The organism is Lactococcus sp. S-13 (assembly GCF_004210295.1).
In the GTDB taxonomy this organism is placed as follows: Bacteria; Bacillota; Bacilli; order Lactobacillales; family Streptococcaceae; genus Lactococcus.
In genome coordinates this window covers 1264566-1379908 of sequence record NZ_SDAK01000001.1, presented here as the reverse complement: position 1 = coordinate 1379908, position 115343 = coordinate 1264566, and the positions used below count along the sequence as shown (strand labels likewise).

Sequence of the window (115343 nt, the reverse complement as noted above, 5' to 3'; positions counted from 1 at the left end):
TTATTGATCATCGTCAAGCTGTCTTACTCTTGATGGATGAATTGATTCACTTTAAATTGATTCGTGAATTTCGTGAAATTACGGGTATCGGTCATCGTGTGGTTGCTGGGGGAGAATTTTTCAAATCTTCGACGGTAATCACGTCAGAGGTCTTGGAGCAAATCAAAAACTTGTCTACCTTGGCCCCTCTACACAATCCAGCAAATGTTTTAGGGATTGAGGCTTTCCAACGCTTGCTTCCTCACGCTTTGGCGGTTGCTGTATTTGATACTGCTTTTCATGCGACTTTGCCTGAGAAAGCTTATCGTTATCCGATTCCAACGAAATATTATCAAGATTATTCCATTCGTAAATATGGGGCGCATGGCACTTCACATATGTATGTCGCTCAGGAAGCTGCTAAGGTTTTGGGTCGTCCTTTGGAAGAGCTCAAAATTATCACGGCACACATCGGAAACGGTGCTTCCATCACAGCCGTTGATGCTGGAAAATCTGTTGATACGTCAATGGGCTTCACACCACTTGCTGGTGTAATGATGGGGACACGCTCTGGTGAAATGGATGCGTCAGTGATTCCTTATATGCTAGAAAGTGACCCAAGCCTGCGCAGCGCTCAAGATGTCATTGATATTTTGAATAAAGCATCAGGAGTTTTGGGCGTTTCTGAACTTTCAAGTGATATGCGTGATTTACAAGCCGCTAGAGCTGAGGGAAATCCAAAAGCGGAGTTGGCATATGAAATGTATGTTGATCGACTTAAGAAATTTATTGCGCAATATTTTGGTGTACTCAATGGAGCTGATGCGGTGATTTTCACAGCAGGTGTGGGCGAAAATGATACAGATATTCGTCGTGATGTCATCAATGGCTTGTCTTGGTTCGGTATGGAAATTGCGGAGGACAAGAATGTTCGGGGCGCTTTTGGTGAAATCTCAACAGCGGAATCTAAAGTAAAAGTATTAGTCATCCCAACTAACGAAGAATTGGTCATTGCGCGTGATGTTGAAGCTGCAAAGACAGTTTCGGTCAATTCCTCATCAGTTGGTCAGTAAAATTAGTATTAAAAAATCCGTCAGTATTTCCGATTTACTGACGGAATTTTTTTGTTCTCTGCAAGCAAAAAAAGTCTTGTATTCCAACAAAGAAAGCGCTATAATGTGGGTAGAAAAGGAGGAATTATGGAGAAATTTGCGAAAGTAACGAAAGCTGAAATGCTGCCGGGTGTGCGTTTGCGCTTGGAGTTCGATAACGGAGACATCCGCTATTATCCCGTCCGTGACCAAATTGGGCTGTTGATGAACCCTGTTGACGTGACCAATCTGAAAAAAACGTATGGTGCGAATCTCTTTTTAGGAGGAATGGTGACATGGATAGGAAATGAGATTACCATTGAACCGAATGGCGATGTCTTGCTTAATCGGGAAGTCATCCCAGCAGAAGCCCTCTGGAAATACAGCACTAAACACGTCAATGAAATGAACCAGCTCCAAAAAGAAGAACTTCAAAAGATCAAACATCCTTTTTGGCGCGGAGTGAAGAGTGTGAGTTTGATTCTTTGGATTATTGGGATTTTTCTTGTGATTCTCTTATTTGTCGCACTTTTCATGCAGTGATTGAAAAGGAGGAAGTCCCCGGACATTTTTTAAAAGGCTTGTTAATTAGCCTTTTTTTTGGAAGCATTTTGTGGTAAAATAGAAGAAATATCATAGAATAGGTGTAATATGACTAAAATTAAATACAAACGCGTCCTTTTGAAACTTTCGGGAGAGGCTCTCTCTGGTGAAAAAGGATTTGGATTCGATCCTGAAACAGCGAAAGCTGTTGCTCAAGAGCTTAAAGAAGTGCATGATTTAGGCGCAGAATTGGCCATTGTGTGTGGTGGAGGTAATGTTTGGCGTGGTGTGACCGGTGAAAAAGCGGGCATGGAACGCGCTCAAGCAGACTACATGGGAATGCTTGCAACCATTCAAAATGGTTTGTTTATCCAAAGTGCTTTGGAAAATCTTGGCGTAGATACACGAGTGATGACAGCCATTGAGATGAAAGCTGTCGCTGAACCTTATATTCGTCGCCGTGCTGAACGTCATTTAGAAAAAGGTCGTGTGGTTATTTTTGCTGGTGGAACAGGTTCACCTTATTTCTCAACCGATACAACATCTGCTTTGCGCGCTGCCGAAATCAATGCTGACGTGATTTTAATGGCCAAAAATGGGGTGGATGGTGTTTATAATGCTGATCCTAAACTCGTTGAGGATGCGATTAAATTTGAACACCTGACACACATGGAAGTGATTACTAAAGGCTTGCAAGTCATGGATAGTACAGCTTCAACGATGTCAATGGACAATCATATCCCACTTGTTGTCTTCAATATGAATGAATCTGGAAACATCACACGCGTAATTTGTGGTGAAGAAATCGGAACAACAGTTGAGTAAAAACAATGGCGAAGGCAAAATGGAGCTTTATTTTCCAGCAACTCTGGGATTTCTTTGTCAAACAACTTAAGGCCGTTTTGTTCGGCGCCTTGATTTTGCTAGGGCTTGGCCTTTCAAAATATCTGACCTTGCCGTGGCTAGAGCGTTATGATTGGCTTTTGATTTATGTGCTCTTAATCCAAGTGATTTTGCTCTGGACAAAATTTGAGCGTGCGTTTGATTTGATTGCGATTATGATTTTCCATATCATGGGAATGGTGCTGGAAATTTATAAGGTGAAATTTGGCTCGTGGACTTATCCTGAGCCAGCCTTGTTCGAGATTTTCAACGTTCCCCTGTATTCGGCCTTCATGTATTCGGCGATTGGCTCTTATATCGTGCGCATCATTAAAGAAATGGATATTGAAGTCAAACACTGGCCCAGATGGTACTATTTGTTAGGGTTGTCGGGGGCGATTTATCTGAATTTCTTCACCGATACGCATGGCTTTGATTATCGAGATTTTCTCTATATTGTGATTTTAATCTTATTTTGGAAAACGAAATTTACTTTTAAAGTAGGTGGAGTTGTTCATGAATGGTTGGCAGTAATCGGCTTTTTCTTGATTGGACTTTTCATTTATTTTGCAGAAAATATCGGCTCTTTTTTCAATGCGTGGCGGTACAGCTATCAGCTGACGACCTGGCGCTTGGTAGATGTGGGGAAAATCTCCTCATGGACACTTTTGATTATCATCACCATTATTATTGTTGTAGAATTACAAAGGCTTGCTAATTTGCCTCTCTTTGCTAAAAAATTAAAGATAAAAAATATTATTAAGGAATAAAAAAATGAACGAAGTAGTAACAACAGCTCAAGAACGTATGAAAAACTCTCTCGCAAGCTTGCAACGTGATTTAGGCCACATTCGTGCTGGACGTGCCAATGCAAGTCTGCTTGACCGTATTCAAGTCGTTTACTATGGCGCGCCAACACCACTGAATCAATTGGCTTCAATCACCATTCCAGAAGCACGCGTTTTGATGGTGACACCATTTGACAAATCAATCTTGAAAGACATTGAAAAAGCCTTGTACGAATCAGATTTAGGCATCACACCAGCAAATGACGGTTCGGTCATTCGTTTGGTCATTCCAATGTTGACTGAAGAACGCCGGCGCGAGCTGGTCAAAGAAATGGGCAAAGTGATTGAATCTGCTAAAATTGCGATTCGTAACATTCGTCGTGATGCCATGGAAACAGCTAAAAAATCTGAAAAAGCCAAAGAAATCACGGAAGATGATTTGAAAAATTTGGAAAAAGACATTCAAAAAGCGACAGATGACGCAGTCAAAGAAGCAGAAAAATTGGCCGCTGCAAAAGAAAAAGAATTGTTGGATATTTAATTTTTCAACGCGCTAAAGAACAGAGAAATTACTGACGTAACTGAAATCTTGGCGTCAGCGCGAGAGAAATTACTGACGCAACTTAAATTTTGGCATCAGCGCTAGAGAAATTACTGACGCAACTTAAATTTTGGCGTCAGTACTAGAAAAATTGCTGACGTAATTGTTTTAAGCACTAAACTGACGGCTCCATTGAGCCGTTTTTAGCTCAAAGTTTGAGAAGTGAGGAAAATTTGGTAAAAGTAATCAGACTCAGAGAACATCCTCATTATCTGAATCAGGCGATTCAATTTTTTCAAGAAAAATGGGGAAATGACCAGAGCAATCCCGTCTATGAAGATTGTCTGACGCATAGTTTAGCTGTTGAAAACAAGATTCCGCAGTGGTATCTGATCCTAGAAGATGAAAAAATTGTGGCTGGTGCAGGTCTGATTAGCAATGATTTTATCAGTCGAATGGATCTTACTCCTTGGCTTTGTGCGCTGTATGTTGAAGTTCCTTTTCGAAATCAAGGATTTGCTTTAGCCCTTATTTCAACTATAAAGCAAGAGTGTAAGACTTTTGACTTTGAAAAACTTTATCTGGCAACAGATTATGTAGATTTTTACGAAAAATTTGATTTTCACTATCTAGCAGATGGTTATCATCCGTGGGGTGAAAAATCTCGAATTTATGAAACAAAAATCAACTAAAAAAGGAGAGCAATCTCCACATTATATTTTATAAAGAGGTACAAATGGGTATTATTGGACAAACAATTTCGGCAATGATTGTCGAAGAAAGCGAACGCTTTTATTTTCTGCAAAAAGGAGAAGATTTGTTGCGTTTGGACAAGGCAGAAGGGGAACACGCCATTGGTGACGTGGTGACTGGTTTTGTCTATGTGGATAAGGATGATCACAGTCGCTTAACTACTGTTGAACAAAAGGCAACGAATGAAACATTTGGCTGGGGTGTGGTCACTGCTGTACGTAAAGACTTGGGAGCTTTTGTGGACACAGGCTTGCCAGGTAAAGACGTCGTGGTTTCTCTTGATGATTTGCCACTTGAGAAAGAAGCTTGGCCAAAAATTGGAGATCAGCTTTATGTCAAACTTATCGTTGACAAAAAAGAACGCATCTGGGGTCATTTAGCTTGGCATGAGGATTTCTGGCATCTGGCGGGCCCTGCCTATGACAATATGCAAAATCAAGATTTGCGAGCAATTGTTTATCGAAATAAGGAAACAGGGACTTTTGTCTACCTTCCAGACAACAATATGCTGGGCTTCATTCACCCGAGCGAGCGCTTTAGCTTGCCACGAGTAGGACAAGAATTGCAAGTGCGCGTGATTGGTTTTAGAAAAGAAGACCGTAGCCTCAATCTTTCCGCAAAACCACGGGCTTTTGAAATGTTGGATGCGGATAGCCAAATGATTTTGGCTTATCTCCAATCAATGGGTGGCAAAATGCCACTCAATGACAAATCAGCTCCAGAAGAGATCAAAGCCACTTTTGGTATCTCAAAAGGTCAATTTAAAAAAGCACTTGGCGGCTTAATGAAAGCTAAAAAAATTAAACAAAGTCCCGAAGGATGCGAATTACTTCCTGAAAATTAAGTCAAAAAAGTGGCCCACAGGGCTGCTTTTTTATGCTACAATGAGAATAAAATGAAAGAGGGAAATGATGCATTCAATAATCAAGAAAACAGTTAATCGCATTACCATCACAGGACTTTTTATTGCGATTGAGCTGATAATCGTTTTGGGACTTGTACGCAGTTTTGCTTACTACACGAGAGCTTTTGGGCTGATTAGTTTTGTCGTTAGCCTTTTGGTGGTGCTCTATCTGATTCGACGAGATCAAGTGTCCTCAATCAAAATCGTTTGGATTGTTATTATTTTATTGATTCCGGGCTTTGGCGGGCTTTTGTATTTGACGATTGGGACGCAAAATCCTGTACGCAAAATGGAGGCGAAAGTCAGGCGAGCGCACCAAGAAATCGCGCCCCATCTCAAACAAAATCAAGAAGATTTGACAGAATTAAGTGCAGAAAATCCCCGTTTGGCAGGAACAGTCAAAAATATTTTGCAAACGAGTGATTATCCAATCTACAAAAACACCACCGTGGAATACTTTGACTTTGGGGAAAAAATGTATGCCGCCATGCTTGCCGAAATCAAAAAAGCCGAGCGCTATATCTTCCTAGAATATTTCATCATCAATGAAAAAAGTCGAATGTGGCAGGAAATGTTGGGATTACTGAAAGAAAAAGCACAAGCTGGAGTTGATGTGCGTTTGATTTATGATGATTTTGGCTCCCTAACTGTTTTTCGGTTAGAAAATATTCCACAACTGCGAGCAGCGGGTATCAAAGTTGTTGCTTTCAATCCGTTTATCCCAACTTTGGCCGTCAAAATGAATAATCGCGACCATCGAAAAATTCTGGTGATTGATGGCAAGGTTGCCTTCAATGGGGGTATCAATATTGCTGACGAATACATCAATGAGGAAGAGCGTTTTGGGGTTTGGAAAGACACAGGGATATTGCTCAAAGGCCCAGCAATCACAAGTTTCACGCTCATGTTCTTAGAAATTTGGAATGCTTTTTGTCGTCCTGATGAACTTTTACTTGATTTTTCCGCCTATGCGTTTGCGGGTGAGATTGAGGAAGAGGCAGGATTTGTGATGCCCTACGGAGAAAATCCGCTGACTCATGATTTGGTTGCTGAAGATACTTACATTGATATTCTCAATCAAGCCATTGATTATGTCACGATTTTTACTCCTTATTTGATTATCACAGATAAGATGATTCATGCCTTGCAACTCGCTAGTAAAAGGGGTGTTGCGGTAAAAATCGTAACACCGGGAATACCTGATAAACCTTTAATCTATCGAGCAACTCGTTCCTTTTACCGCGATTTGATTAAAGAGGGCGTAGAAATTTATGAATACAGTCCAGGCTTTATTCACGCCAAGAGTTTCATTGCAGATGATAAAATCGCCGTAGTAGGTACGATAAATATGGATTACCGCAGTCTATATTTGCATTTTGAATGTGCAACCCTTCTTTATCAAGTGCCAATGATTAAAGCTTTAAAAGCAGATACAGAGGACACTTTGAAAACTTGTCGTAAAGTTGAACTAAGCGAACTCAAACGCAATTTCATTGGTAGCTTAATTGATGATCTTTTGCATTTATTTGCCCCTTTGATGTAAAAGTTACTGATATTTTCAGAGAAATTACTGACGAAAATCAGATTCATCAGAGAAAATGCTGACGAAAATAATCAGGATTTTAAAAATTGAAAAAGGGGATTTAAAGATTTAAAGTAGCTCAAAAGGCTACTTTTATTCTGGCTGTGCTATAATATTTCACAAGAAAGTAAAGTTAATCATTGAATTCGGATCGCTTATGAAGAAGCAGTGCTTCTCTCATTTTTCATAGTTTACGCCGCGGTCTTCACATCTTGAGCTTAGAGGAGAAAAAATGACAGTAGAAAAAGCAATATTTGCTGGTGGATGTTTTTGGTGCATGGTACAACCTTTTGAAGAACGCGCTGGTATTTTAACCGTGACAAGTGGTTATACGGGTGGGGATTTTGCGCACCCAACCTATGAACAAGTCAAAGAGCATCTCACAGGTCATACCGAGGCCATTGAAATTATTTTTGATAATGAACAAGTCAAATACCAAGACTTAGTTGAATTATACTGGCAAACAACCGATCCAACGGACGCTTTTGGACAATTTGAAGACCGTGGAGACAACTATCGCCCAGTGATTTTTTATACCACTCCAGAGCAAAAAGAGATCGCTGAACACTCCAAAGCTAATCTGCAAGCTTCGGGACGCTTTGATCGTCCCATTGTGACGAATATCGAAGCTGCTAAGGAATTTTGGCCAGCAGAACATTACCACCAAGGCTTCTACCGCAAACATCCAGAAGATTATAAAGTTGAAATTCAAGAACGTCGTGAATTTATCTTGAATCACTGGAACAGCACTGATTATCCGAAAGGAGAAGTATGACCGAACCCTTTTATCGCTTTTTGATGCGCCATAAATCACCAGTGGAAATTGATGATGTGACTCGATTGGCTAACCTTGCTTTTCGTGACACCCTATTCCCCAAACAAGCCGTTGATTTTGATGAAGTGTCCAATTACCTTGAAACTCATGCTCCATTTTATTTTAATTTGACCCTTTTTGATGATATTTGGCAACAATACCTTGAATCTTAAACGACCAGAAGCAATTTGGTCGTTTTTTCTTTTTCAAAACAAAAAAATAAGTTGACAAAAACCAAATAAAACAGTAAAATGGTTAGGTATGTTTTTGAAACATATAGGCGTGGAAGCTGTAAAAATACAGCATCATACCACATCACGAAAATAAAAAAACGAAGCAAAGTGATTCATTTTGAAAGCAACACTCAAAAGACACTTTGTAAGTTCAATCAAAAAAGGAGATTTATCGTGGCTAAACAAGTAGAAAAACTCGTTAAATTACAAATTCCTGCCGGTAAAGCAACACCAGCTCCACCAGTTGGTCCAGCTTTGGGTCAAGCAGGTGTTAACATCATGGGATTCACAAAAGAATTCAACGCTCGTACAGCTGACCAAGCTGGTATGATCATCCCAGTTGTTATCTCAGTTTATGAAGACAAATCATTTACATTCATTACAAAAACTCCTCCAGCAGCAGTTCTTTTGAAAAAAGCAGCAGGCGTTCAAAAAGGTTCAGGTGAACCTAACAAAACAAAAGTTGCCTCAGTTACAAAAGCACAAATCAAAGAAATTGCAGAACTCAAAATGCCTGACCTTAACGCTTCATCAGTTGAAACAGCAATGTCAATGATTGAAGGTACTGCAAAATCTATGGGATTCACTGTTACTGACTAAAAATTTGTCCGAACTGCTTCGTTAGCGGAACCCTCACGTACCTAAGTACGTTTCAAAACCCGCTGCCTCGCATTTTAAACAAATTTTCAAGATTTCCAAAAAAGGAAGTTCAGAAAAAGTCACACATGCAATCCACGTTCGTGGAAGGCTCGAAACTTACTTTCTAATGTTGAAGTAGGTTTTAGCAACCGATATTACCACAAGGAGAATAGAAAAAATGGCTAAAAAAAGCAAAGCATTGCGCGCAGCAATCGAAAAAATCGACGCTACTAAAGCTTATTCAGTTGAAGAAGCAGTAGCTCTTGCAAAAGAAACTTCATTTGCAAAATTTGATGCAACTGTAGAAGTTGCTTACAACCTCAACATCGACGTTAAAAAATCTGACCAACAAATCCGTGGCGCAATGGTATTGCCAAACGGTACTGGTAAAACTGCTCGTGTTCTTGTTTTCGCTAAAGGTGCGAAAGCTGAAGAAGCAACAGCAGCTGGTGCAGACTTCGTTGGTGCTGAAGAACTCGTAACAAAAATCAACGGTGGCTGGTTGGACTTCGACGTTGTTATCGCAACACCTGACATGATGGCAGTTGTTGGACGTCTTGGACGTGTCCTTGGACCACGTAACTTGATGCCAAACCCTAAAACTGGTACAGTTACTATGGATGTAACTAAAGCAGTTCAAGAATCAAAAGCTGGTAAAGTTAACTACCGTGCTGACAAAGCTGGTAACATCCACGTACCAATCGGTAAAGTTTCATTTGATACAGACAAACTTGTTGAAAACTTTAAAGCTTTGAACACAGTTATTGCAGCTGCTAAACCATCAGCAGCTAAAGGAACTTACATCACAAACCTTTCTGTTACTACAACAATGGGCCCTGGTGTTAAAGTTGACTCAGCTTCATTCTAATAAAAAATAAAAGAAACTACGGTTTCTTTTTTTATACTAATTGTAGAATGGGAAAAAACGTGCTAGAATAAAGATATGTTATTATTTCTCTTGGCTTTCACGATAATTATCTTTATCATTGCCTACATTTTTCAAATTTTGGGACTTACGCTGATTGGACTAGAAATTGTCGCTATTTTGCTTCTTTTTCTTAGTTTTTGGGAAAGTAGAAAAGGAAGATATAGTCGAATTATTGGTATGAACAGCATTTTAGTAATTTTTATTGCAGTGCTGTATCTCTCGCAACGGGTTTTTACTTATATCCAGCATCATGATGTTGAAAAGATGCTTGTGATTATTGTTGGATTCGTATTAGCGCAACTTTTAGGAATTTTTTGGGGCAGGCAGTTTTATAAATATCAAGAAAAAACGAAAAAGTAAAAAAAGCTGGTTTTAATCAGCTTTTTTTGTTATTTTATCCAAAATTTCATTGATTTTTTCAATTCTTGGTTGGGTTGAAGCCTTAAATTCAGTGACTTTTCGTTGAATATCTTGGCTGACCCGTTCAGCTTTAAGTGCTTCAGTTTGTACACGCTCAACATTGGCTTCAACAGCTTTAAAATCTTGAGATAATTCGGTCATCAATTCCTTTAAATCATTAAAAAGTTCAAGCATTGAAGCTCCTTTATTTTCCATTGATTTGGGCAGCGATTGCTTCTAAATCATAGTTGTGTTGAGTAAATTTCCCGATAAAACCATCATTTTCAGCATAACGCGGAATGAGATGAAGATGCGTGTGAAAGACCGTTTGACCTGCAACTTCTTCATTATTTTGCAAGATATTCAGCCCCTTGGCTCCCAAATTATCAACAAGTTGATTAGCGACTTGGGGAACTTTGCTAAAAAGTGCACCAACTTCCTCACCAGTCATTGCTAGCAAATTACGATAATGCTTTTTAGGAACAAGCAAAGTATGACCCTTTGTGGTCTGAGTAATATCAAGGAATGCAACGACTTCATCATCCTCATAAACCTTGGTACTTGGAATTTCACCTGCAATGATTTTGCAGAAAATACACGTTTCCATTTGAATAAAACCTCCGAATTTCTAGCTCCACTGCTTTTTTAAAGATAAACTCCAATTTTTGAGCAGTATTACTTAGGAAAATGTTATAATATACTTAGATTATACCAAATTTAATGAGAATTGGAGAAGATGACGAGTGCTGAAAGTAATAAATCTGACAGGTGGCTATTTGGGACACCCTGTCTTAAAAGACCTCAATTTTGAAATCAACGACGGAGAATTAGTGGGGTTGATTGGTTTAAACGGAGCTGGAAAATCAACAACGATTCAAGAAGTTATCGGACTTTTAACGCCCTATTCTGGTCAGATCGAATTGGATGGTTTAACTTTGCAACAAGATTTGGAAGGTTATCGTAAAAAAATTGGTTTTATTCCAGAAACACCAAGCTTATACGAAGAATTAACTTTACGTGAACACATTGAAGTTACAGCTTTAGCTTATGGGATTCCGGTAGAAACTGCTTTTGAGCGAGCGGAAAAATTGCTTACGATTTTTCGTTTGAGTGATAAATTGGACTGGTTTCCTGTGAATTTTTCGAAAGGGATGAAGCAAAAAGTGATGATCATCTGTGCTTTTTTGTGTGAACCTTCGCTCTATATTGTTGATGAGCCTTTTATGGGCTTGGATCCATTAGCAATCCAAGATTTGATTGACCTAATGTTGGAGATGAAAGCCATGGGAAGCTCTATCTTGATGAGTACCCATATCTTATCCACAGCGGAGAAATTCTGTGATAAATTTGTTGTTTTGCATGAAGGAAGAATTGTGGCAGCAGGTACGGTAGAAGAGTTGCGACAAAAATTTGGCTTACCGAAAGCAAGTTTGGACGAAATTTATCTGTCTTTAACTAAAGGAAATTTACCCAACCAAGAAATGACAGAGGGGTAGTTTGCTTATGAAAGAAATATTTAAAAAGCGACGTCGAGCATGGCATAATCAGAATATCAAATATTTACGCTATGTCTTTAATGATCACTTTGTCCTCTTTTTGATGATTTTACTAGGAGCATTAGTTGTACAGTATGTGAATTTTTTGCAGACTTATGAGTCGAATCTTCTAGAAAAAATAATTTTAGTGCTTGTTGTAACTGTTCTAAGCCAGCTTGTGGGACGTTTAGCAACCTTTATTGAAGCAGCTGATAGAGTTTTTCTCTTACCAAAAGAGCTTGAGGTTCGCACTTATTTATGGACTTGCCTTTTGCGTTCACTGATTCTCCCAGCTATTATATCGGCTTGTTTGATTTTCATTGCTGCTCCATTTTTGAATTTCCCTCTTTTTGCCTTGATTTTGTGGCTTATTCTTTTAGTGGTAGTAAAAGCCACATGGTTAGCTTATCGAATTTTACAAATTCAAAAAGATGGTTTAATAGATTGGTCGGCTTTGATTGCAGTTGAAGAAGGGCGAAAAACAGCAACTTTGCGTCTTTTTGCTTTGTTTACCAATGTAAAAGGACTTAAATCGCATAGTCATCGACGAAAATATTTTGATTTTCTTCTCCCCAAAACAAATAGAACTTATGAGTTTCTATTCATGCGGAGTTTTTTACGGAGTGGCGATTATTTAGGTCTGGCTGTGCGTTTACTTGTTTTAGCGCTTGTTACCATGTTTTTTGTTACTAATGGAATTTTAGCAATTATCATGATTTTAACCTTTAATTATTTGCTCATTTTTCAACTTTTATCTTTACAGACGGCTTTTGATTATCAGCTTTTCACGAGAATCTATCCTTTGAAAAAAACAGCAAAAACGGCAGGCTTACGGTTGGTGCTTTCTCGAGTAATGCTTGCTGTTACACTGGTTGAAGTCTTATTTGCTTTATTTTTGATTCGACCAATTGCTCTTGTTTTGCTGATTGTCGTGGTCAATTTCTTGTTTACAAAGTTCTATGTGAGAATGAGACTAAAAAAATAAGTTACTGAAAAAATTCAGTAACTTTTTTAATTGATTATTTTACTGCCATGAACATAAGATGTTCCGACAGTTTGAGCGAGATCCACAAAATTATCCGCAGTTACTCCACCACCAATAATGATTGAAATTTTTCCTTGGGCATAACTAATGAGTTCTTTGATTTTTGTGGTGTTGAGGGCTTGATCAAGCGGACCGCCATGCATCAAAATTTTATCTACCCCAAAATCAATGAGGAGATCAATTGCTGCTTTTTGATCAACAATTTCATCAAAGGCCATATGGAAGGTGATAGGGAGTCCTTGAGCGGCAACGACGACTCTCTCGAGTGCATCTGCATCAATTTCCCCTTCAGGAGTCAGAGCACCAAAAACGATGTTCTGAGCACCAGCTTCAAGGGCTTTGAGGGTATCTGTCTCAATAATTTTAAGTTCATAAGAATCATAAACGAAATTGCCTCCGCGAGGGCGAATCATAACTGCAAGGGTTGTTTTGCTCTCAGCGACCATTTCAGCGGCTTGCTGAATGACACCATATGACGGAGTTGTGCCACCGACCGCAAGGTTGTCACAAAGCTCAATGCGCTCGACACCTTTTTTAATTGCTTCGGGGATTCTGGTGAAATTTTCGATACAAAGTTCTCGAATAATCATAGTTTTTTCCTTTCGAAAGTTCTAAGTTCATTATAAACAATAATGTAAAGAGTTGCAAATCTAGGATGATAGAATTTTATTTTAAATATGAATGGATAGAGCGCCTAAAATTAGCAGGTTTTTGGAGATACAGTTGTCACTCCTTGTAAAGAAAAGTGTGCTAACTGTAATAAATAAGAAAGTCAGATGAGAACGCTATTTTGAGTATCTGTCAGTACATGATATAATAAAAGAAATTTCAGGGAATTAGGAGAAAAGATGATAAAAGTTGGTAGAATGAAAAAAGGGGGAGCAACCTTATTAATTATTTTATTTTGTGCTGGTATAACTAAAGCAGTTGATGCTGATGTGGTGAATATTTATCGCTTATATAATAAAGTTTCAATGGAGCATTTGTATACTGCTAGTGAGAATGAATATACAAAGTTGCCCTATATTTCCAATGATTGGGTTCGAGAAGGTGTTAATTTTAGAGCACAGAATAAGCCCACGAACGATACAAATCCAATCTATCGTGTCTATAACAGGCAGTCTGGAGAGCATATCTATACTTCGGATAATAATGAGGTTAGGGTTTTAACTACAAAGTATTCTTGGAAAAATGAAGGGATCGCTTTTTATTCACAAAAACAATCTACAAAGCCAGTATATCGGGTTTATAATGCGGCCGCAGGTATTGGTTCACATTTCGTGACAATGAGTAGTTATGAAAAAGATAGTCTTGTGTCAAGAGGATGGAAGTATGAGGGAATAGCTTGGTACGCTTTTGTAGACCCTATTCCAAATGTTCCAGCAGGTTGGAACATTTCTGCGCCAAGAAATATTGACCGTTATGTAACAACAACTTATTCATTTAAAGACTGTACATGGTGGGTCTACAATAGAGCTAAAGATTTTGGGATAAATTATGGAGCATACATGGGAAATGGTCAAGATTGGGCGAATCAACCAGGCTATCAAGTCTACACTAGCCCTAGGCTTCACAGTGCGGTCAGTTTTAAAGCTGGGGCAAGTGTTGGGGGAGTATGGAATACGAGTAGTGTAGCTGGGCATGTCGCATTTGTTGAAGCAATTCGACCAGATGGTTCAATCTTGCTCTCTCAGTCGGGCGCAGGATTTAGTACAGTTTTTAATTATCAAGTATTAACCAAGGCGCAAGCAGAGGGATTAAAATACGTGGTAGGTAAATAGTAGAGGTTTGAAAGCTTATTTTTATTTGACTGGTAAATAAGCATTTGCATAAGTTGGAAAATTATTATAACATTGTATTTATGTTAAAGAAGATAGAAAAGGCTTATTTGCTTTTGGAAAAAAATGTCGAGTTGTTGAGATGTCCGATTTGCCATGGGAAATTTCAGCTGGAAGCTTACGCTTTGCGTTGTGAAAATCGGCACACTTATAATTTAAATAAAAAGGGTTATGTTAATTTTTTACAGACGAAGGCAGACACGGAGCATTATACAAGGAAAATGTTTGAACCACGTCGACGCTTGATTCAAGCGGGGATGTACAACAAGTTGTTAATGGAGATTCAAGGACAGTTGGCGACTGGAAACTTGCTTGATGTGGGCACAGGTGAAGGTTCTTTTTTGGAAATGCTAGAGGTTGAGGGCGAAAAATTTGCTTTTGATATCGCAAGAGATGGTATTGAAATGGCGACGGACTTGGAAACCAATAGTTCTCTGAGTTTGGCAGATTTGACGAATTTACCTTTTGCTGACGGAAGTTTATCCGTTGTTTTGAATATTTTTACACCTTCAAATTATGCGGAATTTCAGCGTGTTTTGTCTGAAAAAGGTCGAGTGATTAAAATTGTACCTGATCAGCTTTATTTGCAAGAGTTGCGTGAGGTTTACGGATTACCAGTGGATTATGAAAATACGGCGGTAATTGATCGGTTTAAAAAAGAGTTTTCTAAAGTTTCTCAACAAGAAATTTGTTATACTTTTGATTTGCCAGAGAATCTGCGTTTGGATTTTCTAATGATGAGTCCGCTTGAGTGGTCTGTTTCTGAGGAATATAAACGTTTTGCTCGAGAAAATCCTCCTGAAAAGGCAACGATTCATGTACAACTTTTGGTAGGTGAAAAATAAAAAACAGATAAAGCAAACCTGTTCATTAAGTGAACAGGTTTGCTTTATTTTAAAAGAAATTTAATCATCTTGGCAATGCCTTTTTTGGTAAAAATGTAAAGAACAAGAGCTAAGAAAAAGGCTACGGGCACGGCAATCCAACTTGTCATAATTGCTACGAGTGCATAAGTGATGAAAGCCAAAAAAATGGAGAAGGCAGCAATATTTGCAAAAAAGCTGAGTTCCGCAATGCGTCTGTTGAAGTTTTTTTGTTCACGTCCTTGTGTTTCGGCGTAGTTGTAATATTCTTGTTTTTCGTAAAAGTCTTTGAGATTTCTTAATTCCATGTATTTTATATAACTTTCCTAGATTTATGTAATAATTATAGTATAAAAAACGACTGTTTTTATTATATCAAAGTTAATTTGGTTACGCAAATGTTACTGTAAGCGTAAAACATCATTAAGGGAACTGAAATTCGGCAAATTAGTGAATATTTATTGAAAATTTTGGTCTGGAAGTTGAATTTTTGCAGATTGGTCGTCATTAGTGAAGATAGTCTTGAAGAATATGATATAATAGCAGAATGATTACTATTACTTCTACGGCAGAGAGCGTTGAGCAAGCAAAAGCTTTGCTTGAGGTTGGAGTTGACCGTTTATATATTGGTGAAAAAACTTATGGTTTGCGTGTGCCTGCGGCCCTCAGCAATGATGAACTGCGAGAAATTACAGAATTAGCTCACGAAGCTGGTAAAACGGTAACTATCGCGGTTAATGGGTTGATGCATCCGGAGATGATGGCGAAAATCCAGCCATTTTTAGATTTTTTGGTGGAAATTAAAGCTGACCGAATCGCTGTTGGAGATGCGGGAGTTATTTTTGTACTGCAAAGAGATAAGTATACATTGCCCTTTACTTATGATGCATCAACAATGGTGGCATCAAGTAGACAGGTGAATTTTTGGGCAAATCAGGGCGCGATTGAGGCTGTTCTTGCCAGAGAACTTCCCAAAGCAGAACTTGAGGATATGGCCGGTGAGCTGCAAGTGCCTGGAGAAATTTTGGTTTATGGTGCAACGGTGATTCATCACAGCAAACGTCCATTACTGCAGAATTATTATAATTTTATCAAAACAGATGAAACAGGTAAAGACCGTGAGCGCAATTTATTCGTGTCAGAGCCCAAAAAAGCAGATACGCATTACTCAATTTTTGAGGATGAACATGGAACGCACGTGTTTGCCAATGATGATTTGAACATGATGACGGAGCTTTCAGATTTGGTTAAAATGGGCTTTGACCATTGGAAGCTGGACGGCATTTTCACACGTGGCGAAAATTTTGTGGCGGTGACCAAGCTTTTTGTGGAAGCTAAAAAATTGATTGAAGCGGATGAATTTACCGAGTTGAAAGCTTTCCAACTGGACGAAGCAGTCCGTAAATTACACCCAGAGGGGCGGACTTTGTCACATGGATTCTATGACTTGGATAAAGATGCTGTGAAATAAGTGGTGAAAAAATACTGACTGATTCGTCAGTATTTTTTTTGAAAATTTTTCACATATCCAAGTCTAATATTGCTCAGTTTATTATGAATATATAAAATAGAAAATAAAATTAAAAAAGTGTTGCAATTTGATTTATTAAATATTATAATGAGTTTAGAGTAAATTGCAAGTAAAAACCAACGCGTACGCAAGCGACAATCTATCATCAAGGCGTAAATAAAATTTTAGCGGTTAGTAAAAATAAGTATTCTCAGACCACTAGAATTTACGTTTCAAAGGATCGCGCCAATCAAATTATTTCTTCAGGGCTAATTTATAGCGGATTTGCTATCTCTGGTGTTGGTACAATAGGTAAGTTAGTTCTAGGCTTAGCTGGCGTATGGACGAGGGTTCCTGGAGGTTTCTATTTTACCTGTACGACTTACTATCCGTCTATCTTGACGGGGGGACAAGTATCTGCAACTTATAGCAAATACCAATGGCAATAGGAGGAGAAAAATGAAGAAAATTCAAAAATGGTTATTTCCACTGATTATACTCATTGTCTGGGCAGTTCTTATGGTTTATAATCCAGGGACGCAAGGAAGAATTATTTTGACTGTTCTGTTGATTATTGCAGCAGGTACTACGCTAGCGTTAGGAAAAATGAAGAAATCAGATTAGGTTAAATTATTATCAATCAACAATTTACTGACAGCGTCGTCAGTAAATTGTTTTATCTGCAAATGTCAATTTTACTCAGCTGATACTCTGTCAGAAAAATTCTCAGATAAACAGCACAATGTCAAATACCTTTGTCAGTCCTGTCAGTTTAATTTTTGAGCAAAATCTTGTAAAATGAAGGGATATAAGAAGTTTTGGCTGTTCGATTCACTGACACTGGGTCGAGCAAGGAAGGCGAAGGTCTTCCAGCCTTTTCAAAATACTTACAATCTTGAAAATTGGAGAATTTATCATGTCAATCACAAAAACACGCCCAGAGGTGCTGGCACCTGCTGGGACGCTCGAAAAGCTCAAAGTCGCCATCGATTATGGTGCTGATGCGGTCTATATTGGCGGTCAAGCCTATGGTCTGCGCTCGCGGGCGGGTAATTTTACTTTTGAAGAAATGGCTGAGGGTGTGGCTTATGCCTCTAGCCATAACGCTAAGGTTTACGTGGCGGCCAACATGGTCACTCACGAAGGCAATGAAAAAGGGGCGGGCGAATGGTTCCGTACTTTGCGCGATTTAGGTATTTCAGCCGTCATCGTGTCTGACCCTGCGCTTATTGCTATTTGTGCGGCGGAAGCACCGGGTTTACCTGTACATTTGTCCACACAAGCTTCAGCGACGAACTACGAAACATTAGAATTTTGGAAAAATCTTGGTCTTGAACGTGTCGTTTTGGCGCGTGAAGTTTCCATGGAAGAATTGCGCGAAATCCGCGCGCATACGGATGTTGAAATCGAAGCCTTTGTTCATGGTGCCATGTGCATTTCTTACTCTGGACGTTGTGTTTTGTCCAACTATATGAGTATGCGCGATGCCAATCGTGGTGGATGTTCGCAATCTTGTCGCTGGAAATATGATTTGTATGATCTGCCATTTGGTGAACGCAAGTCAGTAAATGGCGAAGTGACTGAAGAATTTTCAATGTCAGCTGTGGATATGTCTATGATTGAGCATATTCCAGATATGATTGAAAATGGGGTGAATTCGCTCAAAATTGAAGGCCGGATGAAATCAATTCACTACGTGTCAACGGTTGCCAATGTTTACAAAGCAGCAATTGATGCTTACTGGGAATCGCCAGAACGTTTTGAAGAAATCAAACCACGCTTGGTTGATGAGCTTTGGAAAGTCGCACAACGTGAGTTGGATACTGGCTTTTACTACGGTTTGCCTGATGAAAATAAACAACTTTTCGGCGCGCGTCGGAAAATTCCTGAATACAAATTTGTCGGCGAAGTGGTTGACTTTGATGAAACGACAATGGTGGCAACAATCCGCCAACGTAATGTCATTACTGAAGGCGACCAAATTGAGTTTTACGGGCCGGGCTTCCGTCATGTGGATACGGTCGTGACCAACTTGCGCTTGGCTGAGACAGACGAGCATATTGACCGTGCGCCAAATCCTATGACCCTCTTGCACATTGACGTGCCATTTGCGGTCAAAGCAGGCGATATGATTCGTAAAAATGGTTCAGGACTGATCAATCTTTATGACCAAAAAACTGGAGTTGCAAAGACTGTTCGGGCCTAAAAAATCAGAGAAATTGCTGACGTAAATTTTCGTCAGTGATTTTTCTTATCCGTCAGTAAAAATTTCTGTTAAAATAAAGAGTATGTTCACAAATTATCTTGCAAAATCAAAATTATCTGGGAAAAAAATTGGCGTTTACTTTGGGACGTTTGCCCCTTTGCACGTCGGACATCAGCAGCAGATTTACAAATGTGCCAGCTTAAATGATGGCGTTTTGTTGGTGGTTTCTGGTTACGACAATGACCGCGGGGCACAGATTGGGCTGCCTTTAGAGAAACGTTTCCGTTATTTGCGCGAAGCTTTTAATGACGAAGAAGACGTCAAAGTCGCCATGCTGGCTGAAAATGACCTTCCGCCAATGCCTGATGGTTGGGACGAATGGGCGCAAAGACTGTTTGATTTGATTGACAAAAACACGAGCGATCAAGCTCTTGAAATTACTTTTTATGTGGGGGAAGCGGAGTACGCCACCGAGTTGACCCGCCGTTTTCCGTCAGCTGATGGCAAACGGTATGCTGTCGAGATCGCTGACCGCCAAGATATCGTGCTTTCAGCCACACAAATTCGGCAGAATCCGCAAGCTCAGTGGCCCAATATCAACCGTGTTTTCCGTAGGCATTTTTCAAAAGTAGTGACAGTCATGGGGGCGGCTTCCACAGGAAAATCAACGCTGGTTCGCCGCTTGGCACGGTCTATCAACGCACCGTTCTCTAAAGAATACGCGCAGCAGTACGCCGAAAATTTCAATATTACCGCTGCTGAATTGCGCATGGATGATTTTGCACGATTGATTACAGGCCAGTACGATGCCAACTCGCAGGAACTCAACTCGCCTGCCAACCAAGGCATTGTTTTTTTGGACACAGATGCTTTGGTGACCAGAGTTTATGCCAAATTATATTTGCCTGAAAATGAATTTGAGCAGTTGGATCCCTTATTTCAAAAAACGATTGCGGATGAACGCATGGATTTGATTTTGGTGATTGCCCCGCTTGCCAGCCAAATGAATCCAAATTCCCAAGACTTTCATGCCGAATTATTGCGCCAACTTGCCGAATTTGGTCTCATGGAGCGCGTCGTTATCCTTGCTGACGAAGGCGATTTGCGCGACCAAGCAGGCTATTTGTCGCGTTATCATCATGCAATTGACGCCGTTCACGCCTACACAGGCGTCAAAATTGAGCGTCTTAGCCAGTAAAAACAGAGAAAATGCTGACGTAATTTTTTTATAAGTTTTCACAGCAGAGAAAATACTGACGCAATTAAAAAAATTTACTGACCAGTTTTCGTCAGTAAATTTTTTCTTATTTTAATAAATTTTCAATTTTTTCCAATTCGTCAGCTGAAAAATCAAGTCTTTGAAGAGCGGCTACATTTTCAATGATTTGTTGCGGACGGCTTGCACCAATCAAAGCTGAGGTGACAGGTGCCAGATTTCGTGCAGTATCCTCGCGCAACACCCAAGAAAGTGCCAATTGCGCCAAAGATTGCCCGCGTTTTTTCGCCAAATCTTGCAGACCATATAGTCGCTCCAACATCTCAGGCGTCAAACTTTCATCGTGTAAAGTCGCATAGTGGGGATCACGCATTCGTGAATTTTCAGGAATCCCATGCAGATATTTCTCGGTCAAGAGCCCCTGAGCCAAAGGTTTAAAGGCAATCGAACCTATTCCATTTGTCGTCAAAACATCTTGCAAATCCTCCTCAATCCAACGGTCTAACATGGAGTAGCGAGGCTGATGAATCAAAAGCTTGAAGCCCAATTTGTCAGCCGCCAAAACTGCCGCCTGCGTTTGCTCAGCCGAATAATTAGAAAGCCCGACATAGAGTGCTTTCCCGCTATCTAGCGCCGTCTTTAGCGCTCCCATCGTCTCCTCAATCGGTGTGTTGGAATCAGGGCGATGCGAATAAAAAATGTCCACATAATCAAGTCCCAAACGGCTCAAAGATTGGTCAAGACTGGCTAAGAGACTCTTGCGACTTCCCCAATTTCCATAAGGGCCAGGCCACATCACGTAACCCGCTTTAGTGGAAATAATAAGCTCATCGCGCAGTCCCTTGAAATCTTCCCGTAAAATCCGACCAAAATTCAGCTCAGCAGAGCCAGGTTCAGGCCCATAATTATTGGCCAAATCAAAATGGGTAATTCCCAAATCAAAAGCCGTACGAATCATCTGGCGCGCATTTTCAAAATCATCAACCGATCCAAAATTATGCCAAAGCCCCAGCGAAATAGCAGGCAAAAGCAAGCCAGAACGCCCAGCAGGACGGTAAATCATTTGGTCATAGCGATTAGGATTTGGAATATAAGTCATAGTTTTCTCCTCAAAAAAATTTGATGATGAAACGATTTCATAGCCATTATAGCAAATGTAAGCGCCAAATGTTATAATAAAGTCATCGGAAAAAGTAATAAAAGGAGTACGCAGCGATGCCAAAGCTAACCAATGCGGAACGTTACACATGGGAAACGATTCAAGAAAATTATGAGAAAATCCCTAATCTATCCATTTCAGAGCTAGCAGAAATGGCACACGTTTCACTCTCAACCATCAACCGAACCGTGAGAAAAAAAGGCTACGAAGGCTACGGTGAATTTCGCTATTCCATAAAAGAGAAAAAACTTCCAGAAATCAGTGGTTTTTCTGAAGAAATTTTAGTTGCAATTTCTAAAAATGAAGAAGAAATATTGAAAACGATTGGTGGAATCTCGGCTGAGTCAGTTGAAAAAGCAGTAAAAATGATAGATGAAGCAGAAGAAATATTTTTATTTGCTAGAGGTTTGTCAACGAGCGTAGCCCAAGAAATGATGAAAAAACTCCAACTCTGGCATAAAAGAGTAACCATTTTTGATGAAGGACGAACAATGAGGTACTTTTCAGATTTCATGAAACCTCAAAGCCTGATTATTGCGATTTCCTTGTTTGGAGCAACAGAGGAAATTTTGGTAGCTATTGAAAAAGCAAAAATAAAAAAAGCAAAAGTTTTGGCACTTACAGCTTCCGAATACTCCCCGCTGGTAGAAAGCGCAGATGTATCTTTGGTCGGCTATAAAAGTAGCCTAGAAGTGAATTTCTTCGAATTAGACGTGCACAGCAGACTTCCCTTATATGTCCTAGTACGTATTCTGTTTGATTCTTATCAAATCTATAAAAATAAATAAAATGAAAAGGTTTCCATGAAAAAAACGAAAATTGGAAACTTTTTCTTTACTCAAAATGTTATACTATTCATGTAAACGATTCCATACATAAATTTTAGGAGGTAAATTTAAATGAAACTTGGAAAAGTAATTGCTGGGGTAGCTATGGCAACCGCAGCTGTAACGATGTTGGCGGCTTGTGGAAATGGTTCTAACGCATCCAGCTCATCAAAAAATAGTAAACAAATCACAGTCTGGGCTTGGGATGATACCTATAATGTTCCCGCTGTAAAAGAAGCCGCAAAGATTTACGGTGGAAAGAATGTAAAAGTAATCTCAATGTCCCAAGATGATATTGTCCAAAAACTAAATACGGCAATGGCAAGTGGAAATACAAAAGGATTACCAAATATCGTCTTGATTGAAGATTATCGAATCCAAGGCTACCTCAAATCTTATCAAAAAGACTTTGAACCTTTGACAAGTATTGTTGATAAAGACAACTTTGCCTCATACAAATTTGCTGTCAATTCAGTTGGAAAAACAGTTTATGGCGTTCCATTTGACTCAGGCGTTACAGGCAATTTTTATCGTACAGACGTTCTGAAAGAAGCAGGATACTCAGCTGACGATATGAATAATTTGAATTGGGATCAATTTATCCAAGTTGCTAAAGACGTCAAAGCTAAAACAGGAAAGGCTTTAATTGCAGCCAATCCATCTGATTTAGGATTTGTCCGTACAATTATGCAAGAAGCAGGAACATGGTATACAGGAAAAGATGGCAAGACAGTCACAATTTCTGATAACAAACCGCTTGCTTATGCGATGAATCTTTACGCAACTCTGATTAAAGAAGGGTTAGCTGAAAAAGTTTCAGACTGGACAGGTGGACAAAAAGCAGTCCAAAATGGCTCAGCAGTTTCAGCTCCAACAGGCTCTTGGTATTCCTCAACAATCCAAGCAGCCAAAGACCAAGACGGTAAATGGGCAATCGCTCCGATTCCTGCTCTGCCAGCAAGCTTAGGTGGCGAAACTGGCAAAACTTATGCCTCAAATAGTGGAGGTGCTGGTTGGTATGTTTTGAAGAGTGGGACAAGCACTCAAACAGCAGATGCTAAAAAATTCCTTCAAAAAACATTTGCCTCAAACTCAGAACTCATGGCAACTTTAGCAACAAAAATTGGCTTGGTTTCGACCATGAAATCAGCAGTTGATACCAAGGTTTACCAAACTCCTTCATCATTTTACGGTGGACAAAAAGTTATGGCTGATTTTTCTGAATGGACACAAACAATTCCTCAAGTTAACTTTGGTGACCAAACGTATGCTATTGAATCAACAATGACTGGTGCTTTGCAAGATGTAATTAACGGTCAAAATGAAACAACTGTTTTGAAAAACTATCAAAAGCAAGTAGAAGCTCAATTAGCTACTGCTAAATAGTATCTGAAGTTTATATCATGCACAGCTGTTTAAGCTATGCATGATATTATTTTGGAAAATCATAAAAAATAGATTTGAGTAAGATATGAGAAAAAAAGATTTATTTAAAAATGGGAATGGCTTTCTCATTATTCCAGTACTTCTTATCACAGTTCTGGTGTTTATTCCAATGATTTTTGCATTGATTACATCTTTTCAATCAGGCTTGCCACTTGATATGAAATTCAGCGGCATAGATAATTATAAAAGGATGTTAAGCGATCAACTTTTTAGGAAAGCCTTTGTCAATACATTTACGTATTTGATTATTCAAGTGCCAGTAATGTTGTTTTTGGCCTTAATTATTTCCAACTTCTTGAATGATAAAAGGTTAAAGTTTAAGGGACTATTTAGAACGGCGATTTTCTTACCTTGTATCACTTCTATGGTTAGCTATTCGTTGATTATGAAGAGTTTGTTTTCTCAGTCTGGAGTTATAAATAATTTACTGACTCATTTGGGCTTTCATCCTATTGCTTGGTTAACAGATCCATTTTGGGCAAAAGTTTTGATTATCATCGCTATTACATGGCGCTGGACAGGATATAATATGATATTCTTCCTTTCTGGAATGCAAAATATTAATCCTGAAATTTATGAAGCAGCCTCAATTGATGGTGCAACAAAGTGGCAACAACTGATTAAAGTAACTATTCCAAATTTGAAGCCAATCATTTTGTTTACATCAATCACTTCAACAATAGGAACGCTTCAACTTTTTGATGAAGTTATGAATATAACAAATGGTGGTCCAGCTAATGCGACATCAACACTATCACAATACATCTACAACCTAAGCTATCGGTATACTCCGGACTTTGGTTACGCAGCAGCAATTTCCTTCGTGATTGTATTCTTTATTGTGGTACTCTCAATTATCCAAACTAAAGTAGGAGGAGATCGATAATGGTTAAGAAAAACTACGTGGGGAGTATATTAAAGTATATTTTTCTAACGGTAATATCATTTATTTCAATTTTTCCATTTATTTGGATGATATTAGGAATGACCAATACTCCTGTTGATATTACCCAAGGAAAAATAAAAATTGGCTCAAATTTTATAATCAATTTTCAAAATTTATTTTCTCAGGCAAATGGATATGATTTCACAAGAGCCTTAGTCAATTCAGCGATTGTAGCAGTTATAACAACAGCACTTGCTCTTTTATTCTCTTCCATGGCTGGTTATGCTTTTGAAATCTATCGTACAAAGAAAAAAGATTACGTTTTTAATATTCTACTATTATCGATGATGGTACCATTTGCCGCACAAATGATTCCTCTGTATCGCATGTTTTCAAAACTTAATGGTACATTTTTAGGTATTGACCACTTTGCAGTCATCATTTTACCTGCAATCAGTACAGCCTTCTTGATTTTCTTCTTTAGACAAAATGCCAAAGCATTTCCAAAAGATCTAGTTGAAGCAGCAAGATTAGATGGTTTGGGTGAGTTTGCAATCTTTTTCAAGATTTATATGCCAACTGCTAAAAATACATATGCAGCTGCAGCAATCATTACCTTCATGAGTAGCTGGAATAATTATCTCTGGCCATTAGTTGCCCTGCAATCACCGGATAAGAGGACTGTTCCGCTAATTTTATCAGCTATGGGGGCATCTTATACCCCTGATTACGGTATGATTATGACAGGATTAGTCATTGCAACTTTACCAACTGCCGTTGTGTTCTTTGTTCTACAAAAACAATTTGTACAAGGAATGCTGGGATCAGTTAAGTGAGGAACTAAAATGGAAATTACAACAAAAGATTTTGGCTTAGGCAGCACGCTTATCAGTCTGACCAATAAAAATGATGTCACAATCTCTTTTACAAACCTCGGTGCCCGCATTGTTGATTGGCAAAAAGATGGGAAACATTTAATTTTAGGTTTTGATTCGGCACAAGAATACCTTGAAAAAGATGCTTATCCAGGAGCAACTGTCGGACGGACAGCGGGTCGGATTAAGGACGGTTTAGTTGAAATTTCAGGAAAAACTTATCAGCTCAATCAAAATGATGCTCCGCAAACCCTTCATGGTGGTGCAGATAGTATGCACACTAAGCTTTGGAACTACCAAGTCGTTGATTTAGGAGCTAAAGTAGAAGTAAAATTCAGCCTAACTTCGAATGACGGTGAAAATGGTTACCCTGGTCAGCTTGCTATGACAGTCACGCACAGTTTTGACGATGAAAATAACTGGCGAATTGACTATCAAGCAGTATCGGACAAGAATACTGTCTTCAACCCAACAGGTCATGTTTATTTCAATCTGAATGGCGATGCCAGCATCCCTGTTGAAAATCATACTTTGCAACTCGCTGCTTCAAGATTTGTCCCCTTGAAAGACACTACAGAAATCGTACGTGGCGATATTGTTGATTTGCGTGAGACCGATTTGGATTTTCGTCAGCCAAAAGAGCTGAGTATAGCAGTAAATTCCGAAATGGAACAAGTTGCTTTAGTCGGCGGCATTGACCACCCCTTCTTGCTTGATGAAGTAGATCTTGATAAAGAACAAGCCCGCTTGAGCCTTGATGATGTTACTGTTTCAGTCAAAACTGATCAACCCTCTATCGTCATTTTCACAGCTAATTTTGGCGACTTGGGTACAATCTATCACGGAAAAGCTGAAGCACATCATGGTGGAATTACTTTTGAATGCCAAGTTGCACCAGGTTCACAACAAATTCCAGAATTGGGTGATATCACACTCAAAGCTGGTGAAAAATATCAAGCTACCACGATTTATAGCTTGCACACAAAATGAATAAAAGAATTTAGGAGATAAAAAATGTCCACAGTTGTAGAAAATAGTACAGTTTTGTCAGCACTGACAGAAAAATTTGCAGAAGTTTTTGGTGATAGCGCAGAAGTTGAATATTTCTTTAGCCCTGGTCGAATTAACCTCATCGGGGAGCATACAGACTACAATGGCGGTTTTGTTTTCCCAGCTTCAATCACCATTGGGACAACAGGTCTAGCACGTTTGCGCAAGGACTCAAAAGTCAAACTTTACTCAGAAAATTTCCCTAAGTTAGGCGTTATTGAATTTGACCTTGCCGATGTTGAAAAAAAAGATGGAGAGAGCTGGTCAAATTACGTTAAAGGTATGATTATCATGTTGCGTGGTGCAGGTTATACGCTTGATAAAGGATTTGAACTTTTGATTAAAGGAGAAATTCCTACAGCTTCAGGCTTGTCTTCATCAGCTTCACTCGAACTCTTAGTGGGTGCTGTGCTTGATGATTTGTTTAAACTTAATGTTCCACGTTTAGAGTTGGTACAGCTTGGTCAAAAAACTGAAAATGATTTTATAGGTGTTAACTCTGGGATTCTTGACCAATTTGCGATTGGTTTTGGTGAAGTTAAAAAGGCAATCTTGTTGGACTGCAACACTTTGAAATATGAAATGGTTCCTTGCGAACTACGTGACTACGATATTGTTATCATGAACACTAATAAACCACGCGCCTTGACTGAATCTAAGTATAATGAGCGTTTTGCAGAAACCCGTGAAGCTTTGAAACGGATGCAAACTAAGCTGAATATTAAAGCTTTGGGCGAACTTTCTAACGAAGAATTTGATGCCAATACAGATTTGATTGGAGACGAAACTTTGATCAAACGGGCTCGCCATGCAGTCTACGAAAATAACCGTACGAAAGTAGCACAAAAAGCGTTCGTTGCAGGCGATTTGGCTCAATTTGGGCAGTTACTCAATGCTTCACATGAGTCTTTGAAAAATGACTACGAAGTTACTGGTATCGAGTTGGATACGCTGGCTGAGACGGCACAAAAACAACATGGCGTGCTGGGTGCTCGTATGACAGGTGCTGGTTTTGGCGGCTGTGCCATTGCTTTGGTCGCGCACGATAAAGTGGCGGACTTCGAAAAATCTGTAGGTGCTGAGTACGAAAAAGTTGTAGGCTACCCGGCAAGCTTTTACGTTGCTCAAATCGGTTCAGGGGCAACAAAGCTGAATTTATTGAACTAATATTTTTGAGCAGAACAGTAACCTACTAAGGTTTATTGGTGAAAACGAGGGATTTATGGGAATTATTATTGATAAAACGCAGAAATTATTTACGCTACAAACGAGTAATTCGACTTATCAGATGAAAGTGGGCAAGCTTGGAGATTTACTACATTTGTACTATGGAGCTAAAGTTTCAAGTGATGATTTATCCTATTTGTTATTTGATGGTGAAGCACATTTTGCAGCTTATCCATACGGAAATGATAGAAGAAATGGATCACTTGATATTTTGCCCCAAGAATTTTCAAGTTGTGGAACAGGAGACTTTCGGAGCTTAGGCTTGGATTTAAAAAACTCAGATGGCAGTCATGTTGCTAATCTGAAGTACAAGGGGTTTGAGCTATCGAATGGAAAATATCAACTTGAGACTTTGCCAAGTTTTTTTCAGACAGAAAGAGATGATGTCGAAAGTTTAAAAATTATTTTGGCAGATGAAATTAGCAAAGTTGAAGTAGAGCTATCTTATGGAGTATTTGAGGAAAAAGATGTTATTACTCGCTCAGTAAAAGTTATAAATAGGGGAGAGAAAGAAATTACTTTGAATAAAATTCAATCCCTTATTTTAGATTTTTCAGGTGGTAATTTTGAACTCCTACATTTTTATGGACGATGGGCTATGGAGCGGCAGTCAGAAATTATTCCCATAGGTCATAATACAATTAGTTTTGGTTCAAATTATGGCGTTTCTGGAAATCGTCAAAATCCTGGTTTTATTGTTATGGATGCTACAACTACACAAAATCAAGGGAATTGCTATGGCTTCAATCTTGTATATAGCGGCAATTTTACAGCAACAGCTGAGAAAGCGAGCTTAGGACAAACACGAATTACTTTAGGACTAGGGGATAATAGTTTTACCTGGCGATTGGGAGAAGGAGAAAGTTTCCAAGCACCAGAAGCAATTATGAGTTTTTCTTCTAAAGGGTTAAATAATTTATCTCATAATTTTCATAATCTGGTTAGAGAAAATCTTTGCCGAAGCAAGTATTCACAAGAATCACGACCTGTATTAATAAATAATTGGGAAGCTACTTATTTTGATTTTGCTGGTAATAAGCTAATTGACTTGGCTGAGGCGGCTAAGGAGATTGGTGCTGATTTGTTGGTTATGGATGATGGGTGGTTTGGTAATCGCAACGACGATAACAGAGCTCTTGGGGATTGGTTTGTAAACGAGAAAAAACTCGGAATGAGTTTATCTGAACTGGCGAGTCAGGTCAATAATCTCGGATTAAAATTTGGTTTATGGATTGAACCAGAAATGGTTAGCGAAGACAGTGACTTGTATAGGGCGCATCCAGATTGGGCACTTAATTTCCCGAATCGTAAGCCTCTACTGGGTAGGAATCAGCTAGTGCTTGATTTATCAAAAGAAGAAGTTCGTGATTATATTTATAAGTTATTGGTGGATATCTTTGATAAGTGTACCTTATCTTATATCAAGTGGGATATGAACAGACCCATTTCGGATTGGTATTCTATGGATTTGAATACAGAGCAGCAGGGCGAATTGCAACATCGCTATGTTCTAGGACTGTATGATCTTATGGGCAGACTGACTGAACGTTATCCTGATATATTGTTTGAAGGATGTGCTAGTGGGGGAGCAAGATTTGACCTAGGAATGCTGGCTTTTCAGCCACAAATTTGGACTTCTGATAATACCGATGCCATTAACCGTTTAAGTATTCAAGAAGGAACGAGTTATTTATATCCTATTTCTGCGATGGGAGCACACGTTTCTGTTTCTCCTAATCATCAAAACGGTCGAACTACTCCATTTGATACCCGTGTAAATGTTGCGATGAGTGGTACTTTTGGATATGAATTAGATATTACTAAGATTTGTGAAAGTGATAAAAGAAAGGCGAAAGCTTCTACGGAAAGATACAAATCATATCAAAATTTGATTTTTTATGGTGATTATTATCGCTTAGATACCCTACCTGGACTAAAAGCTTGGCAATTTGTATCTAAAAATCAAGAAGAAAGTCTTGTAACAGTTGTAGATACAGATGTTGAGGGAAATCCGCCATTTAATTATCTTAAATTATGCGGATTAGATGAAAATGCAGATTACGAAATTGATGGTAAAACATACAAAGGAAATGTTTTAATGAACGCTGGATTACGCCTTAAACAATCAATAGGAAACTATCCTTCAGATCAGTTTTACCTTAGAAAATTAAGTTAGGGAGTGGAGCTATGTCAATTTATCAAACTGTTCAAGATTTTATTAATATAGGGATAAAAAATGGGGCAATAGACTCACTTGATGAAATTTATACTCGAAATCAACTTCTTCATTTTATAGGCTTGCACGATTGGGAAGAAGTTGACAACTGTTCTTCTGAAGTAGACTCTTTAGCCTTGATGGATAAACTTTTAGAGGAGGCACAAACAAATAATATATTTACTCCTGATGAACGTGAGTTTTATGAGTCTGCGTTAATGAATGTGATTACACCGTTACCAAGTAAAGTTAATCATACTTTTTGGAAAAAATATGAAAAAGGACCCGAAGTAGCTACGGATTATTTTTATGGTTTGTCTAAACAAATCAACCAAGTGAAAACTAGGGATACTGCTCGAAACATCGCCTTTATTCATCCGACACAATATGGAGATTTGCAGATAACAATCAACTTATCGAAACCAGAAAAAGATCCTAAAATAATTGCTGCGACGAAGAAACTTACAGAATCAGACTACCCTACTTGTCAACTTTGCGTTGAAAATGAGGGATTTTATGGAATTGGTAATAAAGCCGCTCGTTCTAATCATCGGATAGTTAGAGTAAATCTAAATGGGAAAAAATGGGGATTTCAGTACTCTCCGTATGCGTATTTTAACGAGCATTCTATTCTTTTAAATGAGCAACACACCCCAATGGTTATAAATAGGCAAGCTTTCGATAACTTGTTAGAATTTCTTGATTTATTTCCTCAATATACTGTAGGTTCAAATGCTGATTTGCCAATTGTTGGGGGATCAATTTTGACACATGATCATTATCAAGCAGGAAAAAATGGATTTCCTATGGCAAAAGCTGTTATCAAAGAAGAGGTTTATTTATCACGCTTTCCAGAAATAAAAGTTGGCATTGTCAAGTGGCCTCTGTCTGTTCTTAGAATGAGTGGCAAAGATAAAATGATACTGCTTAATGCTGCTGATGAAGTACTGAGAAAATGGAAGAGCTATTCTGATGAATCTTTGAATATTATTGCAACTACTTCTAGTGAAGTTCAGCATCATACAATAACTCCAATTGCAAGAATGAGCAATGGATGCTATGAGCTAGACTTGGTATTGCGAGATAATAATGTTTCAGAGGAGTTTCCTGATGGCATTTTCCATCCACATCCTGAATTGCATCATATCAAAAAAGAAAATATTGGTTTGATTGAGGTTATGGGACTTGCCGTATTGCCAGCTCGTCTGAAAGGTGAGCTAGCTGAGATTGAAAAATATCTGCTGGGTCAAGAAAATCAGCTCAATGAAATTCATAAAGCTTGGGCGGACGACTTGAAGGCTAGAGAAAATTTTACCCAAGAGAACGTTCATGAAAAAGTACAACAGGCTGTGGGTGATGTCTTTGAGCGGGTCTTGCAAGACGCTGGGGTCTTTAAAGATAATGAAGCAGGTCTGGCAGGTTTCCGTAAGTTTATTGACTTTTTCAATGCACAGTAAAGTAAGAGTTTATGTAATAAAAAAATCGTTTGAAAGTAAAGGAGTAGCAATGATAAAATTGACTGACGTTTTGGCTCGTAAAGATTGGGAAAATCCTTCAATTTCAAATTGGAATCGATTGCCAATGCATACGCCTATGGATTTTTTGGCAGACAAAAGTCTTGATGGAACTTGGGATTTTGATCATTTTGATCGGGTAGCTGATGTGCCTGAAGACTGGCTAGACGGGACAGAGGCTGAAACAACCATTAAAGTCCCAAGCAACTGGCAGCTAGAATATAAATGTGAAAATGATGTGCCCATTTACACGAATGTGGCTTACCCAATTCCGGTCAATCCGCCTTTTACGCCAGAGGAAAATCCAGTCGGTGGTTACACACGGAATTTTGGAATCAGTGAAGATTGGTTGAGTACTGGAAAAATTCATTTGACTTTTGAAGGGGTTGGATCAGCTTTTCACGCTTGGCTCAATGGTCAATATGTGGGTTATTCTGAGGACTGCCGATTGCCTGCGGAATTTGATGTGACGGAACTTGCCAAAGTTGGTCAAAATCAGTTGAAAGTGTTGGTTTTACGCTGGTCTAAGGCGACTTATTTTGAAGATCAAGATATGTGGCGGATGTCGGGTATTTTCCGTTCGGTCAAAGTGCAACTTTTGCCTGAAAATCATTTGACGGATTTTGCGGTTGAAACACAGTTGGATGCAGATTTTGATTTTGCCAATGTGGTGATTAAGGCGAGCGCGATTGATGAAGAGGCTGCGGAGCTCAAAATTAAACTTTATGATGATGACGAGCTAGTTGGCCATGCTGAAGGTTTTGATGCTGAGATTGCGCTTGTCAATCCTAAACTTTGGTCGGATGAAATTCCTTATCTTTACCGTTTGGAACTTTCTTTATGCGCTAAAACAGGGCAGCTTTTGCAAAAAGAAAACAGGAAAATCGGAGTTAGAAAAGTTGAAGTTGACAATGGCTTGCTCAAAGTTAATGGTAAGGCAGTTTTGATTCGTGGCGTCAACAAGCATGAGTTTACCGCAGAACACGGTTATGTAGTGTCTGAGGAGATGATGCTCAAAGACATCAAGTTGATGAAACAACATAATTTCAACGCGGTGCGCTGTTCGCATTATCCGAATGATATGCGTTGGTATGAGCTTTGCGATGAGTACGGACTTTATTTGATTGACGAGGCTAACATCGAGACGCACGGCATGATGCCTATGAATAAGCTGACCGATGATCCGACTTGGTTACCTCTGATGAGTGAGCGCGTGACTCGTATGGTCTTGCGTGATCGCAATCATCCGTCCATTATCATCTGGTCGCTGGGCAATGAATCGGGCTATGGCGCAAATCACCAAGCGCTTTATGATTGGTGCAAGCATTTTGATAAGACACGTCCGACCCAATACGAAGGTGGTGAAGACTGGAATCGCGCTATGACGGATGCCACCGATATTATCTGTCCTATGTATTCGCGCGTGGACACGCCAACGGTCAATGCGCCTTATTCTCTAGTGGAATGGATGGGGTTGGCTGGCGAAAATCGTCCTTTGATTCTCTGTGAGTATGCTCACGATATGGGAAATTCATTGGGTGGTTTTGGCAAATATTGGCAGACTTTCCGGAGCATTGACCGCTTGCAAGGTGGATTTATCTGGGACTGGGCCGATCAAGGGCTGCTTAAAGATGGACATTTTACCTACGGTGGGGACTTTGGCGACACGCCAAATGATCGTCAATTTAGCTTGAACGGTTTGGTTTTCCCAGACCGTACGGCTAAGCCTGCCCTGCGTGAAGCTAAATATTGGCAGCAGTATTTCCAATTTGAAATTCACAAAAATCCAGTGGGCAAGTTGCTTGATTTCACGGTGACCAGCGAATATCTTTTCCGACAAGCGGACAATGAAATCTTGACTTATCAGCTGACGGATGGTTTTGAAATTTTCTTTGAAAATGAAGTGAAGTTGGATTTAGCAGCGGGTAACAGCCTGACGATAGAGTTGCCAAAAGTTGATGTGCCTACTGAGAAGAATGTGCTTTTGAACATTCAAGTGAAAAGCTTGCGTGAAACTCCTGCTTTGCCAGCTGGTTTTGAAGTGGCTCATGAGCAATTTGTCCTGCAAGAGGCTATAAAATTTACTGACGAATCTATCAGTGACGCTGAAAACTCTATCATCGCTGACGAAAATTTACTGACGGTTCTGTCAGCTGGAAATTCTTTCATTTTCGACCAAAAAACAGGAGACTTGGAGCAGTGGTTGGATGAAAATGGTCAGGAAAAATTACTGACGCCGCTGTCAGAACAATTCACGCGGGCAGCGCTGGACAATGACATTGGTGTCAGTGAAGTTGAGCACATCGACCCCAACGCTTGGTTTGAGCGCTGGAAAGCGGCAGGCTTTTACGATTTGAAAACGGACTTGCAAAGCTTGACTACCGAACAAACTGAAAATAAAGTCATTGTCAGAGTGCTGACGAATTATCTGGCAAAGGATAAGTTAGCTTTTCGTACGTTGCGTCGATATAATATTTCTGACGGAAAACTTTTGCTTGAAGTCGATGTGACTCGCAACACTAGCCTGCCAGAACCAGCTCGAATTGGCTTAACTACGCAACTGACAGACGCGTCAGCAAATGTGACTTATTTCGGACTCGGGCCTGATGAAAATTACCCAGACCGACAAGGTGCTAGCACGCTTGGAAATTGGCAACTGAAACTTGATGACATGAGTACGTCCTATATTTTTCCAAGTGAAAATGGGTTACGCATGAAAACGCAAAGTCTGACTTATGGCAGTTTGCAAGTGGCAGCTGTCAGTGCTGATTTTGCTTTTAATATCAGCCCTCACAGCCAAAAACAACTTGCTGAAACTAGCCACTGGCATCTGCTGAAAAAGGAAACAGGGGTTTGGCTCAATTTGGACGGCTTTCATATGGGCGTAGGCGGGGATGACTCTTGGAGTCCAAGCGTGGCAAAGGAATTTTTGCTCAACGACAGAAATTATCACTACGAAATTTTGCTTTCGTTTTGTAATGAATGATAAAAAAATTAGAAAAATTTGGTATAATAGGAGAAAACGGAGGTAGAGATGACAGTTTTAGTACTTGGTGGGGCGGGCTATGTTGGTAGTCATGCCGTAGATATGTTGGTTAAACAAGGTTATGATGTCGCAGTGGTGGATAATTTGGTGACGGGTCACCGTGAAGCTGTCCCTGCTGATGTGCGTTTTTACGAAGGAGATGTACGCGATCACGATTTTCTTGCTGGAATTTTTGAAAAAGAAAATATCGAAGGAATCATGCACTTTTGCGCTTATAGCTTGGTGGGTGAGTCTATGCAAAAACCGCTCATGTATTTCAACAACAATGTTGGTGGGGCACAAGTCATTCTTGAAACCATGCAAGAATTTGGCGTGAAACATATCGTCTTTTCGAGTACAGCAGCGACTTTTGGCATTCCAGAGCATTCGCCAATTTCTGAAAAAACACCGCAAAAACCAATCAATCCTTATGGTGAGTCTAAGCTTATCATGGAAAAAATGATGAAATGGCAGTCTGAGGCAACGGACATGACTTATGTGGCTCTGCGTTATTTCAATGTGGCGGGTGCTAAAGACGACGGGACGATTGGCGAAGCCCACAAAAATGAAACGCATTTGATTCCGATTATTTTGCAGACGGCGCTGGGACAACGTGAATTTATCACGATTTACGGCGACGACTATAATACGCCAGACGGGACTTGCATTCGCGACTACATTGACATGGAAGACTTGATTGATGCCCACATCAAAGCGCTTGAGTACCTCAAAGCGGGCGGTAAGTCTGACCAATTTAATCTGGGATCAAGCAAAGGCTATTCTAATCTGGAAGTGTTGGAAACAGCACGCAAAGTCACTGGCAAAGCCATTCCAAGTCAAATGGGCGAACGTCGCCCAGGAGATCCTGACGAATTGGTGGCAGACAGCACTAAGGCAGGCGAAATTTTGGGCTGGAAAGTTCAACATGATTTGGAACACATCATTACCAACGCTTGGAAATGGCATAGTAATAATCCAACTGGTTACGAAAAATAACATTAGAAAAGCCCGGTTTTATCTATAACCGTGGCTTTTTGTTATATTATCTATTTACAAATGGCAATCAAATCTATCAAAAATTTTCTTTTTGGAAATAAAAACTCAGGCTTCGCGCTCTGAGTTTTTTTGTAAGTGATCGTAGTAGCCATGCTTTTTTTGTAAAATAAAATCCAAATGCCCTTCCAAATCGGCAATTTGTTCTCGTAAGACCCGTTCTTGCTCAACTAAAAGTCCAATCCGCTGAATGATGGTGGTGTCTCCTTGCTCGCGTAGTTTGGCATATTCTTGGATTTTTGATAGGGTCATCCCAGTTGCCTTAGCTCGCTTGATAAAAGCAATCCAAGATAAATCTTTTTCGGTAAATTCTCGGTAATTGCTACTGTTGCGCTGGGGGCTTAAAAGTCCTAATTCTTCGTAGTAGCGCAGGGTGGCTATGGATAAGTCTGTAATTTTAGCAATCTCTGAAATTTTGTATGACATTTTTCTTGACCTCAAGTATACTTCATGGTTTATACTGATTTTACCATAAGAAAGGTGGAATTAAAATGAACAAAAAAGAAGTCGGCTTGGAAAATTTAGCTAAAATTGATGGTGCTGCAGCAAAACCTGTTTTTGAAGCACTCAAAGATATCGCACCAGATCTTAATGACATGATGCTAGAGTTTGGATTTGGTACAATTTACAATCGCGATGGTCTTGATTCTAAGCAACGCGAGATGATTACAATTACCACCCTTTTGACTCAAGGAGGCTGCGAAAATCAACTGCGTGTGCATATTCAAGCCTCACTAAATGTGGGATTGACGGAAAAAGAGATTGTGGAAACGTTTATTCACTGTGTGCCTTACGTTGGTTTTCCACGGGTGTTGAATGCTGTTTTTAGTGCTAAAGAAGTGTTTGCGGGTCAAAAATAGTGAAAAAAGCTACTGATCGTGTGGTCAGTAACTTTTTTCGTCTGTCTGTGTGATTTCGCCTTTTTCAACGTTAAAAATACTGAGGTTTTCAGGTAAATTTTTAAGATGATTAAGGGTGGTCGTGGTGAGGAAAGTTTGCGTTTTTCCTAAACTTGTTTCAAGCAAGTCAAGCTGACGGCTATTGTCTAATTCGCTCATGACGTCGTCTAAGAGAAGGATGGGATATTCTCCCGTCTCGTCAAAAATTAAATCGATTTCGGCAAGTTTGATGCTGAGGGCGACGGTGCGTTGTTGGCCTTGACTACCAAAATCGGCTACATTGATGTCATTGATGAAAAACTGTAAATCATCACGATGGGGGCCACTGCTTGTCTGATGACGGAAAATGTCATGATCTTGACGGCTCAAGAGTTCTTTAGCGAAATCTGTCTTAACATTTTTGGCATACGATATGGTGAGCAGTTCGGCACCATGCGTGAGTTGTTTATGAATTTTGCTGGCGTAATGCTCGAGTTTTTCGATAAATTGCGCCCGTTCAAGCATGATTTTATTGCCATGTTCAACGAGTTGTTCGTCCAAAACGCTCAAAAAGTTTTTATCAATCTTGCTTTGGTCAAATTTGAGATAGGCATTGCGTTCTTTGAGCGCACGGTTATAGCGCATGGAGTCGTAAAGGTAGACGGCGTGAATCTGTCCTAACTCCATATCCAAAAAGCGTCTGCGAATGGCGGGTGATCCTTTGACTAATTCGAGATTTTCGGGGGCAAACATGAGAATTTTGAGTTGGCCAATGTAGTCGGCAAGACGATTTTCCTTGAGGTGATTGGCTTTAGCAATCCGACCCTTGGGGGTCAATTGAACTTCAAGGGGCACCGTGGTGTGCTTTTTTTCGACTGAACCTGTGACTTTCATTTCTTTTTGCGACCAGCGGATGAGCTCTTTGTCATGACTGGTGCGATGGCTGCGCGTGAGCGCCAAAAAATGAATGGCTTCTAAAATGTTGGTTTTACCCTGAGCGTTTTGTCCCAGAAAAATGTTGAGGTTGGGGTGAAAATCAAGTTGAAGCTCGGCGTAGTTGCGAAAATTCTTGAGTTCAATCTGCTTGAGTTTCATTATTTGCGTCCTGGGAAACGTGGGGGCGCTTTTTTCGTTGCTTTTGGCGCTTTTTGTTCAGCGTTCAATTTTTTGACGAGTGCTTTGACGCGGTTTTCTTCGGCTTTGTCGGCTTCGTGTTGGGCGATTGCTTCGGGGCTGGCTTGTTCAAATGTGACGGTCAAGGCTGAATTTTTAAATTCAAGGACGTCACCAGCTCGGAGTTTTTTTCCACGACGATTTTCTGCTTCACCATTGTAGAAAATTTGACCCGTATTTTCGGCGAGAAATAATTTGGCTTGCCCACCTGTGGCAATGAGTCCAAGTTCTTTCAAAATTTTGCCAAGTGTGATGTATTCTTCAAATAAAATGTATTTTTCCATAGTTTTATTTTATCACAAATAGAGGGATTATTTGACCTGAAGGGAGGATAAAATGAATGGCTGGAATGAAAGGTGAGAGAAAGATAAAAAATGGTGCATCTCACATTTTTTTATTACTTTAAAAAATGAAAAATTTCGTTTGTGTTTCTCACAAAGCAGGGGAGATTTTGGTATAATAAAGGTTATGTGAAGGCTGCTTTGAGGCCTGATAAAATAGGAAAGTGGTCGTGATTTGACGGATGTAAAATTGGCAGATGGAGTGATGCTCCATGTGATTAAGGAAACTAAATTTAAAACGGTGCGTTTGTTGGTGCGTTTTCGGGAGGAGATTTCTCCAGAAAGTTTGGGCAAACGGGTGATTATTTCCAATATGCTAGAAACGACGAATGCGGTTTACCGGACGGGCAAGGATTTTAGTCGCAAGTTATCAGAGCTTTATGGGGCTTCTTTTGCGACGGGAGTGGCTAAAAAGGGGCGGCAACACTTGCTTTCGATCAATATGAGCTTTGTTAATCCAAAATTGGTTGATTTCGACACTTTGGGTGAGGCAATTGGGTTTTTGAAAACGGCGATTTTTGAGCCTGATGCAATCAATGGGGAGTTCAATCCGCAAGTGTTCAAGCGGGAACAGACGAATTTGTTGCATTATCTGGCATCAATGAATGATGATCGGTCGTATTATGCGAGTCGTAAGTTGGCGGATTTGTTTTTTGCCGATAGCAAACAGGCTTTGCCAAGTGTGGCGACGGCTGAGCTGTTGGCGCAGGAAAATCCTCGTGCTGTTTTTGAATATTATCAAGAAATGTTGCAGACAAATGCGGTGGATATTTTTGTGCTGGGGGATGTGGACGAAAATCGAGTCGTTGACTTGTTTTCTGATTTCAAATTTGCTGACAGAAAATCCGTCAGTGATTTTTCTGGTTCAAAGACTGACCAACCCAATTCCGTCAGCAATTTCTCTGCTGAAAAAGGAGCTGATGTTTTTTATCGGCAATCCCTTCGGGCTGTTTCAACGCTGACGGAGTCCAAGGATGTGGCGCAAGCGATTTTGCAGTTGGGTTATCAGCTGCCAGTTGTTTACGGCGATGAAAATTATCTGACTTTGCAGGTGATGAATGGCCTTTTGGGCGGTTTTGCTCACTCTAAATTATTTACAAATGTGCGGGAGAAAGCGAGTCTGGCGTATTCTATTTCGTCGACCTTTGATTCTTTTACCGGCTTTTTGAAAATCGCAGCGGGGATTGATGCCAGTCATTATGGTAAAGCGCGTGCGCTTATTTTGGAGCAGGTGGAGGCGATGAAAGCTGGCGAGTTCAGCGATGCTGATCTGGAACAAACGAAAACGATGCTGCGCAATACTTTTTTTGTCAGTCAAGATTCACCGTCCAATAATATCGAATTGGAATTTGTCAAAGCATTGCTGCCAGAGCGCTTTTTGACCACGGAGCGTTTTGTGTCAGAATTGGAAAAAGTGAGCAAGGAAAACATTCAAAAAGTTGCTCAAAGCTTGACTTTGCAGGCAGAATATTTCCTAAAAAGTGCAAATTTGGGGCAAGAACAAGAGGGAGAGTTGAATTTTGAACAGTAAGTTTTATGCGCAAACAGGCGAGAGGTTGTATTGGGAACTTTTGCCGAATGGTTTGACGGTTTATTACCTGCCGAAAATGGATTATAATCGGACTTATGGCTTGTTTACGACGAATTTTGGATCCTTGGATACAACATTTGTGCCAAAGGGAGAGACGGCATTTCAGACTTTTCCCGAGGGCATTGCTCATTTTTTAGAACATAAACTTTTTGAAAAAGAAGAGGGCGATGTGATGTATAAGTTTGGGGCTTTAGGGGCGCAAACGAATGCTTTTACAAGCTTTTCACGGACTTCTTATCTTTTTTCAACGCGAGAAAATGCTTACGAATGTACAGAATTATTGCTTGATTTTGTGCAAACGCCTTATTTTACTGACGAAAATGTGCGTAAAGAGCAGGGAATTATCCAGCAAGAAATCCAAATGTATCAGGATGATAGTGACTGGCGCTTGTTTGCTGGTTTGCTTGAAAAAATGTATCCTGAATCACCTTTAGCGGCAGATATTGCGGGGACGAAGGAGACAATCAATGCCATAACGGCGGATGATTTGTATGCGAATTATGAAATTTTTTATCATCCACAAAATATGAATTTATTTTTGACGGGGCCCTTTGAGATTGAAGAAATGGCTGATTTTGTCCAAAAAAATCAAGCCGCCAAAACTTTTGCTGAGTTACCTGAGATTCAACGGCAAGAAGTTGCTGCGGCAGAGCCGATTTCACAGGCACAGCTTGAGTTGGAAGTGGCCATGCCTAAATTTGCTTTGGGACTGCGTGGCGAAGATGATTTGCCAACTGACCCGCAGGCGCTGATGACTTACAAGCTGGCTAATCAACTCTTTTTGGATTTGCTCTTTGGTCGCACGAGTCAGCGCTATGAGGAGCTTTACAATGCGGGATTGATTGATGATTCTTTTGGTTATTCGTTTGATTTGGATAAGCGTTTCCATTTTGCTGTTTTCACGGGAGATACGGAAAATCCAAAAAAATTGAGCGAAACTTTGCAAGAAGTTCTAAAAAGTTATAAAATAGATAGAGATTTCAGCGAGGAACATCTCGAGTTGCTCAAACGGGAAATGCTTGGGGATTATTACAGTTCTTTGAACTCATTAGAATACATCGCCCAACAATTTTCTTCAGAGGTTTACGGCGACTTAAACTTTTTTGACCTTCCTGAAATTTTGAAAAAAATCAGCCTAACAACGATTGAAAAAGCGGCTGATCAATTGATTTCGGACATGAAATTAGTTGAATTTACCATTTTGCCCAAATAACTATACAGCAAAGCCCTGTGACAGCAGAGAAAATACTGACGTAATGAAAATGGGGTCAGAGAAAATGCTGACGGATTGCCTAGTCAATCTGGGGCGTCAACCATTTTCCAAAAGTCGCTGACCGAGTCGGCGCATCATCTAAGGTGAGATTTTGAAATCTCCACAAAAAAATAAGAACAGTGATAATTAACATTCCATGTGCAAGAACACGAACGAGAGGGGGACGAATTGGCAATCAAAACAATCGGACAAGTCTTAAAAGAAAAGCGAACACAGCTAGGACTTGGTCTTTCTGAGGCAGAAGAACTCACACAAATTCAAAAATTATACATTGTCGCTCTGGAAACAGACGATTACAAAGCCCTACCGGGTGAATTTTATATCAAAGCTTATCTCAAACAATATGCTGAAAAGCTGGATTTGAATGCGGAGCGCATCATCCAGGCTTATGATGAGGGCAAGGGCATCACGGTCGAAGATGAGGAAGATTTGCTCGAAAGCTATCATTTTGTTAAACCAAGTGAGCGCGTCGATCCTGAGGAGGAAGAGGGCCCAAAAACTTGGCGTAATTATATTCCTATTATTTCTTTATCAGCGGTGGCCTTATTGATTCTGGCAGGTGTTGTGACGGCTGTTTTGGTCAATAAACCAGCCACGCCCAATTTGCTGACGAGCGATTATTCCTATGCCCAAAGCACGACTTCTAAGGCGGTAAGTAAGGCAAGTAGCACAAGTAAGCAAACGCCAGAAACTAGCTCAAGTTCAAGCACCAGTGCGCAACCAACCGTTGCCATGACGGGCTCTGGCTCAAGTGTGACCGCGACAATTTCACAACTGACAGATCCAGTTACAGTGACTATCTCGGCGGCTGCGGGTAGCAATATTTGGGTTGGCGTGACCAATTCTAACCTGTCAGCAGGTGGGCAAACACTGAGTGACGGGGCAAATAGCCTCACGACTACACTGACTACTGGCGCTACAAACGCCGTCATTACGGCAGGTACGGCACGAGGTTTGACAATTACAGTTAATGGCCAAGCGCTTAATTTATCAGCATTGACCAGCACAGGAACCGCTACAATCACCCTGCAAATCAATCGCTAATTTGCTTTTGACTGCTAAATTCCGCAGACAGCACCAGAGAAAATGCTGACGTAACTCGAATTTCGCAGACAGCACCAGAGAAAATGCTGACGCAACTTAGATTTCGCAGACAGCACCAGAGAAAATGCTGACGTAACTCGAATTTCGCAGACAGCACCAGAGAAAATGCTGACGCAACTTAGATTTCGCAGACAGCACCAGAAAAAATGCTGACGCAATTCAAATTTCCCAGAAAAAAGGAGAACTATGAAACAGAAACTACCCAATCAATTGACCATGCTGCGAATCTTTATGATTCCAATTTTTGTCATTTTATTTTATTTACCACAAGGCGCACGTTTTGAGGGCGTTGTTTCTCATGCGCACAGCTCCGTTATGTGGGTCATTGCGGCAATCGTTTTTGCGATTGCTTCGTTCACAGACTGGCTGGATGGCTATTTAGCACGCAAATGGCACGTGGTCAGCAATTTTGGGAAATTCGCCGATCCATTGGCCGATAAAATGCTTAACATGGTCGCCTTTGTGGTGCTGGTTGCCTTGAACGTTGTACCGATTTGGGCAGTGGCTATCATTGTCTGCCGTGAGCTTGCGGTGACTGGCCTGCGTCTGCTTTTGGTGGAGCAAGGTGGCGTGGTCATGGCAGCAGCAATGCCTGGAAAAATCAAAACTGCAACCCAAATGCTCAGCGTGATTTTCCTCTTCATCGGAAATCCATTCTACATCGGAACAATCCTTTTCTACATCTGCGTATTATTTACAATTTACAGTGGTTATGATTACTTTGCCCAAAATATGCAAGTCTTCAAAAATGCAGACTAATAAAAGACCAAAAAATTTACAAAATTAGACAAAAGTCGCTTGCTTTGGGCGGCTTTTTGCGTTACAATAATAGACAAGAGAGTGAGCAGTAGCTGAAAGCTCATAAAGTCGTGACATTATTTTCGATGATAACGTTATAATCAAATCTGAGGCTCTCCTTTAGAGCAAATTTAGGTGGTACCGTGCAATTATAGCACCCTAGAGCGATTGTGCTTTAGGGTGCTTTCTTTTGAAAGCGGTATCTTGAGATGACAGAAATTCACGACTTTTTAAGAAGCTTTGCAAAATCCACTCATCCATTGAAAGGAAAACAAGATGAAACTTCAAAAACCAAAAGGAACAGCAGATTTACTCCCTGCTCAAACTGCCAAATGGCAATACGTTGAAGAAATTGCCCGTGCCGTTTTCAATGATTACAATTTCAAAGAAATCCGCACACCAATGTTTGAAAGCTATGAACTTTTCAGCCGCGCCACAGGTGAAACCAGTGATATTGTCACGAAAGAAATGTACGATTTTGAAGACAAAGGCGGTCGCCACATTGCACTCCGTCCAGAAGGCACAGCTTCAGCTGTTCGGGCCTATATTGAGAATAAACTCTACGCCCCCGAAGTCATCAAGCCAGTAAAACTCTGGTATAACGCACCAATGTTCCGCTACGAACGACCACAATCTGGCCGTATGCGTCAATTTCACCAGTTTGGTGTCGAATGCTTGGGCGTAAAAAATCCAGCTGTTGACGTAGAAATTATTGCGATGGCAGACACGCTTTTCCGTCAATTAGGCATCACAGGAGTCAAACTTTCACTCAATACTTTGGGTGATATGGACAGCCGCAAAGCCTACCGTCAAGCGCTCATTGATTATTTGACACCATTTGAAAATCAACTTTCAGAAGATAGCCGTCGTCGTCTTAACGAAAATCCTCTACGTGTTTTGGATAGCAAAGAACCCGAAGATATTGCTATCGTTGAAAATGCTCCAGCGATTTTAGACTATTTGAATGACAGCTCAAAGAACTACTTTGAACAAGTCAAAGCACTGCTTGAAGCACTCAATATCGAATACACGATTGATCCAAACATGGTGCGTGGATTGGACTATTACAATGACACCATCTTTGAATTTATTGTTAATTTTGATGGCAAAGAATTAACCGTTTGTGGTGGTGGACGTTATGATGGTTTGGTTGAATATTTTGATGGACCAGAGACACCAGCTTTTGGCTTTGGCCTTGGAATCGAACGTTTGCTCATGATTGCTGAAAAACAAAAGATTGAATTCATCCCCGAAGAAACCTTGGACGTCTTCATCGCTGTCATGGGTGAAAAAGCCAATCTTGCAGCCACAAAATTGACTGAAAGTTTACGCGAACAAGCCTTCAAAGTTGAGCGTGATTTTTCAAATCGTAAACTTGGCGCGCAGTTCAAAACCGCTGAAAAACTTGGTGCAGAGCTGATTATCACCCTCGGCGAAGACGAAGTGCGCACAGGCAACATCAAAGTCAAACACAATCAAACCCGCAAAGAAGTTGAAACAACACTCAAAGCAGTCTCTGAAGCCTTCGCACCGATTTTTGAAGAAATCTACGCCGACGAGATGAACTAAGATTTGAGTCTGTTTTTGGAAATTGTTTCTAGCTTAACAGTCCAGTGGACTGTTAAGGTGGCGGATAAGGGAAACGGAGTGTCCCTCCTTCGTGGAGTGCTCGGCAGCCTATCTCCTTCATTTTCTAACTGCTTCTTAGTCTTGCTGCGCAAGCTGTCGAACCAGTAAGAAAATGATAGTCGAGCAGGCTTCCTGCGCGGATTGCTAAGTGGCAGAGCCACTTGCAATCTCATTACTAAAAAAATTTCCGAGTCAGTGGTGCTCACGCCCAAGTCAACTTTGCCGCCGTTTATCGCTACGCGGTTTGCGCAGCAAGACTAAACAGCTGTTAGGACTTGTTGAGATAGGTCAATGAGCACTCACTATGAGTTTACTCCCATTTACAAAAAATGAAAGAAAGAATTATGAAACGTACAAATTACGCTGGAAATATTACCGAAGAATATTTAAACCAAACGGTCACTGTCAAGGGGTGGGTTGCTAAACGCCGCAATCTTGGCGGCTTGATTTTCATTGATTTGCGTGACCGTGAAGGAATCGTTCAAATCGTTGTGAATCCTGAAACTGCAGCGAAAGAAGTTGCTGAGGCCGCAGATAAAGCACGTAATGAATTTGTCCTTGAAGTGACAGGTAACGTGGTTGAACGGGCCAGCAAAAACGATAAAATCAAGACAGGTGGCATCGAAATCGAAGCAACTTCCATCGAGATTCTCTCAACATCAAAAACAACACCTTTTGAAATCAAAGATGATGTTGAAGTACTCGATGATACACGCTTGAAATACCGTTACCTTGATTTGCGTCGTCCAGAAATGCTCAAAAATATCACAATGCGCCATGCTACAACGCGTTCAATCCGCGAATATTTGGATACTGCTGGTTTTATTGATGTTGAGACACCTTTCTTGAACAGATCAACACCAGAAGGTGCTCGTGACTACCTTGTTCCTTCTCGGGTCAATAAAGGTGAATTTTATGCGCTCCCACAATCTCCACAATTGATGAAACAATTGCTCATGACTGCTGGTCTTGACCGTTATTATCAAATTGTCAAATGTTTCCGTGATGAAGATTTACGTGGTGACCGCCAACCTGAATTTACACAAGTTGACTTAGAAACTTCATTTTTGGGTGAAGAAGAAATTCAAGAATTGACCGAAGGTTTGATTGCCAAAGTCATGAAGGAAGTCAAGGGTGTTGAGGTTACTTTGCCTTTCCCACGAATGAAATATGATGATGCGATGAACTTCTATGGCTCTGACAAACCAGATACTCGCTTTGATTTATTATTGACTGACTTATCAGCACTTGCGAAAACAGTTGATTTTAAAGTTTTCCAAGAAGCAGAAGTGGTCAAAGCGATTGTTGTCAAAAACGCAGCCGACAAATATTCTCGTAAAGCCATTGACAAGTTGACTGAACAAGCTAAGCAAAACGGTGCTAAAGGTCTGGCTTGGGTCAAATATGAAAAAGGCGAATTAGCAGGTGGCGTTTCAAAATTCTTGGCAGAAGCTACGGAGCGTTTTGTCAGCGAATTAGGACTTTCTGAAAATGACTTAGTCTTGTTTGTGGCAGATTCACTTGATGTGGCCAATAGCGCACTTGGTGCTTTGCGTTTGACTGTTGGTAAACAACAAGGCTTGATTGATTTCCGTAAATTCAATTTCCTTTGGGTTATTGACTGGCCAATGTTTGAATGGTCTGATGAGGAAGAACGTTATATGTCAGCGCATCATCCATTTACCTTGCCAACGAAAGAAACACAAGCTTTCTTGTCAGCCGATGGCTATGCGAAGGGTTCAGACTTGAAGAAAGTGCGCGCTCATGCCTATGATATCGTTTTGAATGGCTATGAGCTTGGTGGTGGTTCATTGCGGATTAACACACGTGAGCTTCAAGAAGAAATGCTCAAAGCACTTGGCTTTGATTTGGCAGATGCCAATGAGCAATTCGGCTTCCTTTTGGAAGCTTTGGACTATGGTTTCCCACCACATGGTGGTTTGGCTCTCGGACTTGATCGTTTTGTTATGCTCCTTGCTGGCAAGGATAATATCCGTGAAGTTATCGCCTTTCCAAAAAATAATAAAGCAACTGACCCAATGACACAAGCACCTTCACAAGTTGCTGAAAAACAGCTGAAAGAATTGAGTATTAAACTTGCAAACGATAATTAAAGTTCTAAAGTCCATTGGACTGGAAAAGCTGGTCAATAAGTTTTCTGCAGCAGTGGTTTATGGTGTTTTCTCCTCTTTTGCTTTGAACTTTTTCTACCAGCCTGGTCATGTTTATTCGTCGGGGGCAACTGGGGTTGCTCAGGTGGTTTCAGAAATTATCACTCGGCTTGTTGGATATGACGTTTTGCCTATTTCGGTGACTTTATTCTTGGTCAATGTGCCATTAATTCTTTTGGCATGGCGAGGAATTGGAAAGCAATTTACGATTTATACCCTGATTACTGTTGTGATGAGTTCGGTTTTTATTCACTTTATTCCTGTCACTCAGTTGACGCAGGATCCGGTCATCAATGCCGTTTTTGGTGGTGCCATCATGGGCTTTGGTGTGGGAAATGCGATGAAAGCCGGAATTTCTTCGGGTGGAACAGATATTGTCAGCCTCTATATGCGTAAAAAAACGGGCCGTACGGTGGGGACTTTGTCTTTCATTGTCAATGGAATCGTTGTGTTCATCGCTGGATTACTCTTTGGCTGGGAGTATATGTTGTATTCAATCATTGCCATTTTTGTCAGCTCACGTGTGCAAGATGCTATTTTCACGCGTCAAAAGCGGATGCAGGTAATGATTGTGACGCAAAATCCTGATTTACTCATGCATCAATTGTTTGAGAAATTTAGACATGGGGTGACGATTTTGAGCAGTGAGGGCGGCTATACCCGTGAAGAACGGACGGTCTTACTGACAGTCATCACCATGTATGAATATCAAGATTTTAAAAATATTGTGGAGCGCTATGATCCTAAAGCTTTTGTTTCTATTTCGGAAAATGTGCGTGTTTTAGGTAATTTTTCCGAGATCAGCGACTGATGCTCGGTCAATAAATTAAAAGGGAGAAAGCCAATCAGGAGGACTTTCTCCCCTTCTTATGTTGAAAAGTTTCATTATTAGGAGGAATGAGAATGAAAAAATTGGCAAGAGTACATATACTGTATTTGCTTGCAATCACAATCGGAACAGGAATCTACGCTTTTGGTTTTGTTGCTTTTAATATGGCGAATCATTTGGCGCAAGGGGGCGTGGCTGGTTTATCTTTGATGGGTTATGCACTTTGGCATATTGACCCGTCTTACACCCAGTTGTTGCTTAATATTCCTTTGTTAGTCTTGGGCTATCGTTTTTTGGGACGGCGAACTTTTATTTATACGATTTGGGGACTTTTGAGTCTGTCGGTTTGGATTTGGATTTTGCAGCGGGTCTCTTTCACGGTGAATATTGAGCATGATAATTTGATTGCAGCTTTGTTGGCCGGTCTTTTTGCCGGGACTGGGGTTGGTGTGGTTTTCCGTTTTGGTGGAACGACTGGTGGAACGGATATTCTAGCCAAGCTATTCCAGTTAAAAAAAGGGATTCCGATTGGACGAATGATGTTTATTTTTGATTCGGTAGTTTTGGCTTTGTCTTTAAGCTATATCGATCTTAAACAGATGATGTATACATTGATTGCGAGCTTTTTGGCAATGCAAATGATAAATTTGATTCAAAATGGTGGTTATACGGTACGGGGGATGTTAATCATCAGTCGCAAGCATAAAGAAGTCGCCAGGGCGATTATTGAAGAAATCGGAAGAAGTGCCACTTACTTGCATGGTGAAGGGGCTTATAGTGGGGAATCCAAGGAAGTTTTGTATGTGGTCTTGAATCCAAGTGAGATTCAAGAGGTCAAGGAAATCCTTACCATCATTGACCCTGAGGCCTTTACTTCAATCATCAATGTTCATGAAGTTTTGGGTGATTTTGCTCCAAAACGTGAGCGAATCAAGGATGTGAAAAAATAACAAGAATTCATCAGTAAAAGTTGACTAACGGCTTGTTTTCAACTACAATAGTTCTAAAGCTCCTTGTCGTTTGGCAGGGAGATTTCATCAAATTTTGGGGGTCTTATGAAAAAATTAACGAGGATACATTTTCTCCAAATTCTTGCCATTGCTGTGGGGACGGCAATTTATGGCTTTGGGTTTGTTGAGTTCAATATGGCGAATCACTTGGCTGAGGGTGGTGTTGCTGGGCTTTCTTTGATTGGTCATGCACTGCTGGGAATTGACCCGGCTTATACGCAGTTGCTTTTGAATATTCCACTTTTGGTGATTGGTTATCGTTTTTTGGGACAGCGGACTTTTATTTATACAATCTGGGGGATTGTTTCTTTGTCCATCTGGATGTGGATTTTCCAACGTCTGCCCTTTTCGGTCAACGTGGGTCATGATAATTTGATTGCGGCATTGTTGGCTGGGGTTTTTGCTGGGGTAGGAATTGGTTTTGTTTTCCGCTTTGGTGGGACGACTGGCGGGGCTGATATTGTGGCTAAGTTGCTTCAGGTTAAGCGGGGCATTGCTGTTGGACGTACTTTCTTTATTTTTGATGCTTGTGTGATGTTGCTTTCGTTGAGTTATATTGATTTGCGTCATATGATGTATACTTTGATTGCAAGTTTTGTTGCGGCGCAGGTCGTTAATGTGGTGCAAAGCGGAGGTTATACGGTGCGCGGGATGTTAATTATCACGACGAACCATCAGGAAATCGCTCAGGCAATCATTGCAGAAACAGGTCGCAGCGCTACCTATTTGCACGGTGAAGGGGCTTATAGTGGTCATGCTAAGGAAATCTTGTATGTGGTACTTAACCCTGGCGAAATTCAGGAAGTGAAGCAAATTTTGACTGAATTGGATCCGAATGCTTTTACCTCAATCATCAATGTTCATGAGGTTTTGGGCGATTTTACTTATCCAAGAAGTCGTTACAAGGTGAATAAAAAAGTTAAAAAATAAAATAGCTCAATTGAGCTATTTTTTGTTTGTTTCTCGTTTACGTCAGCAAATTCTCTGTGTGAATTTTGTGATTTTGGTTTACGTCAGCAAATTCTCTGTGTGAATTTTGCGATTTTGGTTTGCGTCAGCAAATTCTCTGAAAAAATGGCGGATATTTTTATCTAGAGAGGCGGGCGCCTTCGAGTTCGCCTGTGGATCTGGCACCCTCCACAGAGTAGCTGTCAGCGTTGATGCCTGTTTTGATGCTTTCAAGCTGCTTGATGGTTTTGTCGAGCTGAATTAAATTTTGAACGTTATAATCAAAGGTATAATTGCTAATCTCGCGCTTGGATTTCTTCAAATGGATAATGGCTTTTTCAATTTCTTCAGTGGCCTTTGTTGTACGCATAGGGAAACCCCTTTCTATTTTTTGAATTGTATAAACATTTCTCTTTCTATTATAACGAAAAAATCTGGAAATATCCAGATTTTATTATCGGGTACCGTTGACAAATGTGTCAAGAATGCTGATGATTTCGCTTTGAGATTCTGCTTGATTGACTGCCAACTTGACTTTAGAAGCTCGGGGAGCGCCTTTGAGATAATAAGCCGCGTGTTGACGAAATTCTCGGCTGGCCAGATTATCGCCTTTTAAATCAACCAGACGAGCCAGATGCAATTTGGCGATTTCCATCTTTTCAGCGACAGAAGGTTCGTCTAACAATTCGCCGGTGCGCAAAAAATGCTCTGTCCGGTGAAGAATCCACGGATTTCCAAGGGCTGCACGACCTATCATGACCGCACTTACACCTGTTTCGTCAATTATACGCTTGGCGTCTTCGGGTGTTTTGACATCCCCATTTCCGATGACCGGAATGTTAACATTTTGCGTCAGTGCTTTGAGCCAGTGCCAATTTTCCTGCGCGTTGCCGGTGTAGGCTTGGGCTTTAGTCCGGGTGTGCATGGAAACTGCGGCTCCTCCGCCCGCTTCGATGGCCTTGGCATTTTCCACAGCAAAAAGGTGATCATCGTCCCAGCCGATGCGGATTTTGACGGTCAAGGGTTTAGAAATGGCTGCGCTGACCGCAGATACCACGTCGTAAACCTTGTCGGGGTCTAGCAAAAGGCGCGATCCAGCCTCATTTTTGGTGACTTTTGGCACAGGGCAGCCCATGTTGATGTCAATGATGTCAGCGACGGTGTTGGCTTCAACGAACTTGGCCGCCTCAACCAGGGTATCCACTTCGCCACCAAAAATTTGCATGGACAGTGGATGTGGCACGCCATCAAAATTCATCATTTCCAAAGTTTTTTTATTGCGATGCTCAATGCCCTTGTCCGAAATCATCTCCGTCACGACCAGCCCTGCCCCAAATTCCTTGGCAGTCGTTAAAAAGGCCTTGTTGGTGATGCCCGCCATTGGCGCTAGCACGATTTTATTCTTAATTTCGACGTCGCGGATTTTCCACGGCGCGTTGTAAATTTTGTCCATAGTCATAAGCAATATTATAGCAATTTTTTGCGATTTCACAAGGTTTTTAGCATTGAAAAATTTACGTCAGCAAAATCTCTAGTCGAAAAAACGCTGACGCAAATTTTCGTCAGTAAAAATGTCATTAAAAAAAGACTGAATTTTCATCAGTCCTCTTTTTTTATCTGGTAATGCAATTCTACAAATTGACCGTAGTTTTTGCTCCCCAATAGTTGCAATTTTTCAGCGTAAGCTCCTGATGGAAAAAGTGGAATGCCAGTGCCTAGAAGCACCGGTGCGACAGTGATTTGCAGCTCATCTACCCAGCCATTTTCCAAGAACAACCGAATCACTTGACCACCGCCCACGACCCAGAGTTTCTGTTTTTTGCTTTTCAATTTTTCCACCAAATCCGGCAAGTCCTGCTCCGAAATAAACTGCACTTCAGCAGAATTAGCCAATTTTTGCCGAGTCAAAACATAAGTCATTTTGCCCGCATAAGCCCAAGTATCAGGCTGCTCGCGCTTGAGCCAGTCGTAAGTCCGCTTGCCCATCAGCACCACGTCTACCCCAGCATAAAAAGCGCCATAGCCATTGTCACCTTCACCCTCGACATCAAAAAGCCAGTGCAAATCATCATCTGTCGTCGCGATATAACCGTCCAAAGTCGTTGCAATAAAAAGGCTCACCGTCATTTTTCCACCTCTTATCCATTCCGTCAGCAAATTCTCTCAGTGAAAACCGAAACTTAGACTTTCGTCAGCAAAATCTCTGGATCAAATCGATTTCCGTCAGCAAAATCTCTGAGTTTTCCAGCTTACGTCAGTAAAATTCACTCTCCAGCAATCAATGCGTGCAATTCATCCTCAGAAAACTCATACTTCGTTTCACAAAATTGGCAAACAATCTCTGCCCCATGGTCTTCAGCAATCATCTCCTCAATGGGCTGCGTTCCCAAAGATTTGATTCCCTCACGGAAACGTTCCTTGCTGCAATCACATTTGAATGCCAAAGGAAATTCGCCAAGATTGGTATATTCCATGTCACCATAAATATTATCTAGCATCGTTTTGAGCGGCTCATCAGCTTCCAACATCGTTGAAATCGCAGGCATGGTCTTGATATTGCGCTCGATTTCCGTAATTTCCGCATCCGTCGCATCAGGCAAAGCTTGCAACATAAAACCACCGGCAATCTTCACCGTATCCTTATCTTCATCAAGCAGCACATTCACCCCCACAGAAGATGGCGTTTGCTCAGAACTCAAGAAATACCAAGCCAAATCTTCGCCAATTTCCCCCGTGATCAAGTCTACTTGCCCACTATAAGGATGTTTCAGCCCCATATCTTTGACTACAACCAAGAAACCATTTCCCACAAAAGGTGCGACCAAAATCTCACCAGTTGAAGCTTTTTTGTAGTCCAATTCACGATTTTTCACATAACCCTTGACATTACCCGAACTGTCCGCCACAGCGATAATCGCACCCATTGCGCCATCACCAAGCACCTTCACCGTGATTTTAGTATCGCCCTTTTCATTCGCGCCCAAAATCTGCGCCGCAATCAAAGTCCGCCCCAAAGCCACCGTTGAAGAAGGCCAAGTTTGGTGACGCGCTTGCGCCTCGCGCACCGTTTGAGTTGAATCCAAAGCAAAAGCTCGAAAATGTCCATTTTTTGAAATTGATTTGATAATTTTATCCATAACCCTATTATAGCAAAAAGTCAGACGACTGTTCATCCTATTTTTGAACAAAAAAATCAAAAATTCAGTATTTCCGAACAATAATTTAAATTTAACAAAAAGTAACCAGTTATTCCTAGTCAAACTCTGTATTTTTTTGATAAAATTAAAAATAGTGCGATAGGAGCTTTCAATTGAGATTGATTGACTTAAAAACAGAAAATAGACATCCAAGCTAGCGGGATGCCCCTTTTCCATTTTTCAGTTCAGACAGCCTCATGTCTTAGAAATGCCAGCCAAGCGAACTTGGAGCGTGCAAAATATTTTATAATGAAATTGAGTTCACCCTAGAGGCGGGCTCACATCTTAAGGAGAATATTATGCCATCAGTAGTAGTTGTCGGAACGCAATGGGGAGATGAAGGAAAAGGTAAAATCACTGACTTTTTGAGTGCAAATGCCGAAGTCATCGCCCGTTATCAAGGTGGAGACAATGCAGGTCACACCATCGTCATCGACGGCAAAAAGTTCAAACTTCACTTGATTCCATCAGGAATCTTCTTCCCTGAAAAAATTTCAGTTATCGGGAACGGTGTTGTTGTCAATCCAAAATCACTCGTTGAAGAAATCGCCTATCTGGCTGAAAACGGTGTTTCTGCAGAAAGTTTGCGTATCTCAGACCGCGCTCACGTCATCTTGCCTTACCACAAAAAATTGGACTTCCTTCAAGAAGAAGCCAAAGGTGATAACAAGATTGGAACAACAATCAAAGGAATTGGCCCAGCTTACATGGATAAAGCAGCTCGTGTCGGAATCCGTATCGCTGACTTGTTGGACAAAGAAATCTTTGAAGAACGCTTGCGCATCAACCTCGAAGCTAAAAACCGTGAATTTGTAAAAATGTACGACTCAGAAGCTCTCGACTTTGATGAAATCTTTGAAGAATACTATGAGTACGGTCAACAACTTAAAAAATACGTTACAGATACTTCTGTAATCTTGAATGACGCACTCGATGCCGGGAAACGTGTCCTCTTTGAAGGCGCACAAGGCGTTATGCTCGATATTGACCAAGGAACTTACCCATTTGTTACTTCATCAAACCCAGTAGCTGGCGGTGTAACTATCGGTTCAGGCGTTGGTCCATCAAAAATCTCTAAAGTCGTTGGTGTCTGCAAAGCCTACACATCACGTGTTGGTGACGGTCCATTCCCAACAGAACTTTTTGACGAAACTGGTCATCAAATCCGTGAAGTCGGTCATGAATATGGTACAACCACAGGTCGTCCACGCCGTGTCGGTTGGTTTGACTCAGTTGTTATGCGCCATGCCAAACGCGTATCAGGCTTGACTAACCTTAGCTTGAACTCAATTGACGTTTTATCAGGTTTGCCAACAGTAAAAATCTGTGTCGCTTACGAACGTAGCAACGGTGAATACATCACACACTACCCAGCATCACTCAAAGAATTAGCAGATTGTAAACCAATCTACGAAGAAATGCCAGGTTGGTCAGAAGATATCACTGCTTGCCGTACACTTGAAGAATTGCCAGAAGCAGCACGTAACTATGTTCGCCGTGTCGGAGAACTTGTTGGCGTACGTATCTCAACATTCTCAGTAGGCCCAGGTCGTGAACAAACCAACGTTTTAGAATCCGTTTGGGGCGTTTAAAAAAGTAAAATAAAAAGCCAGATTTCTCTGGCTTTTTTTATTTACAGGAATGGCCCAAAGGCAAGAGCTGAAGTATTATTGACATTGACATCAATAACATTGTAGAAAGCATTTGCCGTATCAGCAACATCCCAAACAGCAAGAATCACATGATAACCAGAACGATCAGAAGGCACAGTAATCGTATGCGTTAGATTTTTTGAGGCTTCTGAACCATCATGATTGACTGTTCCGATAAGCTCTAATTCAGAACGACTCAGTGGAGCATTTTGATCCCAACCCGTTTTAGTCATGTAGTAATGCCACTTGGTTGTCTTATGAGGAGCAGTATAGTACCAAGTGAAAAGGTTAGCACCAGAAGTGATTGACGTTTTTTTCCAGCGAGTACTTGTTTGATTATCCAAGACAAAATCACCAATTTGTCCTAAACCACCATTTGCAGAAGCAATCCGTCCGTCTGCAGGACCCGCTGCCGGAAAACCTTTTGGCGCTTCGAGAGATTGTGGATTTGTGATGACATTGCCATAAAGATTAAATGCTTCATACCAGCCCATTCTTTCAGAATCAAGTTTTCCTTGATAACCTCGAGCAGGTGGAGATTGCACATAGCCATGAGCTAGAACCTTATCTGCTTGAGCAAATAGGGCACATCCAAGAACACTCACTGTCAGCAAGCAAGCTGCTAATATTTTTTTCATAAAGGTAATCCTTTCTGGTTTTTACACTTCCTTCCATGGACCATAGGCATCTGATTTATCAGGCTCATTTCCACGTGTCCACCATTTTGCTTCATAATTCTTTCCATTGTAGCTAACGCGTTCTCCTCCTAAATAGATTTGATCAGCATCCCACGCAGGATAGCTTGAAGTTGGTTGCTCAGTCGTTTTGAATTCTGTTTCGGCTGTAATCGAACGATTTCCAGCAGCATCAATGGCTACAACTTCCACATGGTAGTCTGTGTTAGCCGAAAGATTATTTAAAACTAATTGACCATCAGCAGAATTATAAAGCGTTGCTCCAATCTTGATTTCGTAGTTAACAACACCTACGTTATCTGTTGCTTTTGCCTGAATAGTTGCACTTGAACTACTGATATTAGTGACAGAAATCGTTGGTGTAGTTGGCTTTTCATTATCTTCAACAGGAGTGGTCGACCCATTAAATAACATCGGTGCATAAGTATTTACAAATGAATTGTTGTACTTAACACCTGTGGCACTTGTTCCATCATCCCAGTTTACTGACCAAGTCATCAAACCTTTGATTTCATTTCCATCAGCTTTTAAGCGCTTGAGGGCATTCTCAACAGCCTTAGGATCTTTGACATAACCCGTTGCTGCCGCGTCATCATTGGCAGGAAGCCCGATAACGAACTTACTTGCTGGAATTTTGATAAAATTATCAGTTCCAGTCACCAAACGTGTCGTTAAACCATATAAGAAATCTTCTTTTTTCTCATCATTAGATTGAGAAACCCACATGTTCAATCCTGTGTCCCAGAAACCATCGCCGCCTTGATTATAATATTGTGGGTTGATATAATCATAGTAAGTATCTAAACCAGTGATATAAGGCGCATATTTCCCTGTTTTTGTGAGATAAGGGAACTCAGGAGCCATGGTTATCATGAAGTTCTTGTTTTGTTGGCGATAATAATCCTTTACTCGACGTAAAGCAGCGGGAATAACTGTTTGATTATCCGCAGCTTCGATTGCAGCTTGTTCTAAGTCAATATCTAAACCATCGAAACCATAAGTGTCAACTAAACGAATGATTTCGTTAACCAAGTCAGTTTCTTGAGCTTTGGTCAATTCGATGTGTGCATCAGCACCTCCAAGTGCGATTAAAACACTTTTACCTTCAGCATTTAATTTTGAAACCTCTGCTCTGAATTCAGCATCTGTTTTGTTGTAAGGTTTGAAAGTAGGGAGTGTTTGTCCCTGAGGGGTTTTCATGAAAGATACATTGATAACATTGTATCCATCTTGCGTTTTAGAGAGATCAAAGGTAGTTGAGGTTCCTCCTTTATAGCCATCTTTTCCAGTTGTTGCCCAGTTATGCCAATAACCAACCAGTACTTTATCTGTTGGATTGACCATACTATCAGCAGCATCAGCTAAAGCATATTTTCCTCCTAAAATTGCTGTGCCAACTGTCAAAGTTGCTAAGAAACATTTGAGATACTTTCGATTTCGAGCTAAAACCATACGATCCTCCTAATTGGTGTGTTTTATAGAATACGTATTCTTGTTAAGCGCTAACTTAATTTTAACAAGTTTTAATAGGCGAGAAAAGAAAAAAGGTTCGTTTGAAAAAATTATTTTATATATAAGCAAGAAAATAATGATAAACAGTCAACAAAAATAATTCTTCCTGATTAGTCTTGTCCTGATAAGTATAATAACAGCCAAACCTATAACTTTTTTGTATTAATTGATTCGATAGTAGTCTACAAAAACAACACAAAAAGCTCAAGCAGAATGACTGCTTGAGCTTTAGTATCTTTTTATAAGGTCCCGATATTAAAAATTTATACTTGATGATTTCAACATAAGTATGGAAGTTATTCATAGCGTTTAAACTGATTATTATAATCTTTATCCATTTTTAGTAGTGTAAACACTGAAACAACAAGCAAAGGAACAGTGATTATTAAGATTGAAGCCCACGAATTTTCAGAAGCAACACTCGCTGAAATAGTTGGTTGGAAATCAAGTAAGGTATGAAGCATGATAGCCAACCAAAGTGAATTAAGCTTAATACGAAGAATTGCAAAAATGAGACCAAGAGCAGTAGCATACAAAACTTGTTGCGAAACAGCTGTGAAAGAGCTTTGGGTTAAGTTATAAAGGTGAAAAAGACCAAATAATCCAGAAGAGAGCAGGGCGCTCCAGAATAATTTTAAAGAACTCCCTTGTAACAGTTTCCAAAAACCAGCGAAGATTAAACCTCGTACAAGTAATTCTTCAAATACTCCGGCAGATAAAGCAGTAAAAAAGGAGACTAAAGTCAGATTAACTCCCCCACTCAAGATGGTTTGTATGTCCTTAGGAACTCCGAGGATAAAGAGCGCAATTAAACTGAGGAGGATGACCAAAGTGCCAAGTAAAATATGAGTGGATAATGAAAATTTTATTGTTTTTTTGAAAATACGATCAGTCTTTATTAAATAATAGCAAGTTAGTCCTAAAACTAGACTAATCATAAAGTGAGGAAGAGTGATTATAAGTGAAGGTGGGATGATAGAATGAGTGAGCGTTCTTAGTAAGAAGTCTAAAATTATAAAAGCAAAATAAAGAATTATCCCATAAACAAGGAGGCGTTTTCCATTTGCTTTTGTCATAGAGCTGTTCATCATAGTTTCTCCGTTTCTTAATTTATTATAAATTTTATGTAGATAATTCTAGAAACTTGAGTATCTATGAGCCATATCTTTAAGGGGATGCTTGGGCAGTTATGATACTTAGAAATGTTACTAAAATATCTTCATCAAAATCATCTAACACTATTATTATACCTTGGATTAGTATAAATTAAGAAAATATTTTTTTTACTTTTATTTAACACACTATAACCAATTATTTGACATTAGTCCAATTTGACATTAGTCCAACATCAGATTAGACATTTGAAGTGGATCTGAAATAAAAAATGAGAAACTGTCTCACTTTCTCTATCATCTCTTAATCTCACGCTCAACTGATGATAAGGTAAGAGAGTATAATTTTTATTTGTTTTATGTGAAATTTATCAGTTTTAATGAAGCCTATTAAATTTTTGATATAATGGTATAGGAAGTAGTTAAAATCACTGGAGCATTAGCTAAAGGAAAAGGAGTTGCATTGTATTTGAGTTGGGGAATTCCTCCCGTAACTTCAGCAATAGAATAAAAATGAGCGCATATAAAAATGGATTAATGCCCTTTATATTATTTATAATTTCATTAAGTAATTCTTTAGAAGTGATAGAAAAAGTTAATGTTAGTCTATCTTTAGTTTTTATAGGTAAACAATGCCTTTACTTTTTGTTTTTAATTATCTGGGGAATAATGTTTATTAGAAACTATAAAGAATTTAAGGGGAACGAATACATAAACGATATAAAACTCTCGCTGCTTATAGCACTACTATCTTATTTAATATCATTCGTTAGTTCGTGGGTTACTTTTACATTAATATTCGTCCTTGGCTTGTATGATATTATTAGGGTCAGAAAAAAATTTATGTAAACTTCTATATTTTAGGAGTGTAGCATCACATAAAACATGAGGAGGAGATTTGTGTTTTGAATAAATATTCTGCTGTAAAAGCACTAATTTCGGCAATTGTAATTGCTATAACTGTTTTACTTTTTGGACATATAGGGAATCAAAATAATATTTTGAATGAAGTGATTCTTGTGGCTTTCATTTTTGTGGAATGCCTTGTTGTTGATAAAGCAGTTGATGTATTAAATCGAAAATAAAATAACTTCCTCAATAATTATCATAGATATATAATAAAAATTAATAAATTTTTATAAAAAAAGAGAGCTCAATTAAGATTTGCTCTTTTTTCTTTTAAATAATCTTAAATTTATGCTATAGAATTGAACTTTCTTGTCTAACTTTTGGGGTGAGGTAAACTCTTGTCAGCTTTTATTATTATTCTGATGGCTTAATATTCACGTCTTTTGTTACTTGTTTAGCAATTTCTTTTCCGTCTGTCCCCAATATTCCAGCAGTAACTTTGACAGCTGATTTTTGATGTGGATCGCTAGCTAGTTTTAACGTAAAATTTCCCTCAGAATCAGCACTTTGAGAATCGACTGTGAGACTCTCTCCAATTCTAACTTTTCCGTTTGGAATCGTTTTAACTCTTATTAAGGCTACTCCTCTGCTATCCATGACGACACTAGAAGGAACTTTCAAGAATAGAGCTTGTTTTGCTTTATCAGATTCTTTTGAGAAAGTATTTGACTTTGTGTTATTACTTGAACACGCTGAGAGTGAAACCGCCGCAAGCAAAGTAAGGCTACCGATAATAATTTTTTTCATAAATTTTCTCCTATCAGTTTTGGTGGCTGAAAATATTGTGTAAAAATAGATAATCCATTATATCAAATATATCAAAAAAGGAGGAGTACCTAACAATAATGGTATCTATGCAGTTCCTAAAGTGGGTTCATCCGAAAAAGACCTTCTAAAAATATTTGGAACAATGTCTAATTGTAAAAATTAAAAACCGAAAATAATTGCTCTAACTCCTCGATAAGATTTGACAAATCCGCTGAAAGTGATAAAATTAAAATAATCATGTAAGACGAGTAAGTTATGAGCAAAGTTTGAGGGAGTTGTGGTCACCGACTGAGAGCCACAGTACAGCGCTATAACCGAAGTTCAGCTTACATTTGTCAGCACCGCTTGGTGAAAGGCAGAAAATTAAATAAAATAAATTAAGTGATAAAATAGGATGGTACCGCGGTTTTCGCTCCTTTGGAGAAAGAAAATCGCGGTATTTTTGTTTTAAAATGGATTTATTGAAAGGATTGTAATGAGTTTACAAGAAAAAATCGAAGAATTACGTGGACGTGCCTTAGCTGAATTGAAAAAAGCATCAGATGAGAAAACCCTCAACGAGTTGCGGACATTAGTGCAAGGGAAAAAAGGAGAGTTAACAGAAATTCTTAAGGGAATGAAAGATCTCACCAACGAAGAACGCCCACAAATTGGCGCATTGGCGAATGCCTTTCGTGATGAATTTGGCACCAAATTAGAGGCCAAAAAAGCAGAAATTGAAGTTGCAGCGATGAATGCTGCCCTTGAATCAGAAAGTTTAGATGTGACCTTACCAGGCAAACATCAAAATCAAGGACTTCGTCATATCCTCACACAAACTCAAGAAGAAATTGAAGAGATTTTTCTTGGAATGGGTTATGAGATTGTCGATGGCTACGAAGTCGAAACAGATCATTATAACTTTGAGCGCATGAACTTGCCAAAAGATCACCCAGCACGTGATATGCAAGATACGTTTTATATCACAAATGAAGTTTTGCTCCGCACGCATACATCACCAATGCAAGCTCGTACAATGGATGCCCACGATTTTTCTAAAGGGGGCTTGCGTATGATTGCACCAGGCCGTGTTTATCGTCGTGATACAGATGATGCGACACACAGCCACCAATTCCACCAAATCGAAGGTTTAGTTGTGGATAAAAATATCACAATGGCTGATCTCAAAGGAACTTTGGAATTAGTTATCAAGAAAATGTTTGGTGCAGACCGCCAAATTCGTTTGCGTCCAAGTTATTTCCCATTTACTGAACCTTCTGTTGAAGTTGATGTCAGCTGTTTCAAATGTGGCGGTAAAGGTTGCAACGTCTGCAAACACACGGGTTGGATTGAGATTCTTGGTGCAGGTATGGTGCATCCAAATGTTCTTGAAATGTCAGGCATTGACTCTACAGTTTACTCGGGATTTGCCTTTGGTATGGGACAAGAACGTATTGCTATGCTGAGATATGGTATCAATGATATTCGTGGATTCTACCAAGGTGATTTACGATTCTTGGAGCAATTTGGAAAATAATGTCTAGCAAGCTTCCAGATATGCAGAAGTATGAAATTCCTCAAATTAGAGAATTATTTGAAAAAAATAAAATTCCGCTACATCAAGGTCTGACAAGCGAGGAAATTCGCAAATGTGAGGAAATCTATGATATCAAGTTTCCTAGAAATCTAAAAACTATGCTCATGGATTTTTGTCCAGTGCAAGCTAGGAAAAATGGTTGGTATAATTGGTTCGATTTTTCGCAGGAAAATATTCAACGAATTAAAGAGCGAATTGATTGGCAATTTGAAGGATTGTTATTTGATGTCAAAGAAAATGATTTTTGGCTAAAAGAGTGGGGTCAAGTTCCCGATAATATGAATGAACGGCTGGCTTTGGCAAAAGTTAACTTGCAACAAGTACCAAAATTGGTTCCGATTTGTGGTCATCGTTTTACGACTGGGAATGTTGAGACAAAAGATAATCCTGTTTTTTCTGTTTATCAAGCAGATGTGATCTATTATGGAGCCACTTTGCTTGAATATTTTAGTATTGAGTTTGAGCCAAGCTATGAAATAAGACGGAATATGAATTACAGTCAGCCTCGCGGAATCAATCCATTCTGGGAAGCCATTATCTATGGGGAATATTTGGATTTAGATGAAATCGATAAATTAGATTAAAGGAAAAATAAAATGTTAGTAAGTTATAAATGGTTAAAAGAGTTGGTGCCGGGTTTGACGGCTACATCAGCTGAATTAGAGCAAAAAATGTCAACTTCAGGGATTGAAGTTGAGGGTGTGACTACACCAAGTGAAGGTTTGTCAAAACTCGTGGTCGGAGAAATTATCTCTAGTGAAGATATTCCGGACACGCATTTGCACATCACGAAAGTGAATGTTGGTGCAGAAGATGCGCTGCAAATTGTTTGTGGTGCACCAAATGTTCGTGTAGGTATGAAAGCAATTGTGGCACTAGTTGGTGCGCGGATTGCTGATAATTATAAGATTAAAAAGGGTAAAATCCGTGGGGTCGAATCTCTCGGAATGCTTTGTGCGCTTGATGAGCTTGGTATTGATGAAAAAATCAATCCAATGAAGCACGAAGAAGGAATTTTTGAAATGCCTGCGCAAGCCAAAGTGGGCGATAGCATTTTCCCTTATCTTGATATGGATGATGAGTTGATTGAATTGTCAATCACGCCAAATCGTGCAGATGCCTTGTCGATGCATGGTGCGGCTTGGGAAGTGGGAGCTATTTACGGCTTACCTGTTCAATTAGAAGAAAAAACTTTGGTAGAAGTTGAGCAAGCAGCTGCGACAAAAATTGCTGTGAGAGTTGAAACAGATAAAGTACCAACTTATAAAATTCGCTTGATTGAAGGTGTTAAAATCGCTAAATCGCCTCAATGGTTGCAAAATCGTTTGATGAATGCTGGGGTAAAACCAATCAATAATGTCGTGGATGTGACCAACTATGTCTTGATGGCATTTGGTCAACCTTTGCACAGTTTTGATTTTGATCAATTTGGCTCAGATGAAATCTTGGTTCGTCAGGCGACGTCCGATGAAAAAATTACGACTTTAGATCATGTTGAACGCGAGCTTGCGCCAGAGGATATTGTTATCACAGCCAATGGTGTGCCTGTGGCGCTTGGTGGTGTTATGGGTGGTGCAGATAGCGAAATTACAGATGAGACTACAACTGTGGCGCTGGAGTCAGCTTTATTTGACGGGACATCAATTCGTAAAACATCCCAAAAATTTGCTCTGCGCTCCGAAGCTTCTAGTCGTTTTGAAAAAGGAATTAACCAAGGTACAGTACGTGAAGCACTTGATTTTGCGGCGGCTATGATTGTGGAATTGGCTGGTGGGCAAGTATTATCTGGAGTTGTGGAATCTAATGATTACCAACCAAATTTGCCAAAAGTGTCTATTACTTTGAGCCGTGTTAATGCAGCTTTGGGTACGGACTTGTCCCTTGAGACTGTGGAAAAAATCTTTGTGCAACTTGGCTTTGGGGTGAAGGTTGATGGTGAAAAATTCACTTGTGAGATTCCTTCACGTCGTTGGGATATCTCGATTGAAGCTGACTTGGTGGAAGAAGTGGCGCGGATTTATGGTTACGATAATTTACCAAGCACGTTGCCTGTTTCACAAAATGCTGGTGAATTGACTGAAATGCAAAAATTCCGTCGCAAAGTGCGTACAGGGGTTGAGGCAGCTGGTCTGAATGAAGTGATTGGTTACTCCCTTGTGACGCCTGAAAAAGCGACCGAGTTTGTAGGTGAGCTTGAAACGACCACGCTTATGATGCCGATGACAGAAGACCGTCAAACTTTGCGTGCTAACATGATTTCAGGACTTCTGGATATTGTAAATTATAACCAAAATCGTAAAAATGCTGACGTAGCGATTTATGAGATTGGAAATGTTTTCTTGCCAAATGTGGATGATATTCGTCCAACTGAGGTTCCTAATCTTGCTTTTGCAATTTCTGGAAATGTTGAGGATAAATCGTATGCTAACAAGGCTGTTGCTGTGGATTTCTATTATGCTAAAGGAATTGTGGAAAACTTACTGGCGACTTATGACAAAGTTACTTTTGTGCCAACGGCAACACAACCAGCAATGCATCCGGGACGTACGGCAAGGGTTGAAATTAACGGACGTCACGTTGGTTTTGTAGGGCAAGTTCATCCGGCAACAGCTAAAAAATATGATATTGCTGAAACTTATGTCGCAAGTCTTAATTTGCAAATCATGCTTGAAGAATTGCCAGCCCAAACGATTTTCAAAGAAATTCCGAAAGTTCAAGCTGTGAAGCGGGACATTGCCTTATTGCTTGGTGCGCAAGTGACGCACGCTGAGGTTGTGGATACAATTGAAAATAGCCGTGTTAAAAGCTTGGTGAAAGTTGAACTTTTTGATATTTATCAAGGTTCAAATCTTCCAGAAGGCAAGAAATCAATGGCTTACAGTTTGACTTTCCAGCCTGTGGAAAATACGATGACTGACGAAGAAATTACTGCTGCTGTGGATAAAATCACGAAAAATCTTGTGGAAAAATTAGCTGTGGAAATTCGTTAATAAAGAAAAAAAGTTTACTGATTTTACGTCAGTAAATTTTTTTCTCCCAAAATGCTGACGTAAAAATCCGTCAGCATTTTCTCTGGTTCAAAGGTGCTTGGATTTGTCCTTTTGTATTGTTTTTAAACTTAAATTTATATTTGTAAACTTACGGAAATAAAAATAAGAGAATCATGTGTTAAAATAGGTCAATATGAAAAATTTACTTTCAAGAAAAATGAAACAAGTTGGAATGCTTGCAGGACTTTCTCTACTTATTTTGTCAGCATTTCCGATTGGTTCTGGTCAGTTGCTGGGAGCAAGTCAAGTGGCTGCAGATACTTCACAGGCTGAAGTTAATCAACAGATTCAAAGCTTCCAAGCTGAACTGAATGGTGAATTGATTCAAGCTAATGCAATATACAGCAAGGCGCAAGCAGCTCAAGATCAAGTGAATCAAACCAAAACCAAGGTTTCTGAATTAGAATCAGGAATCACTCAAGCACAAATAGACGTCGCACATCTTAAAGAAAATGTTGCCAACCAGATGCGTGCGATGCAAGCCAGCGGTGGAGTGACCCTTTCGGTGATTGACGTCGTGACTTCATCAAAAAATTTGTCTGATTTGGTGATGCGTCTGACGAATTTGAGTGTGGTAATGAGTGCAGAAGCGAATCAAGTAAAAGCGCTAGTTGAGAAAGAAAAAGCGCTTCAAAACATGAAAGCAAGTCTGGAAGAAAACGAAACAAAATTAGTGCAAGAACAACAAGATTACCAAGCCCAAGTTGTCAGCTTGCAAGGAAATATTTCAAGCTTAAAAACAAAAATCAGCTCCAATCAGCAATTATTGAGCGAGATGCAAGCCAAAGCCGCAGCAGAGCAAAAAGCACACGATGAAGCATTAGCAAAATCAGTAGCCGATGCTAAAGCAGCTCAAGAAAAAGCAGCGCAAAACCAAGCACCAAGCGCTACTAGTTCAACTGCATCGTCAAATGGAGCAACTTCTGCCGATAATTCGACAAATGGAAACAATAATGTTAACACCGCTGTTTTACCTTCAACAGGAGGTCAAACTTTAAGCGTTCAAGCCACAGCCTATGCCCTTAATGGAACGACTGCTATGGGAATTGATTTGAGCAAAAATCCGATGTGTATCGCAGTAGATCCAAGCGTGATTCCTTTAGGCTCTATGGTTGAAGTGCCAGGCTATGGTATTGCAATCGCTGGAGATACGGGTGGTGCGATTGTTGGTAATATTATTGACGTTCATTTTCCCTCAAATAGTCAAGCAATTAGTTGGGGACGTCAAAACCTCCAAATCAGAATTTTGAGTTAATTTTGAAAAAAGAGAATAGAAGGCTTACAGTTAAGCCTTTTTTTGATATAATTGAATCATGAAAAAAAATGGACGTATTGTCAAATCCTTGGCAGGTTTTTATTATGTCGAGAGTGACGGTGAAATTTACCAAACGCGTGCGCGTGGAAATTTCCGCAAAAAAGGAATGAAACCAGTCGTTGGAGATTTCGTTGAATTTTCAACCGAAGAAAACTCAGAAGGGTATGTATTAGCAATTGGTGAGCGCAAAAATAGTTTAATTCGCCCGTCAATAGCCAACATTGACCAAGCAGTCATCATCATGTCAACGGTCAACCCAAACTTTAGCTTGAATCTTTTGGATCGTTTTTTAGTTTTTTTGGAGCACAAAATGATTCAACCGATGGTTTACATTTCAAAACTGGACTTATTGGCAGATTCGTCAGTAAATTCGGCAGAAAAAACAAATCCGTCAGTAAATTCGGAGTCTGATAAAAATACTTTTACAAATTGGGCAGCCTATGAAAAGTTCAAAAAAGACTACGAAGAAATTGGTTATCAAATCTTTTTTGACACCGCAGATTTGGTCAGTAGTTTAGAAGGAAAAGTGACTGTTTTTATGGGGCAGACAGGTGCGGGGAAAACCACTTTACTCAATAAAATTGCACCAGAAATGAACTTAGAAACAGGAGAAACATCAGAAAAATTGGGACGAGGTCGCCATACGACACGTCATGTGGAATTTTTTGAATTGGCTGGTGGATTGATTGCAGACACTCCAGGATTTTCAAGTTTAGATTATGAAGTGACGAATCAGCCAGATTTGAATGCTGCCTTTCCAGAACTTTTAAAAATCAGCCACGGTTGTAAATTCCGAGAATGTACCCACACCCATGAGCCAAATTGTGCGGTGAAAGTAGCCTTAGAAAATCAAGAAATCCTGACCAGTCGCTATGAGAATTATTTACAATTGCTCAATGAAATCAACAATACGAGGGAAACATATGCAAAAAAACGAAAAAAACAAAGCTAAAGATAACCTTTGGCTCAAACAGGCTGGCTTTTTTATCGTGGTGTTGGCTTGGATAGTTGCTATCTACTTTAAAAAAGAGATGTCTGGTGGTTTACTGATAGCTGTTTTTATTGTTTTAGTGTTGTTAACCTTAGGAGTTCTTTTAGTCTTAAATCGTGCTTTTTTTGGTTTAACCGCTTCATCAATGAAAACAACAGATGAACAAAAAGGAGAAGAAAATAAAGATGAAAAATAAAATTGCACCATCGATTCTTTCAGCTGATTTTGGAAATTTTGCTCGTGATGTCAAACGCATTGAAGCTGCTGGTGCTGAGCTGGTTCATATTGATGTGATGGACGGCCATTTTGTGGATAACTTAACTTTTGGCTCTGGTGTCGTTGCGAGTCTGCGTCCCGTGACTTCATTATTTTTAGATGTTCACATGATGGTTGAAAATCCAGAAAAATATGTGGAAGAATTTGCCAAAGCTGGCGCAGATGGCATGAGCATCCACGTTGAAGCAACGCATCATATTCATGGTGCTTTGCAAAAAATTAAAAATGCAGGAATGAAAGCCTCTGTGGTTATTAACCCAGGCACTTCAGTTGATGCAATCAAAACCGTCCTTCCCTTGGTTGATATGGTTTTGGTGATGACAGTCAATCCCGGATTTGGAGGACAAGCCTTTATTCCAGAAATGATGGAAAAAGTGACAGAGCTTGCGCAACTTCGCCATGAAAAAGGTTATGATTACGAAATTGAAGTAGACGGAGGAATTGATGACCAGACCATCCAGCTTGCCAAAAATGCAGGCGCCAATATTTTTGTAGCCGGATCTTTTGTTTTTAAAGGAAATGTTGAAGAAAACATCAGCAAATTACGGTCGAAACTATGATTATTTGGCTTAACGGCGCTTATGGTTCTGGAAAAACAACAATTGCCGAACTCCTTAATAAAGCGATTGTTCCTTCATGGATCTATGATCCAGAAGCGATTGGCGATTTTTTCGGAGCAAATTTACCTCAAGAAATCCAAGCAGACGATTTTCAAAACTATCCAGAATGGCAATCTTGGAATATTCAAATGCTTCAGAAGCTGGATAAAGAGTACGCTGGCGATGTTATTGTACCAATGACTTTGCATACAAAAGTTTATTTTGAGGAAATATTTACAGCGCTTGAAAGTCGAGAGATTGGGGAATTGCACACCTAGAAGCTGAGCTTAGTTTTTTTGATACATTGCCTACCCAAGAAAAAATTAACAATGAGCGCAAAAAAGAAATTGTAATCCAAGAGATTTTAGAAAAAATAGGAATTTAAGCAGCAAAATGGAGATTATCATCATTATTCTACTGATTGTTTTGATTGTCCTTGCACTTGCCAACTTTTTTAAAAAGGCAGATAATAGTATACTCAAAAATCAGCTGGTCTATTTAAATCAGAATTTATCAGATTTGCGAGGAGGCTTGAGTCAAGAACTTGGTCAGAATCGTCAGGAACTCTCAAACAGTTTGCGATCGGTCAATTCCGATTTGTCCATGTTGACCGAAAATCTTAATAGCAAATTTGATTATCAATTTAAAGATTTACAAACATCTAATGAGCAAAAATTAGAAAAAATATCCACAAGTCTTTTAGAAGCTACTGACCGAACCGTCAGTACTTTAACCCAATTGACTGAGGCAATCACCCAAAAGTTTGACCATAAATTTAAAGACTTACAAGAATCCAACGATAAAAAATTGAGTCAAATTCAAGAAACAGTGGATGAAAAATTGCAAGAAACACTCAATCGAAGAATTTCACAAAGCTTTGAACAAGTGACTTTGCACCTGAAAAATGTTGAACAAGGGCTTGGCGAGATGCGTCATCTTGCAAGCGATGTTGACAGCTTGCAAAAAGTAATGACGGGAGTAAAAACTCGTGGAATTATTGGTGAAATCCAACTTGGAAGAATCCTTGAGCAAATCTTCACCAGTAGCCAATATCAAGAACAAGTCAACATTCAAGGAAATAACGCCGTGGATTATGCTGTTATCCTACCAGGTAAAGATGAAAATTCACAACTCTATTTACCTATTGATTCGAAGTTTCCGATGGAAGATTACCAACGTTTACAGCTGGCTTTAGAATCAAATAACGTCAAAGAAATTGAAAACTCACGTAAAGCACTATTTTCAGCTGTTAAAGCACAAGCCAAATCAATCAGTGAAAAGTATATCGTTCCGCCAAAAACAACAGATTTTGCGATTATGTTTTTACCAACTGAAGGATTATTTATGGAAGTGGTAAATAATCCAGAACTCTATGAGCAAATCAGCCGTGATTATAAAGTCAATGTAACAGGTCCAACAACCATGACAGCTGTTTTGAACAGTTTGCAAATGGGCTTTAAAACGCTCCAAATTGAGCAAAAATCATCAGAAGTTTACCAAATGCTTGGAGCAGTAAAAACTGAATTTGGAAAATTTGAAGGAGCTTTGAAGAAAGTTCACGAAAAAATTCAACAATCTGAAAAAGAAATCAATACGCTCATCACTACCCGAACAAACGTTATGAACAAAGCACTTAGAGAAGTTGATCGTTTAGATGATGGTACGAGTCAGCAACTTCTAGATTTATCAGATGATTCAAATTAAAAGCTCATCCACTTAGTGAACATTGTCGCTTAGATAATGAACGCTTGTATTATAATAATTTAGCCTTAAACTTGATCTATTTGGTCAATCACGAGGCTACCTCTAAAAAGGAGACAAATATGGTTCTCATCAAAAACTTAGAAATTGGTGATTTTTTTGAAGGTTTTTACCTGATCAAATCAGTCGAGCTTCGCCAAACTCGTGCAGGTAAGGATTACCTCGCCCTTAGCTTCCAAGATCGTACAGGAACAATAAATGGAAATATTTGGGATGCAAATCCCAAAGCTGTTGAGCAATTTCGGGCGGGACGTGTTGTCCACATGAAAGCCCTCAAAGAACTTTATAATGGAATGCCTCAAGTCAATAAAATTCAGCTCCGGATTGCAAACGATAATGAGCCAAATAATCCAAAAGACTATCGGGAAACTTCACCGGTTAAAGAGAAAGATTTACGAGAATACGTTCAAGGAATTGTTTTCAAAATTGAAAATGCTACTTTGAATCGTATTGTCCGAGCCATCCTGAAAAAGTTTGATAAAGAGTTTTACGAATATCCAGCAGCGAAAACAAATCATCACGCGTTTGAAGGAGGATTAGCTTTTCATACCACGACAATGCTCCACCTAGCTGAAAAAGTCTGTGAAGTTTATCCACAACTGGACGAAAGTCTGATGTTTGCAGGTGTTTTGCTCCATGACATGGCAAAATGTTTAGAGTTTACAGGAAGCGAAAATACGAGTTATACAATACGTGGCAATTTATTGGGTCATATTGTTTTGATTGATGAAGAGGTGAGCAAAGCAGCTATCGAACTTGGTTTTGATGATGACAATGAAGATTTATTGATACTCCGTCATTGCTTGCTTAGTCACCACGGCGAGTTAGAATATGGCAGCCCTGTTCGTCCACAAATCATGGAAGCGGAAATGATTCATCAGATTGACGTCATGGATGCTAATATGATGATGATGACGACAGCAACAGCAACTCTTGAGCCGGGACAATTCAGTCAACGTGTCTGGGCGTTATCTAACCGTAATTTTTATAAACCCAAAAATTAAAGAAAAATCCGTTAGCCAACGGTTTTTTTCATCTTTCAAAAAGGAATAGCTGAGTTATTTACTAATCAAAGTGATCTATACAAAAAAATGGTAAAATAGAGCTAACGAATAAAATACTAAGGAGTTTATCATGGAACATACTTTAAAAAATGATCAATTGACAGTTCTTGTGGATACTTTTGGTGCTGAGATGCACTCTATCCAGCATGAAGAAATAGAATACCTCTGGCAGGCAGATCCAAAATTCTGGGGACGTCACGCCCCTGTTCTTTTTCCAATTGTAGGGAAGTTAAAAAATGGGAAGTATCACTATGCTGAAAAAACTTATCAAATGGGTGGACATGGGTTTGCACGCGATAATGAGTTCAAAGTGATTAAAGCTGAGGCTGATGAATTAATTTTTGAGCTACGGGAAAATGAGGACAGTCTCAATCACTATCCTTTCCGTTTCATTTTCCAAGTGGCTTATAAATTAGTGGGAAATAAAATCAAAGTTCGCTATATGGTTCAAAATAAAGATGAAAAATTTATGAATTTTGGTGTTGGCGCTCATCCTGCCTTTAATGTTCCTCTCAAAAATGGCTCATTTGAGGATTACAAATTAACGATTTCACCCGCTGAAAAACGGACTTTTATCCCGCTGGATCCTCCTTCAGGGACAATTAAAGTTGACGAAAAATTTGAAGTGGAAGTTCAAGAATTACCGTTGAAACATGAGCTTTTTGATAAAGATGCTCTAGTTTATAGCTCATCAGACGAGATGAAAGTTTCTTTGACCAACAGCTTGGATAATCATGGTGTGACGGTGACTTGGAAGGGTATGCCTTATTTTGGTTTGTGGTCACCGTATCCCACAGAAGCTCCTTTTGTCTGCATTGAACCATGGTGTGGAATTGCGGATGATGAGAATACAGATGGCGACCTGACAACGAAATTTGGAATTAATGAATTGGCACCAGAAGGAAAGTTTTCTTGTGAGTATTTTATTGAAATCAATTAAAAAGAACTTCTCGTTTTTTAACGAGATTCTTTTTTTATAAAAGTGATACAATAAAAATGAAGGTTTAGAAGAGTAGAAAAGCTACTCATATGAATAAACTGTGAAGCTTATGATAACAATTTTTCTCAATGCGTTAAGTATCTTACTCATTTTATTTTTGGCGATTTTGCTTAAAAAAATTGGCTTAGTTCACTCTAAAGACGGTGCGCTAGTTTCCAAATTGGTAGTCTTTATCACTTTGCCAGCAACAATTCTTATAGGTGTGAATCAGACCAGACTTTCTGTGCTTTATTTTATCCTTATGGCGCTAGGAATTATATCTAATTTAGTGCTAGTTTTCATCGGAAAATTTATGGGACGTAAGGAAACTGTGGAAGAACGCGGCCTTTATATGTTTAATCTTTCGGGTTACAATATCGGAAATTTTTCAATTCCATTTGTGAGTAGTTTTTTCCCAGCAGCCATTCCTTTTTTAGCCATGTTTGATATGGGAAATTCGTTCATGGTGACTGGAACAACTCAAGCGATAGTGGAGATGACAAGCGAAAAACGACAACATGGTTTTTCTTTTCGAGATATTTCAAGTGTTCTTTTAAGAAATCCACCTTTTGTTGTCTATCTGCTAATGTTTATTTTAGCTATTTTGGGTTGGTCTTTTCCGTCTACTTGGCTTCTTTGTATTCGCCCACTGGCTAATGCTAATACGTTGCTCTCTATTTTTACTATTGGCTTGTTTATGGAATTTCGCCTGCCTAAGGGAAAATTGTGGTTAGTAATCAAAATTTTAAGTTGGCGTTATCTGTTGGCTGCTTTTTTAGGCGCCTTGATTTATTTTGTCAGTCCTTTTCCCCATCTCATCAAGGAAGTTTTATTACTCATTTTCTTTTGTCCAATGTCATTTTTACATATGATTCAGGCTATAGAATTGGGAAATGATAAAGCGGTTGCTGGTTTGGCTATTAGCTTATCGATGTTTATTTCTTTGGTCTTGATGAGTGTTATTGTACTTATTTTGTGAGGATTATACTAGAAAATGAAAAATGAATTAGAACTATTATTAGAAAATTTTGTAGCTCAAGGCGAGCAAGAAATAGTGGATTTGGCGATTTTTCGCCAATTTGCTCAGGATGAAAAGAATTTTACGCGAGAGACAATGGCACATTTTACAGCGAGTGCTTTTGTGCTGAATGAAAAAAGAGATAAGGTGTTAGGGATTTTTCATAGAATTTATCAGAGTTGGGGCTGGTTGGGCGGTCATGCAGATGGAGATACTGATTTGGTGCGTGTGGCTCGTAAAGAGGTTCAGGAAGAAAGTGGTTTGACAGATTTAAAACTCTTGTCTTCGGCGCCAATTTCAATTGAAAATTTACCTGTTTTTGGGCATTTCCATCGCACTCATGGTTATGTTTCGGCACATTTGCATCTGAATGTTACTTTCTTGTTTGAAGCCAAAGAAGGACAAAAGCTACGAGAAAACCGGGATGAAACAGGTGGATTAGCTTGGATTGCGCTAGATGAATTTTCAAAAAAGTCGTCTGAAAAGGAAATGAAAGTGATTTATGATAAAATAATTCTGCGAATTAAGAAGGATAAAGAGGATAAAAAATAATGAATTTTAATCAATCGCTAAAATTACGCTCTGGAGTGGAGCTGAAAAATCGCTTAGTTATGGCTCCAATGACCATTGTGTCAAGTTTTCACGATGGCATTGTCACTCAGGAAGAAATTCAACATTATGCCAAACGTAGCAAAGGTTTGGGTGCTGTGATTACAGGAACGGCAAATGTAACAGACAACGGTAAGGGTTGGGCTGGAGAGCTGACGATTGCTACTGATGAAGCGATTGGACGCTTGAGTGAATTGACAGGGGAGATTCATGAAGCTGGAAGTAAGGCGATTTTGCAAATTTTTCATGCAGGACGAATGGCCTCAATGAAGGTGACTGGTGAGCAAGTCGTGTCTGCTTCGGGAGTTGCTGCTGAATTTGCTGGTGCTGAACTTCCTCGTGAATTGACCACTGCTGAAATTTCTGAACTCATTGAAGCTTTTGGGCAAGCAACGCGACGAGCGATTATTGCTGGTTTTGATGGTGTAGAGATTCATGGGGCAAATGGTTATTTGATTCAACAGTTTTTCTCACCACACTCCAATCGTCGGACAGATGAATGGGGGGGAAGTTTAGAAAAACGTGCTAAATTTCCTCTTGCTGTTATTGATCGGGTGCTTTTTGAGGCAGAGCAAGCAGGACGGCCATTTGCTGTGGGTTACCGTTTTTCACCTCTTGAGGTGACGGAACCTGGAATTCAATTTGCGGATAGTTTGTGGTTCTTGAAAGAATTGAAAAAGAAAAAATTAGATTATCTTCATGTTTCTTTAAGACATTTTGATCGAAAATCGAATGCGCTAGCTTATCAAGAAAAATCTCAACTGGCTTATATTCATGAAATCTTGGCAGGAGAAATCCCGTTGATTGGTGTGGGTGGCGTACGCACGAAAGCCGATGTTGAGGCACTTTTGGAAAATGCGGAATTGGCGGCAATTGGTCAACAGCTATTGGTTGATCCAGAATTTCCGTTGAAAATCTCTGGTGAGTTGACTACAACTCCAGTTGAAAAACCATTTGGTAAAGCAATAAAAGATTTACCAATGCCACATCCGATGTTTAAATATTTAGAACGCCGTTATCAATAAGACTACCTTTGGGTAGTTTTTTTCTTATACTGAACTTAAAATTTTTAAATAACCTCATCGTAGAATCAAAATGCGAGGCTATTGTAAATAAATCTTGAAGGGCTATAATTAAACCTATTAAAATTTTTTTATGAATTGGGGAGTTTATGCCAGTAAAGGTAATAAAGAATCTGCCTGCAATTGAGGAATTGCGGGCAGATAATATTTTTGTGATGGATAGTGAGCGAGCAAAGAAGCAAAATATTCGTTTGTTGAACTTGCTGGTGGTGAATCTAATGCCGCGAAAATTAGTGACAGAAACCCAAATCTTACGACTTTTATCCAATACGCCTTTGCAAATTAATGTTGATTTTTTATATACAGCGACACATGAGGTTAAGAATACGCAACAATCGCATTTGGATAGTTTTTATAAGTCTTTTTCGCAGGTCAAAGCAAACTATTACGATGGTTTGATTGTTACGGGAGCGCCTGTTGAACAGTTGGAGTTTGAGGCTGTGGATTATTGGGCGGAATTTTTAGAGATTATGAATTGGAGTAAGAGTCATGTTTATTCTACCCTACATATTTGTTGGGGAGCGCAAGCGGGACTTTATGCACGTTACGGTGTAGAAAAAGAAAATTTAGCTCAAAAATTATGTGGAATTTTTGAGAGTTCTGTGGAAAATCCAAAGAATCCTTTATTCAGAGGGTTTGATGATTATTTTTATTGTCCACAGTCCCGGTATACGTGTTCGGATGAGCAGGCAATTACTAAAGTTGCTGATTTAGAAGTTTTGTCAAAATCTCAGGAAGCGGGTTTGTCAATTTTGGCTAAGAAAAACTTGCGGGAGGTTTATCTTTTTGGGCATTTGGAGTATGATCGGGATACTTTGGCATGGGAGTATCAGAGGGACAAAGCGTCTGGTCTGCAACCAGAGCTGCCTAAGCATTATTTCCCAGAAGATGATGATCGAAAGCCACCTAAAATGAACTGGGCTTCGGCGGCTTCGCTTTTCTTTTCAAATTGGCTTAATTATGCGGTTTATCAAGGGACGCCCTATGTCGCTGAGCGTTTAAGTAAGCATTTGGAAGAGGATTATGATTTTAATGAAAATGGAGAAGAATTATGAGTAAAAAATTAGATACGATTTTGGCACAAGTGGGGATTCATTCTGACGCAGCAACAGGGGCTTTAGTGACGCCTTTACATTTCTCGACAACTTATCAACATCCAGAGTTTGGAAAATCGACAGGTTTTGATTACACGCGGACAAAAAATCCAACGCGCTCAACGCTTGAAAACGCACTTGCGACAATTGAATCGGGCCGCTTTGCTTTGGCGACTGCTTCTGGAATGGCAGCGGTTGTGCTGGCTCTGGAGCTTTTTCCTGTAGGGGCGAAAATCGTGGCGAGTCGTGATTTGTACGGTGGATCATTTCGCTGGTTCGATGAAAAAGAGCAAGAGGGACGTTTTTCTTTTTCTTATGCAAATGATGAGCAAGAGATGCTTGATTTGATTGATGAAAATACAGATGTTGTTTATATTGAGACACCGACTAATCCGATGATGGTTGAGTTTAATATTGAAAAAATTGCGGATAAGGCGCAGAAAAATGGTGCGAAAGTGGTTGTGGACAATACTTTTTATACTCCCATTTACCAGCGACCTTTGGAATTGGGAGCCGATTTGGTGATTCATTCGGCAACGAAATATTTATCAGGCCATAATGATGTTTTGGCTGGTGCTGTGATTGTCCGTGATGAGCTTTTGTATGAAAAATTGTTATATCAGCTCAACACCACAGGCGCTGTCTTATCGCCTTTTGATAGTTATTTGCTGATGCGGGGCTTGAAAACTTTGAGTTTGCGGATGGAGAGAGCGACCGCTAATGCGCAAAAAATTGCGAAAATGCTGACGAAAAATCCGTCAGTAAAACAGGTGATTTATACAGGACTTGGGGGAATGATTTCCGTAAAAGTTGCTGACGAAACGAAAATTCCACAGATTTTAAACCGCTTGAAAGTCTTTACTTTTGCTGAAAGTTTGGGTGGTGTGGAAAGTTTAATTACTTATCCAGCGACACAAACACATCATGATATTCCTGTGGAAATCCGAGCGAGTTATGGTTTGACGGATGATTTGCTCCGGCTGTCAGTTGGGATTGAAGCTGCTGACGATTTGATTGAAGACCTCGAGCAAGCGCTGACGGATTAAAAAGATTGACTAAATTGCTGACGGAATTTTCGTCAGTAAAAAAGTCACGTTTTATGAACTAAAAATGTAGTGAAGATTAGAAAAGAGTGATAAATATGGCAAAATATGATTTTACAAGCCTTCCCAACCGACGTACCAATAATTCAATCAAATGGCAAAATGTTCAAAAACACCCTGAGCAATTACCGCTTTGGGTGGCTGATATGGACTTTATTGCTTTGCCTGAAATCACGCAAAGTATTCACGACTATGCAGATTATGCGGTTTATGGCTATGCTTATATTAAAGAAACATTAGTAGAAGCAGTGAGAAATTGGGAAAAGACGCAGCATGGCTATTCTTTTTCTAAAGAAAGTCTTATTTTTGTGGAAGGCGTGGTGCCAGCGTTAGGCCTTGCGATTCAAGCCTTTACGCAAAAAAATGAGGCAGTACTGATCAACACCCCAGCGTATCCTCCTTTTGCTCGGACGATTAAGCTGAATCAGCGTAAAGTGGTAGAAAATTCACTGACGGAAAAAAATGGCGAATTTGTCATTGATTTTGAACAATTGGAAAAAGATATTGTTGAAAATTCTGTTAAATTGTACATTCTGTGCAATCCTCACAATCCAGGTGGACGTGTTTGGCGCAAAGATGAATTGCTCAAAATTGGCGAAATTTGCCAAAAACATCAGGTTTTATTGGTGTCAGACGAAATTCATCAAGATTTGACCTTGTTTGGCAATGTTCATCAAAGTTTCAACACGCTTTCCGCAGATTTTAAAGAATTTACAATCATTCTCTCATCAGCCACGAAAACATTCAATATTGCAGGGGTAAAATGTTCATTTGCAATCATTGAAAATCCTGAGTTACGTGACCAATATCTTGAGCAAAGATTAGCAAATAATCAGCATGAAATCAGCACTTTGGGGATGCTCGCCACAGAAGCTGCCCTCACTCACGGGCATGAATGGTTGCAAGAACTTAAGGAAGTTTTAGAAAAAAATGTGACTTATATCCTTGATGAACTGACTGAAAAAACTAAAATTAAAGTGATGAAACCACAAGGCACCTATCTGATTTGGTTGGACTTTTCTGCTTACGAGTTGAGTGACGAGGCGCTTCAGGAAAAATTATTAAATGACAGTCAGTTAATTTTAAATAGCGGCAGTTCATTTGGGCTTGAGGGGGCGGGTCATGCGCGCTTGAATGTGGCCGCTCCCTTTACAGTAATCGAAGAAGCAACAAAACGTCTTGTCAAAACCTTCGCTTTCTAAGAAATAAAATTGAAAAGATGAGTTTGTCTAAGAAAAATGTGTTAAAATGAGAAAATGAATGATATTTTACAACTCACAATTGTTTTAGTCGCTTCGCTTTTTGCTACATTGATTTCTCGACGAATGAAAATTCCAGCAGTAGTTGGCCAGATGCTGGTCGGAATTCTTATTGCACCCTCGGTTTTAGGACTTGTTCATGGCGGACACGTCCTAGAAGTAATGTCCGAAATTGGCGTGATTTTGCTCATGTTTCTTGCCGGGATAGAGAGCGATCTGACGGTATTGAAGAAAAATTTTAAGGCGTCCATGCTGGTGGCGGTCGGTGGTGTTTTAGTGCCACTTTCGGTCTTTGCTATTGTCGCGGCGAGCTTGGGATATGGCCTATCAACCAGTTTTTTCTATGGGGTTGTTTTTGCCGCTACTTCGGTGTCCATCACGGTGGAAGTGCTACAAGAATATGGTAAATTAAGTACACGTGCGGGTTCAATAATCCTTGGTGCAGCCGTGGTTGATGATATTCTGGCTGTTTTGATTTTGTCCATTTTTACCAGCTTTAAAAATGGTGGTTCTGGTGGACAATTGGCGCTCAAATTTTCTCTTGAACTCCTCTTTTTCGCCTTCTTGTTTGCAGTTCACAAGATGATTCCAAGACTTTGGAAGTTTGTGCAAAAATTACCGCTGGCCAATAAAAATACAATTGTTGCGCTGATTATCTGTTTGGGATTGAGCTTGCTTGCCAATGCGGTTGGAATGTCAGCTGTTATCGGCAGTTTCTTTGCGGGAATTGCGATTTCACAAACAGAAGTGAGTCATAAAATCGAAGAATACACCTCGGCGATTGGTTACGTTATTTTTATCCCCGTGTTCTTTGTTTTGATTGCGATTTCGGTGCAGTTTGATAGTTTGATTCATCATCCGTGGATCATCTTACTTTTTACAGTTTTGGCTATTTTAACGAAATTTTTGCCCGCCTATTTTGTCGGAAAAATGAATCGTCTAAGTACTGGAGAGAGTATGTTAGTCGGAACAGGAATGATTTCACGTGGAGAAATGGCTCTGATTGTGGCTCAAATTGGATTGACGAGTGCCATTATTACGGATGCTGTTTATTCTGAACTTGTGATTGTCATCATTTTGGCGACGGTCATTGCTCCATTTTTGATCAAAATGGTATTGAAAAAATATGAAAATTAGACCAATTCAAAGTCAAGATGACGCTCAACTTTACCAACTCATTCGGAATATTCTGGAAGAAGAGGGCTTGGCCTTACCAGGCACTGCTTACGAGGACGAAACTTTGGTAGAGTTGTCGACATTTTATAAACAAACAAAAAATGCGGCTTATTTTGTACTCGTTGATGAGAAGGAGGCGCATAAAGTTTATGGTGGAGTAGGAATTGCACCCTTTTCTGTTGGAGTTGCTGAACTCCAAAAGTTTTATCTGACGAAAGAAGCTCGTGGGCAAGGTTGGTCAAGAAAATTAATGGATCAGGCGATTGACTTTGCTCAGAAACATTATCAAAAACTCTATTTAGAGAGTCATACGAAGCTCAAAGCCGCCTTGAAGCTTTATCAAGACTATGGATTTGAACCATTGGAACACGCACTTTTGGAGAGTGAACATTCGGCTATGAATGTCTGGCTTTTAAAAAATTTACTTTTAGACTGCAAAAAAGCCTAAAAAAATGGTAAAATAAAAGAAATGCTTTTAGAGTTGTAGTGTCAAAAACACTATGCTCTAAAAAATTTTGCCAAAAATTAGCTGGAATTGTCCCTTAATAGGCAATCGAAAAAGTCCGTGCTTTGCTTTGCAAAGCGATTTAGCGAAAGGAAAATCTCATGTCAAAATTTCAAGTCGTCGAACATCCATTGATTCAACACAAACTCTCAATCTTGCGTCGCAAAGAGGCGTCAACTAAAGAATTTCGCGAACTCGTCGATGAAATCGGAATGCTCATGGCTTACGAAGTATCGCGTGATTTGCCACTTGAAGATGTTGAAATCGAAACGCCCGTTCAAAAAACAACCGTAAAACAAATTGCTGGTAAAAAATTGGCGATTGTTCCAATCTTGCGTGCAGGAATTGGCATGGTTGATGGGATTTTGAAATTGATTCCAGCGGCGCGCGTGGGTCATATCGGAATGTACCGTGATGAAGAAACACTTAAACCAGTTGAATACTTGGTGAAATTGCCAGCTGATATTGCTGAACGTCAAATTTTCCTTGTGGATCCAATGCTTGCCACTGGTGGTTCTGCGATTTTGGCAGTTGATTCGCTCAAAAAACGTGATGCCAAAGCTGCAAACATCAAATTTGTCTGCTTGGTTGCTGCACCAGAAGGTGTCAAAGCGCTTCAAGAAGCACATCCAGACATCGAAATTTACACAGCAGCTCTTGATGAAAAACTTAACGAACATGGCTACATCGTCCCAGGTCTTGGTGACGCTGGCGACCGTTTGTTCGGAACAAAATAAAACTCAGAACTCAGGTTATTTTTGAAATAGCCTGAGTTTTTTATAGAAAAAATGCTGACGCAATTCATTTTTAACTTCCGTCAGTAAAATTTCTGGGAGAAAATGCTGACGTAAATAACGAAGCGTATTGTTTTACTTTCGGAAAGTTATTTGATAAGATTACAAGTGTAAACAATAAAAAGAAAGACAGGAAAAAACATGACATTTATTAACTCACTTGAAAACCGTCGCACCATCTACGCTTTGGGCAAAAACGTTGCTGATGAAGCAAAAGCTATTGAAACAATTAAATCAGCAGTTCGCCAATCTCCATCAGCATTTAATTCACAAACAGGCCGTGTCCTTATCGTGACTGGTGCTGCTCAAGAAAAACTTTGGGATGACATTGTTGCACCAGAACTTCAAGCAACGATGAAAGCTCAAGGCGTTCCAGACTCAGCTTGGGAAGGAACACGTGCTAAACTAGACGGGTTCAAAGCAGCTTTTGGAACAGCACTTTTCTTTGAAGATCAAGCCGTTGTTAAAAATCTCCAAGAACAATTTCCACTTTATGCAGATAATTTCCCAGTTTGGTCAGAACAAGGATCAGGAATTATCACAGTAAACGCGTGGACAGCACTTGCTGAAATTGGTTTAGGCGCAAACCTCCAACACTACAATCCAGTGATTGACGAAGCGGTAGCTAAGACATGGAACTTGCCAGAAAGTTGGAAACTTCGCGGACAACTTGTCTTTGGTTCAATCGAAGCCCCAGCAGGAGAAAAAACATTCTTGGCAGACGAAGAACGCTTTATCGTTGCCAACTAAAGCTAACCATGAGAAAATCACCGCCAAACTGGCGGTGATTTTAATATTTAAAAAAGGTGGAAAAGATTTATGAATTTTGGTATAGTATTAAAAAAGGATTAAAAAGAATTAAAAAAGAAATGGGAAAAATGAAACATTTTTTACAAGATAAACGTCATCCGACCTTAGATTTTTTACGCTATGTTGGTCCTGGACTCATTGTTGCCGTTGGGTTTATTGACCCTGGAAATTGGGCGGCTAACTTGGCTGCTGGTTCGCAATTTGGCTACAAGTTGCTCTGGGTCATTACTCTATCAACGATTATGTTAGCTTTTTTACAACATAATGTTGCGCATCTTGGAATTGTCACCGGAAAGTGCCTTTCTGAAAATGCCACAAAACATTTACGGCCGGCGATTAGTCGCACAGTTTTGGGCAGTGCGGTATTAGCCTCAATTTCTACCGCAGTTGCTGAAATCCTTGGTGGAGCGTTGGCCTTACAGATGCTTTTTAACCTTCCGATTGTTGTTGGTGCAATTTTAACGGCCCTTGTCGTTATTTGGTTTTTGTTTAGCAATTCTTACTCCAAGATTGAAAAGGTAATTATTGGTTTTGTTTGTTTGATTGGCGTATCCCTTCTTTTAGAGATCTTTATTATCCCTCACATCAGTTGGGGAGCAGCTGCAAAAGGCGCATTTGTCCCTTCTATTAGTGGAAAATCACTTCCCATCATCATGTCTGCCCTTGGTGCGGTCGTAATGCCTCATAATTTATTTTTGCACTCAGAAGTCATTCAAAGTCGCCAGTGGAACCTCAAAGATGAAGCAATCATGGAACGCCAACTGCGCTTTGAATTTTTCGATACGATATTTTCGATGTTTTTGGGTTGGGTTATCAATTCGGCCATTATCATCATTGCCGCGGCCCTCTTTTTCCCACGTGTTGTGACTGAAATCAGTCAAGCTCAAGAAATGCTTGTTCCTCTTTTGGGGCCAGCTGCGGCCATTCTTTTTGCAATTGCTTTTCTCTTTGCTGGCATTGCTTCATCCGTGACAGCAGGTATGGCGGGAGGATCAATCTTTGCTGGCCTTTTCGCCGAACCTTATGATGCTCAGGATCCTCACAGCAGACTCGGTGTGTTGATTACTATTATTGGTGCAACGGCGGCGATTTGTGGCTTAAGTTTTGTCACCAGCTCTTTTAATATTTTGATTTATTCTCAAGTTTTCTTGAGCATTCAGCTGCCAATTACGATTTTCTTACAAATTTATTTGACCAGTTCTCAACAAGTTATGGGCAAATACAAAAATGTTTGGTTTACCAAATGGCTCTTGTTAGCAACTGGAGCCTTTGTGACCCTACTTAATATCATGTTAATCGTCGAAACTTTTAAATAATTCCCCAAAATTTGTTATAATAGAATTATAAGAATATTAAAAAAATAAGGAGAAATTATGCAAGCAAAATTAGTTAACAAAGTTGTTATCAAACGCAATGGGCGTGTGGTTGATTGGGATAGCTTTCGTATCCAAACCGCCGTTTTCAAAGCTGCAATCAATGGGAAATATAAAGAAAAACCCTTGCACGCGAACATGATTGCCAACAATGTCACCAAAGTTGTAGAGAAAGTCATTGCTGAACTACCCTTTGAAAAAATCGAAATCGAAACGATTCAAAATCAAGTGATTAAGCAACTCAATGACTTTGATAAAGATGTAGCGCATGATTTCCTCGCTTATAAAACCAAGCAAAATATAGAACAAAGACATTAAAAAAAAAGGGTGATTATCCACCCTTTTTTTATATTTTCTTGCTTGACAAATCCTAATCTAAGACTTACAATAGAAAAAGAGACAAGTTTTTAGTGAACATTTTTCAGAAATCAGGCGGTTGATGCGAGCCTGAAAATAGCAGCTAGGAATACCACTCGCCCAATTTCACAAGCTTACTTAATGTGAAAAAATCTTTTTGGATAACAAAAAGCGTCCCTGACACGTTACGTCAAAGAGGAGAATTTGCTGACGAAAAATCCGTCAGTAATTTGAATGAAGGTGGTAACACGCAAACAGCGTCCTTTTTTGGGATGGAGTTTGCGTTTTTTTATATTCTTATCGAAGAAGAAAAGTATGGAGTGTCTCTCGATTGATTTAAAAATACGCCACTCATTTTTCCACAGAAAAAGATAAATAATTAAAAATAAGGAGTAATAAAAAATGATTAAAATCACATTTCCAGACGGCAATATTAAAGAATTTGAATCAGGCGTAACAACATTTGAAATCGCCAAATCAATTTCACCAAGCCTTGCCAAAAAAACACTTGCAGGTAAAATTAACGGAAAATTGATTGATGCAACGCGTGCAATCACAGCAGATGCCGATTTTGAAATCGTTACAGCACAACATGAGGATGCTTTAGGCATTTTGCGTCACTCAGCAGCCCATCTCTTTGCCCAAGCGGCCAAACGACTCTTTCCTAACATTCACCTTGGAGTGGGTCCAGCCATTCAAGACGGTTTCTACTATGATACTGACAACGAAGCGGGACAAATTTCAAACGAAGACTTAGTCAAAATTGAAGCTGAGATGAAGAAAATCGTTAAAGAAAACTTTAAATCTGAGCGTAAAGAAGTGAGCAAAGAAGAAGCAAAAGCAATCTTTGCACATGATCCTTATAAACTTGAACTCATTGAAGAACACAACGAAGATGAGGGCGGACTTACAATTTATACACAAGGGGAATACACTGACCTTTGCCGTGGCCCACATGTTCCGTCAACTGGCGTTATCAAATTCTTCCACTTACTCAATGTTGCGGGAGCATACTGGCGTGGAAATTCTGACAACAAAATGATGCAACGAATCTACGGTACAGCATGGTTTACCAAAGAAGACCTTGAAGCTAACCTTAAATTCCGTGAAGAAGCTAAAGAGCGGGATCACCGTAAACTTGGTCGCGAACTTGACCTTTTCTTCAATGATGCCGAACTCGGAGCCGGAACAGCTTATTGGCTACCAGCTGGTGCGACAATTCGTCGAATCATTGAGCGTTTCGTAGTGGATCAAGAAGTAAAACATGGTTATCAGCACGTCGTTACACCAGTGATGATGAACCTTAACACTTACAAACAATCAGGTCACTGGCAACATTACCATGAAGATATGTACCCACCAATGGACATGGGTGATGATGAAATGATGGAACTTCGTCCAATGAACTGCCCGAGCCATATTGCAATCTATAAACATCACGTTCACTCTTACCGTGAGCTTCCAATCCGTATCGCTGAGTTCGGTATGATGCACCGTTATGAAAAATCAGGTGCCCTCTCAGGTTTACAACGTGTCCGCGAAATGACACTTAATGACGGGCATACTTTCGTAATGCTTGAACAAGTTCAAGAAGAATTTGGTAAAATTTTGCAACTTATCATGGATATGTACCGCGATTTTGGAATCAATGATTACAAATTCCGCCTTAGCTACCGTGACCCTAAAGATACAGTAAAATATTTCCCTGATGATGAAATGTGGGAAAAATCTCAAGCGATGCTCAAAGCAACAATGGATGACATGAATCTTGATTATGTTGAAGCAGAAGGGGAAGCTGCGTTTTACGGACCAAAATTGGATATTCAAGTTAAGACAGCTCTTGGAAATGAAGAAACCCTCTCAACAATTCAACTTGACTTCTTGAACCCAGAAAACTTTGACATTTCATATATTGGTGCTGACGGTGAAAAACATCGACCAGTTATGATTCACCGAGGTGTTATTTCGACCCTTGAACGTTTCATTGCTTACCTTATTGAAGTTTATAAAGGTGCCTTCCCAACATGGCTAGCACCAACTCAAGCAACGATTATCCCAGTAAATAATGAAATTCATGCCGATTATGCTTGGAAAATTCAACGAGAACTCCAAGATAGAGGTTTCCGTGTTGTCGTTGATGAAGCCAACGAAAAAATGGGTTGGAAGATTCGCCAATCACAAACTCATAAAATTCCTTACCAAATCGTTATTGGCGATCAGGAACAAGCAGATGGTACAGTGAATATCCGTCGCTATGGATCAAAAGAAACAGCCGTTATCCCATTTGAAACATTTATTGAAAATTTAGCAGCTGATGTAGCTAATTTCAGTCGTAAAAATTAAATCACAGAAAAACACCACCCTTTAGTGGTGATTTTTTTTTTCCTAAATGACCTTTAAAAGCCAAAAAGTAAATTTCAGCGACAAAAAATCTAGCAATCAAAACGTGATAACAGCGGGGTTTGAGAGGTCAAGATGAAAAAAAGCGAGAAGGAATACATTTAATCCTTGACAAAGGGAGGGGGGTTTGATAGAATATAATAGTTGTCGCAAGAGACGAGGGTCTTGAAGCGAGCTAGACCATTGAAAACTGAATAAAGAAGAATGACTCATGTGATGTCGAAAGACATCAAAAAATCTGTCAATCAATAATGAAAGACAAGCCAGTCACATTAGTGTGACTTAAATACTTTATTTGAGAGTTTGATCCTGGCTCAGGACGAACGCTGGCGGCGTGCCTAATACATGCAAGTTGAGCGATGCGGTTTGGTGCTTGCACTAAACCAAAGAGCAGCGAACGGGTGAGTAACGCGTGGGAAATCTGCCTTTGAGCGGGGGACAACATTTGGAAACGAATGCTAATACCGCATAACAGCTAGGGACACATGTTCTAAGCTTGAAAGAAACAATTGTTTCACTCAAAGATGATCCCGCGTTGTATTAGCTAGTTGGTGAGGTAAAGGCTCACCAAGGCGATGATACATAGCCGACCTGAGAGGGTGATCGGCCACATTGGGACTGAGACACGGCCCAAACTCCTACGGGAGGCAGCAGTAGGGAATCTTCGGCAATGGACGAAAGTCTGACCGAGCAACGCCGCGTGAGTGAAGAAGGTTTTCGGATCGTAAAACTCTGTTGTGAGAGAAGAACGACGAGGAGAGTGGAAAGCTCCTCGTGTGACGGTATCTCACCAGAAAGGGACGGCTAACTACGTGCCAGCAGCCGCGGTAATACGTAGGTCCCGAGCGTTGTCCGGATTTATTGGGCGTAAAGCGAGCGCAGGTGGTTTATTAAGTCTGGTGTAAAAGGCAGTGGCTCAACCATTGTATGCATTGGAAACTGGTAGACTTGAGTGCAGGAGAGGAGAGTGGAATTCCATGTGTAGCGGTGAAATGCGTAGATATATGGAGGAACACCGGTGGCGAAAGCGGCTCTCTGGCCTGTAACTGACACTGAGGCTCGAAAGCGTGGGGAGCAAACAGGATTAGATACCCTGGTAGTCCACGCCGTAAACGATGAGTGCTAGATGTAGGGAGCTATAAGTTCTCTGTATCGCAGCTAACGCAATAAGCACTCCGCCTGGGGAGTACGACCGCAAGGTTGAAACTCAAAGGAATTGACGGGGGCCCGCACAAGCGGTGGAGCATGTGGTTTAATTCGAAGCAACGCGAAGAACCTTACCAGGTCTTGACATACTCGTGCTATTCCTAGAGATAGGAAGTTCCTTCGGGACACGGGATACAGGTGGTGCATGGTTGTCGTCAGCTCGTGTCGTGAGATGTTGGGTTAAGTCCCGCAACGAGCGCAACCCCTATTGTTAGTTGCCATCATTAAGTTGGGCACTCTAACGAGACTGCCGGTGATAAACCGGAGGAAGGTGGGGATGACGTCAAATCATCATGCCCCTTATGACCTGGGCTACACACGTGCTACAATGGATGGTACAACGAGTCGCGAGACAGTGATGTTTAGCTAATCTCTTAAAACCATTCTCAGTTCGGATTGTAGGCTGCAACTCGCCTACATGAAGTCGGAATCGCTAGTAATCGCGGATCAGCACGCCGCGGTGAATACGTTCCCGGGCCTTGTACACACCGCCCGTCACACCACGGGAGTTGGGAGTACCCGAAGTTGGTTGCCTAACCGCAAGGAGGGCGCTACCTAAGGTAAGACCGATGACTGGGGTGAAGTCGTAACAAGGTAGCCGTATCGGAAGGTGCGGCTGGATCACCTCCTTTCTAAGGAATATATACAAAGACGTGAGCATTCAACTTTATTCAGTTTTGAGGGGTTTAGTAGAAAACCTATACAAGAATCAATTTCTTGATTGTGGGGCCTTAGCTCAGCTGGGAGAGCGCCTGCTTTGCACGCAGGAGGTCAGCGGTTCGATCCCGCTAGGCTCCATTGTCAGACAAGACGTTAAAATCACTTGAACATTGAAAACTAAATAACAATATCTAATAACGATAAAATAAACCAAAAGCTGTGAATTTTAAAGAATTTACAAACTTATACTTGAAAAAAGATGATTAAATTCATCATGGCAAAGTTAATAAGGGCGCACGGTGGATGCCTTGGCACTAAGAGCCGAAGAAGGACGTGACTAACGACGATATTCGAGGGGGAGCAGTAAGTACGCATTGATCCCTCGGTCTCCGAATGGGGAAACCCAGCTGCTACTAGCAGTTATCCGTAAGTGAATACATAGCTTACGTGAAGGTAACGCAGAGAACTGAAACATCTAAGTACCTGCAGGAAGAGAAAGTAAAAACGATTTCGTAAGTAGCGGCGAGCGAACGCGAAGAAGGGCAAACCAAGAAGCTTGCTTCTTGGGGTTGTAGGACTGCAACGTGGACTTAAGCATTATAGTCGAATAACCTGGGAAGGTTAATCAAAGAGGGTAATAATCCCGTAGACGAAATAGCGCTTATACCTAGCAGTATCCTGAGTAGGGCTGGACACGCGAAATCCAGTTTGAATCCGGGAGGACCATCTCCCAACCCTAAATACTCCTTAGTGACCGATAGTGAACCAGTACCGTGAGGGAAAGGTGAAAAGAACCCCGTGAGGGGAGTGAAATAGCACCTGAAACCGTGTGCCTACAAGAAGTTCGAGCCCGTTAATGGGTGAGAGCGTGCCTTTTGTAGAATGAACCGGCGAGTTATGTTATGATGCGAGGTTAAGTTGAAGAGACGGAGCCGTAGCGAAAGCGAGTCTGAATAGGGCGCTTTAGTATCATGATGTAGACCCGAAACCTAGTGACCTATCCATGAGCAGGGTGAAGGTGTGGTAAGACACACTGGAGGCCCGAACCAGGACACGTTGAAAAGTGTTTGGATGACTTGTGGATAGCGGAGAAATTCCAAACGAACTGGGAGATAGCTGGTTCTCTCCGAAATAGCTTTAGGGCTAGCGTCGAAATGTAAGTGTATTGGAGGTAGAGCACTGTTTGGGTGAGGGGTCCATCTCGGATTACCAATCTCAGATAAACTCCGAATGCTAATACACATGTTCGGCAGTCAGACTGCGAGTGCTAAGATCCGTAGTCGAAAGGGAAACAGCCCAGACCAACAGCTAAGGTCCCAAAATATATGTTAAGTGGAAAAGGATGTGGGGTTGCACAGACAACTAGGATGTTAGCTCAGAAGCAGCTATCATTCAAAGAGTGCGTAATAGCTCACTAGTCGAGTGACCCTGCGCCGAAAATGTACCGGGGCTAAACATATTACCGAAGCTTTGGATTGATTTTAAATCAATGGTAGGAGAGCGTTCTTAACCGCGATGAAGGTATACCGTGAGGAGTGCTGGAGCGTTAAGAAGTGAGAATGCCGGTATGAGTAGCGCAAGATAAGTGAGAATCTTATCCACCGTAAGACTAAGGTTTCCAGGGGAAGGCTCGTCCGCCCTGGGTTAGTCGGGACCTAAGGCGAGGCCGAAAGGCGTAGTCGATGGACAACTGGTTGATATTCCAGTACTAGATATGATCGTGATGGAGGGACGCAGTAGGCTAACGGATGCCAGTTAATGGATTCTGGTCTAAGCAGTGAGGTGTGAGATGTGTCAAATGCATGTTTCTCTAACATTGAGCTGTGATGGGGAAGCAACTACGGTTGCGAACTCCGTGATGTCACACTGCCAAGAAAAGCTTCTAGCGTAAAGTCATATCTACCCGTACCGCAAACCGACACAGGTAGTCGAGGCGAGTAGCCTCAGGTGATCGAGAGAACTCTCGTTAAGGAACTCGGCAAAATAGCCCCGTAACTTCGGGAGAAGGGGTGCTGGTGTAACAGCCAGCCGCAGTGAATAGGCCCAAGCAACTGTTTATCAAAAACACAGCTCTCTGCTAAACCGCAAGGTGATGTATAGGGGGTGACGCCTGCCCGGTGCTGGAAGGTTAAGAGGAGGTGTTAGCGTAAGCGAAGCACTGAATTGAAGCCCCAGTAAACGGCGGCCGTAACTATAACGGTCCTAAGGTAGCGAAATTCCTTGTCGGGTAAGTTCCGACCCGCACGAAAGGCGTAATGATTTGGGCACTGTCTCAACGAGAGACTCGGTGAAATTTTAGTACCTGTGAAGATGCAGGTTACCCGCGACAGGACGGAAAGACCCCATGGAGCTTTACTGTAGTTTGATATTGAGTACCTGTAAGTCATGTACAGGATAGGTAGGAGCCATTGAAATCAGGACGCTAGTTTTGATTGAGGCGCTGTTGGGATACTACCCTTGACTTATGGTTACTCTAACCCGCTGGCATAATCGGCCAGGGAGACAGTGTCTGACGGACAGTTTGACTGGGGCGGTCGCCTCCTAAAGAGTAACGGAGGCGCTCAAAGGTTGGCTCAGATTGGTTGGAAATCAATCGTAGAGTGTAAAGGTAAAAGCCAGCTTGACTGCGAGAGCTACAACTCGAGCAGGTAGGAAACTAGGACTTAGTGATCCGGTGGTACCGCATGGAAGGGCCATCGCTCAACGGATAAAAGCTACCCTGGGGATAACAGGCTTATCTCCCCCAAGAGTTCACATCGACGGGGAGGTTTGGCACCTCGATGTCGGCTCGTCGCATCCTGGGGCTGTAGTCGGTCCCAAGGGTTGGGCTGTTCGCCCATTAAAGCGGCACGCGAGCTGGGTTCAGAACGTCGTGAGACAGTTCGGTCCCTATCCGTCGCGGGCGTAGGTAATTTGAGAGGATCTGTCCTTAGTACGAGAGGACCGGGATGGACTTACCGCTGGTGTACCAGTTGTCTCGCCAGAGGCACGGCTGGATAGCTATGTAGGGAAGGGATAAGCGCTGAAAGCATCTAAGTGCGAAGCCCACCTCAAGATGAGATTACCCATTCGTAAGAATTAAGAGCCCAGAGAGATGATCTGGTAGATAGGCTGGAAGTGGAAGCCCTGTGAGGGGTGTAGCGGACCAGTACTAATCGCTCGAGGACTTTACCAAAAGAGTCAAATATAAAAAGCTTAAGGTTAAGCGTTAGAAGAAGTGTTATTTAGTTTTGAATGTTCAAAGTAACATTTAAAGATTTGGTCATCATAGTGATGGAGATACACCTGTTCCCATGTCGAACACAGCAGTTAAGTCCATCTACGGCGGAAGTACTTGGGGGTTGCCCCCTGGGAGATAGGCTCGTGGCCAAGTTTATGGGAGTTTAGCTCAGCTGGGAGAGCATCTGCCTTACAAGCAGAGGGTCAGCGGTTCGATCCCGTTAACTCCCATAGGTTGTTTCAGCCTTTAATTGAAAAAAAGGTTCCGTAGTGTAGCGGTTATCACGTCGCCCTGTCACGGCGAAGATCGCGGGTTCGATTCCCGTCGGAACCGTTAGCGTAGCTCTTAGTGCTTTAGCAGTTAGAGATAGGCTATGCAAGAAATAGAATATTTCTTGTGAACAATAGACTCGTTAGCTCAGTTGGTAGAGCATTTGACTTTTAATCAAAGGGTCGCTGGTTCGAGCCCAGCACGGGTCATAATCCTAGCGGATGTGGCGGAATTGGCAGACGCACTAGATTTAGGATCTAGCGCTTAACGGCGTGGGGGTTCAAGTCCCTTCATCCGCATCTTAGGTATTACTGGTTTCATTCTTGAGAATGGGACGAGGAAATCCAATGAGCCGACTTAGCTCAGTTGGTAGAGCATCTGATTTGTAATCAGAGGGTCGCGTGTTCGAATCATGTAGTCGGCATTGTCGAAAGACAGAAAAGGTATTGCGAACGTAGTTCAGGGGTAGAACACAACCTTGCCATGGTTGGGGTCGCGAGTTCGAATCTCGTCGTTCGCTTTTTAGGTCTCCCAATGGGGAGTTTTTCTATAAGTACCCGGGGTGGCGGAACTGGCAGACGCACAGGACTTAAAATCCTGCGAGGGGTAACCTTCGTACCGGTTCGAAACCGGTCCTCGGGATATTATTTAAAAAGTTGATAACTTGTTATCAGCTTTTTTTGTATTAAATGTTAACAAATCCCTTAATAAAGCGGTTACTTGGCATTTTTCACAAGTTTTGACTAGAAAAATAGCTTACAAAATGCTATACTAGTTAGGTAATAAAATATTCGGAGGAATTTTGAAATGGCAATCGTTTCAGCAGAAAAATTCGTACAAGCCGCTCGTGATAACGGATACGCTATCGGTGGTTTCAACACAAACAACCTTGAATGGACTCAAGCTATCTTGCGTGCAGCAGAAGCTAAAAAGACTCCAGTATTGATCCAAACTTCTATGGGTGCGGCTAAATACATGGGTGGTTACAAAATGTGTAAAGTTCTCATTGAAACTCTTGTAGAGTCAATGGGCATCACAGTTCCAGTTGCTATTCACCTTGACCACGGTCACTTTGATGATGCTTTGGAATGTATCGAAGTTGGTTACTCATCATTGATGTTTGACGGTTCACATCTTCCAATCGAAGAAAACCTCAAACTTGCTGAAGAAGTAATCGCTAAAGCTCACGCTAAAGGCATCTCTGTTGAGTGTGAAGTTGGTTCTATTGGTGGTGAAGAAGACGGTATCGTTGGTGAAGGTGAACTTGCTCCTATCGAAGATGCAGTTGCAATGGCTAAACTTGGCGTTGACTTCCTTGCAGCAGGTATCGGTAACATCCACGGTCCTTACCCAGAAAACTGGAAAGGTCTTCATATCGACCACTTGACTAAATTGAACGAAGCACTTGTTGCTGCTATGGGACGTAACGTTCCTATCGTTCTCCACGGTGGTTCTGGTATCCCTGACGATCAAATCCGTGAAGCTATTGCTAACGGTGTTGCGAAAATTAACGTTAACACTGAATGCCAACTTGCTTTCGCTGGTGCAACTCGTAAATTCGTTAACGAATTTGACGCTAACGAAGCAGAATACATGAAGAAAAAACTTTTTGACCCACGTAAATTCTTGAAACCTGGTTTCGATGCAATTACTGCGTCTGTTGAAGAACGTATTGATGTATTTGGTTCAGCTAACAAAGCTTAATTCGCTTGTTAATAAAAAAGGCTCATTTTGTGAGTCTTTTTTTATTTGGTTACTTTTCGAACTTTTTTACGTATAAATAAATGTAGACAAAGGGGTTGCATTTTTGAGTAAGAAGTGATAAAATTCTGTAATATAAGTGAAACTTTAAAAATATTTTTTTGATTGATTTGGAAAAGGTTAAGGAGTTGAATATGAATTTGAAAAATAATAAAGCAAGAAGGAAGTCCTATCTGATGGCTGGAACGGCTTTGTTGCTGAGTTTAACAACGGTTGGTGTGATTGCTAACGCGGATGATGTAAGCCTTGGAAATTCAGCGACTGATTCATCTGTACAGGCTAAGACTATCGATATGCCCTCTACGTCTGTAATAAACAATACAACGAGTTCGACAACGACTGCAACGAACCCAACAGGGACTTCGGCCAATGATGAGAAGACGACTGGTATGGGGGAGGGGGACACGCACACTGGGGGAGATTCAGGGACGACTGTGACAGAGCCTACGGAACCGGCACAACCGACAGAACCGACAGAACCAAGTAAACCTACGGAGCCGAGTAAACCTACGGAGCCGAGTAAGCCAACAGAACCAAGCAAACCTACGGAGCCGAGTAAGCCAAAAGAACCAAGCAAACCTACGGAGCCAGAGAAAGCCGTAGAACCAAATCGACCAGCTGGGGGAGGAGCATCAACTCCATCAATTCCAGCCGGACCATCTATTCCTATTTATTCAAACAATTCACAAAGCTCGTATTATTATCAAGTCCCTTCGGATGCGCAAATTGCTCGTTCAACGTCAACAACAGATTCGATTTATACTGGACCAGTTTTGAAAAAAGTGGAAGCAGTTCAGTCTATTGATAAAATTGATGCATCTAGTAATGAAGCCTTTATTAAGAGTATTGCTGATCGAGTTCGGATTTTAGCAGGCAAAAATAATTTGTTTGCTTCTATTATCTTGGCGCAAGCGATTTTGGAATCTGGTCATGGTCAGAGTGACATGGCTCAAAAATATTTTAATATTTTCAATATTACAGGGGCTTTCCTCGGAAAATCGATTTCCTTTCAAACCTTAGAATTTTCTGGAAATCAGCCTTACTATACTGAGCAGAGTTTCAGAGTTTATAGCAACTATGATCAGTCTTTGAATGATTATATCAATTTGATGCTTAATGGGACAACTTGGAATCCAGATATTTATGCTGGTTCTTGGAAGTCACAGGCTAAAACTTATCAAGAAGCTGCACAAGCGCTACAAGGAAAATTTGCAACAGATCCAGAATATGCTCAAAAATTAATCCAAATTATTCAGGAATATCACTTGGATGCTTACGATAATGTAGATAGCAGTACGGAAGTACTGGGGAATAATATTCCTGCTAGTCCACTCATTACTGCAAAATTAGCCTCTTCTGACTTTCCTGTTTATAATGGGGTGGAATATCCTGGGGCTGATAGTTATGCTTTTGGAAATTGTACACAGTATGTTTATAATCGAATTATTCAACTTGGTGGACAAATTGGGACACACATGGGAAATGGTGGTGAATGGGGCATCAATGCTCAAACTCAAGGCTATTTTACAACAACAGTACCTACTGAAGGCTATGCTGTAAGTTTTCCACCTGGGGTCGCTGGTTCTAGCCCTGTTTATGGCCACGTTGCTTTTGTGGAAAAAGTTTATCCCGATAATTCTATTTTGGTTTCTGAAATGAATGTCAAGGGAAATAATATTGTTAGTGAACGTCACATTTCTGCTGGTGTTGCTGCTATGGCTACTTATATTCAACCCAAGTAGACTGAGAGTATTTTCGTCAGTAAATTCTCTGAACAGCTTTTGCTGACGAATTATTTTTGCTTGGAGAAAATGCTGACGTAAATTATTTTTGTCAGAAAAATTGCTGACGGAATTGTCAGCAGCAAAAAAAAATATTTTTTGTAGACAAGTAAATGATTTGAGAAAAACATTTGAAAAATCAGTCTTTGGGCTGATTTTTTTTGGTAAAAAGTTTGAGATAATAAGGGTACGAGGTTAAGAAAAACCTCTCTAAAAAAGTTTAAGAATTGTAATGCTTAATCAGCAAGAAAGGATTAAAATAAAATGGCTAACAAAAAAGATAGAATTATGGATTTGATGCGTCGTGGAATTATCACAGAAGATGAGGCGCTTGAATTGTTGGAAAAAAATGGAACGGGAGCTTTTTCTGAAGCGGCAGATGCAGAGCCAGAGAAAAATGAAAAAGAATTTTCGTCTACTGATAAGGAAGGTTATGTCAACCACGACGTCGATTTTCCAGACGCAATGAAAAATGTTGCAGAAACTTTGTTTGCTCGAGGAAAAGAAATTTTCCAAGGGGTAGCGAAATCAGTAGATGACAATATTGACTTTTCAAATGGCTTTCCAAAAGTGAAATCAACTTCTCATCTTGTGGAAAAAGATATCGACGAAGATTTCAGTAAGCTTGATTTGAATGTCAAAAGTGGAAAAATTGTGATTTTACCAGGTGAAAATGCTCATGTAAAAGTTGAATACAGAGTTTACGGTGCAGTTGATGAAGGAAATGTTGCTGCTTATCTGGCTGAAAAAACAAAGCTTGAAGTGATTGACAATGTTTTAGAAATCGAAACAAATGGACGTGTTTCTGCAAATATTGAACTTTATTTGCCAGCTAAAGATTACGAAAATATCGAAATCAATGCCCCACACGCCGACCTTAAAATTGAAAAAATTTCAGCTGAAAAATTGGACATCAATCTGATTAACGGAGTTGCTGAAATTGTTGAAACAACGAGTGATAAGCTCGAAATTAACAATAAAAATGGCGAAATCAAAGTTTTAGGTGGAGCAACAGGCGAGCTTGATCTTGCTGGGGTGAATGGAAATATTCGCATTACGACAGCCTTTAATTCTGGTGATGTGAGTTTGGTGAACGGAAATATTTTGCTTACAGAAAAAGCAGGAAAAGCTCGCCAATTAAACATCAAAAATGTTAATGGGGATATCAAAGTCTCAGTGCCAGAAAAATTAGGACTGGTTGGTCATGTTCGTACCATTTTTGGGGGATATAAGACACGCTTGGCGCTGGATACACCGTTTGAAGCAGGACGCAATGGGGCGGCAATTGTTCGTCAAGGCGACGAAGCACTGACTTTTGAATTTGAAACAAAATCAGGAACAATTTGGCTTAAAGACGTTGATACTGAGGAAGATTAAGCAAGAGAATTTGCTGACGTAAGTTATTTAATAAAAATAAATCAAGAAAGATGAAGAATGGCTAAAAAACAACTAAGAAGATCAACTAACAATCGTGTAATTGCAGGAACCATTGGAGGACTTGGAGAATACTTTGGCTTGAGCCGCTTGTTAATCAATATTATTCGAGTTCTGATTGTGCTTGGTGTTTTCGGAAGTTGGGGAACCTTGTTCATCGTTTATGTGATTGCCAGTGTACTCATGACGCCAAAGCAAGCATAGATTTTAATTTTCTAAGGGAAGGATAAAAAATGTCTAAAAGACAATTAACAAAATCAAGAACAAACCGACGAGTTAGTGGGGTTATTGCTGGGATTTGTGAATATTTCGGTTGGGGACGAGATATCGTCACTTTACTACGGATTCTCTTTGTCGTGCTGGCTTTTGGAAGCTGGGGCGGCTTGATTCCACTTTACTTTGTAGCAAGTTGGATTATGCCAAATGATAGAGAATCGCGGCATTATGATGATTATCAAGGCGACTATCAAGAAAAATGGCAACGTAAAGCACAACATTTCGACGAAAAAATGGATCGCTGGTCAGACCGTTATGCAGATAAAATGGATAAATGGGCGCAAAATTACGAGAGAAAATTTGATCAAAAAGGTCAAAATACTGACTGGAACAATCCTTGGGACGCACCAGAAGGCAATTCAAAGCGTAAAATGAAAGAGGCAGAGCCAATCATCAAAGAAACTGAAGATGACTGGTCAGACTTCTAAAACTCAGAAAAATCACTGACGGCATCAAATTTTATAGAGAAAATGCTGACGTAATTGAATTTGGTCAGAGAAATCACTGACGGAATTCAACTTTCGCAAAAAATACTGACACCATTAAATTTTACACCATCTGCGTTCAACCTGCAGAACTTGTATTGAAAACAGGTCCTCCATGACCTAAAACTGGCCTCCTATATAATAATAAATTGCAAAAAATGGACTTGTCATCAAGTCCATTTTTTTAATGAAATTTCGCCACTCGACAAAATTTTACGTTCACCATTTGCCAGTTCAACGACTAATTCGCCAGCTTCAGTCAAATCAAGTGCTTGGCCAGAAAAGAGTGTTTCATTTTGAAAAAAACTCACTTCTTTCCCCAAAATGAAAGAATGCGATTTATAGATATCAAAAAACGCTCCATTGGACAATCGTTGAAATTCCGCCCAAATCTCAGCAATTAACTCTGAACGTGTGAGCGTTGGCGCCTCATCAACGAACAAAGAAGTCGCTTTATTTGCGAGTTCCTCAGGGAAGTCAGAAATTGAAAAATTGATTCCCACACCAATCACAACCTGCGGTGTAGTAGTTGCTGAAAAGTTTGCTTCCGCCAAAATTCCCACAAATTTTTTATCTGCCAAATAAAGGTCATTGACCCATTTGATTAAAGGTTTTTTAGAAGTCAATTTTTCAATAGCAGAAACGACCGCCGCCGCTGTCAGCAGGGTGTATTCAGGCATTTTTCCCGCAATCATTTCAGGCTTGATCAATAAACTCATGTAGATTCCGCCAGATTCTGCCGCAAAATATTGGCGTCCGAACCGTCCATAAGTCGCCTTTTGCTGTTCGGTCAAATAGAGACAATTTTCCTGCCCATCCAACTTGGCGTCAAGCTGCGTTGATTCTGATTCTGCCACAATTTTTACATCCGACAACCAAGGATTTTTCTGTAAGATAATACTTTTTTCTAATTTGTCACTCATTTTTTTATTATAGCAAAATATTTTTATTTGCTCTAGTTAAAAAATTCACTATTTTTAGTAGCTCATCAATTTTCCAAAAGACAAAGTCAGTCTTGAAATGTCAACGTTTTCCCGCTAAGGAATAGCAAAAATTTTCAGAAAATATAAGATTTCAACTATTTGACAATCCCTGTTCTACGGAGTATAGTTTTAATAGTATAACGTTAGGAAAGGGAAAAAATAACTTGGTATTTGAAAAAACAGTCTTGAACAAAGCACTTGCAGCAGCCTTTGACATTCCAATCACAGTCACCTATTGGGACGGAAAAACAGAAAAATACGGCGAAGGCGAAAGCCAAGCGCATATCACTTTTAACAAAAAATTTTCATTTAGCGACCTCTCCTCGATGCCAACTTTGGTACTCGCCGAAGCTTACATGAACGAAGAAATCGAAATTGAAGGCAGTATTCAAGAGTTAGTCAGCTCAGCCTACCGTAAATCTGGAAGTTTTTTGACGGATCAATCTGGTTTTGCCAAATCAATGGTAAAACTTTTAGGCAATCACTCTCAAAAACAATCACGTGCGGATATTCACAGTCATTATGATATCGGAAATGATTTCTATAAAAAATGGCTTGATTCGACGATGACCTATTCATGTGCCTATTTTGCCCATGAAAATATGACCCTCGAAGAAGCACAAGTCGCGAAAGTTCATCATATTTTAGACAAATTACACAGCACACCAGGTAATCGCCTGCTTGATATTGGTTGTGGTTGGGGGACGCTGATTTTTACTGCCGCCCAAGAATATGGTCTGGAAACAGTGGGGGTGACCCTCTCTGAAGAACAATATTACTATGTTCGCAAAAAAGCGGAAGATTTGGGACTTCAAGATAAGGTTAAAGTCTTCTTGATGGATTATCGGGACCTTAAAGAAGGTGAGTTTGATTACATCACCTCAGTCGGAATGTTTGAACACGTCGGTAAAGAAAATTTGGAGATGTACTTCCAAAAAGTTTATGACTACCTCAAACCCAATGGTCGTGCGCTTATCCATGGTATTACAGGTCAACACCGAGGTGCTGGAGTGGATCCGTTCATCGAAAAATACATTTTTCCTGGGGGATATATTCCAAATATCTCAGAAAATATTGACCATATCATGACCGCTCATCTCCAAGTCGATGATATTGAGCCTTTGCGCCGCCATTACCAAAAAACGCTCGAAATTTGGAATGAAAATTATCTGAAAGTCTTTGATGAAGTGGTAGAATCAATGGGTAAACCCTTTGCTAGAATGTGGACGATGTATCTGCAAGCTTGTGCCGCTAGTTTTGAAGCCGGAAATATTGACGTGATTCAATTCTTATTGACTAAAGGAGCATCAGGGCAAGGATTGCCGCTTTCACGTTCTTATATGACAAAGGCCGACTTTTAAATTTTAAATCGTAAAATTCAAAACACAACAAAGCCTAAGAATTGTGCTAAAATAAAGAAGTTACAATTTCCGATGGTTGGATTGCAAAATCCTAGCGAAGCTAATTCGCTCATTGCCTGTAACCGAAAATCAAAATGACTCAGTTTGTTTGATAAGTAGCTTTTGAACTCTTACAAACTACTGAAAATAAGGGGAAATTACAAAATGTCAGAAAAACATTTATTTACATCAGAATCAGTTTCAGAAGGTCATCCCGACAAAGTCGCAGACCAAATCTCAGACGCTATCCTTGATGCCATTGTTGCGCAGGATCCAACCGCACACGTTGCTTGTGAAACAGTTGTTTACACAGGAACAGTAAGTGTCTTTGGTGAAATCTCAACAACTGCTTATGTGGATATCGCTCAAGTCGTTCGTGATACGATTAAAAAAATCGGTTATACCGATAGCGAAAATGGTTTTGATTACAAATCAGTTGGTGTTCATGTTTCACTTGTGGAACAATCAGCCGACATCGCCCAAGGGGTTAACGAAGCCGAAGAAGTGCGAGATAAAGACGGAAACGCCATTGATCCACTTGATTTGATTGGTGCTGGTGACCAAGGGATGATGTTTGGCTTTGCAACGAACGAAACAGCTGAATATATGCCACTTGCAATTGCATTGTCACATCAATTAGTTAAGAAATTAGCGGATTTGCGTAAATCTGGAGAAATTTCATACTTGCGTCCTGATGCAAAATCACAAGTTACCGTTGAATATGATGACAAAGGTAAAGCACAACGCATCGACACTGTCGTTATCTCAACTCAGCACGCAGCATCTGCAACAAATGAACAAATCCACGATGATGTTATTAACAAAGTCATCAAGGCCGTGATTCCAGCTGAACTTTTGGACGATGAAACGAAATATTTCATCAACCCAACAGGCCGTTTCGTTATTGGAGGGCCACAAGGCGACTCAGGTTTGACTGGGCGTAAGATTATTGTGGATACTTACGGGGGATATGCGCCACACGGTGGCGGTGCTTTCTCTGGTAAAGATGCGACAAAAGTTGACCGTTCAGCCTCTTATGCGGCACGTTATGTGGCTAAAAATATTGTCGCTGCTGGACTTGCTGACAAAGCTCAAATTCAACTTTCATATGCGATTGGTGTGGCTACGCCAACATCAATCAACGTTGATACATTTGGGACGGGTAAAGTTTCAGATGATGAGTTACTGGCAGCTATCCGTAAGGTCTTTGATCTTCGCCCAGCAGGAATTATCAAAATGCTTGATTTGCTCCGCCCAATTTATGGACAAACCGCAGCTTACGGACACTTCGGTCGTACAGATGTTGAACTTCCATGGGAACAAACGAATAAAGTTGAAGCACTTAAAGCAGCTCTAGGAAAATAAAAAAAAGCGGATTTCCGCTTTTTTTATTTTCAACGAGTGGAATCGCTTTAAATAGAATACGTAATCTTGTAAAATAGAAGTAAGAACAAGAAAAGGAGCTTCTATGAAAAAAATCATCACCAAAGATTACGCCACTATGAGTGAGCTTGCCGCAGCTATTGTCCTGGAAAAGATGATGCTACCAAAGCGCGTGAATCTGTCACTTACCGCTGGTAATACGCCAGTTGGAATGTATGAAATTCTTATTGATAAACTTCAAAAAATGGATTTTGACCGTTCTACTGTTCATTATTATAATTTCGATGAAATCCCTCTTGTGGGGGAACGCTATGGGGTGACGATGAGCGCCTTGAACACTGCCTTTTATGACCAGGTGCATATTGATCATGGTAATTTGCATGAATTAACGGCGGAAAATAATCAAGCTTATGACCAAAAAATTCTACAGGATGGGGGATTAGATTTGGTTGTGATGGGGGTTGGGAGTGATGGACATTTTTGTGCCAATATGCCTGGCTACACCAGCTTTGATCGCGAAACGTTTGCGGTTTCTTTTGAAAAGGGAGATGGACTGTATACAGCGATTACTCATTTGACAGATAAAGAACCTGCCTCACCTTATGTAACTTTCGGGCCACGGACGATTTTAGCAAGTAAGCAGCTCCTCGTTTTTGCAAATGGGAAGTCAAAAGCAGAAATTATGAAGAAAGTTTTAGAAGGGCCAATTACTGAAGAAGTTCCAGCTTCGATTTTGCGCACACATCCTAATATTACCTTTATTTTAGATGAAGAAGCAGCGGCCTTGTTGGAAAATTAGTTGAAGAAAGTTGTTTGTTGTTCACGATTGATTTTGAAAACGCCCACAATCATTATTTGAATAATCAAGCTTAAAATGGTATAATGAATGAGTATTTTGCTGTGCAAAATATACTAATTTATAATCAAACTGTTAGGGCTATTGAACCGCAGTAGACCTGACTTTAGAGGAGACTAATGAACATTATTTCTATCGTTCTCTTGGTCTTATTGGTTGTATTGGTTGTCGCTTTTATTTTTTACGCTCAAAGTATTAAGAAAAATAAGCAGGATGCTGAATCTCTTTTTTCTGAGGCGGAAAATAAAGCAAATGAGGTGATGGCGAGTGCTAAACGTGAAGCGGAGTCTGTAAAATTGGAGGCGGAAGCTTTCAAAAAAGAAGCCCGTTACACCCTTCGTGAAGAAGAACAAAAGCAACGTCGTGAAATCGAAGATGAATTTAAGCAAGAACGTCAGGAGTTAAAGGAGACTGAAAAACGCCTAAAACAACGTGAAGAAATCTTGGATCGCAAGGATGATACCTTGACGAAAAAAGAAGAAAACTTAGATTCTAAAGAAGAAAATCTCGTTAGAAAGACCGATACGCTCAATAAGCGCGAAGAAAAATTAACGCATATTGAAGAAAAGAAACGTCTGGAGTTGGAACGGATTTCAAACTTGAACACGGATGATGCCAGAGAAATTATCTTAAGTGAAACACGTGATGGTTTGACTAAGGAAATGGCTCAAATTATTCGTCAAAGTGAGGAAAAAGCTCACGCTGAAGCGGATAAACGTGCAAAAAATATTATTTCGCTGGCTATTCAACGTGTTTCGTCAGATTCTGTAGCAGAACAAACGGTTTCGGTTGTGAGTTTGCCAGATGATGGAATGAAAGGTCGAATTATTGGTCGTGAAGGTCGAAATATTCGTACTTTTGAAGCGTTGACTGGGATTGATGTCATCATTGATGACACGCCAGAAGCAGTGGTCTTGTCTGGTTTTGATCCGATTCGTCGAGAAATCGCTCGGATGACGCTTGAACAATTGGTTCAAGATGGTCGTATTCACCCAGCTCGTATTGAAGAATTGGTTGAGAAAAATCGTAAGACGCTTGACCATAAGATGCGTGAATATGGTGAACAGGCAGCATTTGAGGTGGGAGCGCACAATTTGCATCCTGACTTGATGAAGATTATGGGACGTTTACATTTCCGGACGTCTTATGGTCAAAATGTATTGGATCACTCGGTTGAAGTGGCCAATATTGCTGGAAACTTGGCAGGCGAAATGGGTGAGAATGTCTCACTTGCTAAACGTGCTGGTTTCTTGCATGATATTGGTAAAGCTCTTGACCACGAAGTTGAGGGAAGTCACGTTGAAATCGGAACTGAACTTGCTCGTAAGTATAAGGAAAATCCAATTGTTATCAATACCATTGCTAGCCACCATGGGGATACAGAGCCACTGAGCAACATTGCTGTGCTTGTTGCCGCAGCAGATGCCTTGTCTGCCGCTCGCCCTGGTGCGCGCCGTGAGTCAATTGAGAATTACATCAAGCGTCTTAAGGATCTTGAAGCAATCTCAACAAGCTTTGAGGGTGTTGATACAGCATTTGCTTTGCAAGCGGGTCGTGAGATTCGTGTGATGGTCAAACCAGATCGCTTAACCGATGATAAGATGACAGTGCTTGCACGTGACATTAAAAATCGAATTGAGAATGAGATGGATTACCCAGGTAATATCAAAATTACGGTAATTCGTGAAACTCGTGCGGTTGATTATGCGAAATAAAAAAATTCCCTTCGGGGAGTTTTTTTGTTTGTGAAAACCGAAATGTAACTTAAACATATCAATTGGTTTCTTTTTCGTTACAAAAACTGGCTTTTGGCTGGGCTTTCTGCTAAAATAGATTTAATCATTGATTGATCGAAGCTAAATTTAAAAAAAGATATCGGAGGACGAGATGCGTGAGCGTGGTTTATTAATTGTTTTTTCTGGACCTTCTGGGGTTGGAAAAGGAACAGTTCGTGCGAAAATTTTTGAGAGCGACAATAATTTTGAATACTCTGTGTCGATGACGACGCGCAAACAACGTCCGGGTGAAGTTGACGGAAAAGATTATTATTTCCGTACGCGTGACGAGTTTGAGGAGATGATTCGTAATGGGCAAATGCTGGAATATGCGGAGTATGTAGGGAATTATTATGGCACACCATTGACTTATGTCAATCAGACTTTGGACGAAGGCAAGGATGTTTTTCTAGAAATTGAAGTGCAAGGTGCGCTGCAAGTGAAGGAAAAAGTTCCTGATGGTGTGTTTGTCTTCTTGACTCCGCCAGATTTGGAAGAGTTACGTGGTCGTCTGGTTGGACGTGGGACGGACTCGGCTGAGGTCATTGCATCACGACTTGAAAAAGCAAAAGAAGAAATTCGCTTGATGAGTGAATATGATTATGCGGTTGTAAATGATGAGGTTGACTTGGCAGCTAAGCGGGTTAAAAAAATCATTGAGGCTGAGCATTATCGAGTGGATCGTGTCATCGAACGCTATGTGCATATGATTGATGATGTAAAAGTGTAGAGAAAATACTGACGGATTTTTTTGTCAGAGAAAAAAGGCTGACGGAAGTAGTGTCAGTGCGAAAAGTTTAGAAAATGAGGTAGTGCATTATGATGTTAGAACCGTCAATTGATAAATTGTTGGATCATGTGGAATCAAAATATTCTTTGGTTGTTTTGGAAGCGAAGCGCGCACATGAATTGCGTGATGGAGAACGTCCAACGCAAGAATTCAAAGCTGTAAAACGCACCTTGCAATCTTTGGAAGAAATTGCTGACGGAACGGTGAAAATTCACCCAGCGCCTGAACTGAAGCGTAAAACTTTGATGGAAAAACGTGAATTAGAACGTTTGCAAGCGAAATTGAAAGAGCAACGCATCAAAGAGCAAATCGCTAAAGAAGAAGCCGAAGAAGAAGCAAAACAAAATAAAAGCCGTGCTGCAAAAGCAGCTGCAGCCGAATAAAATCAAGCGCGTCAGCGCTTTTTTTTCTTTGAAAATATCAGAGAAAATGCTGACGTAATTATTTCCCGCTCGAAATTCGCAGAGAAAATGCTGACGTAATTATTTCCCGCTCGAAATTCGCAGAGAAAATGCTGACGTAATTATTTCCTACTCAAAATTCGCAGAGAAAATGCTGACGTAAATATCGTACAGCTAAAAAGCGCGGAACTCGCTTTTTTGTTATAATAAGATAAGAATGTGGAGGTCAAAGCTTAATGAAAATTGCCAAAGTAATTGTTGATGTCCCACTGATGCAAACGGACAAAGCTTTTTCGTATGCCGTCGGACAGGAATTTTCGGAGCTGATTGAGCCGGGGATGCGCGTGCATTTGCCCTTTGGTACAGGTAATCGTTTGGTGCAAGGGATTGTGGTGGAAGTGCTTGAGCAGTCCGAACAGCTCGAAAATTTGAAAACAATTGCTGAATTATTAGACCCTGAACCCGTGCTCACTCCAGAGCAGTTGTGGTTGGCAGATGAGATGCGCCATTCCGTGTTTTCATACAAGATTTCTTGTTTAAAAGCCATGCTGCCCAATCTACTCAATTCCAATTATGACAAGCTTTTGCGGGCATCTGACGGAAGCAGCAGCAAATGGTCAGAACTGACAGAAGCGCAAAAAATTGCATCAGCAAAAGCCGTTCGAGCAGGCGAAATCAGCATTGAATACCTCGCCAAATCGAAAGAAAATCGAAAAATTGAAAAATACCTCAGCGTACCAGATTTAGACAAATTAGCTCAGTTTGAAATCGAAAAAAGAGCCAAAAAACGTCTAGAGTTGAAATACTTTCTTTTGCGACTCAACCAAGAAAAAATAGCCCTAAAAACCTTAGATTTTTCAACTCAAATCATCAAATTTTTTGTTGAACATGACCTCGTCAAAATTGAAGAAGTGGAAATTTCGCGCACGAAAGAAAAATTTGCAGCTATCCAAAGCGACCAAGCGAAACAGCTCAACGCAGAACAAACTCAGGCCTTTGAAAAAATTATCCACAATCCAGAGCGAACTTTTTTGCTAGAAGGCATCACAGGCTCTGGAAAAACAGAGGTTTACCTGCAAACTATTGACCATTTTCTAAAAAAAGGGCAGACAGCCATCATGCTAGTCCCAGAAATTTCCCTAACACCGCAGATTACCAACCGTTTCATTGCCCGTTTTGGTGACAAAGTTGCCATTATGCACTCGGGTCTATCAGACGGCGAAAAATACGATGAGTGGCGAAAAATCAAATCAGGACAGGCCCAAGTGGTTGTCGGCGCTCGCTCCGCGATTTTTGCACCTGTGGAAAACTTAGGGATCATCATTATTGACGAAGAGCACGAAAGTAGCTACAAACAAGACTCTAGCCCCCGCTACCATGCCAGAGACATTGCACTTTTACGGGCGAAATGGCATGGCGCGGCGCTTCTTTTAGGATCAGCCACACCAAGTTTGGAGTCGCGAGCGCGGGCCATGCGTGGTGTTTACGACCTTCTACTATTGACCAAAAGAGCCAATGAAGCAGCAATTTTGCCAGAAATTCAAGTTGTGGATATGCGTCAAGAAATTTCTGACCAATCGACCAATTTTTCGCAAACCCTGCTCCAGAAAATAAAAGAAAAAATAGAAAAAAATGAGCAAATCATTCTCATGCTCAATCGACGAGGTTATTCCTCTTTTGTGATGTGTCGGGAATGTGGCTTTGTCGTTGATTGCCCGAATTGTGACATTTCTCTGACCTTGCACATGGACACTAGAACCCTCAACTGTCATTATTGTGGACACGTTCAAGGCATTCCGCAAACCTGTCCCAATTGTCAATCTCGCAAGATTCGTTATTACGGCTCAGGCACCCAAAAAGTCGAAGAAGAACTCCACAAAATCCTCCCAGAAGCTCGTGTCTTACGGATGGACGTAGACACGACGCGTACTAAAAACGCCCATGAAAAAATTCTGGACAAATTTGGAAAACACGAAGCCGATATTTTACTTGGCACGCAAATGATTGCCAAAGGACTTGATTTTCCTAATGTCACTCTAGTTGGCGTCATCAATGCAGACACAGGACTCAATCTTCCCGATTTCCGTGCCAGTGAGCGCGCTTTTGAACTCTTGATGCAGGTCGCTGGACGAGCTGGACGAGCGGATAAAAAAGGTGAAGTGATTATTCAGACCTTTAACCCCAATCATTATGCTATTCAACTCACCAAGGCTCAAGATTATGAAAAATTTTATGAGAAAGAAATGGCTTTTCGAAAGGAACTCTCATATCCGCCTTATTATTTCACTGTTCAAGTGCTGATTTCTCATCAAAATGAAGAAATAGTCATTCAAAAAGCTTATGAAATCGCCCAACTCCTAAGACAAAATTTGACGACCAAAGCAAAGATTTTGGGCCCCACTGCCCGTCCTATTGCCAGAACACACAATCTTTTTCATTATCAAATTTTGGTCAAATATCGTTTTGAAGAACAACTTGAAAATGCACTAAATCAAGTGCTAGAACTCACTCAACAACGTGAAAACAAAAATTTGCGGGTACTGATTGACAGCGAGCCGCAAAATTTTGTCTGATAAAGAAAGCAAGGGAAAATAAGATGACCAAAAAGGAGCTTTTTTACCGTACAATTGATGCGTGGTTAGAAAAAGATGCTGAAAAACTACTTGCGACCCTTTCAGAAGATATTTTATACACAGAATGCTACGGCGCACGCTACAAGGGGAAAAAAGAAGTGGAAAAGTGGTTTTGTCACTGGACTGAACCTGTGGAAAACAGCGTAAAATCTTGGACGGTGCACGATGCTTATTTTGATGGAAATACAGGATTTTTCCCCTGGACTTTTCATTGTGTGTATAAGGATAAAGAAAGTATTTTTGACGGCATTTCGCTGGTGAAATTTGAGGGAAATCAAATCATTGAAATCCAAGAATTCGAGCAAAAACACGAAAAATTTCGCCCTTATCATAATGAAGGCGGGAAAGGAGAATGATTGAGAACGTTCAAAAACTCAAGCACTTTGGAGTGTACGCTGTTGCTCTAGATGCAGGCAAATTGCTTGTGATTGAAAAAAATTCTGGTCCCTATCAAAATCGCTACGATTTACCAGGTGGGTCACAAGAAATTGGAGAATCCATGCAAGAAACCCTTGAGCGTGAAGTCCTTGAAGAAACAGGATTTACAGTAGTTTCAAGTGCTAATAGTCGAGTTTATTCCGCATGGGTTTACGAAAAAGAACGTCAAGTTCTCACCCATCACATTTTTAACCTTTACGATGTCAAATTAAGCCGTGAAGCGCAAAAACTCCCTGAATTTGTCGCCGATGGGAAAAACGATTCTGACCGAGCACTCTGGAAAAGCTTGACAGAATTTTCACCTGAAAACTCCTCCCCACTTATCCAAAAAGTAATTGCTGAAAATAAAAATTATCCCCATGTGGATAAAGCCGAAATTTACAAAGATTGGAAGGTTAATGATGAAAGCGAAAATTACTCCAAGCCTCTGGTTTGATGACAATGCCGAAGAAGCGATGAACTACTATGTTTCTGTCTTTCCAAATTCAGAAATCACAAGAATCGAGCGCTACCCTGACGAAAAGCTTGATGAGCATTTTGTCGGGCAAGCGGGAAAAATCATCAATGGCGAATTTATACTCAATGGGGAAAAATTTATCTGCCTCGATGGTGGACCACTTTTCAAATTTAATGAAGCAATTAGCTTTACGGTCACTTGTAAAGACCAAGCAGAAATTGATTCCTATTGGGCAAAACTTTCTCATGTTCCCGAAGCCGAACAATGTGGATGGTGCAAAGACAAATTTGGTCTTTCTTGGCAAATCATCCCTGAAAACCTAGGAGAGCTACTCGCTCAAAGCGACAAAGCCATCCAAATCCTCATGCAACAAAAGAAAATCATTATCAAGGAGTTTGAAAATCAATGACACAAACAAAAATTATCTTCATGGGAACACCACCATTTGCTGCAACTGTTCTACAAGGCTTGATTGATTCCAATCAATATGAAATTCTAGCCGTCGTGACTCAACCCGATCGTAAAGTCGGCCGCAAACAAGAATTGCGCATGACTCCAGTCAAAGAATTAGCTTTGAGCGTTGATTTGCCAGTGCTTCAGCCCGAAAAATTATCAGGTTCCTTGGAAATGACTCAGTTGATGACGTTAGCTGAATCAGGGGAAGTGGGCATTGTGACAGCTGCTTTCGGACAATTTTTACCAGGAAAATTGCTTGATGCGGTTACTTTTGCTGTCAATACCCATGCTTCTTTGTTGCCAAAATATCGAGGAGGGGCGCCCATTCATTACGCTATAATGAATGGTGAAAAAGAAGCCGGTGTGACCATTATGGAAATGGTACGCAAAATGGATGCTGGCGACATGATTTCGCAAAGTTCAATTCCTATTCTTGATGAAGATAATGTTGGAACAATGTTTGAAAAACTTGCTCTAGTTGGACGTGATTTATTGCTTGAAACTTTACCCAAATATCTCACTGGCGAGATTCAGCCAATCGCCCAAGATGAAGCGGAAGTAAGCTTTAGCCCCAATATTTCTCCGGAAGAAGAAAAAATCGATTGGACGAAATCAGCACGAGCGATTTTCAATCAGATTCGTGGGATGAATCCTTTCCCAGTAGCCCATAGCACATGGAATGGAGAGCGGTTCAAAATTTATGATTCAAGAGAAACAGCAGGAGCTGGTGAGCCTGGTGAAATCATTGAAAAAACTAAAAAAGGACTTACTGTTGCTTGCGGTACGGGGGCATTACAACTCCTCAAAGTTCAACCTGCTGGAAAACCGCAAATGGAAATCACAAGTTTTCTCAATGGACTTGGACAAAAAATCCAGCTTGGAGATAAACTAGGTCAATAGAAAAAAACTCATCATTTTGTGATGAGTTTTTTATTCCGTTTTTTTATAACATTTAATAAAAAGGTTCATTTTCAGAATCGTCAAATACTTCGATAAGGGTGATTGATTTATTATCAATGACTTCCAATTGGCCATTTTCTAGTTTGATAATGCAACAGTGCTTATAATTTGACTCTTCTCCAAAGATAATAACGGCATTTTCCCCGCTCACAGTTTTAATGACATCATATTTTTTCATAAATTCTCCTCATATTTTTGTTCGTTGTTTCTGCATTCTTTTGAGTAGACTTTTCCTAAAAATCCTAAAGAAGGAGCTAACAATTAGCCAGATAAGCTCATTTATGGCGACTTAATCTGTTAAATATTTTTAGTAAATTATAACATTTACTTGGAATTTAGTCAGGAATTTTTGGGAAGTAATGTATTTTTTAAAGGAGAATTAAGAAGATCCCTTATAACTCAAGCTTAAAGAGTAGTAATTTTGCTTAGTCGGTCTAGGCTCTATGTAGCGCAGTAGCATTTTTGAGTTACGCAAGAACCCATAGTAGGGATTACCTGGAAGAAATATTTTAACTAGCCTTTGAGTGAAATGTATTGCACCTTATTGCAATACATTTTTTGAAGAACCGCTAAACACCCTGTTTAGCAAATCGTATTGCATTATATTGTTAGGGTGTGTTATACTAGCTCTATGAAAAAAAATGCAAGACAAACTGCTCTCATCATTCTCAACGATATTTTTGGTAATGATGCTTACGCCAATATCTCACTCGATCGAAATTTACGCGATTCGGAACTTTCTACGGTGGATAAAGGATTTGTGACAGCACTCGTTTACGGTGTTGTTTCTAAAAAAGATTTATTAGAATGGCATATTACGCCTTTTTTAAAAAAACAACCAAAACCTTGGGCAAAAATGTTACTTTTATTGACGGCTTATCAAATTTTATTTATGGATAAAGTCCCAACTTCAGCAGCTGTTGATGAAGCGGTGAAAATTGCTAAACGTCAAGATGGTCAAGCGACAGCCAATTTTATTAATGCTGTTTTACGTAATTTTATGCGTTCAGAACATCGCTTTGAAGAACCAAAGGATTGGGAAACGAAGTATTCAATGCCAAAACTTTTGTTAGACAAAATGGTACGTCAATTTGGTGGAAAACGAACAGGGGAAATCCTTGAAAGTCTCGAAAAACCAAGTCACGTCAGCTTACGTAAGCTTGATCCAACTGTCGAATTGTCCGGAACGCGTCCGTCAGAATTAGCAGCAACAGCGCTTATTGCTGACAGTGGAAATTTTGCGGCCACAGAAGAATTTCAGTCTGGACGAATTACGATTCAAGATGAATCAAGTCAGTTGGTTGCACCGCAACTGGAAATCACAGGGACAGAAGAGATACTTGATGCCTGTGCTGCACCCGGGGGCAAATCAACGCATATGGCACAATATTTGACAACGGGTCAGATTATAGCACTTGATTTGTATGAGCACAAGTTGGAATTGATTGAGCAAAATGCGGAGCGCCAAGGTGTTGCAGATAAAATCAGAACTGAAAAAATGGATGCGACGGAGATTTATGAAAACTTCGGGGCAGAAAAATTTGATCGTATATTGGTTGATGCCCCTTGTTCAGGAATTGGTTTGATTCGTCGGAAACCAGATATTCGTTATCGTAAAGAAAATTCGGATTTCTTGGATTTACAAGCAATTCAGTTAGAAATTTTGGATAGTGCCTCGAAAAGCTTGAAAAAAAGTGGTATAATGGTATACAGTACTTGCACAATTTTTGATGAGGAAAACTTTGATGTTGTTCATAAATTCCTCGAAAATCATCCAGATTTTGAGCAAGTTGAAATTTCACACGAAAAATCAGACATTATCACTGACGGTTGTATTTTTATCACACCGGAAATGTATCATACTGACGGATTCTTTGTTGCGAAATTTAAAAGAAAATAATTTACTTAAAGTGTTTATTGAGCAATCAAAAAATGCAAAAAAGTCATTGAATTATTAAAACTTTGTTCTTTAAGGAGAAGAAGTGGAATACAGTATTTTATCAGATATCGGCTCAAAAAGAACCACTAATCAGGACTATGCCGATACATATGTTAACCGTGCCGGCTATCGTTTGTTTCTTTTAGCAGATGGTATGGGTGGTCACAAAGCAGGAAATGTAGCGAGTAAGCTTACCGTAGAAGACCTTGGCAAACTTTGGTCAGAAACTTTTTTTGATGAGGGTACTCCAGAAACGACAATCGAAATTTGGTTGCGTAATCAAATCCGAAACGAAAACGAAAACATTGCAAGTCTAGGAAAACTGGATGAGTATCAAGGGATGGGAACGACGCTTGAAGCCTTGGTCATTCAAGAAAATCTGGCAATTTCGTCTCACGTTGGTGATAGTCGGACTTACTTGATACGTGATGGCGAAATGAGCAAGGTAACGACGGATCATTCGTTAGTCCAAGAGCTTGTTGATGCGGGCCAAATCACTGAAGAAGAAGCGGAAGTTCATCCTAACAAAAATATTATTACGCGATCTCTTGGGCAAACTAATGAAGTCCAAGCGGATATTCAAAGTTTGCAGCTCCAAGTTGGAGATGTCATTTTGATGAACTCTGATGGATTGACGAATATGGTTTCGACAGCAGAAATTTTGGAAGTGTTGGCGCGTGAAGATTGGACTTTGGATAATAAGGCCGAAGCTCTGATTCGTTTGGCAAATGAACACGGTGGTTCAGATAATATTACCGTGATTCTGGTTAATTTTGATGGGGCGGTTGTGACACAAGCTCAGGAGGTTAGCTGATGATTCAAATCGGTAAAATCTTTGCCGATCGTTATCGGATTATCAAGGAAATTGGACGTGGCGGCATGGCTAACGTTTATCAAGGAGAGGACACTTTCTTGAGTAATCGGAAAGTTGCCATTAAAGTCTTGCGTTCAAATTTTGAAAATGATGATATTGCGATTGCCCGTTTTCAACGGGAGGCGTTTGCAATGGCAGAGCTTTCTCATCCTAATATTGTCGGAATTTCTGACGTTGGTGAATTTGAAAATCAACAGTACATCGTTATGGAATTTGTTGATGGGCCAACGCTAAAGCAAAATATTATTCAAAAAGCGCCATTTTCTAATGAAGAAGCGATTGAAATTACGACCGAAATTCTATCGGCAATGGAAATGGCTCATTCACACGGAATTATTCACCGTGATTTGAAGCCACAGAACGTTCTGGTTTCGCCAGATGGGACAGTCAAGGTAACGGATTTTGGGATTGCAAAAGCACTGTCCGAAACGTCCTTGACTCAGACCAATACTATGTTTGGTTCGGTGCATTATTTGTCACCAGAGCAGGCGCGTGGTTCAAACGCTACGGTGCAGTCAGATATTTATGCGATTGGGATTATTTTATTTGAGCTTTTGACGGGGCAAATTCCTTTTGATGGGGATTCTGCGGTCGCTATTGCTTTAAAACATTTCCAAGAAAATATTCCAAGTATCATCAATATCAATCCAGAAGTGCCACAAGCATTAGAAAATGTAGTCATTTGGGCGACGGCTAAGGATATCAGGGATCGTTATGCTAATGTTGAAGAAATGATGAATGATTTGGCAACGTCAATCAGTTTGGATCGAAAAGGTGAATCTAAGCTTATTTTTAAGAAAGAATCTGACGCTACAAAAATAATGCCAGCAAATCTTATCAATCCTTATGACACAAAGCCATTGATTGATAAAAAAGAAGGAAATGATGTGGCAGCTTCATCAGAGATGGGCGAGAATAAAAAAACTCAATCTAAAAAGAGCAAAAAGAAAAAAGCCAAGCGAAATCTTCTTGTTCTAGCTTTGATTATGCTCCTCGTTGTTGCTGGGGTAGCATCTGCTTGGTTGCTCTCATCTCCAAAGAATGTTGAAGTCCCTTCTGTGACAAATCTCACAGAAACACAAGCAGAAGCGAAAATCAAAGCAGCTAACCTTGAAGTTGGTACTGTCCATAAGCAACAAAGTTCAAGTGTTGCTACTGGTAAAGCAATCAAGACGAATCCTACAAGCGGCTCAACCGTACGCACACGGAGTTCAGTGGATTTATATATTTCCACTGGAAATGAAAATGTGATTACGATGGATGATTATGTTGGTGAGGATATTGATGATGCTATGGCGGCCTTACTGAAGGACTTTAATATTAGCGAAAATCAAGTTGTCCAAAAAGAGGTCGAAAGTGATACTTATGCTGCGGGTATTATTATCAAGCAGACCCCTAAAAAAGGTGAGAAGTTTGATACAAGTAGTAATGACAAGATTACTTTTGAAGTATCTAAAGGTAAGAAAATTCAAGTTCCTGACTATAAACCAAATGGAATCTACATGACATATCAAGATTACCGTGCGGCTTTGGAGCAAGCTGGCTTCACAATGGGTGATAATATCATCTTTAGAGCGCAAGCAAGTACAAGTCCTCAATCAGATGGTTATGTCTGGAATGTCACACCAGAGCCTGGGGCCTCTGTTTCACCAGACGCAACGATTTCTGTGACTTATAGTGTTTATACAGCACCATCAACGACAACAACTACAACTACGTCAGCAACTTCTGAAGCTTCAACGACTTCTGAGCCTACTAAAACCCCAGAAAGCTCTCCTTCAGATTCTAATACTTCAACGGCAGAAGGAACAACGGGAAATACAAATTCTGAAAAGACCACGACTGCTGGTACAAATTGAAAGGACTAAAAAACTAGATTGATTTCTAGTTTTTTTTAGCAAAGCTTGAAAAAAGAGAAGAAAAAGTGTATCATAGGAGAGTAGTTTTTTACAACCCATTCTTGGTTTCATGCTTGCCAAGCTGTCACTCGGACTGGGCAATACAAATAAAGGAGAAAAACTCATGGCAATTTCAAAAGAAAAAAAACAAGAAATCATCGCTCAATACGCTCGTAAAGAAGGCGATACTGGTTCACCAGAAGTACAAATCGCTGTATTGACTTGGGAAATCAACCACCTTAACGACCACATCAAATCTCATAAAAAAGACCACGCAACTTACCGTGGATTGATGAAAAAAATCGGTCACCGTCGTAACCTTCTTGGTTACCTCCGTGGTAAAGACGTTCAACGTTACCGTGAACTCATCGCTTCATTGGGACTTCGTCGTTAATAAAAAATGCCGTAAGGCATTTTTTTGGTTTTTAAACTCAGAGATTTTACTGACGGATTTTACTTCATGAGAGAAAATGCTGACGTAAATTTAAAAGGTAATAAAAGAACTTACGAAATGTAAGTTCTTTTGTTTTATCTGAGTTGGTTTTCTTTATCAATTGTTGCTGTAATGGCGTCAATGACTGTTCCCACAAAATGATTTTTTTCGAGGCTGACCACACCAGCGACAGTGGTTCCACCAGGGCTTGATACTTTATCTACAAGGCTCCAAGGATTTTCACCACTTTGCAAAATCATCTCGGCAGAGGCTTGCAAAGTTTCAGCGACAATTTTTGTAGCTTGGTCTTTGGGAAGTCCATGCAAAACACCAGCTCGGGAAAGTGCGTCAATAAACATATAAATGTAGGCAGGGCTTGAGCCAGCAATCGCAGCAAAAGTTGAGAAGTCTTTTTCAGCAATTTGGTGAACGGAGCCGACAGCGCCAAAAATTTCACTCGTTGCGTCAAAAGCTTCGTCACTGACAAATTCATTGCGGACAATGGCTGAGGTGGACTTGCCAATTTGAGCATTGATATTGGGCATGACACGAATGATGCCTTGATTTTCTGAAGCAGCGAGCGCCTCCAAATCAGCTAAAGTCAATCCAGCAGCAATGGAAATCAGTGTTTTATCTGCGGATAAGGCAGAAGAAAGTGGGCGTAGTACTGACGGAAGAACTTGTGGCTTGATGGCAAGAACGATAAGGTCTGATTTTTTGACCAATTCGTCATGATTTTGGACAGCTGTCACTGATAAATCAGCAGCTTGTTGTTTTGTTTTTTCAAAATCTCGACCAGAGATGAGTAAATTAAATTTTGTTTTGTCGAGGCCAGCAATAATAGCACTTGCCATTTTTCCAACTCCGATAAATCCGACTGTTTTCATAAAAAATTTCCTTTCTAACTTGTGTCCATTTTATCATAAAAAGTTAAAAGGATTGCAAAAAACTTTTTTTAATATGGTATAATTGAATAAAGTTTTTTTATTTTGCTATGTATAATAGAGGAGAAATTTATGGATAAATTTGCAATTGTCTTAGCCGCAGGAAAAGGAACACGTATGAAATCAGCCCTTCCGAAAGTGTTGCACAAGGTGGCTGGTAAATCAATGCTTGGCCATGTTTTGACAAGCGTTTACGAAGTTGAAATTGAAAAAAAAGTCGTTATTGTTGGTCACGAAGCTGATCAAGTGATTGCTACTTTGCCTAGAGGAACTCAATTTGTTAAGCAAGCGGAACAATTGGGAACAGGTCATGCAGTGAGAATTGCCGCGGACTTGCTGGCAAATAAAGAAGGGGCAACCTTGGTTATTGCAGGAGACACGCCATTGATTACTGGCTCGACTTTGCAGGCTCTTTTTGATTATCATTTTGCCCAAAAAGCGACAGCGACGATTTTGACAGCTATTGCGCCAAATCCTACGGGTTATGGGCGAATTGTACGTGGCGAAGATGAGTCTGTTGAAAAAATCGTTGAGCAAAAAGATGCTGACGATTTTGAAAAAGCAATCACTGAAATCAACACAGGCACTTATATTTTTGATAACAAAGCGCTTTTTAAAGCGTTGAGCGAAATTACAACGGATAATGCTCAAGGCGAATATTATCTGACTGATGTCATTGAAATTTTTAAAAAAGCAGGTCAAACCGTTGCTGCTCATGTGTTGGATGACTTTGATGAAAGTCTGGGTGTTAATGATCGTGTGGCACTTGCGCAGGCTGAGAAAACCATGCGCCAACGCATCAACCATGCTCACATGGTGAATGGGGTCACTTTGATTGATCCAGAAACGACTTATATTGAGAGTGATGTAATCATTGGTGAAGAGACAGTCATTGAAGGAAATGTTGTGATCAAAGGGCAAACAAACATTTTCAAAAATGTTTATATCACGAATGGAAGTCGGATTGTTGATTCAGAGATTCATTCAGATTGTGAAATTCGTAATTCTACAATTGAAGAGAGTCGTTTAAGCGTTGGAAGTAATGTGGGGCCATATGCTCATTTGCGTCCAGGGACGGTTTTGAGTGAAGAAGTTCATATCGGAAACTTTGTTGAGATTAAAGGTTCAACGCTTGGAAAAGGTACAAAAGCTGGACATTTGACTTATATTGGCAATGCGACAGTGGGTGAAAAAGTTAATTTTGGGGCTGGCTCAATCACAATCAACTACGACGGTAAAAATAAGTACAACACAGAAATCGAAGATTTTGCTTTCATTGGATC

The 115343-nt window shown here is 40.2% G+C and carries 106 protein-coding genes, 8 tRNA genes, 3 rRNA genes and 1 pseudogene (2 of these 118 cut by a window edge); 99 read left to right on the top strand and 19 right to left on the bottom strand.

Annotated elements, in window-relative coordinates; all coding sequences use genetic code 11:
- The 13 genes from EQJ87_RS06815 to EQJ87_RS06755 all read left to right on the top strand — a co-directional run.
- Positions 1-1052, top strand: the 3' portion of a protein-coding gene (locus EQJ87_RS06815; RefSeq protein WP_130123914.1) for an acetate kinase. The gene continues 169 nt to the left of window position 1, outside the view; the window shows 1052 of its 1221 coding nt (coding positions 170-1221); its start codon lies beyond the left edge, outside the window; the stop codon is at positions 1050-1052.
- A 126-nt stretch (positions 1053-1178) separates the two neighbouring features.
- A complete protein-coding gene (locus EQJ87_RS06810; RefSeq protein WP_130123913.1) occupies positions 1179-1613 on the top strand; it encodes a hypothetical protein in 435 nt (144 codons plus the stop codon).
- 108 nt (positions 1614-1721) lie between these two features.
- Positions 1722-2438, top strand: a complete 717-nt coding sequence (gene pyrH, locus EQJ87_RS06805; protein ID WP_130123912.1) for a UMP kinase — start codon at positions 1722-1724, stop codon at positions 2436-2438.
- A 5-nt stretch (positions 2439-2443) separates the two neighbouring features.
- On the top strand, positions 2444-3265 hold the full coding sequence (locus EQJ87_RS06800) for a DUF817 family protein (protein ID WP_130123911.1): 822 nt from the start codon (positions 2444-2446) through the stop codon (positions 3263-3265).
- 4 nt (positions 3266-3269) lie between these two features.
- Complete coding sequence (frr, locus tag EQJ87_RS06795; RefSeq protein WP_130123910.1) at positions 3270-3824, top strand: ribosome recycling factor; 555 nt, start codon at positions 3270-3272, stop codon at positions 3822-3824.
- 233 nt (positions 3825-4057) lie between these two features.
- Entirely contained in the window at positions 4058-4516 is a 459-nt protein-coding gene (locus tag EQJ87_RS06790) for a GNAT family N-acetyltransferase (protein WP_130123909.1), read from the top strand.
- A gap of 44 nt (positions 4517-4560) precedes the next feature.
- Complete coding sequence (locus EQJ87_RS06785) at positions 4561-5421, top strand: CvfB family protein (RefSeq protein WP_130123908.1); 861 nt, start codon at positions 4561-4563, stop codon at positions 5419-5421.
- Positions 5422-5485: 64 nt separating this feature from the next.
- The gene (gene cls, locus EQJ87_RS06780) at positions 5486-7024 is read left to right on the top strand and encodes a cardiolipin synthase (RefSeq protein WP_130123907.1); all 1539 of its coding nucleotides are present in this window, start codon (positions 5486-5488) and stop codon (positions 7022-7024) included.
- A gap of 271 nt (positions 7025-7295) precedes the next feature.
- Complete coding sequence (gene msrA, locus EQJ87_RS06775; protein ID WP_130123906.1) at positions 7296-7838, top strand: peptide-methionine (S)-S-oxide reductase MsrA; 543 nt, start codon at positions 7296-7298, stop codon at positions 7836-7838.
- Positions 7835-8050, top strand: a complete 216-nt coding sequence (locus EQJ87_RS06770) for a YozE family protein (RefSeq protein WP_130123905.1) — start codon at positions 7835-7837, stop codon at positions 8048-8050. The genes msrA and EQJ87_RS06770 overlap by 4 nt, the downstream gene beginning before the upstream one ends.
- A gap of 234 nt (positions 8051-8284) precedes the next feature.
- On the top strand, positions 8285-8710 hold the full coding sequence (rplK, locus tag EQJ87_RS06765) for a 50S ribosomal protein L11 (protein WP_130123904.1): 426 nt from the start codon (positions 8285-8287) through the stop codon (positions 8708-8710).
- A gap of 217 nt (positions 8711-8927) precedes the next feature.
- Positions 8928-9617 carry a 50S ribosomal protein L1 gene (rplA, locus tag EQJ87_RS06760; protein ID WP_130123903.1) on the top strand — a complete coding sequence of 230 codons (690 nt, stop codon included), beginning with the start codon at positions 8928-8930 and terminating at the stop codon, positions 9615-9617.
- 75 nt (positions 9618-9692) lie between these two features.
- Positions 9693-10037 carry a hypothetical protein gene (locus EQJ87_RS06755; protein WP_130123902.1) on the top strand — a complete coding sequence of 115 codons (345 nt, stop codon included), beginning with the start codon at positions 9693-9695 and terminating at the stop codon, positions 10035-10037.
- Between the two features lie 12 nt (positions 10038-10049).
- On the opposite strand, the gene EQJ87_RS06750 is transcribed toward EQJ87_RS06755, so the two are convergent.
- Both EQJ87_RS06750 and EQJ87_RS06745 read right to left on the bottom strand, forming a co-directional pair.
- Positions 10050-10292, bottom strand: a complete 243-nt coding sequence (locus EQJ87_RS06750) for a hypothetical protein (RefSeq protein WP_223804516.1) — start codon at positions 10290-10292, stop codon at positions 10050-10052.
- Positions 10282-10683, bottom strand: coding sequence for an HIT family protein (locus tag EQJ87_RS06745; protein ID WP_130123901.1), 402 nt, complete (start codon positions 10681-10683; stop codon positions 10282-10284). The genes EQJ87_RS06750 and EQJ87_RS06745 overlap by 11 nt, the downstream gene beginning before the upstream one ends.
- A gap of 136 nt (positions 10684-10819) precedes the next feature.
- Here EQJ87_RS06745 and EQJ87_RS06740 point away from each other — a divergent pair, with 136 nt between their 5' ends.
- On the top strand, positions 10820-11572 hold the full coding sequence (locus EQJ87_RS06740) for an ABC transporter ATP-binding protein (RefSeq protein ID WP_130123900.1): 753 nt from the start codon (positions 10820-10822) through the stop codon (positions 11570-11572).
- Positions 11573-11579: 7 nt separating this feature from the next.
- The gene (locus EQJ87_RS06735; RefSeq protein WP_130123899.1) at positions 11580-12596 is read left to right on the top strand and encodes an ABC transporter permease; all 1017 of its coding nucleotides are present in this window, start codon (positions 11580-11582) and stop codon (positions 12594-12596) included.
- 26 nt (positions 12597-12622) lie between these two features.
- Here the strand turns inward: EQJ87_RS06735 and EQJ87_RS06730 are convergent, their stop codons facing one another.
- Positions 12623-13246, bottom strand: a complete 624-nt coding sequence (locus EQJ87_RS06730; protein WP_130123898.1) for a copper homeostasis protein CutC — start codon at positions 13244-13246, stop codon at positions 12623-12625.
- A 258-nt stretch (positions 13247-13504) separates the two neighbouring features.
- On the opposite strand from EQJ87_RS06730, the gene EQJ87_RS06725 reads away from it, so the two are divergent.
- A complete protein-coding gene (locus EQJ87_RS06725; RefSeq protein ID WP_223804515.1) occupies positions 13505-14437 on the top strand; it encodes a CHAP domain-containing protein in 933 nt (310 codons plus the stop codon).
- A gap of 80 nt (positions 14438-14517) precedes the next feature.
- Positions 14518-15339: a putative RNA methyltransferase gene (locus EQJ87_RS06720; protein WP_130123897.1), complete on the top strand. Its 822-nt coding sequence runs from the start codon at positions 14518-14520 to the stop codon at positions 15337-15339.
- A gap of 44 nt (positions 15340-15383) precedes the next feature.
- On the opposite strand, the gene EQJ87_RS06715 is transcribed toward EQJ87_RS06720, so the two are convergent.
- Positions 15384-15665, bottom strand: coding sequence for a DUF3270 family protein (locus EQJ87_RS06715; RefSeq protein WP_130123896.1), 282 nt, complete (start codon positions 15663-15665; stop codon positions 15384-15386).
- A gap of 239 nt (positions 15666-15904) precedes the next feature.
- Here EQJ87_RS06715 and EQJ87_RS06710 point away from each other — a divergent pair, with 239 nt between their 5' ends.
- The 4 genes from EQJ87_RS06710 (at position 15905) to EQJ87_RS06700 (ending at position 20271) form a co-directional block, all read left to right on the top strand.
- Positions 15905-16828 carry a peptidase U32 family protein gene (locus EQJ87_RS06710; RefSeq protein ID WP_130123895.1) on the top strand — a complete coding sequence of 308 codons (924 nt, stop codon included), beginning with the start codon at positions 15905-15907 and terminating at the stop codon, positions 16826-16828.
- 498 nt (positions 16829-17326) lie between these two features.
- Positions 17327-17491, top strand: a complete 165-nt coding sequence (locus EQJ87_RS11555) for a hypothetical protein (RefSeq protein ID WP_190289056.1) — start codon at positions 17327-17329, stop codon at positions 17489-17491.
- Positions 17492-17783: 292 nt separating this feature from the next.
- Positions 17784-19073, top strand: a complete 1290-nt coding sequence (locus tag EQJ87_RS06705; RefSeq protein WP_130123894.1) for a peptidase U32 family protein — start codon at positions 17784-17786, stop codon at positions 19071-19073.
- An 82-nt stretch (positions 19074-19155) separates the two neighbouring features.
- Positions 19156-20271, top strand: a complete 1116-nt coding sequence (locus EQJ87_RS06700; protein ID WP_130123893.1) for a nicotinamide-nucleotide adenylyltransferase — start codon at positions 19156-19158, stop codon at positions 20269-20271.
- A gap of 106 nt (positions 20272-20377) precedes the next feature.
- Here the strand turns inward: EQJ87_RS06700 and mgrA are convergent, their stop codons facing one another.
- Complete coding sequence (mgrA, locus tag EQJ87_RS06695) at positions 20378-21388, bottom strand: L-glyceraldehyde 3-phosphate reductase (protein ID WP_130123892.1); 1011 nt, start codon at positions 21386-21388, stop codon at positions 20378-20380.
- Positions 21389-21504: 116 nt separating this feature from the next.
- On the opposite strand from mgrA, the gene EQJ87_RS06690 reads away from it, so the two are divergent.
- The 10 genes from EQJ87_RS06690 to galE all read left to right on the top strand — a co-directional run bounded on the left by EQJ87_RS06690 (position 21505) and on the right by galE (position 35509).
- Positions 21505-22236, top strand: a complete 732-nt coding sequence (locus EQJ87_RS06690; protein WP_130123891.1) for a MurR/RpiR family transcriptional regulator — start codon at positions 21505-21507, stop codon at positions 22234-22236.
- A gap of 111 nt (positions 22237-22347) precedes the next feature.
- Entirely contained in the window at positions 22348-23661 is a 1314-nt protein-coding gene (locus EQJ87_RS06685) for an ABC transporter substrate-binding protein (protein ID WP_130123890.1), read from the top strand.
- Positions 23662-23746: 85 nt separating this feature from the next.
- On the top strand, positions 23747-24607 hold the full coding sequence (locus EQJ87_RS06680; RefSeq protein WP_130123889.1) for a carbohydrate ABC transporter permease: 861 nt from the start codon (positions 23747-23749) through the stop codon (positions 24605-24607).
- Positions 24607-25443 carry a carbohydrate ABC transporter permease gene (locus EQJ87_RS06675; RefSeq protein ID WP_130123888.1) on the top strand — a complete coding sequence of 279 codons (837 nt, stop codon included), beginning with the start codon at positions 24607-24609 and terminating at the stop codon, positions 25441-25443. The genes EQJ87_RS06680 and EQJ87_RS06675 overlap by 1 nt, the downstream gene beginning before the upstream one ends.
- A gap of 9 nt (positions 25444-25452) precedes the next feature.
- Positions 25453-26472 (top strand): aldose epimerase family protein, encoded by a 1020-nt coding sequence (locus EQJ87_RS06670; protein ID WP_130123887.1) that lies wholly within the window; start codon positions 25453-25455, stop codon positions 26470-26472.
- A 24-nt stretch (positions 26473-26496) separates the two neighbouring features.
- Positions 26497-27699: a galactokinase gene (locus tag EQJ87_RS06665; RefSeq protein WP_130123886.1), complete on the top strand. Its 1203-nt coding sequence runs from the start codon at positions 26497-26499 to the stop codon at positions 27697-27699.
- A gap of 55 nt (positions 27700-27754) precedes the next feature.
- On the top strand, positions 27755-29935 hold the full coding sequence (locus EQJ87_RS06660) for an alpha-galactosidase (RefSeq protein ID WP_130123885.1): 2181 nt from the start codon (positions 27755-27757) through the stop codon (positions 29933-29935).
- Between the two features lie 11 nt (positions 29936-29946).
- Positions 29947-31431 (top strand): UDP-glucose--hexose-1-phosphate uridylyltransferase, encoded by a 1485-nt coding sequence (galT, locus tag EQJ87_RS06655; RefSeq protein WP_130123884.1) that lies wholly within the window; start codon positions 29947-29949, stop codon positions 31429-31431.
- 49 nt (positions 31432-31480) lie between these two features.
- Positions 31481-34474 (top strand): beta-galactosidase, encoded by a 2994-nt coding sequence (locus EQJ87_RS06650; RefSeq protein ID WP_130123883.1) that lies wholly within the window; start codon positions 31481-31483, stop codon positions 34472-34474.
- A 48-nt stretch (positions 34475-34522) separates the two neighbouring features.
- Positions 34523-35509: a UDP-glucose 4-epimerase GalE gene (gene galE / locus EQJ87_RS06645; RefSeq protein WP_130123882.1), complete on the top strand. Its 987-nt coding sequence runs from the start codon at positions 34523-34525 to the stop codon at positions 35507-35509.
- A 105-nt stretch (positions 35510-35614) separates the two neighbouring features.
- Here the strand turns inward: galE and EQJ87_RS06640 are convergent, their stop codons facing one another.
- Entirely contained in the window at positions 35615-35992 is a 378-nt protein-coding gene (locus EQJ87_RS06640) for a MerR family transcriptional regulator (protein ID WP_130123881.1), read from the bottom strand.
- Positions 35993-36057: 65 nt separating this feature from the next.
- Here EQJ87_RS06640 and EQJ87_RS06635 point away from each other — a divergent pair, with 65 nt between their 5' ends.
- Positions 36058-36426, top strand: coding sequence for a carboxymuconolactone decarboxylase family protein (locus EQJ87_RS06635; protein ID WP_130123880.1), 369 nt, complete (start codon positions 36058-36060; stop codon positions 36424-36426).
- Between the two features lie 24 nt (positions 36427-36450).
- Here the strand turns inward: EQJ87_RS06635 and recF are convergent, their stop codons facing one another.
- A complete protein-coding gene (gene recF, locus EQJ87_RS06630; RefSeq protein WP_130123879.1) occupies positions 36451-37539 on the bottom strand; it encodes a DNA replication/repair protein RecF in 1089 nt (362 codons plus the stop codon).
- The gene (locus EQJ87_RS06625; protein WP_130123878.1) at positions 37539-37901 is read right to left on the bottom strand and encodes an RNA-binding S4 domain-containing protein; all 363 of its coding nucleotides are present in this window, start codon (positions 37899-37901) and stop codon (positions 37539-37541) included. Before EQJ87_RS06625 ends, recF begins: the two co-directional genes overlap by 1 nt.
- A 232-nt stretch (positions 37902-38133) precedes the next feature.
- On the opposite strand from EQJ87_RS06625, the gene yfmF reads away from it, so the two are divergent.
- The 9 genes from yfmF to EQJ87_RS06580 all read left to right on the top strand — a co-directional run bounded on the left by yfmF (position 38134) and on the right by EQJ87_RS06580 (position 49293).
- A complete protein-coding gene (yfmF, locus tag EQJ87_RS06620) occupies positions 38134-39489 on the top strand; it encodes an EF-P 5-aminopentanol modification-associated protein YfmF (RefSeq protein WP_223804514.1) in 1356 nt (451 codons plus the stop codon).
- Positions 39479-40762 (top strand): EF-P 5-aminopentanol modification-associated protein YfmH, encoded by a 1284-nt coding sequence (gene yfmH, locus EQJ87_RS06615; RefSeq protein WP_190289055.1) that lies wholly within the window; start codon positions 39479-39481, stop codon positions 40760-40762. The genes yfmF and yfmH overlap by 11 nt, the downstream gene beginning before the upstream one ends.
- A 228-nt stretch (positions 40763-40990) precedes the next feature.
- Entirely contained in the window at positions 40991-41866 is an 876-nt protein-coding gene (locus tag EQJ87_RS06610) for a helix-turn-helix domain-containing protein (RefSeq protein WP_130123877.1), read from the top strand.
- A gap of 246 nt (positions 41867-42112) precedes the next feature.
- Complete coding sequence (pgsA, locus tag EQJ87_RS06605; protein ID WP_130123876.1) at positions 42113-42685, top strand: CDP-diacylglycerol--glycerol-3-phosphate 3-phosphatidyltransferase; 573 nt, start codon at positions 42113-42115, stop codon at positions 42683-42685.
- Between the two features lie 315 nt (positions 42686-43000).
- On the top strand, positions 43001-44293 hold the full coding sequence (gene hisS, locus EQJ87_RS06600; RefSeq protein WP_130123875.1) for a histidine--tRNA ligase: 1293 nt from the start codon (positions 43001-43003) through the stop codon (positions 44291-44293).
- A gap of 404 nt (positions 44294-44697) precedes the next feature.
- Complete coding sequence (gene aspS, locus EQJ87_RS06595) at positions 44698-46467, top strand: aspartate--tRNA ligase (protein ID WP_130123874.1); 1770 nt, start codon at positions 44698-44700, stop codon at positions 46465-46467.
- Complete coding sequence (locus EQJ87_RS06590; protein ID WP_223804513.1) at positions 46451-47335, top strand: YitT family protein; 885 nt, start codon at positions 46451-46453, stop codon at positions 47333-47335. Before aspS ends, EQJ87_RS06590 begins: the two co-directional genes overlap by 17 nt.
- Positions 47336-47427: 92 nt before the next feature.
- Positions 47428-48303 carry a YitT family protein gene (locus EQJ87_RS06585; protein ID WP_130123873.1) on the top strand — a complete coding sequence of 292 codons (876 nt, stop codon included), beginning with the start codon at positions 47428-47430 and terminating at the stop codon, positions 48301-48303.
- A 105-nt stretch (positions 48304-48408) separates the two neighbouring features.
- Positions 48409-49293, top strand: a complete 885-nt coding sequence (locus tag EQJ87_RS06580; protein WP_130123872.1) for a YitT family protein — start codon at positions 48409-48411, stop codon at positions 49291-49293.
- Positions 49294-49450: 157 nt separating this feature from the next.
- On the opposite strand, the gene EQJ87_RS06575 is transcribed toward EQJ87_RS06580, so the two are convergent.
- The 4 genes from EQJ87_RS06575 to hslO all read right to left on the bottom strand — a co-directional run bounded on the left by EQJ87_RS06575 (position 49451) and on the right by hslO (position 52448).
- A complete protein-coding gene (locus tag EQJ87_RS06575; RefSeq protein WP_130123871.1) occupies positions 49451-49681 on the bottom strand; it encodes a hypothetical protein in 231 nt (76 codons plus the stop codon).
- An 84-nt stretch (positions 49682-49765) separates the two neighbouring features.
- Positions 49766-50770: a tRNA dihydrouridine synthase DusB gene (dusB, locus tag EQJ87_RS06570; protein ID WP_130123870.1), complete on the bottom strand. Its 1005-nt coding sequence runs from the start codon at positions 50768-50770 to the stop codon at positions 49766-49768.
- 140 nt (positions 50771-50910) lie between these two features.
- Positions 50911-51438, bottom strand: a complete 528-nt coding sequence (locus EQJ87_RS06565; protein WP_130123869.1) for a dihydrofolate reductase family protein — start codon at positions 51436-51438, stop codon at positions 50911-50913.
- A gap of 137 nt (positions 51439-51575) precedes the next feature.
- The gene (gene hslO / locus EQJ87_RS06560; RefSeq protein WP_130123868.1) at positions 51576-52448 is read right to left on the bottom strand and encodes an Hsp33 family molecular chaperone HslO; all 873 of its coding nucleotides are present in this window, start codon (positions 52446-52448) and stop codon (positions 51576-51578) included.
- 359 nt (positions 52449-52807) lie between these two features.
- On the opposite strand from hslO, the gene EQJ87_RS06555 reads away from it, so the two are divergent.
- Positions 52808-54100 (top strand): adenylosuccinate synthase, encoded by a 1293-nt coding sequence (locus tag EQJ87_RS06555; protein ID WP_130123867.1) that lies wholly within the window; start codon positions 52808-52810, stop codon positions 54098-54100.
- 41 nt (positions 54101-54141) lie between these two features.
- Here the strand turns inward: EQJ87_RS06555 and EQJ87_RS06550 are convergent, their stop codons facing one another.
- The 3 genes from EQJ87_RS06550 to EQJ87_RS06540 form a co-directional block, all read right to left on the bottom strand.
- A complete protein-coding gene (locus tag EQJ87_RS06550) occupies positions 54142-54798 on the bottom strand; it encodes a lytic polysaccharide monooxygenase auxiliary activity family 9 protein (protein ID WP_130123866.1) in 657 nt (218 codons plus the stop codon).
- Positions 54799-54819: 21 nt separating this feature from the next.
- Positions 54820-56307: a glycosyl hydrolase family 18 protein gene (locus tag EQJ87_RS06545; protein ID WP_130123865.1), complete on the bottom strand. Its 1488-nt coding sequence runs from the start codon at positions 56305-56307 to the stop codon at positions 54820-54822.
- A gap of 356 nt (positions 56308-56663) precedes the next feature.
- Entirely contained in the window at positions 56664-57458 is a 795-nt protein-coding gene (locus tag EQJ87_RS06540; protein ID WP_130123864.1) for a CPBP family intramembrane glutamic endopeptidase, read from the bottom strand.
- A 926-nt stretch (positions 57459-58384) separates the two neighbouring features.
- Between EQJ87_RS06540 and EQJ87_RS06535 the strand changes: the two genes are divergently transcribed.
- Positions 58385-58564 carry a hypothetical protein gene (locus EQJ87_RS06535; RefSeq protein ID WP_130123863.1) on the top strand — a complete coding sequence of 60 codons (180 nt, stop codon included), beginning with the start codon at positions 58385-58387 and terminating at the stop codon, positions 58562-58564.
- Positions 58565-58742: 178 nt separating this feature from the next.
- On the opposite strand, the gene EQJ87_RS06530 is transcribed toward EQJ87_RS06535, so the two are convergent.
- Positions 58743-59135, bottom strand: a complete 393-nt coding sequence (locus EQJ87_RS06530) for a hypothetical protein (protein WP_130123862.1) — start codon at positions 59133-59135, stop codon at positions 58743-58745.
- A gap of 496 nt (positions 59136-59631) precedes the next feature.
- On the opposite strand from EQJ87_RS06530, the gene pheS reads away from it, so the two are divergent.
- The 40 genes and pseudogenes from pheS to EQJ87_RS06330 all read left to right on the top strand — a co-directional run bounded on the left by pheS (position 59632) and on the right by EQJ87_RS06330 (position 95383).
- Positions 59632-60672 (top strand): phenylalanine--tRNA ligase subunit alpha, encoded by a 1041-nt coding sequence (pheS, locus tag EQJ87_RS06525; RefSeq protein ID WP_130123861.1) that lies wholly within the window; start codon positions 59632-59634, stop codon positions 60670-60672.
- Positions 60672-61316 carry an SMI1/KNR4 family protein gene (locus EQJ87_RS06520; protein WP_130123860.1) on the top strand — a complete coding sequence of 215 codons (645 nt, stop codon included), beginning with the start codon at positions 60672-60674 and terminating at the stop codon, positions 61314-61316. The genes pheS and EQJ87_RS06520 overlap by 1 nt, the downstream gene beginning before the upstream one ends.
- A 12-nt stretch (positions 61317-61328) precedes the next feature.
- A complete protein-coding gene (gene pheT / locus EQJ87_RS06515; RefSeq protein WP_130123859.1) occupies positions 61329-63722 on the top strand; it encodes a phenylalanine--tRNA ligase subunit beta in 2394 nt (797 codons plus the stop codon).
- A 193-nt stretch (positions 63723-63915) separates the two neighbouring features.
- Positions 63916-65037, top strand: coding sequence for a 3D domain-containing protein (locus tag EQJ87_RS06510; protein ID WP_130123858.1), 1122 nt, complete (start codon positions 63916-63918; stop codon positions 65035-65037).
- A gap of 58 nt (positions 65038-65095) precedes the next feature.
- Positions 65096-66040: pseudogene (gene rsgA / locus EQJ87_RS06505) on the top strand (ribosome small subunit-dependent GTPase A); the annotation flags it as partial.
- Positions 66021-66284, top strand: a complete 264-nt coding sequence (locus EQJ87_RS06500) for a hypothetical protein (RefSeq protein ID WP_130123856.1) — start codon at positions 66021-66023, stop codon at positions 66282-66284. The pseudogene rsgA and the gene EQJ87_RS06500, both read left to right, overlap by 20 nt.
- Entirely contained in the window at positions 66274-66924 is a 651-nt protein-coding gene (rpe, locus tag EQJ87_RS06495; protein WP_130123855.1) for a ribulose-phosphate 3-epimerase, read from the top strand. Before EQJ87_RS06500 ends, rpe begins: the two co-directional genes overlap by 11 nt.
- Positions 66921-67241, top strand: a complete 321-nt coding sequence (locus EQJ87_RS06490; protein ID WP_130123854.1) for a DEAD/DEAH box helicase family protein — start codon at positions 66921-66923, stop codon at positions 67239-67241. The genes rpe and EQJ87_RS06490 overlap by 4 nt, the downstream gene beginning before the upstream one ends.
- A 115-nt stretch (positions 67242-67356) precedes the next feature.
- Positions 67357-68667 carry a DNA recombination protein RmuC gene (gene rmuC, locus EQJ87_RS06485; protein ID WP_130123853.1) on the top strand — a complete coding sequence of 437 codons (1311 nt, stop codon included), beginning with the start codon at positions 67357-67359 and terminating at the stop codon, positions 68665-68667.
- Between the two features lie 119 nt (positions 68668-68786).
- Entirely contained in the window at positions 68787-69728 is a 942-nt protein-coding gene (locus tag EQJ87_RS06480; protein ID WP_130123852.1) for a 3'-5' exoribonuclease YhaM family protein, read from the top strand.
- Positions 69729-69858: 130 nt separating this feature from the next.
- The gene (locus EQJ87_RS06475; protein ID WP_130123851.1) at positions 69859-70728 is read left to right on the top strand and encodes an aldose 1-epimerase family protein; all 870 of its coding nucleotides are present in this window, start codon (positions 69859-69861) and stop codon (positions 70726-70728) included.
- Between the two features lie 109 nt (positions 70729-70837).
- Positions 70838-71746 carry an AEC family transporter gene (locus tag EQJ87_RS06470; RefSeq protein ID WP_130123850.1) on the top strand — a complete coding sequence of 303 codons (909 nt, stop codon included), beginning with the start codon at positions 70838-70840 and terminating at the stop codon, positions 71744-71746.
- Between the two features lie 15 nt (positions 71747-71761).
- The gene (locus EQJ87_RS06465) at positions 71762-72337 is read left to right on the top strand and encodes an NUDIX hydrolase (RefSeq protein WP_130123849.1); all 576 of its coding nucleotides are present in this window, start codon (positions 71762-71764) and stop codon (positions 72335-72337) included.
- Positions 72334-73419: an oxidoreductase gene (locus EQJ87_RS06460; protein WP_130123848.1), complete on the top strand. Its 1086-nt coding sequence runs from the start codon at positions 72334-72336 to the stop codon at positions 73417-73419. Before EQJ87_RS06465 ends, EQJ87_RS06460 begins: the two co-directional genes overlap by 4 nt.
- A 146-nt stretch (positions 73420-73565) precedes the next feature.
- Positions 73566-74531: a homoserine O-succinyltransferase gene (locus tag EQJ87_RS06455; RefSeq protein ID WP_130123847.1), complete on the top strand. Its 966-nt coding sequence runs from the start codon at positions 73566-73568 to the stop codon at positions 74529-74531.
- Positions 74528-75616, top strand: a complete 1089-nt coding sequence (locus EQJ87_RS06450; protein ID WP_130123846.1) for a cystathionine gamma-synthase — start codon at positions 74528-74530, stop codon at positions 75614-75616. The genes EQJ87_RS06455 and EQJ87_RS06450 overlap by 4 nt, the downstream gene beginning before the upstream one ends.
- 95 nt (positions 75617-75711) lie before the next feature.
- Complete coding sequence (locus EQJ87_RS06445; protein WP_130123845.1) at positions 75712-76875, top strand: MalY/PatB family protein; 1164 nt, start codon at positions 75712-75714, stop codon at positions 76873-76875.
- Between the two features lie 54 nt (positions 76876-76929).
- Positions 76930-78069: a cation:proton antiporter gene (locus EQJ87_RS06440; RefSeq protein WP_130123844.1), complete on the top strand. Its 1140-nt coding sequence runs from the start codon at positions 76930-76932 to the stop codon at positions 78067-78069.
- On the top strand, positions 78059-78556 hold the full coding sequence (locus EQJ87_RS06435) for a GNAT family N-acetyltransferase (protein WP_130123843.1): 498 nt from the start codon (positions 78059-78061) through the stop codon (positions 78554-78556). Before EQJ87_RS06440 ends, EQJ87_RS06435 begins: the two co-directional genes overlap by 11 nt.
- 158 nt (positions 78557-78714) lie before the next feature.
- Positions 78715-79350: a uracil phosphoribosyltransferase gene (gene upp, locus EQJ87_RS06430; RefSeq protein ID WP_130123842.1), complete on the top strand. Its 636-nt coding sequence runs from the start codon at positions 78715-78717 to the stop codon at positions 79348-79350.
- A gap of 198 nt (positions 79351-79548) precedes the next feature.
- Entirely contained in the window at positions 79549-80157 is a 609-nt protein-coding gene (locus EQJ87_RS06425; RefSeq protein ID WP_130123841.1) for a nitroreductase family protein, read from the top strand.
- A 128-nt stretch (positions 80158-80285) separates the two neighbouring features.
- Positions 80286-81533 (top strand): Nramp family divalent metal transporter, encoded by a 1248-nt coding sequence (locus EQJ87_RS06420; protein ID WP_223804512.1) that lies wholly within the window; start codon positions 80286-80288, stop codon positions 81531-81533.
- A gap of 57 nt (positions 81534-81590) precedes the next feature.
- Complete coding sequence (locus EQJ87_RS06415) at positions 81591-81908, top strand: ATP cone domain-containing protein (protein ID WP_130123839.1); 318 nt, start codon at positions 81591-81593, stop codon at positions 81906-81908.
- Positions 81909-82349: 441 nt separating this feature from the next.
- Positions 82350-84290: a threonine--tRNA ligase gene (thrS, locus tag EQJ87_RS06410; protein ID WP_130123838.1), complete on the top strand. Its 1941-nt coding sequence runs from the start codon at positions 82350-82352 to the stop codon at positions 84288-84290.
- Positions 84291-84638: 348 nt separating this feature from the next.
- A 16S ribosomal RNA gene (locus EQJ87_RS06405) occupies positions 84639-86185 on the top strand.
- A 93-nt stretch (positions 86186-86278) separates the two neighbouring features.
- Positions 86279-86351: transfer RNA gene (locus EQJ87_RS06400), tRNA-Ala, on the top strand.
- Positions 86352-86489: 138 nt separating this feature from the next.
- Positions 86490-89388, top strand: a 23S ribosomal RNA gene (locus EQJ87_RS06395).
- 82 nt (positions 89389-89470) lie between these two features.
- A 5S ribosomal RNA gene (rrf, locus tag EQJ87_RS06390) occupies positions 89471-89586 on the top strand.
- Together the 16S, 23S and 5S rRNA genes with 8 tRNA genes alongside form the textbook arrangement of a ribosomal RNA operon.
- A gap of 4 nt (positions 89587-89590) precedes the next feature.
- Positions 89591-89663: transfer RNA gene (locus EQJ87_RS06385), tRNA-Val, on the top strand.
- A gap of 30 nt (positions 89664-89693) precedes the next feature.
- A tRNA-Asp gene (locus EQJ87_RS06380) sits at positions 89694-89766 on the top strand.
- A 73-nt stretch (positions 89767-89839) separates the two neighbouring features.
- Positions 89840-89912: transfer RNA gene (locus EQJ87_RS06375), tRNA-Lys, on the top strand.
- An 8-nt stretch (positions 89913-89920) separates the two neighbouring features.
- A tRNA-Leu gene (locus EQJ87_RS06370) sits at positions 89921-90002 on the top strand.
- Between the two features lie 52 nt (positions 90003-90054).
- Positions 90055-90127, top strand: a tRNA-Thr gene (locus tag EQJ87_RS06365).
- Between the two features lie 24 nt (positions 90128-90151).
- A tRNA-Gly gene (locus tag EQJ87_RS06360) sits at positions 90152-90223 on the top strand.
- Between the two features lie 36 nt (positions 90224-90259).
- A tRNA-Leu gene (locus EQJ87_RS06355) sits at positions 90260-90345 on the top strand.
- Between the two features lie 165 nt (positions 90346-90510).
- A complete protein-coding gene (locus tag EQJ87_RS06350) occupies positions 90511-91407 on the top strand; it encodes a class II fructose-bisphosphate aldolase (RefSeq protein ID WP_130123837.1) in 897 nt (298 codons plus the stop codon).
- A gap of 191 nt (positions 91408-91598) precedes the next feature.
- Positions 91599-93206, top strand: a complete 1608-nt coding sequence (locus EQJ87_RS06345; protein WP_130123836.1) for an amidase domain-containing protein — start codon at positions 91599-91601, stop codon at positions 93204-93206.
- Between the two features lie 303 nt (positions 93207-93509).
- Positions 93510-94622: a DUF4097 family beta strand repeat-containing protein gene (locus tag EQJ87_RS06340; RefSeq protein WP_130123835.1), complete on the top strand. Its 1113-nt coding sequence runs from the start codon at positions 93510-93512 to the stop codon at positions 94620-94622.
- A 57-nt stretch (positions 94623-94679) separates the two neighbouring features.
- Positions 94680-94883: a PspC domain-containing protein gene (locus EQJ87_RS06335; protein WP_130123834.1), complete on the top strand. Its 204-nt coding sequence runs from the start codon at positions 94680-94682 to the stop codon at positions 94881-94883.
- Positions 94884-94912: 29 nt separating this feature from the next.
- A complete protein-coding gene (locus EQJ87_RS06330) occupies positions 94913-95383 on the top strand; it encodes a PspC domain-containing protein (protein ID WP_130123833.1) in 471 nt (156 codons plus the stop codon).
- Between the two features lie 227 nt (positions 95384-95610).
- Here the strand turns inward: EQJ87_RS06330 and EQJ87_RS06325 are convergent, their stop codons facing one another.
- Positions 95611-96363 carry a biotin--[acetyl-CoA-carboxylase] ligase gene (locus EQJ87_RS06325; RefSeq protein WP_130123832.1) on the bottom strand — a complete coding sequence of 251 codons (753 nt, stop codon included), beginning with the start codon at positions 96361-96363 and terminating at the stop codon, positions 95611-95613.
- Between the two features lie 224 nt (positions 96364-96587).
- Between EQJ87_RS06325 and EQJ87_RS06320 the strand changes: the two genes are divergently transcribed.
- The 11 genes from EQJ87_RS06320 to fmt all read left to right on the top strand — a co-directional run bounded on the left by EQJ87_RS06320 (position 96588) and on the right by fmt (position 107912).
- Positions 96588-97784: an SAM-dependent methyltransferase gene (locus EQJ87_RS06320; RefSeq protein WP_130123831.1), complete on the top strand. Its 1197-nt coding sequence runs from the start codon at positions 96588-96590 to the stop codon at positions 97782-97784.
- Positions 97785-97988: 204 nt separating this feature from the next.
- On the top strand, positions 97989-99188 hold the full coding sequence (gene metK, locus EQJ87_RS06315; protein WP_130123830.1) for a methionine adenosyltransferase: 1200 nt from the start codon (positions 97989-97991) through the stop codon (positions 99186-99188).
- 103 nt (positions 99189-99291) lie between these two features.
- The gene (locus EQJ87_RS06310; RefSeq protein WP_130123829.1) at positions 99292-100005 is read left to right on the top strand and encodes a glucosamine-6-phosphate deaminase; all 714 of its coding nucleotides are present in this window, start codon (positions 99292-99294) and stop codon (positions 100003-100005) included.
- A 176-nt stretch (positions 100006-100181) separates the two neighbouring features.
- Positions 100182-101777 (top strand): ribonuclease Y, encoded by a 1596-nt coding sequence (rny, locus tag EQJ87_RS06305; RefSeq protein ID WP_130123828.1) that lies wholly within the window; start codon positions 100182-100184, stop codon positions 101775-101777.
- A gap of 172 nt (positions 101778-101949) precedes the next feature.
- Positions 101950-102567 (top strand): guanylate kinase, encoded by a 618-nt coding sequence (gene gmk / locus EQJ87_RS06300; protein WP_130123827.1) that lies wholly within the window; start codon positions 101950-101952, stop codon positions 102565-102567.
- A gap of 89 nt (positions 102568-102656) precedes the next feature.
- Positions 102657-103010: a DNA-directed RNA polymerase subunit omega gene (rpoZ, locus tag EQJ87_RS06295; protein WP_130123826.1), complete on the top strand. Its 354-nt coding sequence runs from the start codon at positions 102657-102659 to the stop codon at positions 103008-103010.
- Positions 103011-103264: 254 nt separating this feature from the next.
- Entirely contained in the window at positions 103265-105601 is a 2337-nt protein-coding gene (locus tag EQJ87_RS06290; RefSeq protein ID WP_130123825.1) for a primosomal protein N', read from the top strand.
- A 23-nt stretch (positions 105602-105624) separates the two neighbouring features.
- Positions 105625-106017, top strand: coding sequence for a nuclear transport factor 2 family protein (locus EQJ87_RS06285; protein ID WP_130123824.1), 393 nt, complete (start codon positions 105625-105627; stop codon positions 106015-106017).
- On the top strand, positions 106014-106535 hold the full coding sequence (locus tag EQJ87_RS06280; protein WP_130123823.1) for an NUDIX hydrolase: 522 nt from the start codon (positions 106014-106016) through the stop codon (positions 106533-106535). The genes EQJ87_RS06285 and EQJ87_RS06280 overlap by 4 nt, the downstream gene beginning before the upstream one ends.
- Positions 106498-106965, top strand: a complete 468-nt coding sequence (locus EQJ87_RS06275; RefSeq protein ID WP_223804511.1) for a VOC family protein — start codon at positions 106498-106500, stop codon at positions 106963-106965. The genes EQJ87_RS06280 and EQJ87_RS06275 overlap by 38 nt, the downstream gene beginning before the upstream one ends.
- Positions 106962-107912, top strand: a complete 951-nt coding sequence (fmt, locus tag EQJ87_RS06270) for a methionyl-tRNA formyltransferase (RefSeq protein ID WP_130123822.1) — start codon at positions 106962-106964, stop codon at positions 107910-107912. The genes EQJ87_RS06275 and fmt overlap by 4 nt, the downstream gene beginning before the upstream one ends.
- A 52-nt stretch (positions 107913-107964) precedes the next feature.
- Here fmt and EQJ87_RS06265 read toward each other — a convergent pair whose 3' ends face one another.
- Positions 107965-108150 (bottom strand): bacteriocin, encoded by a 186-nt coding sequence (locus tag EQJ87_RS06265; protein WP_130123821.1) that lies wholly within the window; start codon positions 108148-108150, stop codon positions 107965-107967.
- A gap of 453 nt (positions 108151-108603) precedes the next feature.
- Here EQJ87_RS06265 and rsmB point away from each other — a divergent pair, with 453 nt between their 5' ends.
- From rsmB to rpsO, 4 genes are all read left to right on the top strand, one after another.
- Positions 108604-109872 (top strand): 16S rRNA (cytosine(967)-C(5))-methyltransferase RsmB, encoded by a 1269-nt coding sequence (gene rsmB, locus EQJ87_RS06260; RefSeq protein ID WP_130123820.1) that lies wholly within the window; start codon positions 108604-108606, stop codon positions 109870-109872.
- 82 nt (positions 109873-109954) lie between these two features.
- Entirely contained in the window at positions 109955-110725 is a 771-nt protein-coding gene (locus tag EQJ87_RS06255) for a Stp1/IreP family PP2C-type Ser/Thr phosphatase (protein WP_130123819.1), read from the top strand.
- A complete protein-coding gene (gene pknB / locus EQJ87_RS06250; RefSeq protein WP_130123818.1) occupies positions 110725-112644 on the top strand; it encodes a Stk1 family PASTA domain-containing Ser/Thr kinase in 1920 nt (639 codons plus the stop codon). The genes EQJ87_RS06255 and pknB overlap by 1 nt, the downstream gene beginning before the upstream one ends.
- Positions 112645-112807: 163 nt before the next feature.
- Positions 112808-113077 carry a 30S ribosomal protein S15 gene (gene rpsO, locus EQJ87_RS06245; protein ID WP_130123817.1) on the top strand — a complete coding sequence of 90 codons (270 nt, stop codon included), beginning with the start codon at positions 112808-112810 and terminating at the stop codon, positions 113075-113077.
- Positions 113078-113211: 134 nt separating this feature from the next.
- Here the strand turns inward: rpsO and proC are convergent, their stop codons facing one another.
- Positions 113212-114003 carry a pyrroline-5-carboxylate reductase gene (gene proC / locus EQJ87_RS06240; protein ID WP_130123816.1) on the bottom strand — a complete coding sequence of 264 codons (792 nt, stop codon included), beginning with the start codon at positions 114001-114003 and terminating at the stop codon, positions 113212-113214.
- Between the two features lie 129 nt (positions 114004-114132).
- On the opposite strand from proC, the gene glmU reads away from it, so the two are divergent.
- Positions 114133-115343: the 5' portion of a bifunctional UDP-N-acetylglucosamine diphosphorylase/glucosamine-1-phosphate N-acetyltransferase GlmU gene (gene glmU / locus EQJ87_RS06235; RefSeq protein WP_130123815.1), read on the top strand. It continues 166 nt past the right edge of the window; only the first 1211 of its 1377 coding nucleotides appear in the window; it begins with the start codon at positions 114133-114135; the stop codon falls past the right edge of the window.

Bases quoted from the DNA above. Each gene is read 5' to 3' on its own strand.
- EQJ87_RS06745 (WP_130123901.1), bottom strand. From the start codon at position 10,683: ATGGAAACGTGTATTTTCTGCAAAATCATTGCAGGTGAAATTCCAAGT.
- upp (WP_130123842.1), top strand. From the start codon at position 78,715: ATGTCAAAATTTCAAGTCGTCGAACATCCATTGATTCAACACAAACTC.
- rsmB (WP_130123820.1), top strand. From the start codon at position 108,604: ATGAAAAAAAATGCAAGACAAACTGCTCTCATCATTCTCAACGATATT.
- pyrH (WP_130123912.1), top strand. From the start codon at position 1,722: ATGACTAAAATTAAATACAAACGCGTCCTTTTGAAACTTTCGGGAGAG.
- cls (WP_130123907.1), top strand. From the start codon at position 5,486: ATGATGCATTCAATAATCAAGAAAACAGTTAATCGCATTACCATCACA.
- pgsA (WP_130123876.1), top strand. From the start codon at position 42,113: ATGAAACAGAAACTACCCAATCAATTGACCATGCTGCGAATCTTTATG.
- proC (WP_130123816.1), bottom strand. From the start codon at position 114,003: ATGAAAACAGTCGGATTTATCGGAGTTGGAAAAATGGCAAGTGCTATT.
- EQJ87_RS06330 (WP_130123833.1), top strand. From the start codon at position 94,913: ATGTCTAAAAGACAATTAACAAAATCAAGAACAAACCGACGAGTTAGT.
- rplA (WP_130123903.1), top strand. From the start codon at position 8,928: ATGGCTAAAAAAAGCAAAGCATTGCGCGCAGCAATCGAAAAAATCGAC.
- EQJ87_RS06285 (WP_130123824.1), top strand. From the start codon at position 105,625: ATGACCAAAAAGGAGCTTTTTTACCGTACAATTGATGCGTGGTTAGAA.
- EQJ87_RS06770 (WP_130123905.1), top strand. From the start codon at position 7,835: ATGACCGAACCCTTTTATCGCTTTTTGATGCGCCATAAATCACCAGTG.
- msrA (WP_130123906.1), top strand. From the start codon at position 7,296: ATGACAGTAGAAAAAGCAATATTTGCTGGTGGATGTTTTTGGTGCATG.
- EQJ87_RS06555 (WP_130123867.1), top strand. From the start codon at position 52,808: ATGCCATCAGTAGTAGTTGTCGGAACGCAATGGGGAGATGAAGGAAAA.
- EQJ87_RS06685 (WP_130123890.1), top strand. From the start codon at position 22,348: ATGAAACTTGGAAAAGTAATTGCTGGGGTAGCTATGGCAACCGCAGCT.
- EQJ87_RS06310 (WP_130123829.1), top strand. From the start codon at position 99,292: ATGAAAAAAATCATCACCAAAGATTACGCCACTATGAGTGAGCTTGCC.
- EQJ87_RS06420 (WP_223804512.1), top strand. From the start codon at position 80,286: ATGAAACATTTTTTACAAGATAAACGTCATCCGACCTTAGATTTTTTA.
- EQJ87_RS06490 (WP_130123854.1), top strand. From the start codon at position 66,921: ATGATTATTTGGCTTAACGGCGCTTATGGTTCTGGAAAAACAACAATT.
- EQJ87_RS06325 (WP_130123832.1), bottom strand. From the start codon at position 96,363: ATGAGTGACAAATTAGAAAAAAGTATTATCTTACAGAAAAATCCTTGG.
- EQJ87_RS06725 (WP_223804515.1), top strand. From the start codon at position 13,505: ATGATAAAAGTTGGTAGAATGAAAAAAGGGGGAGCAACCTTATTAATT.
- EQJ87_RS06575 (WP_130123871.1), bottom strand. From the start codon at position 49,681: ATGCGTACAACAAAGGCCACTGAAGAAATTGAAAAAGCCATTATCCAT.
- EQJ87_RS06455 (WP_130123847.1), top strand. From the start codon at position 73,566: ATGCCAGTAAAGGTAATAAAGAATCTGCCTGCAATTGAGGAATTGCGG.
- mgrA (WP_130123892.1), bottom strand. From the start codon at position 21,388: ATGACTTATATTCCAAATCCTAATCGCTATGACCAAATGATTTACCGT.
- EQJ87_RS06720 (WP_130123897.1), top strand. From the start codon at position 14,518: ATGTTAAAGAAGATAGAAAAGGCTTATTTGCTTTTGGAAAAAAATGTC.
- rpe (WP_130123855.1), top strand. From the start codon at position 66,274: ATGAAAAATAAAATTGCACCATCGATTCTTTCAGCTGATTTTGGAAAT.
- EQJ87_RS06540 (WP_130123864.1), bottom strand. From the start codon at position 57,458: ATGATGAACAGCTCTATGACAAAAGCAAATGGAAAACGCCTCCTTGTT.
- hslO (WP_130123868.1), bottom strand. From the start codon at position 52,448: ATGGATAAAATTATCAAATCAATTTCAAAAAATGGACATTTTCGAGCT.
- EQJ87_RS06275 (WP_223804511.1), top strand. From the start codon at position 106,498: ATGATGAAAGCGAAAATTACTCCAAGCCTCTGGTTTGATGACAATGCC.
- galE (WP_130123882.1), top strand. From the start codon at position 34,523: ATGACAGTTTTAGTACTTGGTGGGGCGGGCTATGTTGGTAGTCATGCC.
- EQJ87_RS06810 (WP_130123913.1), top strand. From the start codon at position 1,179: ATGGAGAAATTTGCGAAAGTAACGAAAGCTGAAATGCTGCCGGGTGTG.
- EQJ87_RS06665 (WP_130123886.1), top strand. From the start codon at position 26,497: ATGTCCACAGTTGTAGAAAATAGTACAGTTTTGTCAGCACTGACAGAA.
- EQJ87_RS06415 (WP_130123839.1), top strand. From the start codon at position 81,591: ATGCAAGCAAAATTAGTTAACAAAGTTGTTATCAAACGCAATGGGCGT.
- EQJ87_RS06450 (WP_130123846.1), top strand. From the start codon at position 74,528: ATGAGTAAAAAATTAGATACGATTTTGGCACAAGTGGGGATTCATTCT.
- fmt (WP_130123822.1), top strand. From the start codon at position 106,962: ATGACACAAACAAAAATTATCTTCATGGGAACACCACCATTTGCTGCA.
- EQJ87_RS06580 (WP_130123872.1), top strand. From the start codon at position 48,409: ATGAAAAAATTAACGAGGATACATTTTCTCCAAATTCTTGCCATTGCT.
- aspS (WP_130123874.1), top strand. From the start codon at position 44,698: ATGAAACGTACAAATTACGCTGGAAATATTACCGAAGAATATTTAAAC.
- pheS (WP_130123861.1), top strand. From the start codon at position 59,632: ATGAGTTTACAAGAAAAAATCGAAGAATTACGTGGACGTGCCTTAGCT.
- EQJ87_RS06650 (WP_130123883.1), top strand. From the start codon at position 31,481: ATGATAAAATTGACTGACGTTTTGGCTCGTAAAGATTGGGAAAATCCT.
- EQJ87_RS06480 (WP_130123852.1), top strand. From the start codon at position 68,787: ATGGTTCTCATCAAAAACTTAGAAATTGGTGATTTTTTTGAAGGTTTT.
- EQJ87_RS06290 (WP_130123825.1), top strand. From the start codon at position 103,265: ATGAAAATTGCCAAAGTAATTGTTGATGTCCCACTGATGCAAACGGAC.
- metK (WP_130123830.1), top strand. From the start codon at position 97,989: ATGTCAGAAAAACATTTATTTACATCAGAATCAGTTTCAGAAGGTCAT.
- EQJ87_RS06670 (WP_130123887.1), top strand. From the start codon at position 25,453: ATGGAAATTACAACAAAAGATTTTGGCTTAGGCAGCACGCTTATCAGT.
- thrS (WP_130123838.1), top strand. From the start codon at position 82,350: ATGATTAAAATCACATTTCCAGACGGCAATATTAAAGAATTTGAATCA.
- EQJ87_RS06350 (WP_130123837.1), top strand. From the start codon at position 90,511: ATGGCAATCGTTTCAGCAGAAAAATTCGTACAAGCCGCTCGTGATAAC.
- EQJ87_RS06690 (WP_130123891.1), top strand. From the start codon at position 21,505: ATGCCAAAGCTAACCAATGCGGAACGTTACACATGGGAAACGATTCAA.
- pheT (WP_130123859.1), top strand. From the start codon at position 61,329: ATGTTAGTAAGTTATAAATGGTTAAAAGAGTTGGTGCCGGGTTTGACG.
- EQJ87_RS06500 (WP_130123856.1), top strand. From the start codon at position 66,021: ATGCAAAAAAACGAAAAAAACAAAGCTAAAGATAACCTTTGGCTCAAA.
- EQJ87_RS06550 (WP_130123866.1), bottom strand. From the start codon at position 54,798: ATGAAAAAAATATTAGCAGCTTGCTTGCTGACAGTGAGTGTTCTTGGA.
- rpoZ (WP_130123826.1), top strand. From the start codon at position 102,657: ATGATGTTAGAACCGTCAATTGATAAATTGTTGGATCATGTGGAATCA.
- EQJ87_RS06335 (WP_130123834.1), top strand. From the start codon at position 94,680: ATGGCTAAAAAACAACTAAGAAGATCAACTAACAATCGTGTAATTGCA.
- EQJ87_RS06755 (WP_130123902.1), top strand. From the start codon at position 9,693: ATGTTATTATTTCTCTTGGCTTTCACGATAATTATCTTTATCATTGCC.
- EQJ87_RS06545 (WP_130123865.1), bottom strand. From the start codon at position 56,307: ATGGTTTTAGCTCGAAATCGAAAGTATCTCAAATGTTTCTTAGCAACT.
- EQJ87_RS06470 (WP_130123850.1), top strand. From the start codon at position 70,838: ATGATAACAATTTTTCTCAATGCGTTAAGTATCTTACTCATTTTATTT.
- EQJ87_RS06475 (WP_130123851.1), top strand. From the start codon at position 69,859: ATGGAACATACTTTAAAAAATGATCAATTGACAGTTCTTGTGGATACT.
- EQJ87_RS06440 (WP_130123844.1), top strand. From the start codon at position 76,930: ATGAATGATATTTTACAACTCACAATTGTTTTAGTCGCTTCGCTTTTT.
- EQJ87_RS06735 (WP_130123899.1), top strand. From the start codon at position 11,580: ATGAAAGAAATATTTAAAAAGCGACGTCGAGCATGGCATAATCAGAAT.
- EQJ87_RS06635 (WP_130123880.1), top strand. From the start codon at position 36,058: ATGAACAAAAAAGAAGTCGGCTTGGAAAATTTAGCTAAAATTGATGGT.
- EQJ87_RS06530 (WP_130123862.1), bottom strand. From the start codon at position 59,135: ATGAAAAAAATTATTATCGGTAGCCTTACTTTGCTTGCGGCGGTTTCA.
- EQJ87_RS11555 (WP_190289056.1), top strand. From the start codon at position 17,327: ATGAAGAAAATTCAAAAATGGTTATTTCCACTGATTATACTCATTGTC.
- gmk (WP_130123827.1), top strand. From the start codon at position 101,950: ATGCGTGAGCGTGGTTTATTAATTGTTTTTTCTGGACCTTCTGGGGTT.
- EQJ87_RS06510 (WP_130123858.1), top strand. From the start codon at position 63,916: ATGAAAAATTTACTTTCAAGAAAAATGAAACAAGTTGGAATGCTTGCA.
- EQJ87_RS06700 (WP_130123893.1), top strand. From the start codon at position 19,156: ATGTTCACAAATTATCTTGCAAAATCAAAATTATCTGGGAAAAAAATT.
- EQJ87_RS06625 (WP_130123878.1), bottom strand. From the start codon at position 37,901: ATGGAAAAATACATTTTATTTGAAGAATACATCACACTTGGCAAAATT.
- EQJ87_RS06280 (WP_130123823.1), top strand. From the start codon at position 106,014: ATGATTGAGAACGTTCAAAAACTCAAGCACTTTGGAGTGTACGCTGTT.
- frr (WP_130123910.1), top strand. From the start codon at position 3,270: ATGAACGAAGTAGTAACAACAGCTCAAGAACGTATGAAAAACTCTCTC.
- EQJ87_RS06640 (WP_130123881.1), bottom strand. From the start codon at position 35,992: ATGTCATACAAAATTTCAGAGATTGCTAAAATTACAGACTTATCCATA.
- hisS (WP_130123875.1), top strand. From the start codon at position 43,001: ATGAAACTTCAAAAACCAAAAGGAACAGCAGATTTACTCCCTGCTCAA.
- pknB (WP_130123818.1), top strand. From the start codon at position 110,725: ATGATTCAAATCGGTAAAATCTTTGCCGATCGTTATCGGATTATCAAG.
- EQJ87_RS06345 (WP_130123836.1), top strand. From the start codon at position 91,599: ATGAATTTGAAAAATAATAAAGCAAGAAGGAAGTCCTATCTGATGGCT.
- EQJ87_RS06425 (WP_130123841.1), top strand. From the start codon at position 79,549: ATGACATTTATTAACTCACTTGAAAACCGTCGCACCATCTACGCTTTG.
- EQJ87_RS06565 (WP_130123869.1), bottom strand. From the start codon at position 51,438: ATGACGGTGAGCCTTTTTATTGCAACGACTTTGGACGGTTATATCGCG.
- EQJ87_RS06710 (WP_130123895.1), top strand. From the start codon at position 15,905: ATGATTACTATTACTTCTACGGCAGAGAGCGTTGAGCAAGCAAAAGCT.
- rmuC (WP_130123853.1), top strand. From the start codon at position 67,357: ATGGAGATTATCATCATTATTCTACTGATTGTTTTGATTGTCCTTGCA.
- galT (WP_130123884.1), top strand. From the start codon at position 29,947: ATGTCAATTTATCAAACTGTTCAAGATTTTATTAATATAGGGATAAAA.
- rpsO (WP_130123817.1), top strand. From the start codon at position 112,808: ATGGCAATTTCAAAAGAAAAAAAACAAGAAATCATCGCTCAATACGCT.
- dusB (WP_130123870.1), bottom strand. From the start codon at position 50,770: ATGACTATGGACAAAATTTACAACGCGCCGTGGAAAATCCGCGACGTC.
- EQJ87_RS06800 (WP_130123911.1), top strand. From the start codon at position 2,444: ATGGCGAAGGCAAAATGGAGCTTTATTTTCCAGCAACTCTGGGATTTC.
- EQJ87_RS06520 (WP_130123860.1), top strand. From the start codon at position 60,672: ATGTCTAGCAAGCTTCCAGATATGCAGAAGTATGAAATTCCTCAAATT.
- EQJ87_RS06585 (WP_130123873.1), top strand. From the start codon at position 47,428: ATGAAAAAATTGGCAAGAGTACATATACTGTATTTGCTTGCAATCACA.
- EQJ87_RS06445 (WP_130123845.1), top strand. From the start codon at position 75,712: ATGGCAAAATATGATTTTACAAGCCTTCCCAACCGACGTACCAATAAT.
- EQJ87_RS06465 (WP_130123849.1), top strand. From the start codon at position 71,762: ATGAAAAATGAATTAGAACTATTATTAGAAAATTTTGTAGCTCAAGGC.
- recF (WP_130123879.1), bottom strand. From the start codon at position 37,539: ATGAAACTCAAGCAGATTGAACTCAAGAATTTTCGCAACTACGCCGAG.
- EQJ87_RS06265 (WP_130123821.1), bottom strand. From the start codon at position 108,150: ATGAAAAAATATGATGTCATTAAAACTGTGAGCGGGGAAAATGCCGTT.
- EQJ87_RS06340 (WP_130123835.1), top strand. From the start codon at position 93,510: ATGGCTAACAAAAAAGATAGAATTATGGATTTGATGCGTCGTGGAATT.
- EQJ87_RS06730 (WP_130123898.1), bottom strand. From the start codon at position 13,246: ATGATTATTCGAGAACTTTGTATCGAAAATTTCACCAGAATCCCCGAA.
- EQJ87_RS06715 (WP_130123896.1), bottom strand. From the start codon at position 15,665: ATGGAATTAAGAAATCTCAAAGACTTTTACGAAAAACAAGAATATTAC.
- EQJ87_RS06705 (WP_130123894.1), top strand. From the start codon at position 17,784: ATGTCAATCACAAAAACACGCCCAGAGGTGCTGGCACCTGCTGGGACG.
- EQJ87_RS06750 (WP_223804516.1), bottom strand. From the start codon at position 10,292: ATGGAAAATAAAGGAGCTTCAATGCTTGAACTTTTTAATGATTTAAAG.
- rny (WP_130123828.1), top strand. From the start codon at position 100,182: ATGAACATTATTTCTATCGTTCTCTTGGTCTTATTGGTTGTATTGGTT.
- EQJ87_RS06675 (WP_130123888.1), top strand. From the start codon at position 24,607: ATGGTTAAGAAAAACTACGTGGGGAGTATATTAAAGTATATTTTTCTA.
- EQJ87_RS06660 (WP_130123885.1), top strand. From the start codon at position 27,755: ATGGGAATTATTATTGATAAAACGCAGAAATTATTTACGCTACAAACG.
- EQJ87_RS06680 (WP_130123889.1), top strand. From the start codon at position 23,747: ATGAGAAAAAAAGATTTATTTAAAAATGGGAATGGCTTTCTCATTATT.
- EQJ87_RS06785 (WP_130123908.1), top strand. From the start codon at position 4,561: ATGGGTATTATTGGACAAACAATTTCGGCAATGATTGTCGAAGAAAGC.
- EQJ87_RS06435 (WP_130123843.1), top strand. From the start codon at position 78,059: ATGAAAATTAGACCAATTCAAAGTCAAGATGACGCTCAACTTTACCAA.